Below are 115343 nucleotides of genomic sequence, written 5' to 3'. Positions count from 1 at the left end.
CCTCTGACAAGGATAAAATGTGATTATCAATACTAGACACTTTTAGTTCCACCGTCATATTTTATAGCTGAGATAAGTTAGTTTTTCTGAAGACACATAACCCACATAAATTCACCCTGGGATTTTCGGCGAACTGTCTTTGTTTCAGTTTAATCCACTACTAAATATATTCAGCTCTCGTCTCCAGAAAATGAGATATGACTATACAAAACCCAAAAATTATACTTCTTTTAGGGGATTGCTATAATTTCAGTGCTGTGTGTTTTTCTGTGGAACATTGAGCTATAAAGCTTGGAGAATTATAGCGTTTCTCAGTTAAGTGAGGTACATATTTTTAGTCAACAGAGGCTACCCGCATTTCTCACAAGCAGTAGGGGCGGGTTAATACAGTTATCAGTTATCAGTTAACGCTGATTCAATTATCTTGACTGATAACTGTTCACTGTTAAAGTGGGGCGACTTAAACCCAATTATCTTGACTGATAACTGTTTACTGATAACTGATAACTGGTTTAACACGCCCCTACGACCTCTGGACTAGATAGGTGTACTTTATCGGCATGAAAATCGCTATATAGGACTCATATTTGATTTCTGAAAATTACGTAGGGTGTGTTGTCGCGCAGCGCAACGCACCAAATTCAGGGTTTCGGTGCGTTAGACTGAAGTCATAACGCACCCTACAGATACTTAATTTTATTCAAAAATCAAATCGGATTCCTATAGATATATATAAGTATTTAAAAACAATAAGAGTAAAAGCAACGCAATTTTATCCTCATTAAAGTAGATTTATTAACTCTATCAAACTATAGATATATTGATTATTAAATATCTTTAAAATTAGTAAAGATTGAAAAACAAGCAAATCTGTAAGTATCGACTTACCATAGCAGAAAAATCAGGATCTTCTTAGCAAAACAATTAGATTTACATCTCAAGAAATATGCCCAACAACTCTGGAAAAACTACATCTATTTGGATGGAACAGGCAAATGTGCCAGTTGCATCTAGCTTGGCAGAAAACATTTATGCAGATGTGTGTATTGTCGGTGCTGGCATAGCTGGAATGTCAACAGCCTACTTACTTAATCGCGCAGGTAAATCAGTTGTGGTGCTAGATGATGGTGTAATTGGTGGTGGACAAACTGCACGAACAACAGCACATTTATCAAATGTTTTAAGTTATCGCTACTCGGAATTAGAACGAATACATGGTCAAGAACGAGTAAAATTGATTGCCCAAAGCCACACAACTGCTATTGATACTATCGAGGCGATCGCTATTCAAGAAAACATCGAGTGTGAGTTTGCCCGAATTGATGGTTATTTATTTCCTCATAACCCTGCATCGGTGAAGGAAATACACCAAGAATTAGCAGCTGTCCATCGTGCGGGACTCGCTGATGTAGAACTTGTCCAACAAGCACCGATAGCAGGTTGGGACACAGGCGTTTGTCTGCGGTTTCCTCAGCAAGGGCAATTTGATCCATTAAAATATCTGGCAGGTTTAGCAACAGCTATTCAACGTCGTGGAGGGAGAATTTACACTCATACCCACGTCAATAAAATTCAGGGTGGGACAACAACTCGTGTGGAAACCAGTAATGGTTTTGTGGTAACAGCTGATGCAGTGGTAGTGGCTACTAATTCTCCTATTAGTAATTTGGCTACTATGCACTTTAAACAAGCTGCTTATCTTACCTACGTCATCGGTGCAAAAGTACCTCGTGATTCTGTTACCACAGCTTTGTATTGGGACACTTTAGATCCTTATCACTATGTCCGGTTGCAAAAGTTAGATGCCGAACATGATATCTTGATCGTCGGTGGTGAAGATCATAAGACAGGTCAAGCCAACGATGCTGATGCCCGCTATGCCAGATTGCAACAGTGGACACAAGCAAGATTCCCCATGATCGAAGAAATTACCCATCGCTGGTCTGGTCAGGTAATGAATGCTGATGATGGCATTGCTTACATTGGCAAAGCCCCCTTTGATAGCGAAAATATCTACATCGTCACAGGTGATTCTGGTTTAGGGATGACTCATGGCACGATCGCCGGTATGCTGTTGACAGATACCATTTTGGGCAGAAAAAACACCTGGGCAGAAGTTTACGACCCTGCACGAGCTAGAATGGGGGCGATCGCTGATTTAATTTCCGAAAACCTCAACGTAGCTAGTCAGTATTTAGATTGGCTCAAACCAGGTGATGTTGATACTGTGGAAAAAATTGCCCCAGGTACAGGTGCAGTTGTGCAACGTGGGTTAACAAAAGTTGCTGCCTATCGAGATGAAGATGGTCACTTGCATGAACATTCCGCAGTTTGTACCCATCTTAACTGCATCGTTAACTGGAATTCTTCTGAGCAGACTTGGGATTGTCCTTGTCATGGTTCGCGGTTTGATGCTTGTGGTCAAGTTATCAATGGCCCAGCGATTAATGGTCTAACACCTGTTACGCAAAAGTCAGTTAGTTAAACTTTCAATAATCAAAAACTTTAGATACCCGAATTTTTTGATAATTCGGGTATTTTGTTGTTAAATGCAGTTTTTGAACTGATGTAAGAGGATGTTTAAAAAGTTTTGGGCGATTAGAAATCGCTACTACACAAACAAAGTCCACCTCCGTGGACTAACACAAAATCAAGTATTTCAAACCTGCGGAGGCAGGTTTCGTCTGTGTAACCGCGATTTATAATCGCCAGGGCTGGTATTAATTTAGACTTTTCAAACACCTCTAAGAGGACGTTGGAAAAGTCTGTTTCTTTGTCATGTTGAATGTAGCGTAGCGGAATGAAACATCTCGGTATGTGCCACAAAACCTAGATTCTTCCTGACGCTGCGCTCCAGTCAGAATGACATTTTTATACCTGCTGAAACTTTTCAAACACTCTCTAAGACTTCTCTAAATCCTACTTCACACATTCGGATTTTTAAAAGTTGCTTCTATAACAAAATTGCTTTTTTTGGTTTTTCCTTGTGAGGTAGACTCACTAATATTTTATAGTTCTAAACTTTTCTAGACTAAAGGTAAATTTTGCTATATGGTAAACAACATCATAGCATAAATTGTTGATATTTACACCAAGAACTAACAATGCAATATTAAACCTGACAGCAAAAATCTGTATACAAAAGGCACATATCTAGTATGTGTGGCTTTAAATAAATTGAAAATTTTGTTAACCATGATACAAAAACTATTAATATTTAGGAGAAATACTAGCGCATTCACAGTTTTTCCGGTTTAGTCAAAACAATATCCAGTATTATCAAAAAACTGGTATCAGGATGTGGTGTAAAAATCAACAGAGGAGTGAAACATGGATTTACGTAGCGATGCCTTGCAGATCCTCAAAGAAACTAGTCGAACTTTTTATATTCCCATTAGTATTTTACCTCCAGGATTGCAAGAGGCAGTCGCATCAGCGTACCTGTGTATGCGTGCCATAGACGAGATAGAAGACCATCCAACACTAGATAATCCGACTAAAGCAAAACTATTAAGAGCAATCAGCCTCACACTCCAAGCCGGAGTTGATGGTTTCCCTGTGGATGCGTTCTGTGCTGGATTTAGCGGCTACGAAAATACCTTAGAAGAAGTCACTCTCAGGGTTAGAGAATGGTCATTACTAGCACCTGAAACCATCGCCCCGCGAATTTGGGATGCTACCGCCGCGATGGCAGATAGGATGGCTTACTGGGCGGAAATTAACTGGAAAGTTAATACAGAGTCTGATTTAGATCGCTATACCTTTGGTGTCGCTGGTGCAGTGGGGCTATTGCTCTCAGATTTGTGGACTTGGTATGATGGCACACAAACAAACAGAACTTTAGCGATCGGTTTTGGTAGAGGCTTGCAAGCCGTTAACATCCTACGTAATCACCTGGAAGACATGGAACGGGGAGTCAGTTTCTTCCCTAATGATTGGAATGCAGCCAATATGCAAGAGTACGCACTGCGGAATCTTGCCCTAGCAGATGCCTATACCAACGCTTTACCAACTGGCCCGGCACTAAATTTTTGCCAAATTCCTCTGGCCTTGGCACATGGCACGATAGACGCTATTGCCAACGGTAAGGAAAAACTCAGTCGAAGTGAGGTGATTGCCCTGCTTGAGCAAATCAGCAGTATCAACTTGAAGGCTGGTTAAGGAAGTAGGGGCAATTCATGTAGCCGAAGGCTTCCCGCAGGGTATTGCCCCTACGGGTGTACATCTCTGGCACACCCTACCAAATCAGTTAACAGTTAACAGTTATCAGTTATCAGTTACCAGTTAAAACATTCACTGTTCACTGTTCACTGTTTACACCCCTACCAAATCAGTTAACAGTTAACAGTTATCAGTTACCAGTTAAAACATTCACTGTTCACTGTTCACTGTTTACACCCTTATACCCATTTTCTCTAAGGAGAGATATCCCATGAAGAAAACTCTATTCCTCAGTCCTCCTTCCTTTGATGGGTTTGATGGTGGTGCTGGTTCACGATACCAAGCTAAACGGGAAATTACATCTTTTTGGTATCCCACATGGCTAGCTCAACCTGCGGCACTTGTACCGGGTAGCAGGCTAGTAGATGCACCACCACATCATCAAACTGTGGAAGATGTATTGAAAATTGCCAAAGATTACGAACTGATTGTCATGCACACCAGTACCCCATCCTTGGCTAATGATGTGAAATGTGCAGAAGCCATCAAAGCGCAAAATCCAGACGCAGAGATTGGTTTTGTCGGCGCTCATGTGGCAGTTTTACCACAGGAGACACTACAAGATAACCCAGTCATTGATTTTGTCTGTCGCAACGAATTTGACTACACCTGTAAGGAACTAGCCGAGGGTAAACCTTGGGATGCAATCACAGGTCTGAGTTATCGTGACCAATACGGTAATATCAAACACAACGAAGAGCGTCCATTAATCCATGATTGGGATGCCATGCCCAGTGTTTTGCCAACCTATGCGCGTGACTTAGATATCACTAAATATTTTATCGGTTATCTCCAGCATCCCTACATCTCCTTTTATACCGGGCGTGGTTGTCCAGCAAAATGTACCTTCTGCCTGTGGCCACAGACTATCGGTGGACATCTGTATCGTCACAAAAGTCCAGCAGCAGTGGGACGAGAGATGGAGTCAGCCAAAGCCATCTTTGGTGACAAAGTGCGGGAGTATATGTTTGATGACGATACCTTTACGATTGATAAGCATCGAGCGATCGCCATCAGCGAACATATGAAACGCTTAAAACTCACCTGGAGTTGTAACGCTCGTGCCAACTTAGACTACGATACCTTAAAACAACTGCGCGATAATGGACTGAGGTTATTGCTGGTGGGTTTTGAATCTGGTAATCAAGATATTCTCAACCGGATTAAAAAAGGCATCAAGCTAGAAGTGGCACGGGAATTTATGAAAAACTGCCATAAGCTTGGTATCACGGTTCATGGAACTTTTATTATCGGTTTACCCATTGAAACCAAGGAAACAGTAGAAGAAACCATCCGCTTTGCCTGTGAACTCAATCCCCATACAATTCAAGTCTCCATTGCCGCACCTTACCCCGGTACAGAATTGTATGAACAAGCTAAAACTCATGGTTGGTTCAACGAACAAGCATTAGTGGCTAACTCTGGGATTCAAACCTCGACATTACAATATCCCACTCTTGCTAGTGCCGAAATTGAAGACGCAGTAGAGAGGATGTATCGTCAATTCTACTTCCGTCCCAAAGCCATCGTACCAATTGTGTGGGAAATGTTGAGCGATCGCCAAATGCTAGTCCGTCGTCTCAGAGAGGGTGCAGAATTTTTCTCCTACCTCAAAGAACGGCGTACACAAGCGGCTGCACACGCAGAATCGAATTAGGACGTAACCGTAAACGTGGTAGAGACGTAGCAATGCTACGTCTCTACAATAATTTTGGGTAAATCCCGACTCAAAACTCTTTCTCTTGATATGCAAGATAAACTGCTTCTAGAAGCACATCAGGGTTGATTGTTGGTGATAGTTCTTCTAGATGGAGAATTGCTTGTACCTGTTGGGCTAACTTGCGGGATAAGGCGACTCTGGCTTTATTGCCCATTTTGCTACGTCGTTGTAGATACTCTCGAATGACGGCAAAATCATCGGGTAACAAGATTGATAAATCAGCGATTTGTAACAAATCCTTATGGAAGGACTTGGCTTGTTCAGAGATTATCAAAGTTGCTGATGAGGTTGGTGCTTGGGCTTGGATGACAATTGTCCCTGCAACTAAGTCACCCAGGCGCTTTTCCCGACGACTAAACACAATCAAAAAAGCACCGAGAAATAAAAACTCATCGACAGGACGTAATAAAGCCCTGAGAGTCGCTTGCTGTAAGCCAATTGGCCGACCATCATCTCGGACTACACGAATTTTAGCCGAACGTTTACCGGGTGTTTGTCCTTGCCATAAAGCTTCAAAAAAGACAAAATAACCAGCGTAGATGACGAAGCTGACAATAAAAGCGATCGCTACTAACCAAATACCCGCTACTGAACCAAAAGTGTCTGCTGTCCAGTCTACCAACTGTGCTGAAATAAACGCCCACGCCAAAAAGAAGACAATCCAAGTCGTAGCTAAAATCACATAATCAATTATCAAAGCCCAGGCACGATTCCCAATCCCAGCCAGGGTAAATTCCAACTCTACACTTTCTGGCGTGTGATATTTAACACGGTTAAACAGGTGCATAACAATTCAAAATGCAAAATTCAAAATGAAGAAAACCGTAAAAACAGGCAGAAGTTAAGTAGCTTGCTTTCACAATCAATTACCCAATACCTAATACCCAATACCCATTAGTTATACTTCGCGATCGCGTAACTTCAAACCCAAGCCTTCGCGGCGACTCCGCAAGTCATAGTAAATTACAGCTTTAATTGTTTGCCAGAATGGTACAAGTACTGCACCACTGCTAAAACTGATCACCAAGACTAGGACTAAATAAAGTAGAAGATAGATAGAAGATCCATCTTGGATTAAGGGTAAGAAAACAAACTGCAAAACCCTAGTGAGAATCTGTACGACAATTTGAATTGGCAGTGTAATTAAAAAAGCCACAAAAGAAATTAACAATACTCGCCAGACATGGCCTTGTGTTAACTCCCAACTGCGCCCAATAGCCGTGGAAGCATCCATATTATCTTCTACAGCCAAGGGTAAATCCACTAAATAGAATCGTGTCACTAACCATAAAACACCCACAAACACCCCAATACCAATCACAAAAGCGACCAGAGCAAACAAAAGATAAATAGCCGGATTTCTCTGCTGACCACTCCCTCCCAGTAGCCCGGCAGATAAAATTCCCAGTAAGCTAAATACAATGACCACACCAATACCAATACCAATACCAACCAGGAACAATAACAGTATTGTCAACAAAAACTGCCATAAACGAGAGTTGACAAAACGCTGACCAGAGGGAATACTTTCAGGTTGATTGACCAGTTCACCAAAAGCCAGGCGAGAAATTAACGCTGTCAGAGCATAAAACTTAGCCCAGCCGTAAACTGGAATTAGTACCCAGAGATAAGCTTTCAACGCCAGTAAAAAATAGTCCTTCAGATGAGAACGATACAGCCTCAATCCTGCACTGACGACATTACCCACGCTCAGTGGTTGAATGGGATTAGGAGAACCAATATTTCCTGCCATGATATCAAAATTTCCTGGAAATTACGGGTATGGATTTGACGCTATCTTAAAGTACGTTAATTGCTAATATGCCCAAAATTTATGAATATTAAACGTTGGATTGCCCGGCGAGAGTCAAACTGGCAGCGTTTGGATGCGTTGTTGAGGCAATTAGAGTCCAAAGGACTCAAATCCCTCAAAGCACTGGAAATTAGAGAGTTAGCCAGCTTATATCGTTCCGTGGCCGCAGATTTGGCCCGCGCCCAAACCCAGCAAGTAGGTAACACTCTAGTACACAGTTTACAAACCTTAACAACTCGCGCTTATACCCAGATTTACCAAGGTTCCCGACGACAAGAATGGCAAGCCGTATCAGAATTTTACCTCTGGGGACTGCCAGCTGTAGTACGGCAGACATTTCCGTATATAGCCACTGCTACGGCGTTATTTTTACTGGGGGTAATAGTCGCTTGGTGGTATGCTTGGCAAGACCCGACATTTATGTCCCTCATCGTTCCACAACCCCTCATTTCTCAAGTGCGAGATGAGCATAAATTGTGGATGGGGTCAATAGTAGGGATTGAGCCTTTAGCATCTAGTGGGATTATGATTAATAATCTCAAGGTGTCTTTTGGTGCTGTGGCTGGTGGGATAACCGCCGGGGCATTTACAACTTATTTAATGGTATTTAATGGTTTACTGATTGGGGCGATTGGTACTTTAGTCGGACAGAACAATCTCGCATATCCATTTTGGGCATTTGTCTTTCCCCACGGCGCTTTAGAATTACCTGCTATTTTCTTTGCTGGTGGGGCTGGGTTTCTCATCGCCAGAGCGATTTTGTTTCCAGGCCGATATCGTCGTGGTGATGCCTTAAAATTATATGGTTCCCAAGCAGTACAGTTAGTATTTGGCATTGTTCCTATGTTAGTTATTGCTGGGATTATTGAGGGATTTTTCTCTCCCAATCCCAGCGTACCTGCACCATTTAAGTATTTGTTTGGTGTAGGATTGTTTATTGGTTTAGTCATGTATTTGAATCGGAAACGTTCATCACCCATGAAGTAGATTAATCATGTATTTTTGGGGAAAATTTTTCTGGTACGGTTATTGCGATCGCTTCTGACCATAAAACCGAACCTATTGGCATTTAATCTGATCTATTGTGTTAGTAAAGAGGCTAAAAATTAAGCTTTTAGACACTAGAATTCCAATAAATATCTCCTCCTTGATTGTCAGTCTAAAAGTTGAAACTTAAGCTGATGATGACCAAACATCGGATTTTAGAGGTGATAATATGGCACTTATTAGATGGGAACCATTTCGGGATATTGAACGCTTAGAACCATTCCGAGATATAGATACTTTACAACGGCAAATGAATCGTCTGTTTGATAGGTTAATGCCTACCAATGGCGGAGAAAAAGTTGGGTTTACATTTGTACCTGCTGCAGAAATCGAAGAAACTGATGATGCTATTCATCTGCAACTAGAAGTGCCTGGTTTAGAACCAAAAGATATCAATGTAGAAGCTACACCAGAATCAGTTTCTATTAGTGGTGAGCGTAAATCTGAAACCAAGACCGAAGAAAACGGTATCACCCGTTCTGAATTTAGGTACGGTAGATTCCAAAGAGTCATTCCCCTACCTTCTCTGGTAGAAAATGACAGAGTAGAGGCTGAATATAAAAATGGTATTCTCCGTCTAACTTTGCCAAAAGCAGAATCAGAAAGACATAAAGTGGTGAAAGTCAATATTGGTTAAAAGAAACAGTAGAGACGTTGCATTGCAACGTCTCTACCGCACCAGAATCCTCGACATATCGTTGATTTTTGTAATTCACATCAGACGTGAATTGGTATGAGGGGGGATAAATAGTTTTCTTACCTACTCATCACTTACTAGCAATTAAAGCTGCGTGTGCTTTTGGTAAATAATACTGTCCGTAGCGATCGCTAATTTGGACTTGGAAGCCAGCTTGACGGAGTTCTTCAGCAATGTCTGTGGCTTTGTATAGCTTCTGGTGATGTATTTCATCAGACCGCCTATAATGTTCTCCTATCTTGCGAAAGCTAGTAATGTAACGAGTTAAGATTCTCTGTTCTTGATCTTCTGTTTTTTCAACTAGTACTGTCCAATCGTCGGTTTGGGTAAAGTTTTTAGTGGTTCGGTTAACTTGTCCTGGTTCTGCAATATCGAAAATAAAGACACCTCCAGGAAGCAAGGCTGTATAAATGCGACAGAATAATTGGTAGAGTGTTTGCTGATTATTGTCTGGATCAAATAAATAATTCAAACATTCACTGACGCAGGTAACAGCATGACATGGGGGAATATCTATTTTGAAAAAAGATCCGACTTTAAATTCTACTTGTGGTAGTCGTCGGCGAGCGATCGCTATCATTGACTCAGAAATATCAATACCCATCGCCTGATAACCAGCTTTGACTAATTCCTGTGTTAATAATCCACTACCACAGCCTAAATCTACAACAAAACCTGTGGGTAGATTAATTTTTTGGAATATTCCTAAAATTGCTGGAGCTGACTTTACCGCATAGTCGGCAAAACCAACATCATGAATAAATGCTAGGTCTTCTTTGTACCAATTCATTTTACATTTGTTAATATTCTAGAGAGTAGGAAAGTACTAAAACTAACATAACAAAATATACATTTGGTGTATTGCAGCCTTCACGCTTGCAGAAAGAAAATTCTTGTAGAGACGTTGCAGTGCAACGTCTCTACTGCAACGTCTCGACAAGGATTTGAGGCAACGCAGAATTAATTTCTACCAGATGTCTAGTCAAAAAATATTTGTCTCAATAGCTAAAACAAGGTTGAGTGAGGATTTTGTTTAATTTTTGTATTGAACACGCCATAGATATAGAGGCAAATACTACCTAGATGTTGATAATAAAATATATGCTAAGAAGATAAGCAATTGATGCTGTCAGTTTTTCTCTGCCAAGTTGGCATTTAGTGTTTTGCACAAAATTGCTCACTTTGGAGAAAACAGATAACTAAACACACACTGATCGCCGATAGTTTGCTTGAATAGCTATATTGAGAGAATTGCCATTTCCTACTCTTGATTATGACAAGTAAGATAATTGATGTCAGAGAATATACTGTCAAAGCTCACAAAAGACTGATTCACACTCGCGTTTTTAACTTCGTTTGTAAGCAGTGCGATGAAGCTACCAAACGCGAAACTTTTGGGCCTCGTCCTCTATATTGCGAGAGATGTCGTCCACCACAAGCACCGAAAAAATCTCAGCAAACCAGCCGCAAAGCAAAACCTCGTCCAACAATCTATAAGAGTGACATCGATTTAGGGTGATTTAGAGCATGATCAATACTCAATCTCAATTAAAACCTCCACAAGACTTCTTCTCTCCACTGTTGGAATTACGAGATTACTATGCTCGTCTTGTAGAAGAGTACGAAAATTTATATACACAAGCGCGATCGCAATTGCATCATGTAGAAGCTTTATTATCTGGCTGGTCTTCTCATGCTGAAAACCAAGACCAAATATCTCTTGGGGAAATTACCCAACAACTATCTACAGCTTTACCAGAAGACTCTCATCTATCTTCAGTTAATGGTATTTCTGACTCTCAGATGAAGTTGGTAGCCTCTTCGATAGATAGCACTACAGTAGCAGATAACGACGAGTCTCTAGCAGTACGTTCGTCACTACCTCTGGACATATCTCCAGATACTATTCGGGGAACTGATATTCCTATGTTGCCTGAATACGAATCTCTAACCCGCATGGACGCAATCAAAAAGCTACTAGAAAAACATCTTGGTGCTGTATGTCATATAGATTTTATTGTGCGATCGCTTTATGGCGAGTTAGAATCATATGTTTTTAAAGTTGTTAAAGGTAGAGTACAGTCTTCTCTCACACAAGGTAAAGAACGGCAAGTCTGGTTTGGTATCCCTGACGAACCCGGTTGTTTCACTCTAGATTTAAGTTTAGTCACCTCTAACAAAACTCATACTTACGCTCAAAATGGCAAGAGTAAGAAGAAGAAACCTCAGATCATCCCGAATACGAAAATTGTCCCCATGCTAGAAGCTTTTCAAGGGCAATTTTTAATTGATGCACTCAGTTCTTTCTTCAAACAGCATCCAGGGAAAGTTTTTACTGTAGCTGAAGTCATCTTGGGACTTTATGGTGAACTAGACGCAGAGGAAACCAGAGAAGTTAAAAGCAAGGTACTCAATGAATTGTCACGCGGCTATCGGACAGGGAGATTTGCCAGAATCCCTGATAAAGTCGGCTTTTATACTTTGGATCTGAAGTTGGCAGGGAGTTCGAGGTGAGTAGGGAGTGCTGAGTGCTGAGTGAGGGAGTGAGGGAGTGAGGGAGTGATGAGTGCTGTTAGCGGTAGCGGGGCGTTTAGCCCGTGCTGAGTGAGAGAGTGAGGGAGTGAGAGAGTGAGGGAGTGAGGGAGTGCTGAGTGCTGAGTATAGAACTAATGACTAATGACTATTGACTAATGACCATTGACTATTGCCTATTGCCTATCAACTCCCCAATTAAGCGTGCGTTTAACTGCTTGATGCCAGGTAGTAAAATTAGCTATGGCGCGATCGCTGTCTGCGCTTGGCTCGAATAAGCGGTCAATTTGGCGTTGGTTTACCAGTGTGGCATAGCTATCCCACAATCCTATGGCTAAACCAGCGGCATAGGCTGCACCTTGGACGGTTGTGTCGCGCATGGTGGGACGTTCTACGGGAATTCCCAGTACGTCTGCTTGGAATTGCATGAGAAAATTGTTCTCACAAGCGCCGCCATCAACTATTAAACGCTGCATGGGACTGCTACAAGAAGCATTGATGGCTTGGACTACTTCTAACACTTGATAAGCGATGGCTTCGAGGACAGCGCGGACTAAATGCTGGGATTGCACTCCACCTGTGATGCCAAAAAAGGCTCCTCTGGCACTCATATCCCAGTAAGGCGCACCCAGTCCACTCAAGGCTGGAACAAAATAAACTCCGCCATTATCAGCAACTTGATTAGCTAGTGTCTCGGTTTCTGCCGCCGTTGTGATCAGCTTGAGGCGATCGCGCAACCATTGGATACAAGCCCCACTGGTAAACATACTGCCTTCTAGGGCATAACCTACATTTAAATCATTGCCAGATTTGGCTTGTGTCCAGGCTATTGTTGAGATGAGTTGGTTGGGCGATCGCACAATATCAGCGCCAGTATGAGCCACCAAAAAGCTACCAGTGCCGTAAGTACATTTCATTAAACCAGGGCGATCGCAGCCATGACCAAATAAAGCTGCTTGTTGATCACCTAAAATAGCTGTGATGGGGATAGCTGCGTTTAATATACTAGTATCAGTAACACCAAATTGTCCTAAACTGGGCTGAATTTGGGGGAGAATCTGAGCAGGAATTTGCAATAAATCAAGCAACATTTCATCCCACTGGCAGGTTTGGAGATTCATTAACATTGTGCGGCTAGCATTGCTGTGATCAGTGGCGTGGACTTTACCGCCTGTGAGATTCCACAATACCCAAGTATCAATTGTCCCAGCGAGGACATTGTTTAAGTCAAGGTCTGTGATATTATCTAACAACCATCTGAGTTTAGTAGCAGAGAAATAAGCATCGATGACTAAACCAGTGCGATCGTAAATCTCTTGAGCATAACCTTGCTCTTTTAATTCGTGGCACAGGGAAGCAGTACGGCGATCTTGCCAGACAATCGCATGATGTAAGGGTTTTCCCGTGGTTTTGTCCCACAGTAAGCAGGTTTCCCGTTGTACAGTCAGACCTATAGCGGCAATTTGTGATGGGGTAATTGGGGAATTAGCGATGACCTCCGGTCGGCTGGAAGCCATCGCATTTTTGATTACCCAGCCTGTATCCCGCCAGATTTCCTCCGCGTCATGTTCTAGCCATCCCGGTTGGGGATAATATTGCGTCAGTTCTTTATACGCCTGTCCGACAATCTTACCTGCGGTGTTGAAAATAAAAGCGCGATTCCCCGTTGTCCCTAAATCCAACGCTAAGATGTACTCTGATGATGTACTGCTCAATATTTGCATAACCCCTGATCACTATTACAACTGTAATTCGGATAGTTACACAATTTTGGTTGATGAATTACGAATTACCATAACTCTTGACATATTGACCATTGACTATGGACTATTGACCACCCTCATTTATGGTTTATTGGTTGAATGTGTAAGTCCTAAATTTTAAGTCCCTAATTTTTTTCTATGCTTTGAGCTAGAGCTTTCTGAGCAATTTTGGTGACATATACCGTGACACCTACAGTGGCAATTAAACCTAATATCTGCATGATTAATTGCCACATTTGAGTTTCGGCTGTAACTGGCTGATGATTTGAGTTAATCATTGCCAAATCTGTGGCTAGAGAACCAATATAAACATACATCACCGTACCAGGAATAATGCCCAGTGAACCTAGTGTATAGTCTTTGAGGGATATCTGCGTGACTCCAAAAGCATAGTTTAATAAGTTGAAGGGAAACAGAGGAGAAAGTCTAGTTAACAGGACGATTTTCCAACCTTCTCTAGCTACTGCTTGATCTATGGTTTGGAATTTGGGATATTTTTCTATCTGTTGAGACACCCAATCTCTTGATAAGTAGCGTCCAATTAAGAAAGCCAAGATAGCACCAACAGTTGCGGCAAATAACACATAAATTGAACCCCAAAATACGCCAAATAGACAACCACCTTTCAAGGTTAAGAGAGAACCGGGGATAAATAGTAAGGTGGCTAGGTTGTAAATTATGATGTAGGCAATAGGGCCGAAAATCCCCAGACTTTGTACCCAAAGGACTAATGTTTGTAAAATTGCCGAAAAATTGAATTGTTTGGCAATAACTACGAGTATGGCGATAAGGAAACTGCAAAACAGTAATTTTAGTTTGCCATTGAATTTGGGCTGATGCTTGGGAATCATTGCTTTTCTACTCCCTACTCCCTCAAGTACAATATGACAAATACATGAGCATTAGTTTAAAATCCCCAAAATTTTCCCTGACGATACCAAGTGCGGATTTGTTCTGGTGCAATACCCAATAGATAAGCAATAATCACAATCTGATTGATCAATGTAGTTTTGATAACTCCCTTTTGCATCCATCTGCGGGCTGAGGTGATAACTGATGCTGATATAATCGCAATTTTACCAATATGTTTTAACCGTATTATGAGTTCAAAGTCTTCCATGATAGGTATTTCAGGAAAATAGCCGATTTGTATAAAAAATTCTTTAGTAATAAAAATTGCTTGATCACCATAGGGCATTTGGAGAAAATGCGATCGCCATTTCACCCCCAACTCCACCAGTCGCAACGGTAAACCCGACCCATCGATCCGCAAGGTAAACGCACCAGCCACAACTCCAGGCTGTTGTAGTACTGAGCGAATCATCTCATCAAAGCCAACAGGTAAACGGGTATCAGCATGGAGGAATAACAGAATATTACCATTAGCAATCGCTGCACCCGCATTCATTTGTAAAGCCCGACTAGGAGATGATGAGATGACTTTCACACCAAAAGACTCAGCTAACGCCACGGTATCATCTTGAGAGCCACCATCTACAACAATTATTTCTATATTTGTCCTCGGTTGAATGTTGGTAATAACTTGTTTAATATTTCCTGCTTCGTTCAGAGTCGGAATGATGATGGAAATTGTAGCCATATTGAGATTCTGACTCATGATTTGCAACTAGTTGAATCTTTCAACATAGTATCAAACAGCAACACCTATTAAGATACGATTAATTACACAGATTTTTTGCTATTAGCTATTTAACCTATAATTTATTTAGAAGTTGATGTCATACTCAAGATGATTTCCTATGACAGCTATCACCGTCAACTTAAACTCTCTGATTCAGCTAACTGACAACGAATTTTATCACCTGTGTCGAGAAAATCCTGATATTAAATTTGAAAGAAATGCAGACGGAAAACTATTGATTATGCCACCCACAGGCGGAGAAACTGGAAAGCGGAATTTTGAAACGGCTGTTGAGTTGGGAATTTGGAATCGTCAAAGGAAGTTAGGTGTATGCTTTGATTCTTCAACTTGCTTTAAACTTCCCAATGGGGCAAATCGTTCTCCTGATGTTGCTTGGATTAAAAAAGCTCGATGGGATGCACTCACACCGGAAGAACAAGCAAAATTTCCCCCCATCGCCCCAGATTTTGTTTTAGAGTTGATGTCACCTAGCGATAGCTTGTCAGAAATGCAAATAAAAATGCAGGAGTATCTAGATAATCAAGTTAAATTGGGTTGGTTAATTAATCCGCAAATGCGTCAGGTAGAAATCTATCGTCTTGGTAAACCAGTAGAGATATTAACATCTCCCCAAGAGTTATCAGGTGAGAACGTTTTACCTGGATTTATTTTAAATTTACAATTAATTTGGGGATAAACGAGACTAACCTATTTAACCTATAATTTATTTAGAAGTTGATGTCGTACTCAAGATGATTTCCTATGACAGCTATCACCGTCAACTTAAACTCTCTGATTCAGCTAACTGACAACGAATTTTATCACCTGTGTCGAGAAAATCCTGATATCAAATTTGAAAGAACCGCAGACGGAAAACTATTGATTATGCCACCCACAGGCGGAGAAACTGGAAAGCGGAATATTGAAATTGCCGCAGATTTTGTGATTTGGAATCGCCAAATTAAGTTAGGTGTATGCTTTGACTCTTCAACTTGCTTTAAACTTCCCAATGGGGCAAATCGTTCTCCTGATGTTGCTTGGATTAAAAAAGCTCGATGGGATGCACTCACACCGGAAGAACAAGCAAAATTTCCCCCCATCGCCCCAGATTTTGTTTTAGAGTTGATGTCACCTAGCGATAGCTTGTCAGAAATGCAAATAAAAATGCAGGAGTATCTAGATAATCAAGTTAAATTGGGTTGGTTAATTAATCCACAAATGCGTCAGGTAGAAATCTATCGTCTTGGTAAACCAGTAGAGATATTAACATCTCCTCAAGAGTTATCAGGTGAGAACGTTTTACCTGGATTTATTTTAAATTTACAACTAATTTGGGGATAATAAATATCTATTGATTGCGAATTGTCTGCTCAAATTCTGCAACAGCATCGTATTGATCAGGCATAGCAATATAGCGCAATAACAAAGTAGGATCTAAATCTGGAAAAAACCCACTTCTACTAACTTCTGTATACTCACCATTCTCACCAAAGCGAAATATTTTGATTTGATTAGATTTCCAAAACCAAATTTCCGGTATTCTTTGAGGTTTAAACAATTCTTTCCTGTCAATAGTGCCACTAGTAACAATGACTTCAATCACAATATCAGGAACTTCTTTTTCTATGCCAATGCTGTAAGATTCATCTGGCGTGCCAGAAGCATATCCTGGTTCTTCAAGGGTGTAACCACCACGAGCGTAGAATCGAATACCCAACACTCTCATATAAGCTTCTAGCAGCAAGCCAAAAGTACTTTTCACTCCCTCATGTTTCTCGCCAATGGGGGACATTATTTCTAAAACTCCTGACAAATAAGATAATCTCACATTATGGTTGTCCACCAGATAAGCTTCAATTCCTTTGAACTGTTCCCAAGAAACATCTTTGAGAGTGACTAGTTTTTCTTCTGTGGACTGGCTTACAAGTGGAGTATTCATAACAACACTGCCTTATAGCGTTTCTTGCTTGAGTGAGGTACATTTAGTTGAATTTTCTATCAACCCTAATTGACGTTTTGCTAACTTGCTTATTTTGTGATATGCCATTAATTAGGATTACACATTATAGATAAGTATGTTTCAGTGTAACACACCCTTATTCATTGTGCTTCTGGCATCATTACACGCCGAATAATTGCATCTCCAAGTTGTTGCTTATTCTTAATACATAAAGCTGTCTTTTCTTTAGCTGCATGATAATTAGTATTCATCTGATTTAAAAAATCTCTCACAGGAACTTCATTGGATATATCTATAATTAATTGATTCAGTCCGGCATCTGAATATAAGCCAGTGATTTTATCGTGTTTAATTCCATCTACTACAGCGATGGGGAGAGAGTTACAAACCATAGAAAACATGAGTACGTGTAAGCGATTGCTAAAAACCATGTGAGCGCGAGAATATAACTCATAGATATTATGGCTATTAATGCTTTGTTCAATAAAGGTTACATTATAATTGTCTTTATATCTATGACTAATTTCTTGACAAAATTCATAATCTGTTTCAACCTGATAGGAAATGACCAATCTTTTCTGCCAATTTACACATACTGTGTTGACTATTTCATCTAAAACAGGAAATAATTTGGTTTTGTATGTATTTGGGTCATCATGAGGATTAGTAGCTTTTCTAAAACTAAAGATTACATAATCATCCTCAGATTCTAAGATTTTTTGCTCTAGCTTTGGTGTTTTCATTAACCAAGCCATATCAGGGAAAATTTCTACTTTATTTATCCCTAGTTGTTTGGCATATTTTTCTGATTTTGTATCTCTAACTGAATAACAATACATAATTTTAGATAGCCAAACTTCTACTATTTGGTCTATTTTTGAGAATGGGCCGATAGACACCCCTAGTCTACAGATACGAACGCCTAAAATCTTCAAAATAGTTAAAAATACTACTGTTTTAATTGTAGTAATTAAATGTTTGATATATTGTTGATTTCTAAGAACTCTACTTAAGTAATGCCCTGGATTAAGAAAATAGTATATTTGAGTATGAGGATTGAAAAGAGATTTAATAGCAAAAGATAATACCAAAATCAGAAATTTACTATTGTATTCGCTAGCTTTTTCTGCATTTTTAATCTCTAGTTCCTGATTCAACCAAGCGGGAATGTATCGTTCATCGATAATCAAATTCCCGTAATTTCTTAATTTCTCTAGTAAAGTTTTGAGAATGATCACATCTCCCAGGTTTTCATACTGAGTTTGGGCATTGACAAAAATGATGTTCTTTATTTGATGATTTTCCATCTGAATTACCGTATTTAAGTAAGGAGATAAGGGAATAAATTAAGGCAAATAGCAATAGCGTCTTTAAAAGAGAAGCTAAAGCCAAAAATAGCAGCAGGAGACGAGGAGAAAATAGAATTTAGCACTCACGACTCTTTATTTAACTGGTGCTTGAGTTGCTTAAATACTTGGTACATATCTGGGAAACGGCTATACATAGCAGCAATTTTGAGATATATCTTGTGGGGAATAGCTGGAGTGCCAGAGACGGTTTCTCCGGGTGCAACATCGTGTAAAATGCCGGTTTGGGCGGAAGCGATCGCACCATCACCCATTTTGGCTTGATTAGCAATTCCCACTTGTCCTGCCAAGATCACGCGATTACCTAAGGTGACACCACCAGCCATCCCGGCTTGTCCAGCGATCGCACAACCAAAACCAATTTTACAGCCGTGGGCGATTTGGACTAAGTTATCGATTTTAGTTTGATGACCGATGCGAGTTTCTCCGACAGATGGGCGATCAACAGCACTGTTGCAGCCGATTTCTACCCCATCTTCTAAAATCACATAACCAGATTGTTCCATTTTGAACCAACCTGTACGGATGGGGACAAAACCAAAACCTTCTGCACCGATGACAGCACCACTGTGGATAACGCAATCTGCACCGATTTGACTGCGTTCTTGGATGGTACAGTTGGCGTGTAGAGTAGTGCGATCGCCTATTTTCACATCGGGGTAAATGACAACGTTGGGATGAATAATTGCCTCATCACCAATTTCGACCCCTGGCTGAATCACCACATAAGCACCAATGTATACATCTTTGCCGATTTTGGTGCTGGGATGAATCACCGCCGTGGGATGAATTTCTGGGGTGGGGCGATAGGGTTGGTAAAATATGGCGATCGCTTTAGCAAAAAACAGTCGGGGTTCTGATGTGGCTACCCAGGCGATACCACGTTCTTCAGCTTGGGCTTGTATGGTTGGATCGGCTGGCAAAATCAAGGCACTAGCATGAGTTTTAGCCACAAAAGAGGCAAATTTGCCACCTTCTATGTAACTAAGTTGATTAGTTGTTGCTTCATCGACAGCAGCCAAGCCAATAATTTCTGGGTCGTTATTTGGGTTGGTAGTTAGGCTATGGTGGCTAGCCTCTAGTTTTGATACGACTTCGCTAAATTTCATTGGTAGTTAATTACTAATAAGTTACCTCACATCTTGCACATAGCCCTAGTGATTAGAAATTGCATACAAGCGAGCCTGCGCGGACTAACTTAAAATCAAGCTTTTAACCCGCGTAGGCGGGTTTTGTCTGTATAGCCGCGACTTCTAGTCGCCTGGTGCAAGATATGAGTTACCGTCATTGTGGTCGATAACTTGTTAGTGTATCAGCTTCATTGTTGCTTTGTTGAATATTTTTTCCCTGCTTGATGCCTCTGATGAACTGTAATAGACGACTCATAAGTTTTGGCGAAATTACTATCACTAGGAAAATTTTCAGCAGCAACTTATATGTGTATATTTGTTTTAAATTTTCTGGTTTTAGTCGGATATAGTTCCATAGGTTGCCCAGCACGTATTTAATATCGACTGTAGAGTTATTCTCAATGCTATCTAGATATAGCTCTACGTTATAGCGATATATATTAGATAAGCTATAATTTTTTAGGTATTGTCTTTCTAAGGGAACTACCTGCATAGCTTTATCTAAAATCCTCAGACTCGCTTCTCTAATCACTTGCAATTTGAAAGACTTGGAGGTAACAGAACGGCGGTAAAGGATTTGATGTTTAGGGACGACAACAAATTGCCATTGATGTGCTAACCGCAACCAATAATCCCAGTCTTCCCCTGATCTGAGGCTGATATCAAAATAGCCGACAGAGGTAACAGCAGCTCTACGAATGAGAGGATTAGAACCATTAGTTAAAAAATTTGCCATCAACAAATCATAATACACATTGCCTTGATAAACAGGCTCAAAAGGTTTTAATAATTCGCCTTTTTCATCAATTGTATAAGTCCAACTGTAAGCAACTCCCGCTTCTGGATGGGCTTGCAATGCAGCAAGTTGTAGTTCTAGTTTATCTGGTGTCCACAAGTCATCAGCATCAAGAAAGCTAATATATTCGCCAGTGGCATGAGTAATTCCATGATTACGAGCGCCAGAAGCTCTACTATTTTCATAAGAAAAAACTTTTAGGCGATCGTCTGTAATACTTTGCAGAACTTCTAGTGTTTTGTCAGTTGAGCCATCATTAATGACAATGATTTCCCAATCAGAAAATGTTTGTTGCTGCACTGAAGTGATAGTTTCTAAAATTGTGCGTTCAGCGTTGTATGCAGGAATGATGACAGATATGGTAGGCATAGTTTTAGTACAGATATACAAAAGAAAATTTTGCTGTTTAATTAACTTTGCTTAAAGCATTGATACGATTATGGAAAACATATCTATAAGTCCAGATGGCTGAAACAGGGATAAATAAAGCATGAGATACCACAACGCCAACAGCTACCCAAAATATTCCCCATTTGACTGTAAACAGTATTGTTGCTGCAAAGAACATGGTGAACAAAAAATTAATGCGTAAGTTGATATGGGTTTTATCTACAGCATTTAGTAGCAGTGCATTTGCCCAGCCGAAAGCTCTGGGTATCACCGATAAACAAATTAACATTAATATGGGTACAGCTACTTTCCATCTCTGACCAAACACAGCCGGGACATATATAGGGGCGAGAATTGATTGTGCCATGATAATCAGTAGCACAATAGACATAACCTTTTTTAGGCTACTTAAATATCTGGCTTTGAATTCTGCCAAATTTTCTCTCACGGCACAGATATGGGGGAATAAAGCAGACATAAAAGTATTAATCACATTCATGCTGATACCAGAACCGGCATTGAAAGCGAAAAAGTAAATTCCTAGCTGTTCTGTACCGAGGAATTTACCCACTAATAAATAATCTAAATTGTTTCTAATTCTATTTAAAAATTCAACGGCAAGGATATTTTTACCAAAATTCATTACTTCCCGCCATTTATCTAGGGAAAATGATTTAGGAGGTCGCCAAGAGCTATTTTTCCAAGTAATAATTACCCACACCGGAGTTGATAAAACCATTGACAAAACTATAGCCCAAACCCCCAGCCCCATCACAGCTAGAATCACTGTCACAGCATTACCAACAAATGCTTGAGTTGCGTTACATATTGCTGTAACTTTCAGATTATTATTGCGCTCAATTATGGCAGCATTCACCATATACATGGGGTATATGAGATAGACAACAGATAAAGCACAAATGGGTAAAATTAACTGTTGGTTATTATAAAATTGGGCGATGGGAAAAGCTACTGCACACTGAAAACAGAATACAGAACCACAGAGAATTAGGTTTAACCAGAAGGATGTATTACATATAGTTTTGATATCCTGTTCATCAGCTTGAATAATCTTCGCACCAATTCCACCCCGCAAAGTGAAAACATTTGCGAATTCAAATATAGTGTAAATTATCGCCATTGCTCCATAATCTTGGGAGCTAAACATTCGAGATAAAGTGATAGTTGTGCCTAAGCGAAAAATCCGATTGATTAATTCTGCTGTGCCTAGCCAACTAACGTTACGAATAAATTGACCAGATAATAATGGTTTTAGCTTGTTGATGAGCATTATGATGAGGCTGATATTGCTAGGTGACAGAAATAATCAGATTTTTTGTGTTGCTAGAGGAATTAGGAAGCAGCAACACCCAAAACTAAGCGGCGGAGATGGCGAGTGAGCGATCGCAAGTTATCATAACCTTGAGTACCTAACAATTGCATAATCAATACGGCTAGGCTCAAACGTAGGCAGTATGATGTAAAAAAGATTTGTGGGTAATGTAAAATTGCTTGTTGACGAAATTTGATTGCTTCTTGGTAATTCTTTTCGTCCATACAAGTCCACGCTGTATAAAGAAAGATCCAAGCGTAGCTACGGTTTCTTAAGTATAGTAATTCCGTTGGTACAGATTCAAAGGTTTTTTCAAACACTCGCCGGATATTTTTCAACATCTTGGGACGATTTTTACTCATACTTTGTGAGTGGCGGCGATAGAGTGTTAATGGTTCTTTGACTACGGCAAAGTGATAATGTGCTGCTAATCTAATCCACATATCACGGTCTTCAGAACTAGTTAATTCTCTATCAAATAGTCCTACTTTGTCAAAGCAAACACGGCGTACCATTGCTGAACTACCGTTAGATATTTTGTCATTGACAACCATCTGTTCCCAAACATCACCTTCTACATGGGAAGCGACTACTACACCTGTGGGTTTACCTGTTTCATCAGTCCAAGCTGTCCATGTATAAGCTAGCCCAGCTTGGGGTGAATTATCTAAGCATTGTACTTGTTTTTCTAACTTAGTCGGTAGCCACAAATCATCAGCATCAATGAAGGCGATATATTCTCCTGCTGCGTTAATAATGCCAGTATTTCGCGCTCCTGATAAGCCTTGATTTTCTTGAGAAATTAGTCTAACTCGTGGGTCTGTAATTTGTGTAGCCCATTCAATGATATTGTCGGTACTACCATCATTAATAATTAAGATTTCGATATCTCTAAAGGTTTGTTGTAAGACACTCTCCACCGTGGCGGGGAGATATTTCATTCCATTATAGGAAGGGATGACAACAGTTACTTTCGGCATAGAACACACTTATTTATTTACACTGGAATGGGGAAGAAGGAAGTAGAGAGGCAATAGGCAATAGGCAATAGGGAAGAAGGAAGTAGAGAGAGAGTAGAAATGTATTGAGTTGTTAAAAATCAAATATGAGTCCTATATTTTTAAGATTAAGGCATTAAAGCTAGGAGAGTGCGGCGTAAATTTCGGCTGATGTTGCGGACTCCATCTAATCCCGAATTACCAAAGAAACGGGTGACGACAATGGCAAATTTTTGCGCTATTCCAGAACGAGAGTAAATCACTTTTGGATCACAGGTATGAGCTTGTTGACGATAATAAATGGCTTGTTCGTAATTTCTGTTATCTAAAGCTCTCCATGCTAAATATAAATAAACTAGAGCATAGGTATGTTGCTTTAAGTATTGCAATTCTGCTGGTACAGATTTAAATGTTTTTTCGATGACGGCTTGGTTTTCTCTAAACACTCTTTCGCAGTTTTTTGACATACTACTACGATGTTGGCGATAGAGAGTTAATGGTTCTTTGACTAAGGCAAAAGCATAACGAGCAGCAATGCGAATCCACATATCCCAGTCTGATGAACCACCCATTGCAGGATCAAATAATCCCACTTGTTGAAAACAAACACTGCGAACTAAAGGAGAACTACCACAAACAACTGTAGTACATTGGATAATCTGTTTCCAGATATTGCCTTCACCATTAGTTTTTAAAACAGTACCGGTTGATGTGCCATTTTCATCTATTAACATCACCCAGGTATCTACTAGTCCCACTTCGGGATTTTTATCTAAACAAGCGACTTGTTTTTCCAGTTTAGTTGGTTCCCACAAATCATCAGCATCTAAGAAGGCGATATACTCCCCTTGAGCATGAATCACACCAGTATTATGTGCGCCTGTTAAACCTTGATTTTCTTGTGTAATTAACCGGATGCGTAAGTCTGCCAATTGAGAAATCCACTCGATGATATTGTCTGTACTACCATCATTAATTATCAGGACTTCAAAATCAGTGAAGGTTTGTTGAAACAGCGTATCTAGCGTTGTTGGCAGATAAGCCATCGCATTATAAGCGGGAATCACTACAGAAACTTTGGGCATAATTTTTGGCTCCTCAATTTAATAAGTTAGTTAAAGTAAATCAACGCTGTTTTTCAATAGTTGCTAAAATTAAATCACGATATTTTAGGGCGATCGCTTCCCAACTAAACCGTAAAGCATTTTGCCGCGATCGCATTTTTAAATCTTGGTTAAGAACCTGCTCTAGGGCTTGAGCATAAATCTCCAAATTCGTTACATCACATACCATACCAGCATCAGCGACAATCTCTCGCCGCATTTCATCATCGGTGGCAACTACTGGTAAACCACTAGCCATTGCTTCGACATAAGCAAGTCCAAATGGCTCGTCAATCGAAGGTAGGGTAAATACATCCGCACTGCGGTAAACTTCTGGCATTCGTTCATAGGGGAAGCTTTGAATTTGAAAACGCTGCTTTCCTAGTAACTCATCACCTTTAGCTTGGAAATAATCACGGTCAATACCATCACCACATAATAGTAAACTGGCGTGGGGTAATTTGGCGATCGCCTGCATAGCTAATTCGATGCGCTTGTGGCTATTGCGCTTCAGGGAGGCGACACAGAGAACCACAGGTTTTGGTAAACCAAAATCGATCTGGTTGCCTATTGGAGTAAACTTGTCTACATCTACACCGTTGGGAATGATAACAATATTCTGTTGCGGGGCTAAATTACGGGCAAATGCGGCTATTTTTTCTGAGAAAACTACTAATTGATTAGGATGAAAGCGCAAATTCCGGGATAATGATTTGCCACCCCCCATCAAACCCACGTGTTCGGTAAATAGTATTGGTGTACCTTTAAAAAATCTGACCACAGCGCCTACTGCCATCCCGCCATAATCATTGCAAGGAAATATCAAATCAACAGGCTTAGTTAATAGGCGAATAGTACAAGGTAAAAAATTACTGACGTGTTCTATAACTATTTCTGGATGACTCATAAACTTATGCACAAATCCAGAAATTAACGGATTTCGCACAAATTCAAAAGCATGAGTCCGAGGGATACCCCCAGATGGCTGGGAAAAATCACCACAAGGCGCACCACTCAAAAGTTCTACATCAAAATATCCACTCAAGCGCCGTGCTAATTCTATAGCAAAAATCTCCGAACCACCACTCCAATTCACACCTGCACTAGGATGCAGCAACACCACTCGGTAACGTTTTTGCTTTGGTGCTGTTAAATGGTTGTTGTTAGTAGAGTCAATTACTTGCTGTGCCATTTTTATCTGTTGTTATCAAAAGCATTCATTGACTAATTAAGCATTGGCAGATTTCGGTTTAAAGCTAAACATCAACTGCTTCTCAATCAGGGAATGAACTAAACAGCCAAATATAATTGATAGCACTGCAATCAAGATTCCCACAGAATTTAAAATCAGAATGTTCTGCGTCACATCTGGATAAATCTTCTCTACAACTTTACTGATGTTGTTGATAGCAAATCCATGTGCCAGATAAATCGAATAGGAAGCATCACCTAGATATGAAAGTACCCCAGGAACATTAATATTCCTCGCTCTTTCTAAGGATGCAAAACCCAGCACCAACAACATGGAAGGAATACCAAATTTGATTACTGGTGATATAGGCAATATTTGGTAATAGTAATTGACTGCCGCAAATGCGTATAAAAATAATCCCACCAAAATTAAAGGCATTGCCCATTTAATTTTGTGCTGCATAAATAAATAAGCAGCCAAACAACCAAGCGCAAATTCTAAATTATACTCACTGAAAACAAAATTGAGGATGATGTTGCCTCTTGGTAGATCAATGATGCCGACAAAATTACCAAACACACCTAATAGCCAAACAGCAATAATTGGGTAAGCGATTTTGCTAGAAACACCAATCAGTAAAGCAAAAATTATGTAAAACATAATTTCAAAGCTTAATGTCCAACTCACCCCCAAGAAACTAGTAGATAAAATACTTCTGTTTTGAGGAAAGAGAGTGATGGCTTTGATGATTTCTAGAAAACTGCGCTCGGTTGTCTCTGGATTGTAAGCAAATACAAAAGAAGCTAGCATTTTTAAACCGAGAAATACCCAGTATATAGGATATATTCTCAAAAATCTCTTGATTAAGAAGGTGTTGACTTTCGCGGGATTACCAATCTCACGCTGATGAATATATAAGATAATAAATCCACTTAAAACGAAGAAAAAGTCTACACCAGAGCCACCAAAGTTGAAAATTTTAAACCAAAAATCTTTACCATAATTTTGGTTAAATATGAGATCACAATGAGCTAATACTACTAAGACTGCTGCCAAACCCCGTAATGCTTGGAGGCTATAAAGCTTTTGTCTAGATTGAGAACTTTGATTCATAGATTTTTCCTGATTTGATCAATACTAGGGAGATGGGAAGGACTGAATTTTACTTAGCTGCTCCTATGGAAAATAGGAATGGTTTACTTCTACTTTTCAAAATCTCATACATTAATAACGGGCCTGTGATTCCCATGAAAGAAACAACAACAAAGTACAAACTTGGATGCGGTAATCCTAGGAATTTTAATAAGATAGCTTTGGAGAAGCCTGTAAAGTAGCCATGAAATAGGTAGATGGCTATACTTACTGCACCCAAATATTGACAGCATTGAATAAATTTATGTAAGAGGTTGTTATTCGCTTGCTTTTCGACGCGGTTAATTAACTGCATAGAGATAAAATACAGCAATATAAAACCAACTATGCCGTTAATCATTCGCAGATAGTCAATTCTGGCATCCTTGGGAAGAAAATATTCACAAATCACCATCATCGCTAGGCATAAACCAGGAATAACTATATTTGTGAATACATGACCATTCTTAGCCATGAATGTTTCTAGTTTAGGTAGATAACCCGTAATCAAAACACCAAATATGTAGAAAAGATTCCAGAAAAAGTATTTTTGAATCTCTGGATTATTGAGCAATGTACTAGCGATAAATAAACCGACTGATAATAATGAATAGCCTATGATTGATTTAAAGTTTTTAAAATAGAGAAAAGCAAATAGAGTTGTGAAAATCAGCACGTGTAAAAACCAAAATATCTCATAGGGAAAGATGACTGCGGTAATTACATCAGTCACAGAGAAAGGTTTTGCTTTAGATAAAGACTGGAGAATGAAATAAGGTGGACACCAGACAATCAAGGGTATGAGTAACTTTTGAAATTTAGAGGTAAAAAACTTTTTGTAACTTATATTTTTATTGCTAAAAGCAGTAAAGGCAATCCCAGATGCTATAAAGAAGGTAGGCATATGAAACGTATTAATTAAATCACATATCCAGCCTAAAAAAGAGAGATCAGAATTATATATTTGCCGCATTCCATAGGCGATGTTGTAACCAATGACGTGGCCAATAACGACAAAAGCTATAGCAACACCGCGAATAAAATATAAATATTGGGATAATTGAGTTTTGAAAACAGTACTTTGATGGGAAAGAGTGCTATGACTCATGCTAAAAACCTCCTCTACCAAAAAGCCGAATCAACATCATCTTGAGTTTAGGCACTAAATAACGTTTTAGAAATTGTTTTGTATTTCATCAAATTAGACACTATTATCCAGCTAGTAAAAAATCCCACTGTAGTTATTAGTAGTATGGTAATCATCGGTGTTATGACCATGAATTTGGGTGCTAATTTAGTGATTACGGTTATATATATTGTCAATACTAAATAATGGATCAGATATATACCGAAAGAAGATATGCCCAAGTTTGCAATATAAGATGATTGCGAAACTTTATTGGATAAAGCTAAACCACACAGCAATAAAGAAAAAGCCGTACCTATTTCGTATATGGATTGAGGAAAATAAAATATTTTAAATAAATTCATTAACCATAAAGTCGAAATCAGTATTGCAGATATTAAGCAATATAGGGCTTGTTTTTGATGAAAGTTGGTGATTCTCTTTTTGATAGCTGGGTGATTCATAATCATCGCCAGTAAAACATAAGGTAAACATTTAATTAACCAGGCGATCGCCACTAACACTAACCTCAATATTTGGTTATCGTTGTTATCAGGAAATAAGGCTTTCTCAACACTTTGCCAGGCAACTGAACAAGCATTAAGTTCTGCTAAACAATCAGCGCCAAATTTAGCAAAGAATTGGAAATCATTACCTGATATTATTTGTAACTCATAGATGACAATACTCATGACAGACAAAGCTATTAGTGTGATCAACCTAATCCGGTGACGAACTAAAAATTCAGCAACAATGATTAAAAAACTACCTGTAAATAGCAGAGGTAAAAAGTAAAGATGAATGGAAGCACCACCGAGGAAAATTAGTAAAGCTGGATCTTGAAATAAGTTACTAATATTTCCCGACTCACTGACAGTTTTCAAAACCCGCAAAGATAAATAAATCAGACTCCAGAGAAAATAAGGAACTAGTAATCTCTCTGAACGAGATTTAAAGATAGAAGTAACAGAAGATTGGTGTTCATTGACATATAGCTTTTTAGTCATCAAATAAAACGATGAGGCGAGGAAAAAAGGCACAGCAAATCGGCTCATTTCCATTAAGACTGCTGTCCAGCCATCAGAAGGAAAGCCAGAGTAAAGCATTAAAGTTCCAGCATGAATCAAGACGACAGCATAGGCTGCTATGCCTCTAAATAAGTCAATCCCTACTAGTCTTTGCTGATTTTTTGGCTGAGTTAACCCACGATTCATTGCTATTTTCATCCTCATCGCTGCACTAAGCAGATTGTGTTAATCGATGTGTTTGCCAATACTCGTTTCCCCAACCAGCGATCGCCACCAAAGTCCACCAATATAAAAAGAACGTGGTAGCATCAACAATATTGCTACTCAGCATACTGGCGAGATTAGCCACAAATAATGCCAACAACAGAAGACATAAATTCCGGCGATCGCTTTTTGGTGGTGAACTTCTCAAGAGATTGACAAGATGTACACCTTGAACAGTTAAAAAAAGCACAAACCCCAGCAAACCAACAATTCCCTGCTCTACCAGAAATCTCAGGTAATCGTTATGGGGTGCAAAACCACTACCCGTCCGAAAATCTTTAATACCCAACACTGGACTAGAATCTAAACCGTAGCCCAGTATGGGAAACTGCTTCCAAGCTTCAATCAGATAATTCCAATGCGCCAACCGCCAGTTAAAGCTATTGCCATCTCCATAGGACAAGATAATTGCCCGTGATATGTCAATATTGGGATTGAGTAGGGGAGTTTGATAAATTTCTGTCAGTCGTTGTTGTCCAAATTCTGTACTGCCAAACATATAGACAAAAGCAGAACAAAACAGCACTACACCGATAACTCTAATTGGGGTGATTTTCGTAGAGTTGATAAATAGTATCAGTAAGAACACTGCGCCGATACCCGTGAAATATCCCGTTCTCACAAATACAAAGGACACCAAACCGAGTAAAATCATCCAAGGTAAACGCTTTTGCGAGGTGCTTAACTTCCACCAAATCAAAGCAATAAACATTGTCAAAAAAATGCCCAAGCCATTGGGAAAACCCAAAGTTCCCGATACATTGCTCCCGGCCTTAGCTTGAGCTGTTAATAAAGATGGCAATATCGATGCTGGTAAAAATATCTGCATCAATGCCACACTAATGGGCGCTACCAAAGACAGCAGCAACAAAGAAACCAATTTTTCTGGTGGGACACGGTCTTTTAACTGCATCACCAACAGATAGATCATCAACCAAGAAAAATAACGCATCCATACCTTAATGGCACTGGGTAAGAAGGCTGCTCCCATGCCCAAGCCGCCCAAAGGTAGAAGAATTACCCACAGGCTTTGCATCATTACCCAGCCCACGAAAAACCACCAAAACTTATCTGTATGCACCGCTTTACCTGTCAGCAGTGCCACCACTACGTATAGTATTGTCAGCGCGTTGATGCCGATGGCAAAGGCCGATGGTAGTTGTAATCCAGAAAAAAGATCGAGAGAACTACGCAGGATCAGCAACCCAATCACGGCTTGCTCAAAACTAGTAAAAAACCACAGTAAAGCCGCACCGACAATCAGCGCCAAACACAGTAATAGCGGACTAGCACCAGCCAAAAACCCTGCGACTATGCCGATAGGCAAACCAACCAATCCCAACCAGAAAGTTAGACGAGCGGAACTGCTAGAGCTTTTGTTTGTTAACATTTTTACTTCGACCTCGAATTATCAGCCGAATTTTTGCTACTACTGCCTAACGCAGTGAACCGTCTCAAAGGTTTAGGTAACTTGGATTGGTAATCTTCCACTGGATAACGGTAATATTTTTCAGTATCACTCGTCATACCATTGACAATTACGCCTAAAACTGGTATGCGGTTTTGGGTTAGTTCGGATACCGCACGTTGTAGTACTTCCTTGAGCGTAAAACCGGGACGTGTGGTTAGGATCACCCCATCACTCAATTGACTGAGAGTGGAAGCATCAGCGCAGGCGCTTAAAGGTGGTGTATCGATAATGACTAAATCGTAGTGTTCGGCTGCTTCTGCCACTAACGATTTCATTGTCGGTGATTCTAGTATCTGGGAAGGTCTACCACGCAATTCACCACAAGTTAAGACATCCAGATTATCTATATTTGTTGGCTGTACTGCACCCAGTAGATTTCTTGTGCCGTTAATCACCTCCGTAATTCCTGGTCTGGAAGGGATGTTAAACAAGGTGTGTTGTACTGGCTTACGCAAATCTGCATCGATAATCAACGTCCGTCGATATAACATCGCTGAGACAGCCGCCAAGTGAGAGACAACGACTGATTTACCTTCTCCCGACAGGGGACTGCTGACCACTATGACTCGGATATTATCTGTACTGCGGAACTCTAGGTTCTTCAACAGCATCCGGTAAGGTTCAACTAAAGTTAGGTCATCTAGAAATTGTTCGGCTGGTTCTAGACTTAGTTTAGTACCTGGCAGACGAGGTAGGACTCCTAACAGGGGCAATTGGAGTAACTCCTCAGCTTCGGAAGCATCGCGCAGTGTGTTGTCTAGGACTTCTAGTAGCAACACCAAACCGATCGCCAGGATACCGCCAAAGAAGGTAGCCAGGACTAAAACAACGCTCCGTTTAGGAGATGCAGGTAACTCTGGCACATCAGCACTTTCAATAATACGGATGTTGCTAACTTTTTGTGCCTCAGTAATCCTGGCTTCTTCTAACTTGCCTTGAAGAAACTTTAATGACTCAGAAGCTTCTTCTCGCTGACGAGTGAGTACAGTTAGGGGTTGCTGTCTGATGGGTAATAGTGCTAAACGAGACTGAATATTAGCGCGCATCTTCTGGATAGCATTGAGCCGATTTTGCACAGCCAAGCGTTCAACATCGTTAGCGATTAAATCCGAGATGAGTTTCTGACTAATCTGGTCATTGGCAACATCGCCAGAACTAGTTGTAGAATTGCCAGATCCCACTCTAGCTGTTTGCTCTGCATATAAAGCACGTAGCTCATCCCTTTGTCCGAGTAAATCCCTGACAGTAGGATGAGCATCTTCAAATTTCACCCGTGCTTCGATGAGTTTAGTTTCCACATCCGCTAACTTGGTGCGTAACACCTTGAGTTGTTCGTCTTGACCCTCTCGCACAGATGAATAAGCATTAGGGATGTTTTTTGCGGCGGTGATTTGGCGTAGAGAAGCATCACGCGATCGCGTTTCTTGCAGTTGCGCTGCTAGAATACGTTCTTGATTTTCTAATTCAGCTAGGCTACCAACTAAACTCTTAGTTTGGTCATCTACAGAAACCACACCACTTTGCTGTCTATATCTGGTTTCTGCTGACTCTGCATTCAGTAGTCTTTGGCGTGCTTCTGGGACTTTGCGTTCCAAAAACTGTCTAACTTTGGTAGCTTCAGTACTAATGGTTTTAATGTTTTCCTCAACTACCGCCTGAGAAAGGGCATTGACAACCGCAGCAGCTTGATTTGGATTGGGACTTTGATAACGCAACTCTAAGATGTTGGTCGCTGGGACTATGACTACTTTTAACCTAGAACTAATACTTCCAGGTGATAGTTTATCTCCAGTTGCACCATCTTTAGACTGAGCATTTAGCTTAGAGGTTGCCAGTTGCAAAACTGTTTGCGATTTAATTAATTCTGCTTGGTCTGCCAAGGGGTTACGTCCCACACCTGTATTCGTTACCTGTGTTAAATCACGTCCCAATTCAGATACACTCGCTTGTTTGTCATCTAATATCAGCCTTGCTGATGTTTCATACAAACTTGGTGTAACTGATAAATAGGCAAATGATGCCCCAATGACAGCAGCGAAAGTAGTCAGAGCTGGAAAACCTCTCCGCCGCAAGACTGCTAATAAGGTTGAAATGCCTTTTCCCATTACGTATACCTTAGTTTCTTCAGGAAACTTATAGAGACTAGTTAGCCAAGAAATTTTACTAATCGGTATCATACAATGATTGAAACAACAATGATTGCTGATACCGGATAAGAGGGAGTGCTGAGTCCTGAGTCCTGAGTCCTGAGCAAAGAGTGAGGGAGTGATGAGTATAAGAGTATTGACTCTTGACTCTTGACTCTTGACTAATGACTAATGACTATTCCCTATTTCTTACTACCAACTCTAGCCAGACTAATCTCTTCAGCCTGTGATCTACCTATAGGTTGAGGTGTGTTGAGGAGTGTATTGTACAGTTTTAAGTTTTCCGCAGTTATATGCTCCCAACTGTAGTTTACTTGCACATTCTTCTGAGCATTTTTAGCCATTGCAGCAATTTGTCCTGGGTGATGAATTGCCCAATCAAGAGAACTAACCAAAGAGTCCACATTACCAGCTGTAAATAGGGTTCCCATCCCACCATTAATCAGTTGTTGATGGGGCAGAATATCGCTAGCTACGACTGGGACAGCTTCTTGCATGGCCTCTAACATCGCTAGAGGTAATCCCTCCAAATCAGAGGGTAAAACAAACATTCCTGCACCTCTTACCAGTTCCCATAGACGAGTACCGCGCAGTTCACCAGCAAAGATGATATTGGGATTATTCGCAACTTGTGCTAACAGTTGCCCAGTATATGATTGAGTATCACTAACACCTCCAGCTAGAACTAGTTTCCATCCTGGTGGTTGTAGTTTAGAGAAGGCTTCAATCAATAAGTCGGGGCGCTTTTCGGGAACGATTCTGCCCACAAATATCATGTAGCGCCCTCGCTCTAGACCCAGTTTTTTACCATAGCTGAAGTTTGGGTCTGATTCGCCATAACTGGCGGGAGCATTGGGAATATAGACTGTATCTCTACCGTAGGTTTGGGCAAAATAGCTTTTTAGAGCATCAGAAACAACGATAATGCCATCGGCAAACCGGACTGCTGCCTTTTCTCCTGTTTGAATCAAGCGAGTGGAAAAACTACCCCATTTAGCACGTTGCCAATCTAGTCCCTGACAAGTAACTACGACTTTGGCAGAGTTGGCAATGCTGGGTAAAAAAGTAAATAAAGAAGGCCCCAGAGCGTGAAAGTGTACGATATCATATCTGGCTAGTGTTGAAGCGATCGCTCCCAACGCAGAGGTGACAAATGCGTCTGCGCCTTTGAAATCTAAACCTGGTAAAGATTTCACTGTCACGCCTTGAAAGTCATAACTTTCTAACCAAGCACTATCTGTATATGTGGAACGAGCATATAGATCAACAGTGTGACCTTGTGCAACTATCCGGGGGTAGACTTCGGCGCAGTAATGTTCAATTCCACCTTGTTTCGGGGGAAGACCTTTTGCACCAATCACAGCAATTTTCATAGTCATAATGTTGTATTGATTAACCGGGAAACACACTAATTGACATCATTTGCAACTTGACTCTGCCTGTTCATCAGCCGACTACTGAGAACTCTTTTAATTCCCAGCGATTTAACATATCGCCGTACACATCTCTAATTACAGTCCGGGCTGCAAAAGGTTGGGCAGTCCGTACACACGACTCGCTGGGATAATTTTGGGGATTTAACAGTACCTGACGTAAGGCATCTGCAATACATTCTGGTGTCCTTTGCTCACAAACTACGCCGCTATCTGGACTCAGTAATTTTGGCGTTTCCCCACATCTAGTTGTGACTACTGGTGTACCACTAGCCAGGGCTTCTAATACCACTAGGGGTAAACCTTCGTAAGCACTACTGAGAACAAAAGCGCTACTGAGTCGATGCAACCTAGCTAATTCTTTTTGGTTTAATGCACCCAACATTGTTACTTGACTGGATAATCCCAGTTGCTCGATTTCCTGACGCAGTGGATTTGCTAGTTCGCCACTCCCGGCGATTAATAGGTGAGTGTGCGGTTGGTTTAAAGCAGCAAAAGCACGCACCAGCAAAAGCGGATCTTTTTGGGGATGCAGTCTACCAGCAAATAAGAGAAAACTTGTTTCCTCCACCAAACCCATCTGCAACGCCAATTCTCGCCTATTAGCTTCTCGTTGCGACTGACTCCAAGGATAGAAAACTTCGTTATCAAAGGAGTTTTTGATGAATTCCACACGATCTTGTAATTGGGGATAACGCTGGCGGTAAAATTCGGCAGCATCGGTATTACAAGACAGTATCTGGTTAAACTGACGGATTAACAAACTCTCCAAAGCAAAGTAAGCAGCTGGAAACCTACGCCACAATATAGCTTTTTGATCAGCCACAGTCTGCATTTGTGTATGGATATCGTTATGAATGAATATTGTTTTCTCTCCCTGCCAATTCATCGCTGCCAAACTCGGCTCAAGGCGATGAAAGTGCATAAAATCTGAGGCTAGAGAACGTCCGAGTAAAGCTGCTGTGTATTTAACTGTTGTAGGTACTAAGCCTCTAACATTGTCATCTTCTATTTTCAGTATGGGCAAAAAGTTAATTTCTCTACCTGCAAATTCTGCTTGTTGCCATTTACCCAGAGCTTGACTAGAATCTCTCGCCGTTCCTACAAGCCGCAAATCAAACTCGCTGGGAGCATATTTAATAAATGTGTTGATTAGTGTCTGAATCCCTCCTATAGAGGTATACCAGGGATTAAACTGGTAAAAGATTGTAAGAACTGGTTTACGCATTACCTATACCCTAGCTAGAACTTCACACAGCAAGAAACACTGTCTTGCCAATTAGGGAAAACACTTAGAAAGTACTTGTATTCTATTGAACTATATTACTTAAGCACACAGCTACATAGTAGTATCTCTATGCGCAAAAGTCACCGAATCATTCAACACTTTACAAAACTTTTACATTGTTTAAAGGATCTTACTTTGAAAAATCCTGTGATTTTTGCGAACTATTAGCCATAAACCATGCAGGATACAAATTTATCAAACAAGCTTAAATCAACTTCACAATAACTTCACTAAGTATACATATTTCTAGAGAATACTATCCGTATTGCTTGTTGTTGTATACATATTGCTTTTATGCAATTGGGTATGATAGCAAAACTGCTTAAGTACAGGTATCTTTTAATAACTAAATCTATAAATACTTCAGAGAAATTACTTGAGTAACTATACTTGCCTGAATTTAGCCTGATATTAACAGCACAAGAAGAAAATAGCGATCGCCACATCCCAAAGCATTGCAAATTAAAGGTTAGAGACATCATGTTTTTGACTTACTTAAATCTCATCAACAGAATTTATACTTACCTTTAAGCTATCAGGGGTTTTGTAGGAATTTATGCTAATAGGAGACAGGGGATAGGTGACAGGTGACACGGGATAGGGGAATAGGGGGACAAGGGGACAAGGGGAAAATACTTGTATAGGTTCTTTCCCCCCATCTCCCCATCCCCTCATCCCCCACTCCCTCTAACTCCCCATCGCCGTACCAGCTAGATAAGCTGTTGTCCACGCACTCTGGAAGTTAAAGCCACCGGTTACACCGTCAATATCCAAAATTTCGCCAGCGAAGTAAAGTCCGGGAACTAGCTTACTTTCCATTGTGGGGAAATTTACTTCTTTGAGATTGACACCACCACAAGTGACAAACTCCTCTTTAAATACGCCTTTACCGTTAACTGCGTATTTTCCTTGAGTTAGTTCTTGTATAAGCAGATTGAGAGTCTTATTCGACAGTCCTGCCCAACGGTCATCTGGGTTAATACCTGCACGATTGATGATATACTGCCACAGACGATGAGGTAAATCAACGCCACGATGAAGGGCGATCGCTCGTTTTCCCCATTCATTTTTCACCCCTAAGATTTTTTGCTTAACCTCTTCTGGGGAGAGATCAGGCAACCAATTAATTAATAAAGTGGCTTGATAATGTTGATCATGCAGGAGTCTTGCACCCCAGGCCGAAAGCTTGAGTACAGCCGGGCCACTCAAACCCCAATGAGTAATTAACAATGGCCCTATTTGTTCTAGTGAAGATTTTTCTCCACTATACAATCGTAAACGCACAGGGTTGACACTAATACCAGCTAATGCGCGTAACTTCGCTTCCACAATATTAAATGTAAATAGTGATGGCACTGGCGGTTCAATGTGATGTCCTAACGCTTGGGCAAGTTTATACCCTACAAGACTACTACCTGTAGCTAGGAGTAGGCGATCGCATTTTTTCACCTCTCCCGACTTCAAAACAATCTCAAACTGATGATTTGGGGAATGTTTAACTGAGACAACAGGTGCTTTCGTCCAAATCTCCACCGCCGCCGCTTGGGCTGCATCCATCAAACAATTGACAATAGTTTCAGAGTTGTCTGTAGTGGGAAACATCCGCCCATCAGCTTCAGTTTTCAGTAGTACTCCTTGGGCTGCAAACCAAGCTACAGTATCTTGAGCTTGAAAGCGACTGAAAGCACCCCGTAAAGCTTTACCACCTCTAGGGTAATTTTGGACTAACTCATTAGCATCAAAGCAAGCATGAGTCACATTACAGCGCCCACCACCAGAGATGCGAACCTTCCCTAGTAGTTGATGACTAGCTTCAATTAACGTCACCTCAGCTTCAGGGTTGAGTCTAGCACAAGCGATCGCCCCAAAGAATCCCGCCGCCCCACCACCGATTACAACAATTTTTAAAGGTAGCAATTTTCGATCTTTCTCTTTTACATCACCTAATCTCTAGGCTAGTACGTTTAATCTGCTGGTTCAAATAAATCTTTTGTCGCCCCGCAAACTGGGCATACCCAATCTTCTGGTATATCTTCAAAAACCGTTCCTGGAGGTATACCGCTATCCGGGTCACCTACTTCTGGATCATATTCGTAGCCGCAAGCAGAACATACATGAGTTATCATAACTTCCCCTCAGCTAATTGCGGTAATAGGGAATAGGGAACAGGTGACAGGTAACAGGCATTAGTCATTGGTCATTAGTCATTAGTCATTCGTCAATACTCCCTCACTCAGCACTCAGCACTCAGCACTCTCTCACTCTCTCACTCACCTTACTGAGACAATTTTAACGCAGTGCGCCAAACTAAATATCCAGCCGGACTTAAATGCAAGCCATCGGTGGTGAATTCCTGACGAAGATTACCTTTTTGATTAGTAAATAAAGAATATAAATCGAGATATCTTACACCTTCTTTAGTAGCGATATTTTGAATTTGCTGATTTAATTGTCGGATGCGACTATTGGGAATAGCTAATAGTTTTTCTCGTCCTTCCCAAGTTGCCTCCTCTCCTCCGTGGGGCAAAATTGACTGGACAAAAATTTTGGCTTGGGGATGGGTTTTTCGTAAATAATTCATCATCTGTTGCTGATTATCTAAAATTACCTCATCACCCACACCACGAATCAGGTCATTAATCCCAATCATTAAAAAAATTGCCTCTGGTTGAGTATTATCAAACAGATTCAACCTCTGTCGCAATCCATTGCTGGTTTCGCCGGAAATTGCTTGATTGAGCCAATTTTTATCTTCAGGTAATAACTCAACCGGAAACCACAGACTTAAAGAATCTCCCACCAGTATAGTTAAATGCTGGGGACGTTTCTCCGTTGCCACTTTGGCTTCTTGTTTGAGAATATCCACCCATTGTTGATAAGTGAGTTGGTGACGAGGGCCTAACTCTGGTGCAACAGCTTGAGCTTGACTCACTGGTACTGGGGGAGGAGTATGACGAAAAAAGGCGGACAATTTCTGCTGTTGCCAAATTAGCAGGATGACTGCTACCATCAGTAGTCCGTTGGATACCAGTGAGAAAAAAGCCCAGATAGGAAAGCGTTTTGCAGAAGTGGACACAACTAGCGACATCTACCAATGATTTGACTCAAATTGTAAATCGCTCACGGAAGAATGGCACTAGTTTACGGAATTATTACGGCACAATGCGATCGCTAAACTCAGAATTGTAACCTTCTTCCCCGTGTTCGTTAATATCTAGACCTTGATATTCCGCTTCTTCTTTTACCCGCAAGCCCACAGTAGCATCAATTACCTTGAGAATAATCCAAGTGCCAACAGCCGCAATCACATAGGCAACGAGAATTGCTGCTAGTTCCACACCTAACTCTCCAAAGTTACCCCGCAATACACCATCTTTACCTGCTGAGTTAACTTCCACGGTAGCAAAAACAGCTGTGAGAATTGCCCCTACTGTTCCACCAACACCATGAACAGGGTAGGTATCTAAAGCATCATCGATATTCAGCTTATGTTTGAAACTAACAGCATAGAAGCAAACAACAGCTGTGATAAAACCGATCAAAATTGCTGCTAGAGGTGTAACAAAACCGGCGGCTGGGGTGATACCTACTAAACCAGCAACTGCGCCTGTCGCCGCACCAACAGCTGTGGGTTTACCACGTAAAAATCCTTCCAAAATTAGCCACATTAAAGCCCCGGCGGCGGCTGAGGTATTGGTAGCAACAAAAGCTGTGGTAGCTGGGTTAGTGACTAAGTTACCAGAAGTACCGCTAGCAATCGATAAAGCACTACCAGCATTGAAGCCGAACCAACCAAACCACAGCAAACCTGCACCTAATAAAATAAATGGTACATTGTGGGGAGGACTGAGACGGTCGGGGTGAGTTTTCCGTGGCCCCAAGACAATGGCTGCTACCAAAGCAGAAACCCCAGAGCTAATATGTACAACTGTCCCCCCAGCAAAGTCAAGAGCGCCTAAACCACCGTATAAACCCAAGAATCCACCCTTAGCCCAAACCATGTGAGCTAGAGGGGTGTAAACAAAGGTTGACCACAGCAGTACAAACAAACTATAAGCTCGGAAGCTCATCCGCTCGGCGATCGCTCCAGAAATCAAAGCAGGTGTAATAATGGCAAACATGGCTTGATAGATCATGTATGCCTGATGGGGAATGGTTGCCGCATAGGAAACCACCTCTGCTGGTGCTGAACCTTTGAGATAATCAGTCGTCTCTAACCCGACACCGTTCAACCCAAACCACTGTAAGCCACCGATAAATGGCAATCCTGGTGCAAAGGACAGACTATAACCCCACAAAATCCAGGTGACACCGACAATCGCCATCAATACAAAACTCATCATTAGTGTATTGAGAATATTGCGCGATCGCACAAATCCACCATAGAAAAACGCTAATCCTGGTGTCATCAACAAGACTAGCGCTGATGACACTAACATAAATGCTGTATCTCCCGTATCCGCAGCTGGAGGAGTAGCTGGTGCTTGCGCCAACGCATCACCTATCAGAGGCCATGCAAACAGCAACAGCGTCATAGCCCCTATCATCAAAACTTTCTTCAACACTTCTATTGATCCCTTTCTCCCTGACGACCAGTAACTTTGTATATTAAGTTACCTTTCATTACTTTTTGTCACAGATTTTTGTTTGACAAACTACTTGGAATTAGTTTTTGGCCAAGTTCAACAAAAAATCATCCTAATTATAGTTGCAACTTATGAATTTAAAATGTTACTAATGCAAGCTTTACATTTTATTTTTTAAGAAAGTTCATATGATTTACATCTAAATCAATGCTTGATGTGTTTTTTTGATAGCTATTTACACACTAATGACACACTAAATAACGTGAGTCTTCGTTCAAGACTCACGTTAAATAAGTTAAAAATTATCAAATTTGAGCAAAAAAACACCTCTTACGTTACTCTAAAGAGTTTAAATAAGAGGTGGATTTATCTCAGAAAAACAATCAACAGATGCAATATTTATCAAGTAATAGATAAATCATCACTTTGAGAGTAACCAGCAGGTTTATGGCTTTCTCCAAATCCACTGGGACTGGCTTCTTTTAGGAATCCACTGTAGGCTTCCATGCCATGTTCGCCAATATCTAAACCTTCAAATTCTTCTTCTCGGCTAACTCGAATACCCAATGTCGCTTTTAGTGCCAACCAAAAGACAGTGCTAAGAAGAACAGTAATTCCCCCAACCGAGACAATACCAACTACTTGGGGGATGAGTGAACTTAACCCACCTCCGAAGAATAAACCGTGGGGGCCTACTGGCTTACCTGCTACGTCAACCATCCAAGAATAGCCACCAGGGCCGACAGAGAATAGACCGACAGCCAATGTACCCCAAATACCACAAACAAGGTGAACAGAGGTAGCGCCTACTGGGTCATCAATACCAAGTTTGTCAAAAAATGGTACAGAAAAGACAACCAAGATACCCGCAATTAGTCCAATGACAATGGAACTGGGAACGTTAACATAGGCACAACCAGCCGTAATACCCACCAAACCAGCCAAAATACCGTTGATAATCATCGACAAGTCTGGTTTGCCCAAATATATCCAAGCCGTAATAGTGGCAGCAATACCACCAACTGCACCAGCCATATTAGTCGTCAGAGCAATGTGAGTAATGGCATTAGGGTCAGCAGCCATCACAGAACCGGGGTTAAAACCAAACCAACCCAACCAGAGAATCAAACAACCCAAGGTGGCAATGCTCATATTATGACCGGGTAGCGCCACCACTTGTTTATCTTGGTATTTGCCGATACGGGGCCCCAGAAAAGCTGCACCCATCAAAGCTGCCCAACCACCTACAGAGTGGACAACAGTGGAACCAGCAAAATCCCAAAAACCCATGTCAGCCAACCAGCCAGCACCCCAAATCCAGTGTCCGGTGATAGGGTAAGCAATACCGACAAGTAAGAGACTGAAAATTAAGAAGTCAACAAACTTGATTCTTTCAGCCACTGCACCAGAAACAATGGTCGCTGCGGTTCCAGCAAACACCAACTGGAACAAAAATTTAGCAGCTAAAGGTACACCAGTCCAGTTAAGCGCACTAAACACACCTTTGTAAGCATCTCCAACAGCCGGACTGTTATCTGCCCCTGCCAGGAAAAACCCATTCCAGCCAATGAAATCATTGCCATCGCCAAACATCAAACCAAAACCAATAGCCCAAAAAGCCACAGTTGATAGCGCAAACACAATCAGGTTTTTGGCCAGGACGTTAACAGCATTTTTTTGGCGACAGAAGCCGGTTTCTAGCATACAAAAACCAGCATTCATAAAGAATACCAAAAATGCAGCGATCGCCACCCACAATGTATCTAAAGCTACTTTCAAGTCTCCTGTTGTGGGTCCGGCGGCTGGGGCTTGGGCAACTGCCACATAACTCCAACCCAAGACAATCAAACAAGCCAAGGGTAAGCAAGCTTGCCAAGTGGGAGATAGGCGTTTAACTAAATTAACTATCTTGTTTTGCGAAATAGATTGTCTGCCTTTAGCGTAATTCCTTGTAGAAAAACGCCGATTTTTTATTCTAGATTTCTGTTGGTACATGAGTCTGATCACTAACCTTCCAACTATCTTTAGCGGCAAATCACGGTTTGAGTTAAAAAAACTGCTGTTTAAGCGAAAATCAGTAGATTTCGATGTTTTTAATTGAGACTACTTATTTGCCTACGGCAACTCAATTAACTTAAATAGGAGTTTAGAAAATAAATGGTACTTTGTAAATGTTTTTTGTAGTAATTCCGAAGAAATTATGATGTATTATTTTACCAATAGTCATATTTTCTTCATTAATTCTTCATTTTAATTCTGTTTGCCTTTGATGTTTCACTTCAATGCAGCTTTCGCTAGCAAAGCGTATTTTGAATTAGCTCATACTCCTTTCAGCTAAAACCCCACACTCAATATCATCTGCATAAAAAATACGGTAGAGAGTAGTAAGCAATGAAGCAACATACTCTAACTACCGTATAATTACATTTACTAAGATAGGAGCTTTAAACTTCTATTCAGGATCAAAAGCTCCTACTCCGGGAGACTGACTACGATTTTTATCTTCTTCTTCCACAAATTCTTCAACTGGATAAATGTCAGGCCACACCGTCGTACCATGTTCATAGACATCGATACCAATACGATCTGCTTCAGCATCAACTCGCAATCGTCCAATTGCTTTCAGACCAGCAAACATTAAAAAGCTAAAAGCAACTGAAAAAACTGCTATTGAAATTACACCTAAAATTTGTACACCAAGTAAATGAACACCACCACCTAAAAATAACCCAGCCTTTTGATTGAGAGTTAGTTGTGGTTGTCCTAAAAAGCCAATGGACAGAGTACCCATCATGCCATTAATGCCGTGTACAGAAAATGCTCCTACTGGGTCATCAATATGCAGTGATTCAATTAAATCGATCCCCAAAACCATTAAAATTCCACCTGTCAACCCAATTAATACAGCAGCCCAAGGAGCGACATAAGCACAAGGGGCTGTAATTGCCACTAATCCAGCCAAAGAACCATTTAAACAATAGACTAAATCCCATTTGCCAGTGCGAATATATTGGAAAATTATCGTTGTCAGGGTGCTTGCACCTGCGGATAGTGTGGTATTAATTGTGACCAAGCCAATCAAGCCTGGATTGCCAGTACCAAGAGTTGAACCAGGATTAAAACCGTACCAGCCAAACCACAAAATCATGGTTCCTAAAGTTGCCAAACCTAAATTGTGGGCTGGTGGTAGAGTTCCCCACCCAGAACGTCCAGGACGAGGCCCTAATAAATATGCACCAACTAAAGCCGTCCAGCCACCAACGCTATGCACTACAGAACTACCAGCAAAGTCGTGATAACTCAGTTTGGCTAACCAACCATTAGTATTCCATGCCCAGTGAACAATGATGGGATAGCTGATTGCACCCATAATTGCACTGTATATTAAGTCACCAATAAAGTCTGTTCTACCAGCCATAGAACCAGTCGTGATTGTACTGGCCGTAGCCGCAAAGGCAAACTGAAAAAAGAACAAAGTATATGTGTTGATGGCTGCTGTCGAACCAGGCGCACCCAAGGGATAACTACCATCAGCGCCTGGTAGCTGACTTAAAAAGAAGGTATCCATGCCAAACAAACCACCAGCACTTGTTCCAAAGGCGATACCAAAGCCCACAGCCCACCAAGCCAAAATAGTGACAGCCGCATCAATAAAATTTTCTAATAGAGCATTAACCACGCCTCTTTGTCGAATCAAACCTGCTTCTAACATCGCAAAGCCAGTTTGCATGAAGAAGACGAGAAAGCCTGTGAGTAATACCCAAGTAGTATCAATAGAGATTTGTAGCTTTGTCGTAGTTTCTGATAAAGACTGTACGCTTGGAGGCGCAGCTGCTTGGACAATCACCGGAGCAAAAACTGCAAAAATCATCGAACCAATTGCCAGCGCCAGCAAGCGTTGCCAAGGTCGAATTTGCTGATTCATTAATGATTTGTTCCTCCTGGAAAAGTTAAATTAGTATTATGAGAAAATTCGTTGCAATAAGTCTAGTTTACTGCCAAAAAAGTAGCTGATTTTTACACAATATTTATGCAGTTTTTTTCTTGGACTAACGCAGTTTTAAATATCAAAAACTTTTGCTATGGGTTTAAGGCTTAGGTAAATTCGCCAGTAAATTTGATTGATTGTCTATTTACTCGAACATTAATTCTGTATTCTTCAATACATTTTGTCAGCTAGCGTGACTGTTTATCTATGACAACTGGTTAAGCCAATGACTTAAATGTCCTACCATGTCAGCAATTCTAGATATACGGTTACAGTTAGAGATCAGATTATTAAATTTATATACAAAATTTAAACTGGGCTTTAGAGGTTGTTTGAAAAGTCTAATATGTTACTCTTATGGGCGATTAGAAATCGCGTCTACACAGACAAAACCCACCTCCGTGGGTTGGAAATCCTTGATTTTGTATTAGTCTGCGGAGGCAGACTTTGCCTGTGTAGTAGCGAATTATATTCGCCCCATACTTTTCAAACATCCTCTTAAACCCAGAAATAAATCCTTACCCACAAGGAAATAGGGATTTTTAAGAAAATTCTTGTTTTAAATACTGTTGATAACCGAGTTCTTCCAGTTTTGCTTGCTTTGCCATCACTGAATTAGATAAGGTTTGTCGGTATTGTTGAATTTTGACTAACAATTCTGGTTGCTGAGTTGCCAGGACTTGTACTGCTAAGAGTCCAGCATTTTTGGCATTACCAATAGCTACTGTAGCTACAGGGATACCCGCAGGCATTTGCACAATTGAATATAGAGAGTCCACACCTTGTAGATTACGTGTCGGGACAGGAACACCAATTACAGGCAAAGGAGTCAATGATGCTACCATTCCCGGCAGATGAGCAGCACCACCAGCGCCAGCAATAATTACCTTAATACCCCGATGGTGAGCAAGTTTAGCATATTCCACCATCCGTTCTGGTGTACGATGGGCAGAAACGATCGCCACCTCATTTTCCACACCAAATTCATCACAAATAGCGATCGCATCTTTCATCGTCGGCAAATCTGAATCACTGCCCATAATAATGCCAACCAAAGGAGCCATAGAGATTTAAAATTTTTACCGAGGTTTGCAATTATCATCTCATATTGAGTGCAGAAGAGAGTGCTGAGTGGGGGAGTGCTGAGTGCTGAGTGCTGTTAGCGGAAGCGGGGCGTTCAGCCCGTGCTGAGTGCTGAGTGAGGGAGTGGGGGAGTGAGGGAGTGGGGGAGTGATGACTATTGACTAATGACCAATGACTAATGACCAATGACTAATGACCAATGACTATTGACTATTGACTATTGACTAAATGACTATTGACCAATGACTAATACCAAACCAGTAAATATTATCAATGCACGAATTCCTGGCTACCAAGATTTGCAGATGGTTTTGGTGAATCAGGAAGGGATGATTGAGCAGATTTTGCCGATGGATCAAGAATACAACCGAGTGCCACCACAGGATATACAAATATTGGATGTCGGGGGAGACTGGGTTTCTTTGGGAGGTGTGGATTTGCAGATTAATGGCGCTTTGGGTTTAGCATTTCCCGATTTGGCGGCGGAAAATTCACATATGTTGGAGAAAATCTGCAAATTTTTATGGGATGTGGGTGTGGATGGATTTTTACCCACACTAGTTACCACATCAGTAGAAAATATCCAGCGATCGCTAGCTGTGATTGCCGATTTTATCCCTAGTCAAATCACAGGTTCGCAAGTATTAGGCGTACATCTAGAAGGCCCATTCTTAAATTACCAGAAGCGTGGCGCACATCCGGCAGAGTATTTATTACCCTTAACAATTGATCAAGTAAAGCGGGTTTTGGGTGACTATGCCCATGTCGTTAAAATCATCACCCTAGCACCAGAGTTAGATCCTACTGGAGAAGTCATTCCATATTTGCGTTCTTTGGGAATTGCCGTCAGTTTAGGTCATTCCCAAGCAACCGCAGCCCAAGCACAAAATGCTTTTCAACAAGGGGCAACAATGGTTACTCATGCCTTTAATGCCATGCCTCCCTTACACCACCGCGAACCAGGATTATTAGGTGCAGCTATTACCAATCCTCATGTTATGTGCGGTTTCATTGCTGATGGTCAGCATATCACGCCGATCATGCTGCAAATTTTACTTCGTGCTAGCCAAGGATTGTTCCTTGTCAGCGATGCCCTCTCACCACTAGGGCTACCAGATGGTGTGTATCCTTGGGATAGTCGGCAAATAGAAGTCAAAAATGGTACAGCTCGATTACCCGACGGCACTTTATCAGGGACGACTTTACCCTTACTTGTAGGAGTACAAAACTTATTAAAGTGGGATATCTGCGACGTAGAAACAGCGATCGCCCTAGCAACCAACGCACCCAGACAAGCAATTAACTTACCAGTAATTACCGCGAATAAATCATCTGATTTATTACACTGGCACTGGAGCAAGAACACCAAACAACTAACTTGGCAACGATTACTCACATCATAGGGAGGGGTGCAGGGGAGGCAGGGGAGGCAGGGGAGGCAGGGGAGGCAGGGGAAGCAGGGGAGAAGAAGAAATGCTAATGACTAATGACTATTGACTAATGACTATTGACTAATGACTATTGACTAATGACTATTGACTAATAACTAAATTTTGTTTAGATTTCCATCTAAATAGTGAACTTTTGTAATATTTAAGATTTTCTTTAGATTTATAATTTAAGATTTTCTTTAGATTCTTTGCAGTACTAATCTGCATTGAACCAGAGTTTAGAGCCATAGTCATGAGGGTATGCCCTGTGAACACCAAGATGTTACGTTTACTTTGGTCTGTTGTGGAACAAACCCAGTCCACCACGCTTCTTGAACTTAACGATACAGATTTAGTCAAACAGTTGTTGAGACAGATTGATAGCAAAACTGTACTCAATACTGAAGAAATTCATACTGTCAGTACTTATCTATCATCCAGAACTGAGTTGATCAGAGATTTAGCCATTGCACGCTTGGCATAAAGGATTTGGCAAAACTTACTATTGAAAGTTGTAATTTTGACCCTTATTTTTTATGTACTGTGCAACCTACGTGGAAAATTTTTTGATTTCGTTGTTCTCGCTATCTTTCATCTTGATTCGGATTTTGAGCATTAACCCCAGCATTTGATCTGGGGTTTTTATCACTCTAGTAACGAAAAGTCGATCCAAGATGTTTTCTCGATTGGTATTCCTTGAAGGCTCCATCACCGACTAGCGTTCCTCCATTCTTTTTGAGAGTAGGGATTTGTCCTGTTTGTAGTGCTATGAAAAGATTGCTTTGATCCATACACAAACGTCTAGCTGCTTCCACCAGTGGAATATCGTATCTCTGGACTGTATTTTGTCTTCTTCCACCTGCACTTAAGCGTCTGCCTTTTCTGGTAAATGGAACACCTTGGTTATACATACTTTGATGTTTCTGTCTTCACTTAGATTAATATCTAAATCGGATTGTAGAACAATATTAAAAAATAGTAAAATATTACTTTGCTACGAATAATTAATTTTAATTACTTTTCTCTAGAGGTTTATTGCTGAGAGATTGCTCTGCCAGAGCAAATTTAGCTCACACTGATATTGAGAATGTAGTTTAAAACTCCACTAGCACTAGTTTGCTGACTCACACTCACACCTGGGCCTGTAAACCTAACGCTCACAGAAGCTGATTCAGGAAAATAACGGGTAGAGATTTTGAGTTGGTGTTGTCCAACAGAAAGATAGGGTGCTAGATTCAGCTCAACCCCTCGGCCTTTGATTTGCTGAATCACTTTACCATCATAGGTCAGATCACCTTGTAATCCAGAGCCTGATGTACTAATGCTCAGGATATGTGGTTGTCTGAGATTAGCAGCACTGATAGTAACGCTACTGATTTGGTAATCAGGTGAACTGCTAGCCATAATGCTATGACTAGCCTTGTGAGAATAGACAATAGAGCGTTGATAATTGTGGTTGATGTTATCGACTGCATACACACTATTACCAGCAACTATGAAAGCTGCACAAGCGATAAAAATCAGAGAAAGTTTCATAGATACTCTTCAGAAATCATGGGTGTAGGGGTGTAAACAGTGAACAGTGAACAGTGAATGTTTTAACTGGTAACTGATAACTGTTAACTGATTTGGTAGGGGTGTAGGGGAAGAAAAAGTTTTTTATTCGTCGCTAGGGGTTGAATAGTTTTGACTTTTGACTTCCCCCCGATAACTTTCTGAAAAAGCCCTGCGTTAGACTATATAGCTTTTCCTGATCTACTAAGGCACTAAGCTAAGTAGAAATCCGCTACACTCCTCTGCGCTTTCCTCCGCGCCCCTCTGCGTTTAAAATTATTAACCTTGTACCTCACTTACTTTAGGAATTGCTAGTCTTTAGACTAGTCCCTTAGTCTGACCTTGAGCTTTAGCTTGAGCTTCATTGGCTTTAGTAATAGCTTGAGTAATGGCTTGCACAGTACCAGCATCAGCCTTAGCATAAGCAGCCGCCTCACCCATAAAGCTGACAGCTTGAGATACAGCTGAAGCCACTTGGGCATTATCTCCCTTCTTGGCTGAAGTTTCCGCTTTAGCCATTGATTGTTGGGCTTGCCGCAGCCTCGGTAAGACAATATCTCTATACTCAGGCCGGACATTGACTGGAGTAGTCTTGACTACCGTTTCCGCCACACTAACGGCTCGATTTAATACCTTCGTGGCAACAGCAACAGCAACGCTCACCGATACATTCTCTTGAGCAATCATGAACTGGGAGTGATTTGCTCCCTTGCTATTGTTCAACTCTTGGTGATTCAGAGAGAATGATAATGCCTGACCTGAAAAAATTACCAGCAAGCCCATCGCTAAAGCAGTTGCATTACTTAAGCGATTGTTGTTCATCCTGCTTATCTCCTGATTTAAAAACTGAGAGGGTTTGCCCATCTTAGCTGCTAAATTTAAGGGTTAGACGCGCCCTCTCAACCCCTGTGAAAATAACGCTTTCTAGATGGAATTGTGCTAGCAAATGTTTATTTGCAAATAGTTGCTTGATTAACCTTATCGAGCGCTACTCTCAGCAATAGCAGTTGCGTTACCTACAGCTGTTTTTGCACTGGCTAATGATTGAGCAATAGCTGGTTTGCCAGGCCCACTAACAGCATCTGATTGCGCTATGGCCAACGCATCACCAAGAACGGTTTCTGCTTGAGATAGTGATCTAGCGGCTGCTCTTTTGTCGCTAACAGCCGTTGAACTAGAAAGAGCTGTGGCATTACCTATTAAGGATGTGGCTTTAGCAATGGATTCAGCTAGAGCGCCTTTTTTGGGCCCACCAATTGCTTCTGATTTAGCCGCAGCTGTGGCATTTCCCAATGCTGTTTCTGCACTCGCTAGCGCCTGGGAAAATGCTTGATTTTCTCTGAGAGGACGTTGACGTTGGGGTTGGCGTTGAGGTTGAGCAATCAGCAACTCAGAATTATTCAATCTCTTTGCCTGATCGATTTTTGCCAAACCATCTGTGCTGGCGAAAGCCGATGTGGCAAGTCCCATCACTGCAACAGATGTTAACAGTATGCCGAATTGGGGGAAGCCTTTGAAAGTATTTGATTTAGACATTTAACTTATCTCTCCCAAAGATGAGCTGTTTGTATTTCTAGTAACGAAGACTCCAGACAAAATATTCCAGCCACAAGAGGTATATTTGGTTTGAGTAAGTCGGCATTCATCAGAGGCGACGAGATGTAAAGTCTTTTGGTGTTAATGTTTGCGAATTCGTTAATGTGTTAAATTTTCTGAGACAATCAACCTAAAATATCCATTGCTAAAAATCTGTGAGAGCGGCTCGCATCAATGATAACTTTAAGGATTGGGAACCCTTAAAAATCAAAGTTTATGAACGCAGCCGACGATAAGACTATTGTTCGTGAGTATTTTAATTCCACAGGGTTTGATCGATGGAGACGGATTTATGGGGATGGCGAAGTTAACAAAGTCCAACTTGACATCCGTAACGGTCACCAGCAAACTGTGGATACTGTCATCGGCTGGTTAACAAATGATGGCAATTTAGCCGATTTGTCAATCTGCGATGCTGGTTGTGGTGTGGGTAGTCTCAGCATTCCCCTGGCTACAGCAGGCGCAAAGGTCTATGCCAGCGATATTTCGGAAAAAATGGTCGAAGAAGGCAAACAAAGAGCCTTAGAGGCGATCGGCAATCCCGAAAATCCTACCTTTGCCGTCCAAGATTTAGAATCTTTGAGTGGGAATTATCACACTGTCATTTGTTTGGATGTCCTCATCCACTACCCCCAAGAAAAAGCTGATGAGATGATTTCTCACCTCTGTTCTTTATCACAATCTAGAATTATCCTCAGTTTTGCCCCCAAAACTTGTGCCTTAGCTTTACTCAAAAAAATTGGTAACTTTTTTCCCGGTCCTAGTAAAGCCACCCGCGCCTACCTCCACCGAGAAGCCGATGTGATCAAAATCCTGGAAAGCAACGGCTTTACTATCCAAAGAAAAGCCTTTACTAAAACCAGTTTCTACTTCTCGCGCATATTAGAAGCAACACGTTAAGAGTGCTGAGTCCTGAGTGATGAGTGATGAGGGGGAGTCAGGAGTGATGATTCTCAATTTTGAATTTTGCGGAAAGTTGCGTGTGGGGGTTTCCCCCGTTGAGCAAACTTTCCAAGACGAATTTTGAATTTTGAATTGATTTCCCCCATCCCCCCATACTCTCATCTTCCCACTCCCCCCAAAGTGAAGTTAAAATCACAAGCAAAGTTTAAATCTGAAGTGGCATTATGAAGACTGCTGAAAAGTTAGCCGCAGGTTGGCTATTAACACTCGGATTCATGTTTTTGACACTATCAACCTCTGCGGTGATTCAGAGAAATACCATGCTTAAACCGATCGCTACTGGTGAAAATGAGGAGTTGGTGAAGGATTATATAAATAGGGATGCGTTGAATTTACTGGATAATACTGCTACTCAAGGATTAATATTTGGCGTTCCTACTATGATTGTGGGTTCGTGGCTGGGGGTAGCACTATATTTGCAAAACAGAAACTCCAAAAAGGCCCTTCAGCAGCAAATGAGCGATCGCCTACAATCTACTTTTTATGAAATGATTCAAGAAAATCAAGGACGAGTGACTGTTTTAGGTTTTGCGATGCAGTCTCAATTACCTGCAACTGTCGCTAGGCAATATTTAGATGATAAAGCTAAAGAATTCAACGCTAATTTTCAGGTCAATGAAGAAGGAGCAGTATCATACCATTTTGATGTCTAATTATCTCATTTATTGACCACTAAGTCTCATGACACAGATTTTTTTGAGCGTAGCTGCCGTTTTAGGTGGTTTGTCTGTTGCCTGTGGGGCTTTCGCTTCCCATGCCTTACGGGAAAAAGTTAGTGAGCGATCGCTAGAAATCTTTGAAGTTGGCGCTCGTTACCAAATGTACCACGCTCTAGCGCTCTTGTTAGTTGCTATTCTCATTAGTCGCATAGAATCACCACCAACCACATTAATCGCTAGTGGGTGGTTGTTTATCATTGGTATCATCATATTTTCTGGCAGTTTATATGCCTTGAGTCTAACTGGCATCAAAATCTTAGGAGCAATTACTCCCCTCGGCGGTGTCGCCTTTCTCCTAGCCTGGGGTGCTTTAGCTGTCTCTGCTTTCAGCATCAAGTTTTGAAGCGTTAACACCCCCGTACTCAGATTTTGGCGTTGCTGAATCGAGAGATGATTTAGCAAGTTATAAAATTTCCCCACCCACCTACTTACGCTTGATAACTGTTCACTGATTTAATATGGTGGGTAACCAAAATCATCTTCATCGGGATACACATAAGAACTAGAAACTCCAGCCATTGCCATCTTGGGTGCAGTTTCTGTTCTCACTGGTTCCTTACCAAAATCTTTGTAATCTTCAAAAGCTTTACAAATAATCATCGATTCTGGTGCATCAGAAGCAATCAGATAGTTGGTTAAATTGCTAACTGTTGGATGTTCATAGTCTACAGTTGAAGCCACCAAAACTGTATTCGGTTCAATCCCTCTTTCTTCACATTCAACAATGGGACAGAAAATCCCGTGAGCATGAAATAGAGGGCCTTTTGGTGTCACTGGCTGTTTACGATAGACAGCGTAAGCTCTTTCTAATTCGGACACAAACCCACTGACTATTTTGCCTTGTTGAAATTCACAATAGGTTTTACTAAAACTTGCACCTGCTGCACCATTAAGAGTTAATTGCAGAGGTGTATCATGTAAAAACTTTTTATTTTCATCTACTAAGAAAATTAAGTAGCGTGTAAAAGTTTTAAACTTAAGTTTGTCTGCTAAAAACGCATCATAATTTTCTTTGAGTGTGCCAAGTTTAATCCCAGTTTCTCTATCTTTAACTGATAAAGGCCCTCGTCGCACAATTACTATCCGGGGAGTGGTTGTGATATAAACTGTCTCCACACCAGAGCTAAATTCGTGTTCTACTTTCTGCCAATTTTTATCAGGCTGAAAACCAACAGCCTGAGCATTATCTAATTTTATTGCTAAACCGTAGTTTTGAATACCATCTGTGCTGTGTCGAGGGTTAATCATCTGACACCAAGGGATGACTTGAGAAGGTGGTGCATTAAATTTTTCGTCCTCAAAGTCGAACTTAGCAGATGCTTTCATCGTTTTAGGCTACAGGGTATTTTGCTAAACAAGTTTGTCAACAGAGCGCCGACACAAAAACACCAGTCTACTTAACTGGTTTGTTGTCCTTCCAGATTAAAGCAGAATCAATCTATGTTGCAATCCCTATTTTGTTTTTTTTACAACAGATTCACTTCTGCTTTATCAGCATTTATGGCTAATAATGCCGATAAATCCGCTAAAATTACTAAATGATTGACCACGATCGCCTGTTTAAAGAACTACTCAGCAACTTCTTGCCAGAGTTTATCGAACTCTTTTTTCCTGATATCAGCGCCTATTGGAACCCTGATTCCATCGAATTTTTACCGCAAGAGGTACTGACTGACGTTACCGAAGGGGAACGTAAAATCGTCGATTTAGTTGTGAAAGCCTCTTTCAGAAATCAAAATGCTCTTTTTATCATTCACATAGAGCATCAATCCTCTGCTGAAGCTGGGTTCAATAGACGAATGTTTACTTACTTCGCACGCTTACACGAAAAATTCGCTCTCCCCATATATCCTATCGTCATTTATTCCCATGACTCACCAAAAACTCTAGAACCAGAGAATTATCGGCTTGAGTTTCCTGGTTGGACTGTGCTGGAATTTAATTATCGAGTCATCCAATTAAATCGCCTGAATTGGCAAGATTTCGTCAATCAGCACAATCCTGTAGCTAGTGCTTTGATGTCTAAAATGCGAATGGATGCTCAAGAACGTCCTACAGTCAAGCTAGTGTCGTTACAATTACTGACGACTTTAGGATTGAACCCAGCACAAGTACAGTTAATTTCTGGTTTTATTGATACTTACCTACAGTTAAATGCTCAAGAAGAAGCCCTATTTCAAGAACAGCTTGCTAGCATTGAACCAAGACAAGAGGAAGAGGTTATGAAAATCGTCACCAGTTGGATGAGAGAAGGTATTCAACAAGGTATTCAACAAGGTATTCAGCAAGAAGCCTTGTCACTAATTATGCGCCAACTCAGCCGTCGATTTGGCTCACTAGCGCCTCAATTACAAGAACAGATTCAAAGTTTATCTGTTGCAGAGTTAGAAAATTTAGGTGAAGCGCTATTAGACTTTTCTAGTCTGGCCGATTTAGAAGTTTGGTTGAGGGAAAGTTAGACACTAGCGATCGCATCTTAAAATTATGACAAACTTACAAAAAAAATTACTCACGGACACTTGGCTAACAGCTACTTGGGATGAATATATTCAGGTAATCACCAATCCTTTTTATCACAAGGCCAAAAGCTACTATTACAACGGCAAAATGAGGTTTGAAATGCCACCAATAGGGAATGATCATTCACGAGATCACACAGTTGTGATTATTGCCGTTAGCATATATGCCGCAATCAAAGGTATTGCTATTAATGGCAATGATAATTGCACTTACCGCAAAAAAGGTTTCAAAGAAGCACAACCTGACGTGTCTTATTATATTGGTGAAAATGCTGGTGCTATTCCTTGGGGGACAGGAATCATCAACCTAGACGATTATCCAGCACCAAATTTAGTTATTGAAGTGGCAAATAGTTCTCTAGCAGATGACAAAGGTGAAAAACGTCTGCTTTATGAAGAATTAGGAGTAGATGAATACTGGATTATCGATGTGCAAAAAGTGCAGGTGATTGCTTTTGCTGTAGAAAATGGTGGTAGTCGCAGAATAACTCAATCTCAAATTTTACCAGGATTAGCAATTTCTCTATTAGAAGAAGCTTTCCGACGTACTCGTCAAACGCATCAAAGTCAAGTTGTTGCTTGGTTGTTATCGGAATTTAGTCAATAGTCATTAGTCAATAGTCATTAGGGAACAGGGAACAGTCATTGATCATGATTTCTTAAATTTTGAATTTTGAATTTTGAATTTTGAATTTTGAATTTTGAATTTTGAATTTTGAATTGGTTTTTCCCCTGGCTGATTAAACCAGGAGTTCTCTATGGATGAAAAGCATCTTTACAGGCGTTGCAGTAGGCTTAAACCGTGGGTGTCAGTACCACAGGTATTGAACAATCCATACTCTTGGGCTAGGTTTTGCACCTGTTGTGATTCAACAATGCTAGGTTTCCAGGGGTTAGGGTTGTTGTAAGCGTAAAATGTCTCTACACCATCAATTCCATATTCCACTGCTGCTGGTATTAAGTCAAACAGCGATCGCTTGTAACGTGCTGGATGTGCTAACACCGCCAGTCCCCCGGCTGCATGAATAGCTGCAATTACGTTACCTGCTTCATACTCTTGGCCTGTAGTCGCTTTTCTTTGCAGATAAGGTCTCATGCTGGAATGTTCTAGCTGGAATGCGTAAGCTAAAATATGCACCTCTATGTTTAAAAGATTCGCATTCACTTCTACACCACTCCACAAGTGAGGAGTAGCGACACCAGGATGATTCCATCTCCAATCTTCTAACCAGGCTTGAGCTATTTCGTAGCCTCCCACAGTATGATGGTCAGTGATTGTTAAGCCCTCTAGGCCAATGGCGATCGCTTGTTCCATCAACACATTAGGCTGTAACCTGCCATCAGAATAAACTGTGTGCATATGAAAGTTATATAAATTCGGACAACTTTGAGCATCAATTGTCTGGAATACTTGCTTTAAGAGTTCGGTAGAAGCAGATGTCCGAGCAAAATTTACAACCATAACCCCCTCTGAATAAAAATACTTGATTCCTCACAGAGCAGCACGCCACACTCACTAAAAAAGACATATCTAGCACTTTAAAATAGTGCTATCTCTGATTTTTTCTGCTTCATCAGCAAAATTTTTCAATATGTTAAGACTACGTTAGCAAATCTCAATGCTGATGAACATGAGTATTTCCAATTGCCTTCATAAGTATGAGTCACAAATATTTCTATAATCTGCATTTATTTACTTAGATAGAGAGTAATCTCTACCCACTTGAGCATAAGCCTCATACACACCTTTGACGTTGTACCAGTTGAGGAAAATTCTGGCAATTTCCAGAGCTAGTTGAGGTTTACCCAGTTTAATTAACCACTGCAGTAAAGGAGCCATTGTTTTTTCATTCAATGCACCATTGAGAGAAAGCAGTCCCCATAGTAGACGATGTAACCATGTCATTTGAATCATCATTCGCACTTCCCACGTCGGGTGTTTTTGGTAGAATAAAACTCCCATCCGTCCGCGCTGAATTTCTTTTTCTATCAGGCTAGGGACTTGTTCTAAATTAAATGGTGGATGCCAATGATAGCCGACAGCAGCAGGACATTTAATCAGTTGTAATCCTAAGTTTTTTAGTCTGACACCTAATTCTAAATCTTCCCAACCATAGAGTTGAAAACCAGTATCAAAGAGTCCGGCTTGCTCTAACCAATGTTTAGGAATAGCGACATTACCTGTAGCAAAGAACGCTGCGGAAAAGTCAGTAATTTTATAAGGTTCGGCGGTGGGGTGAGCGAAATTACAAGTATTAATAACTGCACCGTAAGTAAAAAAGCGATCGCTTCCCAACTTCTCTTTCCCCAACACCAAAGCATCCGCATGAGCTTGTAAGAAGTTTTCTAAAACTACTAGATCGCTATCAATGAAAATAATTATATCCCCCGATGCCTGCTCTACACCTAAATTCCTTGCTGCCGCAGGCCCTGCATGATCTTGCTCAAAGCACTTCACATGGGGAAAGTCTTCTTTGTATGCTGCCAACCATTCTAATGTCCCATCAGTAGAACCATCATCTACCAAGACGATTTCATAACCATTGATTGCACTTGTAGCACTGAGTTTTTGCCCTTCCAAGGCGCGTAAACATTTTTCTAAAATCGCCTGACGATTATAAGTCGGTATCACAACGCTGATAAACACAGTCTCACCCACAACAGTACTACTCATCTTCAGGATAAGACAGTCTGGTACTCAACACAGTTCCTATTTTGGCTTAGGGGTTTTAGCTTAGTTTATTGTTTTTCACATGGTTTAATTTTATCGTTTCAACTTACTTACATTTATTGAACCTGCGTAACAGACCAAAGGGATCAATGAAGCAAAACTCCTTTTTTATATAAGTTCAAAGACTGATAATTTTCAGTTAATCGATATATAACCTAGTGTTAATTATCATTACATAGATTTTTATAATTTGGAGTATTTTGCTGCATTCTAGCAGCTTAAGTCAGATTGAACTTGCTGTTCAACTCAGCAAATCTGATATTTAAAATCCGAGAAAAACCGAGGATTATTGAGTTTTTCTTTAATTCTGTAGAGATGCTTTCTAGTAAATATCTCGTGTCACAATAGAGGAAAGTTTGATGTCTACATTGAGTCGCAGACAACTTTTAGTATTTTTTGCTGGTAGTGCTGGTGCGGCGGTATTGGGTGACAAACTTCTAGATGGTGTTTTCAGCGTTGCAGAAGCATCAACTACCCCATTGAGCTTTACGCCAGTACGCTTACCTCATCCTTTACCAATTTATCAGCATCAGCAGAGTTTTTTACCCACAGGAATTGGACAGGGGCAAGTACTTAATGCCTCCGCAAATCCCAGCTTAAGTACTTACAACGTGGTTGACGATGTGGTTGTACCACCAGAATACGATCGCTATGTCATTATCAGTTGGGGCGATCGCGTATTTCCCAATCGTGATGACTATTTTGGCTTCAACTGCGATTACACTGGTTTTATTCCTCTCGGTAGAACTAATGATGCGGGCTATTTGTGGGTCAACCATGAGTATGTAAGTTTCCCCTTCGCCAGCGCAGTACTCAGTTCTACAAGTGACCTACGAGCATTCCCTGATGCCTTTGAGTCAGTCATCGGTTGGGCATTACCTGCTAACAGAAATCTAGAAGTTGACGGGGAATTTTTATACAATCAAGGTGGCTCGATTGTCCGAGTTGACCGCCGTAACTCGCAAAAGCGTTTTACTGTTATTAGTGGTGATTCTCGCAACCGTCGTCTTCACGGACTCTCTGGGTTAGCAATCAATGGTCAACGCACTGATGGTTATGGCAGCGTTACTGCTTGGGGAAGTCGCAGCCATCAACAAGGTGATAATAACTATTTTGTTAGTACTGGGCTAGCCGCTACTCAGGTATTTAGCCTCAGTTCTGATGGACTAGGTAACAAAATTATTGGTACTGCTTTCAACTGTTCTGGTGGTACAACTCCTTGGGGAACCATCCTCACAGCTGAAGAAAACTTCCAAGGTACTGTTCAAGAAGCTGTCAAGCCTGATGGTACACAGACAGGTTACGTTTCTGGCAGCATTGGCGAGAGATTTGGCTTGGTTGGGGAAAAATATGGCTGGATGGTAGAAATTGATCCTGTTAATTCCAATTTCCGCCCCCGCAAACACACTTGGTTGGGTCGTTTCCGCCATGAAAACATCGCTATACGTGCTGAATCTGGTAAGAGATTAGTGGCATATTTAGGTGATGACAGACGTGGTGGACACACTTGGAAATTTGTCAGTACAGGTGTAGTTACGTCCCCCACAAATAAAGCCAATAGCAGCTTATGGGAAAATGGGACTCTCTATGTTGCTCGTTACAATCCCGATGGTACTGGTCAATGGATACCTTTACTCTTGAATACTGCCACTAATCCCATCGCACCATCACTACTGTCTTCTGTAGAGTTTGCCGCTTTGGGTTCAGCACAAAGAAATGGACTTTTACCACTACCCAGACGCAATGGGATTGCAGGTCAAACTAGTGATGGTGGTGTATTCAGCTGCGATCGCACCAATGAAGCAACCTCACTACCAGATTATCAGAATAAGCGATTATCTGACTTCTACACCTCCCAAGGTGCAGTACTCGTTGATGCCTTCTTAGCTGCCAACTTAGCAGGCGCTACTCCCACAGCCCGTCCAGAAGATATTGAAGTCCATCCCCGCACCAAAGAAGTATTCATCGCTTACACAGATGGTGCGCCCGGTAGTGATGGTTATCCTGATTCCCGGATTTTCGTAGTTGCTAAATACAGTACTGCCCCTAACGATACCCAACAATCAGGTGGTTTGTACAAAATTATTGAAGATAGCCCTGATGGTACAGGTTTAACCTTCCGTTGGCAGAGATTTGCTCAAGGTGGGGAAGCCGGTTCAGAAGATGGTGCGGGTTTTGCCAATGTAGATAACCTTGCATTTGATAATCAAGCAAATGTTTGGGGTGTGACAGATATGTCAACCGACACCCACAACGGTTTTAATACTGGTGCTGCTCGTAATCCCACTACTATCAATCACTCTGCTAGTGGTAATGTTTCCAACTTCACAGGCGTTTTTGGGAATAACTGGTTATTCTACATCCCGACAAGTGGTGCTGATGCTGGGAAGGTATTCCCCTTTGCCTACGGGCCTGTACGTTGTGAAATGACAGGGCCGACTTTTGTGGGAGATACTCTGATTATTTCTGTACAACATCCTGGTGAAGACTGTCCAATTAACGATGGTACTATCCTCAGTCGGGAGATAGAACTTCTGAATTTGAGTGGTGTCACATTCAATCAGACTCGTTCTGTTCCTCGTGGTAGTAGCTGGCCTAGCAATATCTCAACTGCTGATGGTGGTAAAAGTCAAGCAACGGGCGTTCCCCGTCCTACTGTCATTGGTATCCATCGTAAAAATTCTAATGGCAGATTTATCTAAAATCATCTTGATGAAATAATTTTCTCTAGGGACATAGCCTTGCTGTGTCCCTTTTCCATATTTACTTCATGATTGCCAATAGCAAAATAAAACCCCACTAGTAAAGTGGGGAGTGATTCAATCAGGATTTCTCTTGTCAGTACAATTGTACTACATAGGAGCAAAAATAGCAAGTAAGAAAACACAGTAGGGTTTCTACTGTTGTTTTCCCGATTAATCACAAGGGCAATTTTTAGTTACTTGCCGATGCTTTTTTTTGGCGATTTACCAACAATCCAGTCACAGTAGCGATCGCTGTACCAAAAAGAGCTAAAGGTTCTGGTACTTTAGAATAACTGACTGTACCCGCTTCGTTAGCAGATAGTAAGTCAGCACTCAAAATAGTATAAAACTTGTCTCCTCCTGTAGATGGGGTATTTAAATCACCACCAATGAAAAACTGATCTTCAACTAAATAGCTAAGTCCTAAAAGTTTGCCATCTTGAAAACTGATGAAAGGGGCAACTCCTGAGATGTAATCAAAATCATCTACTTCTGTATATTGAGTACCCAAATAATCAAACACAACGGATAATAGTCCGTTGCTAACATCTAGGTTCTCTGCACCTATGCCATTTAAATTGGTGTCATCATAGCGTAAAGAACCAAAGTACTGGCTACCAGATGTAGCATTGACAGTGAATTTATAATCAATTACAGCCGCCTGGGTTGGTTTAACTTCCACAGTAGCTAAAGAAATGGCAATAGCAAAAGTAGCAATGCCAAAATTTTGCGTTAATTTCATCAGACAAAGCTCCAAAGCTAAGAAGTGAATTTTGCAATGTCACATAGATAAGCTTTGAACTAGTGAGAAAAGGTTAAGAAAAATAGAATTAATGGTTAAGCAAAATTGCCCGGTTATTCAAGCTGGCAGATAAAGTGATTGGGCGCGTTATCAGGATTTCAGCAGAGATTACAGAAAATCTGCGACTTTAGTTAATTTGCCAATACTAGTTGCATAAAAAAAATATACACGGTGGAGTTAGATATAATATTGACTCATTATTTTGTTTTCCTGAGTGGAGAAAGCAATGGGTCGCGCCAAAAAAGTTGTTTTAGCATATTCTGGTGGGGTAGATACCTCTGTTTGCATTCCCTATCTAAAACAGGAGTGGGGTGTAGAAGAAGTCATCACACTAGCCGCAGATTTAGGTCAAGGAGATGAATTAGAACCAGTTCGAGAAAAAGCACTAAAATCAGGTGCAAGTGAGTCCTTAGTAGCGGATGTCAAAGACAGCTTTATCAGAGATTATGCTTTTCCGGCGATTCAGGCAAATGCCCTGTATGAAAATCGCTATCCTCTGGGAACAGCCTTAGCTCGTCCCTTAATTGCTAAGATATTAGTGGAAGCTGCACAGAAGTATGGTGCAGATGCGATCGCTCATGGTTGCACAGGTAAAGGGAATGATCAAGTCCGCTTTGATGTCTCTTGTGCGGCGCTGAATCCTCATTTAAAAATCCTTGCACCAGCACGGGAATGGGGAATGAGTCGGGAAGCAACCATCGCTTATGGTGAACAGTTTGGCATCCCCGCACCAGTGAAGAAGTCTTCTCCCTACAGTATTGATAAGAATTTGCTGGGACGGAGTATTGAAGCTGGTGTGTTAGAAGATCCCCAATTTGAGCCACCAGAAGAAATTTATGAAATGACCAAAGCGATCGCTGACACTCCCAATGAACCAGAATACATTGAAATTGGTTTTACTCAAGGCATTCCCACCACTCTCAATGGTACATCTCCAGAACCTGTTGAATTAATTCAACAACTCAATCACCTTGTAGGAAGTCATGGTGTTGGACGTATCGACATGATTGAGAACCGTTTAGTAGGCATCAAATCACGAGAAATCTACGAATCTCCGGCGATGTTAGTGTTAATTCAAGCCCACCGCGACTTAGAAAGCCTCACCTTAACTGCAGACGTAAGCCATTACAAACGAGGCATTGAAGAAACCTATAGCCAAATAGTTTACAACGGTTTGTGGTACAGTCCCCTGAAAGCTGCTTTAGATGCCTTTATTCAAAAGACACAAGAACGAGTATCAGGAACTGTCAGAATCAAACTATTTAAAGGTAATGCCACCATCGTTGGACGTTGGAGCGATAATACACTCTACACTCCCGATTTAGCAACCTACGGCGCTGAAGACCAATTTGATCACAAAGCAGCTGAAGGTTTTATCTACGTCTGGGGATTACCAACCCGTATCTGGGCGCAGCAGAATAGGGGATAGGGGATAGGGGATAGGGGATAGGGGATAGGGGATAGGGGATTGTCATGACTCATTAGTCACGACTCAGTACTCAGCACTCCCTCACTCCCTCACTCCCTCACTCCCTACTCCTCTGCTGCACGTTTCACTTGACGAGACTCCCACCATAGGGGGACAAAAATCACGGCGGCAACTATTAATAAAGCTACAATCGCAAACTGTCCTACCCAAGCCACTAATTGTTCGAGGGAGATGACCTTACCTGCGAAAAAGGCTAATGTCACCATCAAGCTAGCCCAGACAGTTGCCCCTGCTAAGTTATAAGCAAAGAATCTGCTAAAAGGCATCCCGGCTATACCAGCTAGGGGTGCGGAAAAAATTCGCAATAGTGCAAAAAATCTCCCAAAAAATACTGCTTTGGCAGCATTTTGACTAAATTGTTCTTTGATACTTAACAGTCTTTCCTCGGAAATTCGTAAAATCTTACCTGTTTTTAGTAGGAGAGGCCAGCCGCCTAATTTACCAATCCAGTAGCCGCAGGTAGCACCAATTACGGCTCCAGTCACGGCGACACCAAGAACTATCCAGTAACTCAGTTCATCACTGCCAGCTAAAAATCCACCCACCAGAGTTACAGTTTCACCAGGAATGGGAAGACCCAAATTTTCTAGTAAAATCCCGACAAAAATAGCCCAGTAACCGTACTGATGGGCAAACTCTTGGATGTTTTCTAGTGAAATCAGTTCAAGAGACATCCCGCACCGCCGCCTTTACAATTTTTTACCTTACAGTCTATCTTGTCTCGTTTGGGCTGGGGTGTCAATCAAGCCACTCGACACTGTTGGCGAAATATTGCTTAACAATTTTGGCAACGTAATATTGCACGAAAATTCTGGTTACTTTCGCAGCGATAGGATAATTAAATTCTGAACGCTTAGATAAGTCTTTAGTGAGTTTCGCACTCGATTAGTTGGTTGACCTTTCTTCCTCAAGTGCAACATATAGCACTCCAATCTCGACGACAAGCTCAACAAACGCCTGAGTGGAAAGCTACTTACAACCAACGTGCAGGCATTGAATCAACACACTCACAAGGAGCACTCAGCACCTTAGTCCAAGGAAGATAGTTTTACACTTGCTAAATCGTGTTGTGTTGTAGAAAGCAGTGCCACCATCTCTGCACGAGACGACACCTCAAGCTTACGGAACATTCGTTTCAAAGCTTGCTTAACAGAATTTTCAGTAATCCAAAGTTCTGTTCCTATTTTTGCGTTAGTTCGTCCCAAGGCAACCAAGTTGGCAATCTGCAACTCACGAGGCGTTAAGCGATTGCTGCTAAACGGTTGGTGCTGCTGTTGTATTGGAGTTGCGTGCCTTAATCTAACTGTTGTTGTCCAAACCGATAAGTGTAAACAGACGGCACTCAAATCCGCTATATTTTGGCTGTCAAAGGCAGGCATTAACTTGTCACGCGTGCAGCCCACTGTACCGACTAATTGACCGCGATCAAGGATCGGGCCTGCCATCACATGCCAATGATCGGGACGGGGACAAATGATTGCCCAAGCTTTCGGGGATGTGACCAATCCTTCGTGAACCGGAGTATGACGCTCCGTGATATAACGCACTACAGGATTATGTTCGGTCGAGAGTGCAATGTTCAGAACTTTTTGAAACCGGCGATCGCTTACAAGCTGGTCGAAGAAGAAGATTCCCGAACGCTTGGTATTAAAATGCTCACGAATTTTTGGTACGAGGTGCGTTCGCAACTCATGTTCATCTTTCACCTGATTGATTGCTTCAAATAAAAGCTGTAAAGAATTTGTCATAGTAGCGACAAGAGTACTCGATCGAGGACTAGGCGCGGTCGGTTGTCATTCCTAGTATAAGGATAGATTTCACGGCGATCGCCATTAGGAGATGAATTCATGACTGACTCACAAAAGCACATTGTTGGTTTAGTATTTTATCCTGGCATGACAGCACTAGATATTGTGGGGCCCCAAACCGTATTTAGTTCGCTTCCCGGTGTCGAGATCCACCGCATCTGGAAAACGCTAGACCCGATCAAAACCGATGATGGCATGATAATTGTGCCGGATACAACTTTTGAAAATTGCCCGCCCTTGGACGTGATTTGTGTCGGTGGCGGCTTTGGACAGATGGCAGTTGTAGACGACAAAGAAGTGCTGGAATTTTTTCATAAACAGGGAAGTAACGCAAAATTTGTCACCTCTGTGTGCGGGGGGTCTGAGTTTCTGGCAAAGGCAGGACTACTCCAAGGCTATCGAGCCGCGACTCACTGGGCAGCACGGGAACAACTCGCAAAGTTGGGCGTTGAGGTTGGAACGGAGCGAGTTGTGATTGACCGCAACCGCATGACGGGTGGAGGTGTGACAGCAGGGATTGATTTTGGTTTAACGATTGCTGAAGTGCTGTGTGGTCAAGAAAGCGCTAAGATCGCTCAACTGTTAATGGAGTACGATCCAGCCCCGCCATTTGATGTCGGTTCACCCGAAAAAGCGGGGCCTGATTTAGTCAAGAAGGCGCTGTTGTACGCGACGGGAACATTGGGTTTAACGTGAGTTCGACGAGACTAAAAAACGGCGTGGTTTTGAGGATGCCCCTCATTTCCGCCGTCTGTGGCAACGGCACTTTGGGGTTTCTCCAGCAGCAACGTGCAAAAAATAGACGAAGCCTTCTGTCACTTCAGGACAGAACTATAAACACTGTCTCAAACCATTCAACATTATAGGAAACAAATATGTCCTTAATTCACGAGGCAATTCCAGATAGCGAAATTTGCCAGAGAGCAACGCAATTGGTTACAGAAATTTCACCCACCTTTTTGTGCCATCACTGCATTCGGAGCTTTTTGTTTGGTAATTTACTGGGTCAACGGGATGGACTCAAATATGATCGCGAACTTCTGTATCTTAGTGCCGTGATGCACGACTTAGGATTAACGGAACGATTTGATGGGGAACAACGATTTGAAGTCGATGGTGCAGATGCAGCACGAGCTTTTGTTTTGGAACACGGATTGCCAGAGTCAAAAGCAGAAGTGGTTTGGGATGCGATCGCCCTTCATACCTCTATTGGCATTGCCTCCCGCAAACAGCCGGAAACTGCGTTAGTGCATTTAGGAGCAGGTGCCGATGTGTTGGGAATGCGGATTTTTGACATTCCTCCAGAAACCGTTGAGCAAGTGATTGAAGCGTATCCTCGACTCGACTTCAATAGAGCGATGACCGAATTATTAGCCTCTCAAGTCAAGCGAAAACCTCAAGCTGCTGCACTCACCTGGCTAGCGGAAGTGGGGCACAGTTGCGTGCATGGATTTATCTCACCTAATTGGAACGAGATGCTGGCTCGCAATACATTTACTGAGTAATTTTGAATAAATTTAACGTGATACCATTTCACGTTAATCATGATACACATGAATTATGTAGAGACGTTGCAATGCAACGTCTCTACTGTTTCACATTTAAAGGAAATTGGTATGAGTCTCCAACGGAGGCGCAGCTGCGGGAACTCCTAAGAAAACGTATGTTTTCTTAGGAGTTCGACGGTTAAAAAAAGCCAAAAACCTTGCTAGATATGAACCATGAGAAACTAGGTAAGCATTGCGATGCCTGCGGTGGGCTACGCCTACGCTAAGATTAATTGAAAATCGGCAAAAAAGCCGAACTGAAGTTATGTAAGCAAGCTACTGGGTATAAAACTGCTCAGAAGGTTTTCAATCGTTTCATTGCTGAACTAATCGGTTCAGTTTAGCTGTCTGGAGAATTCGCCAACGCTATCAGTCACTCTTGCAGATAAGATAAGTTTCAATCTATGGTATCTACTGCTTATTGAATATAATATTTATATCTTATTTAGTATTGACAATATAGTATGCAGCAGTTACTAGCACAACTGCATAATTAAAGACATAAATCAAGAACTTAATTATGAAAAATTCATAAAAGCCCTAGAGAAATATAAAAATTTTGTAAAAGATACGATTGATACCGAATTCATTAGGCGTTTGTGCCTATATTGAGAAAGGTTAAGACAAATTATACGATGTTAACACTTACAGGAGTATGGTCGATTGCATAGCTGTCTTTTCACGCTTATATGAATATAGCAGCAATTATGCAGTTCATACTCGGAGCAATGTTAATATCACCTTTCTGCTTTTGTTAAGCGTGCAATATACTCAGTTAAAATTATGACTCTTACACAGGAACGGCAAGTAGTTGTGTTCAAACCACAGGGAAGTATGGATTTACAAGGTGGTTTGGCTTTAAGTGAGCAAATGACTCAAGCAGTCTCTCAACCGCATCAAATTTGGGTAATTGATTTGGCAGAGGTAGATTTTATGGATAGCTCTGGGTTAGTTTCCCTGGTTAAAGGGCTGACATCTGCTCGTCAAGTTGGCTGTCGCTTGGTTCTTTGCAACGTACAAACTCCAGTAAGACTAATTTTAGAACTGACTCAACTAGACTCTGTATTTGAAATTTTCGACACCTACGAAGATACTCTAACTCTGGCTAATGATAGTAATTTTGCTTTAGTTGGCTAGTCTATTATCTTACGAAAGGTAGATGGCAATGTCAATAAAAATTGGTAATTCGGAAAAATTATCTTGGTTGATTACCATTGCCGTAACCGCATGGCAAATTACGTAGCGATCGCCTTCTAATTCTGACTGATTCCATACACTTTGCAGCTAGTCAAAATTGATCTTGGCTGTGATGTCTACATCTGGTGCAGTGGGAAATAGGGGAAGTTACTACCTAAACTTCTTTACTACCCATACTGCACTGGACAGGAGAAAACTCATAAAAAGGAGTCAGAATAAAGTAGTCAGAATACAGGATACCTACCCATAAAAGGATAGAGTTTTAATTAGGAAGAAGATTTTAATTTTTTTCGCCCACTAAGGATGGGGGTTTAAAACCAAATATTCGTCACCAAGTTGTACAGAATTCATACTGACTTCTGAATTCTGTTCGATAAAACTAGTAGTTTTTGATATCTGTTAAAGTTATAACGTTTCTTACTGAAATTTTTAGAATCAGGCATTTTGCACGCTAGGCATACCGTCTTGTGGCGATGCTGGACGAGGGAAATTAGGTAAATCGATGCCACTATGGCTAGAAGTGCGGGTTTTGAGTGCTAAACGATAGCTCACGCTTTGTAGTTCAGCTTGCAGTTGCCGGTTTTCTCGCTGGAGGATGGCTACTTTTTCTCTGACTGGAGCCATACGTTCTTCAAACTTACGGCGGTAAATTTGTGGTAATTCTTGGACTACTTGCTCCAACATCCGACTACGATCTGTCAGTTCTTGTACTGATTGACGCAGTTGGTAGATTTCGGTGTCACGAGAGGCAATCTGCTCCTGATAGAATGTCACTTGCTGCTCAACAGCTTGCAATTGTTCTCTTAGTGCCTGTAACTGAGTGAAATCTTGTTCAAGCTCAGACCGTTGGGGCATAAAATTATTATTGCCCTTGACTAGCCGGAAGAGTTCTTGAGATAGCTGTTGCACTAATTGATCGCGGATCTGCAATTCTTGACGCAGCTGCGACATTTCCGTAGATAGAGCTTGGATGTTGGATGTATCTGTTTGGCTCACGGTTGCTTACAGTTCCTATTGACGAATGGCGAACCCTATGTCTAACTGCAATAGTACTGCTTTTGGCAAGTACTTGTTGACTTAGCATTCCCAACTAAATCAAAAAAAAGCCAAAAGGTAAAATTTTTTAGTCTGACTTGATCTACTACTGAGTGTTGAGTTAGAGAACTTCACACTCAGTTGTATTACTCAAGACTTATATTAAGCGGTCACAGCAACTTTGTCTGCTGTTTCTGTCACTACTTCTTGCTTAATTGTTAGATAACGAATGACTTCTTCGCTTAACCGCATAGCGCGTTCTAAAATGGCGATCGCTGTGCCAGGGCCATTGTAGTTAAATTGAACGTACACACCATCACGATGCTTTTTGATTTCATAAGCAAGACGGCGTTTACCACGATTTTGCACTTCTAAGTCAGTAGCACCTTGTTCTTGGAGGATGTTTTGGTATTTAGCGATCGCTAGCTCTACCTGTTCATCTGTCAAGTCAGGACGTAGGATGTATATTGTTTCGTAAACTGTGGACATTGATCTCAAGTCTCCTTTTGGACAAACTGGCTGCCGATGTCAATTGATTAAGTTAGTTTTGGTCAAAACCATCTGTATTCATCAACATCTGAAGCAACAAGGAACTATAATCTTACCAGTTTTAAATCTGAATCATCAGCTCTATCTGCCGAAATACCAAGGATATTTATCAAAGTTATGGCGCAGCGCTATGTGCGAGTTCAAAATCGTGAAGGCAAGATTTACTACGGGTTGCTACAACTATCTTTCAATGTGCAGGTGTTAGATGCTCCACCTTGGTTGCATGGACAACCCACAGACTTAGTTTTAGAACCAGACAATTACCTGATTCTAGCGCCCTGCGCCCCCTCTAAAATTGTTGCAGTTGGGAAGAACTACGCGGATCATGCAGCCGAGATGGGAACATTAGTTCCCAGCGAACCGTTAATTTTTCTGAAACCGCCAACATCAATTATTGCTTCGGAAACTGAGATTAAATATCCACCCCAGTCGCAACGAGTTGATTATGAAGGTGAATTAGCATTGGTGATTGGCGAGCGCGCTTGCAATTGCACACCAGAAGTAGCCCAAACTAAAATTTGGGGTTACACCATTGCCAATGATGTCACAGCCAGAGATTTACAAAAAAAAGATGGTCAATGGACTAGAGCTAAAGGGTTTGATACATTTTGTCCACTTGGCCCTTGGATAGTCCGAGATTTGAGTCCAGGAGCAAGATTACAGACTTTTTTGAATGATGATGCTCATCCCATTCAGTCGGCCGGGATTGATCAGATGGTGTTTGCCCCTGATTTTTTAGTATCGTACATCAGTCAAGTCATGACTTTGCTACCTGGTGATGTGGTGCTAACAGGTACACCAGAGGGTGTCGGCGCAATGCAGCCAGGCGATCGCGTCCGTGTGGAAATAGAAGGGATTGGTCGTTTGGAAAACACTGTGGCTCAGTAATTGGTAATGGGTAATTGGTAATTGAGAGCAAATTCTTACCAAATACCTATTAGACAGCGACCGTATTTAATTCTGCATTGCCCGAGATCCTTGTAGAGACGTTGCACTGCAACGTCTCTACATTCATTTTCTCCAGATGTCTATTACCTGATTTGATGTAATTTGCACGACTTATCGCACTTGCATATAAACTGCATCTGAGATAGCAGGAATTTCCGCGTAACGTCCTAGCAGAGACTGAGCGATGGAGTAAATAACTCCTGCCATAATGCCGAGAAAAATAGTTGTGTATAAAGTTTGGATCGCAAACCCGCCGGCGGGAATGAGACCAACAACATCTGTAAGAATACCGAATAAAAAGATGATAATGTCTAAAAGTATGGCTTGCATGGTATTGAAACGAATAAAATGACTGATTTTCTCGTTTCTGACCACTAACAACCATAAAGCAAAGAAAATAATTAAGCCTGCATAACGAACGCCGTAGTAGATTCTCAACAAGGGAATTAGGGGGAAAAATATCAGTTGCAAGGCGGGAAACTGCCTAAACAAAAATTCCCCAAACACAAAAACCTCAATTATAGGAAGTAGATAAGGTAAACAAGCAAAAATTCTATCGGAAATTGTTGTAGAACCACGCCATGTCATTATTGCGTTCTCCTGTGGCTAAATTTCATTAGTTCCTTGAGCTTAGGATAACGCAGTTACTCAGTCTTACTGAAGAAGTTATGATTTATTCTATATGGGCAATGCGAAAACCCATTAAACATTCATACTGCTCTGGCTGCTGTTCGGCAAGTTTGCGAATAGCTTGACCACAGCTAAGTTTACCTCCAAGCCATCGGGGTTGACCTCTCCCATTAGCGAGTAAACAAGATTGGCAAACCTGCTCAGGTGGGAGGATTTGATCTTCCATTAAAATGACTAGCATCTAAATCCCTCCTGTAAGTCCTAAATTTTAACTGTATTTCTCCAGGGGTAGAAACATTGAGTAATGGGTACTGGGGATTGGGTATTGGGTATAAGGGTTTTTGCCTATTTGATTTTTCTTTACATTGGGTGATTTTATTTTGCTAACTTACTTACTTCGGTTGATCTTGACGAAGCTCTAGCAATCTTGGCGATAAAAATGGGAACACTCACAAAAAAATCGTCAAGTGAACCTTAATTTATTGTATGTTGTATATCCTGGAGATTAAGTCTTTAGGTAAACAGGCATACATAAATTATTACTTGTTGTTAGTGTGAATAAAAGAGGTGTGGGGTTGTAAACAGTGAATAGTGAACGGTGAACAGTGACCTTGTACCAAGATTTTTGTTAATTAACTGATAACTGTTAACTGGTAACTGATTTGGTCAGGGTTTAAGGGGGTGGGAGTTAAAGAATAGTGATGACAAAGCTCTGAATATACTTATAGAAATTGTTAATTTTGCAGGGAGCGAAGCGACGTGACTAAGACGAATTCAGATTTTTTGGCTAATTCTGATCCAGCGATCGCCGGATTAATCAATCAAGAACTTCAACGTCAACGCGATCATTTGGAGTTAATTGCTAGCGAAAACTTTACCTCTGCGGCTGTCTTGGCGGCTCAGGGTTCGGTACTGACAAATAAATACGCTGAGGGGCTACCTGGAAAGCGTTACTACGGCGGTTGCGAGTTTGTTGACAAAATTGAACAAATAGCCATTGACCGGGCTAAACAGCTATTTGGTGCGGCTCATGCCAATGTCCAACCTCATTCTGGCGCTCAAGCTAATTTTGCTGTCTTCCTGAGTTTATTGGCACCAGGGGACAAAATTATGGGGATGGATTTGTCTCACGGTGGACACCTCACCCACGGTTCCCCAGTGAATGTTTCTGGTAAGTGGTTCCAAGTGAGTCACTACGGTGTCAGTCAACAAACAGAACGACTAGACTATGACCAAATCCGCGATTTAGCATTAAAAGAACGTCCCAAACTCTTGATTTGTGGTTATTCTGCCTATCCACGAATTATTGACTTTGCCAAGTTCCGCAGCATTGCTGATGAAGTCGGCGCTTACTTGCTGGCGGATATTGCTCACATTGCCGGTTTAGTTGCTAGTGGACTCCATCCTGATCCCATTCCCCACTGTGATGTAGTTACCACCACCACTCACAAAACCCTCCGAGGCCCCAGAAGTGGTTTAATTTTGACTCGTGATGCCGAACTCGGTAAAAAGCTAGATAAATCAGTGTTTCCTGGTAGTCAAGGGGGTCCATTAGAACACGTGATTGCGGGTAAAGCAGTTGCCTTTGGTGAAGCCTTAAAACCAGAATTTCAAACATATTCAGCGCAAGTCATTGAAAATGCCCGTGCTTTAGCCACTCAACTACAAAATCGGGGCTTAAAACTGGTATCAGATGGCACTGATAATCATTTGATGTTAGTAGATTTACGGTCTATAGACATGACTGGAAAACGAGCCGATCAACTAGTCAGTGAAGTAAATATTACCGCTAATAAAAATACAGTTCCCTTCGATCCCCAATCACCATTTGTTACCAGTGGTTTAAGACTAGGTTCACCAGCTATGACGACACGCGGCTTAGGAGTGGCAGAGTTTACCGAGATTGGCAATATTATCGCTGATCGCCTACTCAACCCAGAATCAGACACAGTAGCCCAAGATTGCCGCCAACGAGTAGCCGCATTATGCGATCGCTTCCCCTTGTATCCGCACTTGGAAATTCCTGTACCAGTCTTGGCATAAAAAAAGGGGACAAGGAGAAAATACTTGTATAGGTTCTTTCTCCCCATCTCCCCATCTCCCCATCACCCCATCCTCCTATCCCCCAATCCCCACTCCCAAATTCCTCACTGATCAGGGTCGGAAATATAGTAAAAATAAGTAGGAAACATCCTCGATAGATTTTTGTTTCATAAACTACTCATTAAAAATACAGATGCCTGCTCAGATTTATCATCTGATTGCCTTTCTTGTGGCTGCGGTAGTCGTTCTCTGGACTACGCCGGATGTGAGGAATATTGGTATAAAAAGTGGACGTGTCGATAGACCGGGCGATCGCAAAATCCATGATCGGCCAATGGTACGCTTGGGAGGAGTTTCTATCTTCGCTGGGACAATCATTTCTTTACTCATTGTGTGGTGGATGGGTGGATTTGGTAATTTGCCTCCTGAGAAGGAATGGCAAGTCTGGGGTGTAACTTTGGGTGGACTAGGCTTTTTTCTCATTGGGTTAGCTGATGATTTATTAAGTCTCTCTCCCTTAGGACGCTTGCTAATTCAAGTCATTGTTGCGGCTGGTGCATGGAAAGCAGGTGTCAGCATAGATTTTATTACCGTTCCCACGATGGGAATAGTTGATTTGAATTGGCTAAGTTTACCTATCACCGTGATTTGGTTGGTGGGGATGGTAAATGCTATTAACTGGATTGATGGCTTAGATGGTTTAGCGGCGGGAGTATCGGGAATTGCGGCTGTAGTGATGCTACTGGTGTCTCTATTTATGCACCAACCCGCAGCAGCTTTGATTGCGGCTGCTTTAGCTGGTGCAGCGTTGGGATTTCTGCGCTACAATTTCAACCCGGCACAAATTTTTATGGGTGATGGTGGCTCTTATTTTATGGGCTTTACCTTAGCGGCTGTCGGTGTGATTGGTTTAGTCAAGATTCCTGCTTTCACCGCCGTCATTTTGCCTTATTTAATTTTGGCAGTTCCCATTGTCGATATGTCAGCAGTGATCTTGTCACGCCTTCGCCGGGGTAAATTACCTTGGGTAGCAGATAAACGCCACCTGCACCATCGATTGCTACAAGCCGGTTTATCTCATCGCTGGACGGTTTTGTTTATTTATTCCCTAACTCTGTGGGTGGGAAGTTTAGCCTTGGTTGTCGCTGGTGTTCCCAGCAGCGTTGCTTACGCTTGTGGTGCGACTTCGTTGCTAAGTTATGTCGTGTGGCGAGTGTGGAAACTCTCACAGCAAAAGTAATTCGTAATACTCGCCAAAGGCGAGAAGCAAGCTACGTAATACCCTACGGGAAGGCTTGCGCCTACGTAATTCGTAATTAAGAGTTTTCATGAAAAAATAGAGGTTCAAAGCCGTATTAACGTGAGTTCGACAAGTCTTTTTTGACCTCTCCCCCAACCCCTCTCCGACGCGGAGAGGGGAGTCAAAAACATAAAATATCAACGAAAAATCAAGGTTTTAAAGCCTCTCTCCTTTTAGGGGAGAGGTTTGGAGAGGGGTTTTTTCCAGTCGTCGAACTCACGCCGTATTACATCCCGCTACGCTAACACCCTGTAGGCGGTTGGCTTTTCCCTATCACCTGTCACCTATCACCTGTCACCTATCACCTGTCACCTATTCCCTATCACCTATCACCTAATTACATGAGTGCAGAAATTATTTGTGTTGGTACTGAATTGCTTTTAGGGGATATCCTCAACGGGAATGCTCAATATCTGGCGCAACAATTAGCCCAACTCGGTATACCCCATTACAATCAAACAGTTGTGGGGGATAATCCAGAACGCATCAAGCAAGTTATCGAAATTGCTATTTCCAGAGCGAAAATTCTCATTTTTACTGGTGGTTTAGGCCCTACACCAGATGACTTGACTTGTGAAACTATCGCTGATTTTTTTGGTGCGCCTTTGGTAGAACACCCAGAAATTATTGAAGACATAACACAGAAGTTTACTCAACGTGGTCGGGTGATGACACCCAGTAACCGCAAACAAGCTTTGATTCCCCAAGGGGCAGATGTTTTACCAAATCCCAGTGGTACAGCACCGGGGATTATCTGGCAACCTCGTGCTGATGTGACAATTTTAACTTTTCCCGGTGTTCCCAGTGAAATGCACCGGATGTGGGCAGAAACAGCAGTACCATTTCTCAAAAGTCAAGGCTGGGGTCAGGAAATTATCTTTAGCCGTAGTTTAAAGTTTTGGGGAATTGGGGAATCAGCTTTGGCGGAGAAAGTTACCGCCTATTTAAATTTGCCCAACCCCACAGTCGCACCTTATGCGGGGAAGGGAGAGGTGAGATTGCGCGTTTCTGCTAAAGCCTCTTCACAAGCAGAAGCTGAGGTTTTGATTGCACCCGTTGAGCAGCAAATTAAAGACATTGCTGGCTTAGATTTTTATGGAGTGAATAATGATACCTTAGCTGCTGTTGTGGGTGAGTTATTACGGTTGGCAGGGGAAACTCTATCAGTGGCAGAATCTTGTACTGGTGGTAGTTTGGGGCAAATGTTAACGGAAATTTCTGGTAGTTCTGATTACTTCTGGGGTGGTGTGATTTCTTACGATAACTCTGTAAAAGTGGGGTTGTTGGGGGTGAACACAGATGATTTAGAGACAATGGGAGCAGTCAGCAACACTGTAGCCGAACAAATGGCGATAGGTGTCAAAACTCGCCTCTCTACTACCTGGGGTTTGAGTATCACAGGTATTGCTGGCCCGACTGGAGGGACAGACACTAAGCCAGTGGGTTTGGTTTATATCGGTTTAGCTGGCCCGAAGGATGAAGTGACAAGTTATAAATATCAGTTTGGCACAATGCGCGATCGCTCTTTCATTCGTCATTTAAGTGCGTGTACAGCCCTGGATTTGCTACGGCGGCGATTGTTGACAAGGTGAAAATCACAGTTGAGTTGGTAGAGTGCGTAAACAGTTATCAGTTATCAGTTATCAGTTATCAGTGTTGATTAACTGTTTACGCACCCTAAGTTTTGGATATTTTCTGATCTGGAAGTCCTTAAGTCAAGTGCATGAACACCATTTTCAATAATTCTGCACGGGTAAAAGGTTTAGTCAAATATCCAGATGCACCAACTAATCTGGCTTTAACTTTATCAACTAGTCCTTTGTAGCCTGTGACGAAAATGATGGGAGTGTTTTTAAACAGGGAATTGTTGCGGATAATACGACATAGTTCATAACCGTCAATTCCTGCCATATTGAGATCCAATAAAATTAAGTCTGGTTTGTGGCGAATAATTGACATAGCCGCTTTGAGAGGATCGTTAATAGCTACTACCGTAAAGTTTTCACTCTCTAAAAAATGGCTAATTTCTTTGAGAATTGTCGGACTATCATCTACAGAAACAATTTTGTATATCTGTTGGGTAGTTCTGGTAATAGCTGTTACTCTTTCAGGATGAGGATTTGTGGTATTTGATAATGTTAGTTCTTGATGACTGGCTTTGGCAGGCGCAGAAATTTGTGGCGATCGCACAACAGGAGCTAAATTATCTATAGCTAAAATCGGGGTAATGGGGTTGGCATGACTACTCAGTTCTACTACTGTGTCTACTAATGTTTTATGCAGTAATTCAGTTGTGTATTGAGGAGTTGATGTTAATTGTGTGGGAATTTTTGGTAATTGATCAAATGGTGGATCTGGCTCATGTAAGATAATTTCTCCCGTCAAGATGTAAGGGTATAAATTTTGAGCCAGTTGGATTTCATCTTGATTCATGATGATCGCCAAATGACGCAGACTAAAACCTTTCATCCAGTGGGTTAATTGCGGCTGAAGTGCTGGAGAATTTTTGCCGTTAATCAACAGGTAAGGACGCTGATAGGGAGATGTGATTTGTGGGACGCAAGACTGCCAATGTTGCAATCTCATTTGACAACGTTCTATGACTTTAATGACATCCAGTCGGCAAATTAGAGGTAATTTCTGTTGTGTATCACTTAATTCGTAAGTACCACTTTTGATTAACAAAAATGATTCAATCACATCTTTGACTAGTTCCTGAATCAACACTGTCGCTTGTGTGGTATCCAAATATCCTTGATCTATTAGCCAATGAATAGCTTGATACTCAGGTGGTTGGTAGATTAATTGATTTTGTAATTCAGTTTCAAATAACAGGCGTAATTGCACCCGAATTTCGTTAGTTATTTGGGGAATTTGCGGATTCAGGCGACGTAAATGCCGTTCTAATCTGTCAAATGGTTCTACAGAATGGGTGGCATAGGTGATTGCGCCATCTTCTAGGTAAATTAACCAATTAACTGAGTTACTAAAAGCTTGTAAACAGGTGGTGTCAAAACAACTAAATAAATGTCTTAATAAACCGTGAGGACGTAGTGCTGTAAATGTGCCGTAATTATTCATATTGCTGAAAGTGAGTAGTGAGTGCTGAGTGCTGTTAGCGGAAGCGGGGCGTTTAGCCCGTGCTGAGTGAGGGAGTGAGGGAGTGAGGGAGTGAGGGAGTGCTGAGTGCTGAGTCAGGAGTGAGGGAGTGAGGGAGTGAGAGAATAAGAATTGCTAATGACCATTGACTAATGACCATTGACCATTGACTAATGACTATTGACTAACTATTTTTAATAGAGGATATTTGTGAGATTTAGAGACTTTTGACAAACTTAATTTTCCTGCATATAGATACATATTTTACCAACTAGATAATTTAAATTATTTATGATGTGTCAAATCGTTGACTAAATTATCATACCCAATACATTCAAGACATTTAGCATTGAAGTTATTTCAATTACATTAGGTATTTTTGTCATGATGATTAATTTCATTTTAAATTTTATTTCTATATATAAAAATAGAAATTCCACATAAAATCTTTAAAGAATTATGTAGGCAAATGCAAGTCATTTATTATATTCTGTGTTTGCTCTAGATAAATTTTGGTAGATGGGTTAATGTCCCTGATGGGAACTGGCAATTTGTGATTTACTCTATATCCTGATTAAGATTTTCTAAAATATGTAGAGCTTGCGGTTAAAACGACTTGTGGAATGAAGACTAAACTAGCTATCACTAAACATCTACCTTTGGTCTTGTCGGCTTCGGCTGTGAAAACTATATACTTTGTAAAAAGGAAAATAGAGCTTTGGACTATAACATAACACAAAACGTTATGAATGATACCTTAATCCTAGATGAAATAGTGGAGTTTGCTGAGAACCCAGAACCGCGTTGTCCTTGCGTGTTGTTACTCGATACATCTGGCTCGATGCAAGGTGCTGCTATTGAGGCTTTAAATCAGGGCTTGCTGAGTTTAAAGGATGAATTGGTGAAAAATTCCATAGCAGCCAGACGAGTAGAAATTGCGATCGTGACGTTTGATAGTCATATCAATGTAGTGCAAGACTTTGTGACGGCTGATCAATTTAACCCACCCATTCTGACAGCACAAGGATTAACTAGTATGGGTGCGGGTATTCATAAAGCCTTGGATATGGTGCAAGAACGCAAATCTTTGTATCGTGCCAATGGGGTGGCCTATTATCGTCCGTGGGTGTTTATGATTACGGATGGTGAACCACAAGGAGAATTAGACCATCTTGTAGAGCAAGCCGCTATCCGCTTGCAAGGAGATGAGGCTAGCAAACGTGTGGCATTTTTTAGCGTGGGTGTAGAAAATGCCAACATGACGCGGTTAAACCAAATAGCTGTCAGGACACCCCTAAAACTCAGAGGATTGAATTTTATTGAGATGTTTGTTTGGTTATCGGCTAGTATGTCGGCAGTTTCCCACTCGCAGATAGACGAACAGGTAGCACTACCGCCGATTGGCTGGGGTTCTATCTAATTGGCAACGCGGCTTGACACTTACACAGCTAGCTGACAAAACAAATATATGAAAACATCAAAACAGAACCCTCATTGGCAGGTAGTCGCCGCCTCTGTCTGTGGTACAAGCCACGTTAAAACCAAGCAGCTGTGTCAGGATGCTCACCACTGGCAGCTATTGCCGGGTAATATATTGGTAGCAGCAGCCGCAGATGGCGCGGGTTCTGCCAGTCAAGGGAAAGTTGGGGCGATGGTGGCTGTGGAAACAGCAATTGAGAACCTGACGCTAAAAGAGATTACCAGAGCCTCCTTGGCTGATGATGAAACTGTGCAATTGCTGTTAACTGAGGCCTTACTAGCCGCAAAAAAAGCAGTGGAAGACGAAGCGGTGGCTTGTAACCAACAGCCTCAAGATTTAGCAACTACTTTAATTATTGCGATCGCTTCACCAGACATGGTAGCAGCAGCCCAAATTGGTGATGGTTTGGCAGTAGCTAAGGATCGTCTGGGCAACTTACTAGCGCTAACCATCCCTGACAACGGCGAGTATATCAACGAAACAACTTTTCTCACTTCCCCAGGGGCATTAGATACAGCGCAGATGCGGTTATGGCGCGAAACCATAGAAAACATCGGAGTCCTGACTGACGGACTACAAATGCTGGCGTTAAATATGGTTGTTGGCGAACCTCACAAACCGTTCTTTTTTCCATTATTCGATTTTGTGAAAAATGCCGAAGATCAAGCAGAAGCGAAAGAACAGTTAGTCAGGTTCCTCAGTTCTGAGCGCATTACCCAACGTACTGATGATGATTTGACGCTGATTATTGGTTCTTTTAAGCATTTGTGAAGGAGGCGGAAGGACTAGAGGCGCTTAGGCTAGGGCGTGTTTTCAAAGTCTTAGATCCCCCCAACCCCCCTTAAAAAGGGGGATTTAGGGGGATCTAAAAAGTTAGGGAGCTAAACGAGTAGTTTGAAAACACGATTTAGAAGCTAGATGTTAGTCTTTTTACTCCCCTCCCCCCACTCCCCACTCCCCACTCCCCACTCCCCCTATTACTCATGAAGGTACTACGCTATCTTCCCCAGGAAGAGATTATCAACCTCAGTGTAAGTTTAGGGCGTGGCGGTGAAGCTTGTATTTATGCTGTGCCATCGGAAGGTGATTTCGTGGCTAAGGTTTATCACAAGCCAACCATCGCTCATGCCAGTAAACTCCGTGCCATGCTTGTCAACCCACCGGAAAATCCTACGGTGAGTTTGGGGCATATTTCTATTGCTTGGCCGCAAGAACTATTGTGGGCGGCTGATGAAAGTGAACGTGTGATTGGCTTTTTGATGCCCCGGATTCGGGGGATGCGTCCTGTCATCGACTTTTACAACCCCAGAACTCGCCGTCAACACTGTCCTCTGTTTAATTATCAATACCTGCTGCGGACAGCTCGTAACTTGGCGGCAGCTTTTGCGGCTTTACATAACAGTGGCTATTGTGTCGGTGATGTGAATGAGTCCAATATCCTGGTGAGTGACACTGCCCTTGTCACCTTGGTAGATACTGATTCCTTCCAGGTGCGTGACTCGGAAAACGATGCTGTTTATCGTTGCCCTGTGGGTAAACCAGAGTTTACCCCACCAGAACTACAAAATAAAATCTTTGCTCATCACGATCGCCAAATTAGCCATGACTTGTTTGGTTTAGGGGTGCTAATCTTCCAACTGTTGATGGAAGGTACACATCCTTTCTCTGGCATTTTTCAAGGTGTGGCTGAACCACCACCTTACGAAGCGAGAATTGCGGCGGGACATTTCACCTATAGCCAAAGAAAGCAAGTCCCTTATTTAGCCACCCCCATTGCGCCATCTTGGGAAATTCTCCATCCTAGATTACAGGAATTGTTTGTCCGTTGTTTTGAGGATGGTCATCATGACCCCCAAGTTCGCCCTAATGGGCAGGCTTGGCTTTCAGCAATTGCGGAAGCGGAAGATTCCTTAACTACCTGTACAGTCAACCCCCAACATCGTTACAGCAACCACCTGCACACCTGCCCTTGGTGCGAACGTGCCATGCGGTTGGGGGGACGTGATCCCTTTCCTTCTGCCCAGGCAATTGAAAATAGAGAACATTTACGTCCACGTATCCCCAGTAGACGACGGCATGGGCAACAGGCACAACCATCGCCACTGCCGGTGATGCCGATGTTTACATCCAACTGGCACTCACCTACGCCCAGCTTTTCGCCTCATCGCCAGCGCTGGCAAGGGAAATTTTACCCGGTAGTCTTTTGCTTGCTGGGTTTTGGGGTGTTGGGTTATTTGGATGTGGTGACAAAATTCACCCGTCCTTTAGTGTCTCGGAATAACTACGCCCAACAAGCACTGATGCCACGCCAAGCAACTGGTAGTGTCCTCAGTTCTGCTGATTATTTCCAGCAAGGTGATACTGCTTACCAAGTGCGGGATTATAAACAAGCAATAGACAACTTTACCCAAGCCATCCAACAACAACCGACAAACGCCAAAGCCTTGGTGAATCGAGGTAACGCCCGCTATAATCTCAAAGATTACGAAGGTGCGTTAGCCGACTATACAGCAGCGTTGCAAATTAATCCCGACGAAATTAAGGCATTTGTCAATCGAGGCAACGCCCGCTATATGCTAGCTGAGTATAGCAATGATCCTGATCGGGAGTATAGACTAGCGATCGCTGATTTTGACCAAGCCCTACAACTCAACGACAAGGAAGCCGAAGCTTACATCAGAAGGGGGATTGTGCGATCGCAAATTGCCAAATACAGTGGGGACACGATCAAAGATTACCAAGAAGCGATCGCTGATTTTGACCGTGCTATCAAACTCAACCCAGCTAAAACCGAGGCTTATTTTCAACGGGGGACTGTGCGCTATCAAATCGCTCAATATAGTGGTGATTCTACCCACACCTATCAACAGGCGATCGCTGACTTTGACCAAGCATTAAAAATTAATGACAAGCTAGCCAAGGTTTATCTCAAGCGTGGCACAGTTCGCTATGAACTTTCCCAACTTACTAGTAATATCTCTGACACGAATAATGTCAAAGCTCTAGAAGATTTGCAGATAGCCGCTAAACTTTCTTTAGAACAAGAAGATACCGATAGCTATCAACAAGCACTCAGCAATATCTGTATCATTGAGGAAAGCAAATGTAATGCTTTATTTCAAAGTTCTACGCTCTCAGAATCTTTAGATACAGACATAACTGCAAAACAATGAAAGGTAATAGGTAACAGGTAACAGGTAATAGGTAACAGGTAATAGGTAACAGGTAACAGGTAATAGGTAACAGGTAATAGGTAATAGGTAACAGTATTAGTAGGTTGGGTGGAGCTTTGCGTAACTCAACATGATCTGAGGAATCCAATGTATATCTTGGTGTTGGGTTTCCTGATCTATGTTGGGTGGCGTTACACTCCACTCAACCTACAATTTTTTGTCATATATTTGGGTATATTTATCAATCTGATTGAGCAAATTATCACCTATTTTTTTGCTATGGAGATGTTTGTATTTTGTCTTTTAAATATTGATGTAACTCATATCTTGCACCAAGCGACTGGAAGTCGCGGCTACACAGGCAAAACCCGCCTGCGCGGGTTTCAAACACTTGATGTTGCGTTAGTCCGCGTAGGCGGACTTTGTTTGTATAGCCGCGATTTCTAATCGCTGGGGCTAGGTGCAAGATGTGAGGTAATAATTATCACTATTTTTTAGTATTCAAAAACTTAATGAATCAGAGTTTTTACTATCTGGATATAATTGCTTACTAAGTAATGGTTGAACCTATTTAGGTTAGATATTTTTAGTTTCATTAGTATTCACTAAGGTTTCATACAGAAAAGATTTATATTTACGAGTTCTTTATACAATTGCTGCGAATAACCGTTAGATTATTTACGGAGAAAAGTACATCGAAAATGAATTTTTCTTCTATCCAGTGCATCCTCTTCATCCTGATAAATTTTCAATATTAATTTACCTGTAAGCAAATCTCCGAGGTAATTGCATGAAAGCGGTGATTTTGGCTGGAGGTCTTGGTACACGCCTCAGTGAAGAAACCAGTATCAGACCCAAGCCGATGGTGGAAATTGGTGGTAAGCCAATCCTTTGGCACATTATGAAAACATATTCTGCTCACGGCATTAATGATTTTATTATTTGCTGTGGCTACAAAGGTTACATCATTAAGGAGTATTTTGCTAACTACTTCTTACATATGTCGGATGTCACTTTTGATATGCGATTTAACCAGATGAACGTACATTCTGGTTACGCTGAACCTTGGCGTGTCACTTTGGTAAATACAGGCGATCACACCATGACAGGTGGACGCTTAAAGCGCGTTGGTGAGCATTTGGGAAATGAAACTTTTTGCTTTACCTATGGTGACGGTGTTAGTGATACAAATATCACTGAGCTAATTAAATTTCATCAAGAACAAAAGAGTTTAGCCACACTCACAGCCGTCCAACCAGCAGGACGTTTCGGGGCAATTTCTCTAGGACAAGAGCAAACAAAAATTGCCAGCTTCCGAGAAAAACCAGAAGGTGATGGTGCTTGGATTAATGGTGGTTATTTCGTATTAGAACCAGAAGTCATCGATTTAATTGCTGATGATACTACGGTTTGGGAGAAAGAACCATTAGAAAAGTTAGCAGATATGCAACAATTGTCTGCTTTTAAGCATCATGGTTTCTGGCAACCGATGGATACATTGCGAGATAAAAACTACTTAGAGGAGTTATGGAAAAATAACCAAGCTCCTTGGAAGGTTTGGTAATAGCGCTACGCGAATTCAAAATTCAAAATTCAAAATTAATCAATTTTGTAATTTTGATATTATTTATATTGATTTCCGTCAGAAATATTACTCACTTCAAAATTAATGTAATTGTAATTGCAGTAATACCAATGTACGATTTTGCCATTGTCGGTGGGGGAATAGTTGGACTATCAACAGCTATGTCCTTGGGCAAACGCTACCCCCAAGCACGAATTTTAGTATTAGAAAAAGAAAGCCAATGGGCATTTCATCAAACTGGCAATAATAGTGGGGTGATTCACTCTGGTATTTACTACAAACCAGGGAGTTTCAAAGCTAAGTTTTGCAGTGATGGTAGAGACTCAATGGTAAAATTTTGCCAAGATTATGGCATTGACCATGAAATATGTGGCAAGGTAATTGTAGCGACTGATGAGCAAGAATTACCACGTCTAGAAAACCTCTATAAACGTGGCTTAGACAATGGCATAGCTGTTCAGAGAATTAGCCCCGAAGAAGTTAGAGAAATTGAACCTCATGTTAGCTGCATTGGGGGAATTCGAGTTTTTTCCACTGGCATTGTCAACTATAAACAAGTTTGTTTAAAATATGCCGAATTAATTCAACAGCAGGGTGGAGATTTACGCCTGAATACCAAAGTGCTGAACATTGTTTCTAGTGGTAAAAATCACGTTTTGGAAACCAATAACGGCAACTTTAACACCCGTTTTGTGATCAATTGTGCCGGATTGCACAGCGATCGCATTGCTAAATTAGGAGGAGTCCAACCCCAGGCGAAAATCGTACCCTTCCGGGGAGAATATTACGAACTCACCCCTGAAAAACGTTATTTGGTCAAAACTCTCATTTACCCGGTTCCTAACCCAGATTTCCCATTTCTGGGCGTTCATTTCACTAAAATGATCGACGGTAGCGTCCACGCTGGGCCAAATGCAGTTTTGAGCCTCAAGCGGGAAGGTTACAAAAAAACAGACTTCAACCTTAGAGATTTTGCTGAGGTGATGACATACCCCGGTTTTTGGAAACTCGCCGCCAAACACGCCGATGAAGGTATTCAAGAAATTATTCGCTCCTTCAGTAAAGCAGCCTTCACGAGAAGTTTGCAAAAACTGATTCCCGAAGTCCAAGCCGAGGATTTAGTACCGACTCATGCGGGGGTACGCGCTCAAGCTTTAATGGATGATGGCAAACTGGTGGATGATTTTTACATTGTCCCTGGTGAAAACTCCATCCATGTTTGCAATGCACCCTCACCAGCAGCGACTTCTTCCTTGGAAATTGGCAAAGCAATTGTTGCCCAAATCCCCCAGCAATCACACCTTGAGAGTTATTCAGTGCTGAGTAGTGAGTAGGAAACTCACTCATTAAATAGTCTCTAATTTAACGTGAGTTCGATGACTGAAAAAACCCCTCTCCAAACCTCTCACGCCAGTTTGCTCAAGTCGGGAAACCCGCCCACGCAACTGGCTCCCCTAAAAGGAGAGAGGCTTTAAAAGCTTGATTTTTCGTTGATATGTGATGCTCTTTACTCCCCTCTCCGCGTCGGAGAGGGGTTGGGGGAGAGGTCAAAAAAAATTTGTCGAACTCACGTTAATCTAGTGCTGACTAGAAAACTCACTCCAAACTCAGCACTAAGCACTCAGCACTCCAAACTCAGCACTCATCACTCCTAAATATACAGAATTTGACACACATGAAAATCTTAGTAACTGGAACCGAAGGTTATCTTGGCTGTTTATTGCCTTCTTTGTTAATTGGTAGAGGCCATGAAGTTATTGGTGTCGATACAGGCTTCTATAAAGTTGGTTGGTTGTACAACGGTACAGAACACACGGCTAGAACCTTAAACAAGGATATCCGCCATATTACTCCGGAAGATTTGCAAGGTGTAGAGGCGATCGTCCATATGGCGGAACTATCTAATGATCCTACCGGACAACTATCACCAAATATCACCTACGACATCAATCATTTGGGTTCAGTGCGTCTAGCTAACCTAGCCAAGACTATGGGTGTGCGGCGCTTCGTCTATATGTCTTCCTGTAGCGTTTATGGAGTAGCTACGGAGGGTGATGTAACAGAAGAATCACCAGTAAATCCACAAACAGCTTATGCAGAGTGCAAAACTCTGGTAGAACGAGATGTCACCCTTCTTGCTAATGATGACTTCTCTCCTACTTTCATGCGAAACGCCACTGCTTTTGGTGCTTCCCCCAGAATGCGGTTTGATATAGTCTTGAACAACTTGTCAGGCTTGGCGTGGACTACTAAAGAAATCAAAATGACTAGTGATGGTACACCCTGGCGGCCATTAGTCCACGCTTTAGATATTTGCAAAGCGATAATTTGCGCCCTAGAAGCACCCCGCGATATTATTCACAACCAAGTATTTAATGTTGGTGATACAGCTAATAATTACCGCGTGAAAGAAATTGCTGAAATCATCGCTGCTACTTTCCCTGGATGTAAATTATCCTTCGGAGACAACGGTGCAGATAACCGCAGTTATCGAGTATCTTTTGACAAAATCAACACTATTCTTCCTGGATTTAAGTGTGATTGGGATGCCCAACGTGGTGCTAGACAACTATTTGATTTATTCAGTCAAATAGATATGACAGAAGATACATTTTTGTTTAGAGGATTTACACGGTTAAAGCAGTTGGAATATTTAATCCGGACTGAACAAATTGATCAAGATTTCTTCTGGAGTGTTAAGTAATTTATAACTCTGTGTCTCTGTGACTCTGTGGTAAACAAGAATTTATCTAACCACAGAGTCACCAAGGCACAGAGAAAAATTAAAATCAAACTTTGTTCTTAAATATGAATAAACTATTAACTATTGCTATCCCAACTTATAATCGGGCTGAATTACTGGATCAACAGTTAACTTGGCTCGCAAATGCGGTCAAAGGATTTGAAGCAGATTGTGAAATCTTGGTTTCAGATAACTGTTCGACTGATAATACTCAAGATATTATTCAAAAATGGCAACAACAGTTAGATAATATCACATTTAAATCTCACAAGCATCCAGAAAATTTAGGCGTAATGAAAAACATTATGTATTGCCTAAGTTCTGCGGAAACAAAATATGTTTGGACAATTGGCGATGATGATCCTGTTCAAGATAGAGCAATTCCTTATGTGATTAATAAAATCAAACAGCATGAAGATTTAGGATTATTATTCCTCAATTTTTCTGGTCGGAATAAAATTACTGGACAACCAGTTTACCCACCAACTATTATTGGTAATCGCTGGTTTGATGCTGATTGTGAAGATGGCTGTGGTGATAGTAAAGCTATTTTTGAATATTGTTTTGCTAAAAGTGTTGGTGCAGTTATTTTCCTCTCTGCTAGTATTTATCGTACTGATTTAGTCAAACAAGCTCTGAAAAAGTGGACAGATGCGGCTAGTAATTGGATTTCTCTAGCTTATCTGGCTGGTTATTGTGCTGCTCACGGTAGATTGATTATCACGAGAGAGACTTATTTAGAATGTATTGTGGGTGTAAGTTACTGGCAAAAAGAGCCAAAATCAGCTTTATTAATGCAGTATAAACATATTCCTGAAGTTATTTTAAAACTTCAAGAAAATGGATATTCACAGCAATTTTGTCAGCGAATGCTGCTACATAATTCCAAAGAGGTCAACTTAAAAGTTTTCTTGGGTGCTTTAAGAAGATGGCCTGTATCTGCTATCAAAGTAGTTGTGCCATTTTTGGCTTTAGTGAGCATGACTGCTTTTGATGTCATAGCTTTTAGAGAGATGAGATTATCCGCAGCTATTGAACCATCATCTCAAGAAATTCGCTCTAATAATAAACTTTCATCACAAAAATCTCTGCTTAAATAAAGAGCTTTCAGTATGCCAAATAACATCCAAGAAAAAATCAGTTCGTTAAGTTTTGAATTAGATTATCAAGCGAGACTAAAAAAACACAGCAAAAATTTACCCCCATTGGAACCAGGCGATCGCCAAATCTTAAATACTCTCAAACGCGACGGTATTTATATTACGAACTTAGCAGAATTAGGCTTTAATTCCAGTTCCCAAATGCTGAGTATATCTGACCAAATTTTACCGACTATGGGTCAGGCAAATTACAATTCTGCTAGTGAAAATCACCCAGAAATTTACATTGTTACCGACTTACCAGAATTTTATAACTGGGGAAGTGAACCAAGACTACTCAACATAATCGAAAACTATATTGGTCTTCCTGTCGCCTATCATGGTGTCCATTTACGCAAAGATTTTCCTAACGAAAATCAATTTGCTACATTATTATGGCATAGAGATATTGAAGATCGTCGTGTTTTGAAAGTCATTGTTTACTTAAATGATGTAGACACAGAACAAGGGCCTTTTGAATACGTACCGCTTGCTTTTACTTCCTTACCTAAACTTAATTATTATCGGATTAAGTACAAGATTAAAAACACAGGTGGAATCGATGATCAAACATTAAATCAAATTGTCCCCAAATCAGCTTGGAAGTCTTGTACAGGTAAAGCAGGAACAGTTATCTTAGCTGATACCAGAAGACTTTTACATCATGGTACTCTCCGCACTCAAGAACGCTCAACGCTATTTTTTGCCTACACAGCTAACCCACCCAAACAACCCCAACTTTGTACTCACTTCTGGGATAATTCCTATCCTAAACCAGACTTTATTCGAGCATCTGCTGAAGTAAAAGTGGATGATATACCGACTTTGGTAAAATAACTAATCATGCTATGTTGGAGACAATTCAAAATCAAATATCTACATTAAGCTCTGAGTTGGTTTATAGATTAAAGCTATGGCAACATCAGTATAATTTACCAGCTTTAGATGCAGGCGATCGCCTAATTGTCAATACCCTTAAAACAGAAGGTGTTTACATCACCAATTTAGAGGAATTAGGCTTAACATCTACTACAGAGTTATTAACATCTGCTCATAGTCAATTAGCACAAACGTCAACAGTGAGCAATCAAAATACATCGAGAAGATTGCCACAAATTTACACAGTTACAGACCTAGCAGCATTTAGCAATTGGGGACAAGAAACTCGATTATTACAGATAATTGAAAACTATCTTGGTCTACCTGTTGCTTTTCAAGGTGTCCATTTACGCAAAGATTTCCCTAATCAACACCAGTTTGGTACTTTACTCTGGCATAAAGATTCTGAAGACCGCAAAATGGTGAAAATTATCATCTACTTAAATGATGTAGATGAAAAACACGGTGCTTTTGAATATGTTCCTGTGCATTTAACATCATTTCCTCATAGGAATGCTTATCGAATTAATCACAAATTAAAGCAGTCCGGATATCTGGGATTAACCGATGAACAATTAGAAGCAATTATCTCTAAATCCGCATGGAAATCTTGCCCAGGTGCAGCAGGTACAGTAATTATTACTGATCCCAGAACGGCTATACACCACGGGACAATTCGCACCCAAGAACGACCAGCCCTATTTTTTGTTTACACTGCTAATCCCCCCAAACGTCCAGAACTTTGTACACAATACTGGGATCAAACTTACGCTAGACCAGAAATAAATCAAGTTCCTGTTTAGCTATTTCCTTGAGTGTAAATCCTAATTAATTAGTAACCATTAACTGTAGACAATTACTATTCGATAAAGCCATGATTTTTACTACTACATCACTTAAAGACGCATTTATTGTTGACTTAGAAGAAAAGCCAGATCATCGTGGCTTCTTTGCCCGGACTTTTTGTGCTAACGAATTTTCTGCACATGGGTTAAAACCAGTAGTGGCTCAATGTAACCTTTCATATAACTATAAAAAAGGCACATTACGAGGTATGCACTATCAACTTAAACCAGCCGCAGAAACAAAATTAATTCGCTGCATTAAAGGTGCTATCTATGATGTCATTATTGATATGCGTCCTGAGTCACCAACATTTTTATCCCACTTCGGTGTAGAACTGACCGCCGAAAATCGTCGGGGTTTATATGTTCCAGAAATGTTTGCCCACGGTTATCAAGCGCTGACTGATGATGCGGAAGTTGTCTATCAAGTAGGTGAATTTTACACCCCAGGTTATGAAAAAGGTCTACGTTACAACGACCCATTTTTTAACATTGAATGGCCTTTAGAAGTAACTGTAATTTCTGATAAAGATGCTAATTGGCCTTTATTAGAAACTTTACCAATTGGTAGCCCAGATCCGGTGGAAGCGGTTTGTTAATGAGTAATCCCGCATTTCTCACAAGCGGTAGGGGCGGGTTTACAGAAATGATTAATGATTAATAATGATCTTAATGAACCCGCCCCTACAATCTTTGGACAAAGAGAAAACCTCAGTTTAATAAGTCTGGTGAGAAATCCGGGTAATGAGTGCTGAGTAATTAGTAGAGAGTAGAGATTAGTAATTTTTCTTAGCTCTTCTGTTGCTTGTTTAAAAAATAAAGGAATTAAGCAAATGATTATTATTGATAACGCTCTGAAGGCTCGTGCTGCGGCTGGTAATCCGGTGAAAGTAGGTATGATTGGCGCTGGTTTTATGGGTCGAGGAATTGCCAATCAAATTATTAATTCTGTGCCAGGAATGGAGTTAGTTGCGATCGCTAACCGCAGTCTTGATGGTGCTAGACGAGCTTATGTCGAAGCGGGTCTGGAAGAAATCCAAGTCGTTAATAGTGTCGGCGCATTAGAAACAGCGATCGCTCAAAATAAATATGCTATTACAGAAGATGCCAAATTGGTCTGCCAAGCTGAGGGTATCGACGCTATTATCGAAGTCACTGGTGCAGTGGAGTTTGGCGCTCATGTGGTGATGGCAGCGATCGCTCATCGCAAACACGTCATCATGATGAATGCTGAACTCGACGGTACTATCGGTTCTATCCTGAAAGTCTATGCAGATAAAGCCGGAGTGATTCTGAGTGCTTGTGATGGCGATCAACCAGGGGTACAGATGAATCTTTACCGATTTGTCCAAAGTATCGGCTTGACTCCTCTCTTGTGCGGTAACATCAAAGGATTGCAAGACCCCTACCGCAACCCGACAACCCAAGAAGGATTTGCTAAACGTTGGGGACAAAAAGCCCATATGGTGACCAGTTTTGCCGATGGGACGAAGATTTCCTTTGAACAGGCGATCGTTGCTAACGCTACGGGGATGAAAGTTGCCAAGCGTGGGATGTTGGGATATGACTTCACTGGTCATGTTGATGAAATGACTAATATGTATGATATCGAGCAACTCCAAGAACTAGGCGGGATTGTTGATTATGTCGTCGGTGCAAAACCCGGCCCTGGCGTGTTTGTCTTTGCTACCCACGATGACCCCAAACAACAACATTACCTCAACCTCTACAAGTTAGGTGAAGGCCCTCTCTATAGCTTCTATACTCCCTATCATCTCTGTCATTTTGAAGTCCCCTTGTCTGTAGCTCGTGCTGTCCTGTTCCAAGATGCAGTTATGGCTCCCCTAGCCGCACCCTTAGTCGATGTCGTCACCACCGCCAAAATCGACCTGAAAGCCGGAGAAACCCTGGACGGAATCGGCTACTACATGACCTATGGACAATGTGAAAACTCCCCCATCGCTCAACAGCAAAACCTCTTACCAATGGGTCTAGCAGAAGGATGTCGTCTCAAACGCGATATTTCCAAAGATCAAGTCCTCACCTACGATGATGTAGAACTACCCGCAGGTAGACTTTGCGACCAACTCAGAGCCGAGCAAGATAAATATTTTGCCCCAGAAAAAGTTCTCGCAACTGTTGGTTAAGATTTGGATTGAATCAGTAGAACACACAAGTAGCAGCACAACATAGCATTTCCTAATCTGCTGAGGTACTGAGTACATCGCTAAATAAAATTGGGCAATCTCCGCGCCCCTCCGCGTTTTACTCCGCGTACCTCCGCGTTTAAAAAATTATTCCTCTACCTCACTTAACTGGGAATCGCTATATATTGTGTTCCTACAAAACACATATTTCATACCTCTACAAAACCTCCCTTCCATAAGGGGGGTTGCAAGCATCTTATGAGAAATCTGACAACCTTTATTTCAAAAGTATGAAAATTGCTCTAGTACATGATTACTTAACTCAACGCGGTGGAGCAGAACGAGTATTTGAACTGTTTTGTAAGCGCTATCCCCAAGCGGATATTTTTACATCATTATATGACCCAGAAAAAACTATTGATATTAGCGATCGCCTAGTTAACACTACTTTCTTACAAAAAATTCCCGGTGCAGCTAAACATTTCCGGTTAATGGCTCCTTTATACTTTCCAGCTTTTCGTTCCTTGGATTTACAAGACTATGATTTAATCATTAGCAGTAGCACCAGTTTCGCCAAAGCCGTCAGAAAGAAACCAGGTGCTAAACATATTTGTTTTTGTCATAACGTCACTCGTTTCTTATGGGATACCCAAACTTATTTACGAGAGTATAGTGATTATAGATATCTTGCCCCGATCATCGAGCAAATTTTTCAATTGATGCGAAATATCGACTTGAAATATGCCCAAGAACCTGATATTTATATTGCTAATTCCAGTACAGTTGCTCGTCGCATTCAACAGATTTACGGCAAGCAAGCCATCATGATCAACTATCCCATTGATACCAGCAACTTTGTCTTTTCTGATACTAAAGATGAGTATTATTTAGCATCAGCACGGATGATTAGTTATAAACGACTCGATATTATCGTTGAGGCTTTTAATTGGCTCGGATTACCCTTAGTCATCTCTGGTGATGGCCCAGAAAGAGCAAGATTACAAGCAAAAGCTTTAGATAATATTAAATTTTTAGGTCATGTCAGTGACAGCAAACGCAAAGAATTATTTTCTCAAGCAAAGTCTATTATCGTCGCTGCATTAGAAGACTATGGTTTAGTGCCTGTCGAAGCTAATGCCAGTGGCACACCAGTGATTGCTTTTGGCGCTGGTGGGGTATTAGATACTCAAATACATGGCAAAACGGGAGTCTTTTTTACTCGGCAAACACCAGAATCTTTACAAATGGCCTTATTAGAGTCCGGAGAAATCTCTTGGAATTATGAAAATATTCGTAATCATGCTGTGAATAATTTTTCTGAGCCTGTTTTCTTTCATAAGGTTGAGCAAGTTATTACTCAAACTTGTAGCCTCAATTAATCATTCACGTAATTTATTAGTAGTTCGTGTGGTGTTTTGTAAATAAGGATTATAAACATGGTTCAAACTAGTCTAAGTACTAATATAAATACTGCTGATAGCGAACCAAGTTACGGCAAAATTTTTTCTGTATTTTTGCGTAGATCACCTTGGTTTTTGATGGCATTTATCACAACTGTAGCTCTAGCTGGGTTAATTACGGCTCGGACAAAACCCATCTACAAAAGTACGATGCAGTTGTTGATTGAACCTAATTATCAAGGTAAAAACGAAGGCGGTGGTACAGAGTCTCAATTTCTCGAACCTGATATCCAAATAGACACTGCTACTCAGTTAAATCTGATGCAGAGTACAGGATTAATTCAACAAGCAGTTAGTAAGCTGCAAGGTGAATATCCAGACTTGACAGTAGCTGAGGTGAAGAATGCTTTAGTCCTAAATCAACTCAGGACAAAAGAAGATAATGTTGCAACAAAAATTTTCCAAGTAGACTTTACTTCTGGCGACCCGGAAAAGACACAAAAAATTCTCAGTGCTATCCGCCAAGTCTATGTGGAATACAACAAACAGCAGCAAGACACACGCCTCAAAAAAGGTCTGCAAGTTATTCGAGAACAGTTGAGCAAAGCCAGTGAAGAGGTGAATGCGGCTGAAGCCAACTTACAACGCTTCCGCAGAAATCAGAATTTAATCGACCCGGAAGCCCAAGCAAAAGCCTTAGAAGATGGTTTAAATACAATTGAGCAAGAACGTCGAACGACTCGTTCTGCTTATCAAGAAGCTTTAGCCAAGCAAAAATCTCTAGAAGAACAACTCAACCGTTCTCCGCAAAATGCTTTGGTTGCTTCTCGGCTGAGTCAGTCTACTCGCTATCAAGGCTTACTCAACGAAATTCAAAAAACTGAATTGTTATTGGCTCAAGAACGCTTGCGGTTTACCGATGAGACTCCTAGCGTCCAGAAACTCAAGGAACAACTGCAAAGCCAAAAGGAATTATTACAGCAAGAAGTCGGTAGAACTTTAGGTGTGAAGTCTGTAGGGATGTTTAATTCTGGCGAACCTCTACTAGAACAAGGACAATTTGGACAAATTGACCTGAGTTTAGCTAGTCAGTTAGTAGAATCTCAGACAAACATAGTTGCATTAACTGCCCGTGACCAAACTTTAGCCCAAAAAGAAAATCAGCTACGGCTGGAAATTAAACGCTTTCCGCCTCTGTTGGCTTATTACAATCGTATACAACCACAGTTACAATTTAGCCGGGAAAGGTTAGAGCAATTGTTGCGTGCAGAACAGCAATTACGTCAGGAACTTGCCAAGGGTGGGTTTAATTGGGAAGTTGTGGAAGAACCCCAACCAGGTATAAGATTAGGCCCCAATCTTCAGCAGAATTTGATGCTGGGTGCAGTTGTGGGGTTAATGTTGGGGGGGATTGCTGCCTTTATTCGAGAAGCTTCTGATGATTCTGTTCACACCACTGCTGAGTTGGAAAAGCAAGCGGCTTTGCCTTTGTTGGGAACTACGCCTAAATTGCCTCCTGCGAAAACTAGAGAATCAGTCATCAAGTTACCTTTTGGCAAGCCAGAAGTCATGGCTCCTTGGACAGTCCAGGTTTTACAATCTCCACCACGTTGGGAATCGTTGGATCTGATTTACAAAAATATTGAGCTGTTAAATTCAGTTAGTAGCTTAAAGTCTTTGATGGTGACTTCACCTGTGGTTGATGAGGGTAAGTCTGGTTTGGCATTGGGTTTGGCGATGAGTGCGGCTCGACTCCACAAGCGGGTACTCTTGATTGATGCGAATTTACGTAATCCTAGCCTACATGAACAACTGAATCTTCCCAACGACCAAGGGCTAGCAACTCTATTAGCCAGTGATATCACTCTTCCTCATCAAATTGGGATTCACACCTTGGGTTCAACCTACATTGATATTTTGACGGCTGGCCCTATACCTGTTGACTCAGCAAATCTGTTGAGTTCTCCCAGAATGACGCAATTAATGTCAGCTTTTGAAGAGAGCTACGATTTGGTGATTATCGATGCACCACCTGTGATTGGTTTAGTAGATGCTTTATTGACAGCTTCATCTTGTCGCAGTGTGGTGATGGTGGCAAGCATCGGCAGAGTAACTCGCAATCAAATAGCCCAAGCTACAGCGATGTTGAGCAAGCTTAACCTAATTGGGGTTGTGGCTAATGGTGTCACCAATGGTAGTACTTACGTGCAGTACGCTAAAGAATATCGATTGGCGCTACAACAGGCAGTGGAGAAGTAATTCAGGTTTAGCCTACATTTCTCACAAAACGGTAGGGGCGGGTTAACGAGATATTTGTGAATGATTGAAGCATATTTGTGAACCCGCCCCTACAGCCTCTGGACTTCGGTTTGATAAATTTCGTGAGAAATCCGGGTTAGGGATGTAGGGATTTAACTGTACTTGCGACTTCTTTAATCATAGTTTTTGGTTGTGCGATCGCCTCTCAACAGGTGCGATCGCACATATCGTTATTGCTAAAATATTAATGTCTTAGATAAACTTTTTTCGCGTCATAATTTAACTTGTGGCGATCGCTGATAATTAAGTATATTTATCCTAGCTTTATAATTAACGGCAAAAATTGCTGGCTATTTAAAGAATAAATAAAGAGTGAGCGTCATTACATAGTCATTCCTACAGACTCTTATATCCTAGAGATGGAAATTCACCTCCAATGTCTCAAAGACAATTGTGGACTAGTTTTCATCGGTTCATCTTATAAGTAAACAGGTAAACTTAGCATCTCAAGAAAGGCTTCCTGTTGGGCAAATTTTTCTCTGTTTGAAAGAGTAATGAGTAGTGAGTAGTGAGTGCTGAGTGCTGAGTCATGAGTAATAAGTAGTAATTAATTATTCTCCCCTGCTCCCCTGCCTCCCCTGCTCCCACTGTATCGCAAGTATCTCCAACTTTACTCCCATCAAGGTCTTTGGCATTGATAGCCTTTGATATCACCTCAGCGATTTACTTTGTATAAATCCAAAGACATTATGACAAGCACAATAATTTCACCTATTGAAAATTACGCCGCAGCGACTCCCCAGCAAGCAATTCATCGCTCCTCACAATACACCCTCCAGTGGCGACGGGGTCAGTTGTTGGTAAGATTGCCGAAAAAAGTCAAACAGCCACCTATACCTTCTTTGGACAATGAGCAATTATTAGCCAAGTGCTTGCAAAATTCCCCGGTTAATTTGGTGAGTATAGATGCCAAATTGGGGGAATCTGTGTTAGAGTTCTGGGCTGAAGCCTGTAAACAAGCTGGTAAGCCAATCTTCCTCCACACACCCCCTGGCTCTCAACTATCTAAAGTCAGCAAGCAACCCTGGAATTGGTTGTGGCGACTAATGGACTGGGTAATTGCTTTCGTATTCTTGCTATTTATGAGTCCAGCAATTTTGGTTTTAGCTATGTTGATGCGAAGTGACTCACCCGCACCTGTTTTTACCTATGAGTGGCGTGTGGGAGAACGAGGAAGATTATTTCCAGCAATCAAGTTTCGCACCACCAGTTATTACAACATCACACTTTTAGAGCGTTGGCTACGAAAATCTAGCCTAGATAATCTCCCTCAATTGTGGAATGTACTACAGGGTGACATGAGTTTGATGAGATATCGTTCTTGGACTCTAGAAGAAGTTGTCAGATTTAGTTTGGAAGGTAATGGGTAAGAGTCAATAGTCAATAGTCATTAGTCATTAGTCAATAGTCATTAGTCATCAGTCGTTAGTCGTTAGTCAGTACTCTCAGACTTCCGACTTCCACTCATCACTCAGCACGGGCTGCATCGCCCCGCTTCCGCTAACAGCACGGGCTGAACGCCCCGCTTCCGCTAACAGCACTCCCTCACTCCCTCACTCTCTCTCTTCCCAATTATTGTTAGAAATATCCATGAATTTACAATTAACTAGAGTTATTCCTAATTTATTTAGAGCTACTAGCTTTTGGAAAAATAATTATTTGATAGTACGAGAGTTAAAATATTTTCGGAAAATCACAATTCTCGCTTTGGTATTTTCCTTTCTGGCGGCGACATTTGAAGGTGTGAGTATTGGGTTTTTACTATCTTTTTTGCAAAGTTTAACTAGTCCTGATGCTCAACCTGTACAAACAGGCATAGAGTGGTTTGATATTTGGGTTTTGGGTGCTAAGTCATCAGCAGTTCATCGTTTATATCGGATATCGGGGCTGATTTTACTGAGTACTTGGTTAAGAGCTACTTTTAATTATTTTGCTCAAGTTTACACTGAATTAGCGCAACTTCATTTAGGCGATCGCCTGCGGAAACGCATCTTTGAGCAATTACAATCATTTCAACTTAGTTATTTTGCTAAGACGCGCTCTGGTGAACTGATTAATACTATTACCACAGAAATTGAAAGAATTCGACAGGGTTTTAGTGGGTCAGCTTTTTTGTTAACTAGAGGGATGACAGCCATTGTTTATGTTATCTCTATGTTTGTTATGTCGTGGCAATTGACTATCATTTCTACACTTTTATTTACACTCTTGGGTGTGGGGTTATCTAATCTCAATGCCAGGGTGCGAGAAACTAGTTTTGGGATGTCGGTTGCTAATGGGAATTTTACATCTACAGCCGTAGAATTTATTAATGGAATTCGCACAGTCCATGCTTTTGGGACACAGGAATTTGAGCGCGATCGCTATTACAAAGCGAGTAATCAAGTAGTTAGTTCTTCTACTAAGGTTATATTGACTTGGACAATGGTAAAACCCATTGCTGAGGCGATAGCAACGACAGTTTTGATCGGGATGATTATCCTGGCATTTACTAACTTTGTGGTCAATGGGACGTTGCAAGTTGCATCTCTATTGACATTTTTCTTTGTTTTGTTCCGGCTTGTACCATTTATTCAAGATATTAATGGTACTAGGGCATTTTTAAGTAGCTTACATGGTTCGGCGGATAATATCAAAAATCTGCTGAAAACAGATGATAAGCCTTACTTCCAAAATGGCATCATTAAATTTACAGGTTTAAAAAGGTCAATTGATTTAGTATCTGTAGATTTTGGTTACACTGCTGATAATTTAATTCTGCACAATATTACTCTGACTATTGATAAGGGTAAAATGACTGCGCTTGTGGGAGCTTCTGGTGCTGGTAAAACCACACTTGCTGATTTAATTCCCCGATTTCATGATGCGAATGAAGGCTATGTTTATTTAGATGGAATTGATGTGAAAAAGTTTGATGTTAATTCTCTCCGCCGCAAAATTGCTGTTGTGAGTCAAGACACATTTATCTTTAACACTTCTGTTTGGAAAAACATTGCTTACGGTACACCAGAAGCAACGCCAGCAGCAATCAAAGAAGCGGCTGAACTAGCAAATGCGCTGGAATTTATTTTAGAAATGTCGGAAGGATTTGACACCCAACTAGGTGATAGGGGTGTAAGGTTATCAGGGGGACAAAGACAACGTTTAGCAATTGCTCGTGCTTTGTTACGTAACCCAGAAATTTTGATTTTGGATGAAGCAACTAGTGCTTTAGATTCTGTATCTGAGCGCTTAATTCAAGAGTCATTAGAAAAGCTATCGGCGGGTAGGACTGTAATTGCGATCGCTCACCGTCTTTCTACTATTGCTAAGGCTGATAAAGTTGTAGTTCTCGAACAAGGAAGGATAGTTGAACAAGGTAACTATCAAGAACTTTTAGAGCAAAAAGGTAAGCTTTGGAAGTATCACCAAATGCAGTACGAAACTACACAGGCAGATTAAGGCAATAGTCATTAGTCATTAGTCATTAGAGGACGTTTGAAAAGTCTGTTTCTTTGTCATGTTGAATGCAGCGTAGCGGAATGAAACATCTCGGTATGTGCTACAAAACCTAGATTCTTCCTTACGCTCCGCTCCAGTCAGAATGACATTTTTATACCTACTTAAACTTTTCAAACACCCTCTTAGTCATTAGACAGGATTAATCGCGTCTGTACAACACTCAACATTCTCAATATTTTTGTTCTAGGTAATAATTACAATCGTCATGGCTAGCGTTATCAAGAGTTTACTGTTCCAGAACCATCATACAGTTAATCATCAATCAAATACTGTATCTAAATCACAATCTAAGCCAACATTATTTTGTATAACTCACGATTTACCACCATTAAAAACACCAATTGCTAACAGAGCTAAGAAACTATTAGGAGAGTTTGAGAAAACTTGGAAATTAAATGTCTTGACTGGCACTAAAAATGCTGATTTGAGCGAAGAAGCTAGCATTAGTTACGCTAAAAATCTGTATCCTAAATTCTTAATTGACTTAATAGGTCGGCTCAGATTAGAGAAGTTATTAACATTGTTAATTTGGCCAGATCCAGATATTTTTTGGGTACTACCTGCCATTATTAAAGGCTATCGAATTATTCAAAAACAGCGCCCTGATGCTATTTTTGTGATGATGATGCCATATTCAGCAGGTTTGGTGGGAATTGTTCTCAAATGGTTAACTGGTTTACCTCTAGTTTTGAGTTTGGATGACTCACTGAGTTGTACTGATATGCACTCATCTTCTGCTAGTTGGTTGCATCATCATCTGGAACATTGGCTAGAAGATTTTTATGTCCGTCAAGCGGATGCGGTGGTTTATGTCTCTCAATTTAATTTAGATATAGTTAAAAACCGACAGCCTTATAGACAACAATCAAAATTACATTTAGTTCGTTGTGGTGCTGATCCTGCTGATTTTTCTCACCCTATTTCCACTCTAGTTACTGATAGAAATTTTGAGATTATTTATACTGGCGGTATGAATGGCTGGTATGAATTTTATCACCGTCCGGAAGAAAAAACTCTGGCGAAAAAACTTTATAAAGCTTGGATGGAATTAGGGTATTACCATCGAACAACAATTGACACTCGCAGTTCTAGTCCGGTTTTTGCTGGTCATGCTATCCAAGAAGTTTTAGCTAAATATCCGGAGTGGAACGCCAAAATTCAGCTAAAAGTATATGGTAACAGTTTCCCAGAATTTGTAGTGCAGAGAGTTTTAGAAAACCAAAATCTCCAAGATGTAGTTTCAGTCTCAGGTACTTTACCTCATTTTCAAGCTATCCAATTAGCTAGACAAGCAGACCTATTATTTATTACCTTACCGAATCGTCCTGATGGTACTTCTGGAGGACGTATTTCTTGTAAAACCTATGAATATTTAATGACGGATAGACCAATTTTAGCAGCAGTTCCTAAAGGTGAAAACTGGGATTATTTACAAGATAAACCTGGAGTTTGGTTAGTAGAACCAACAGATATAGAAGCGATGAATAAAGTAATTGCTACCGTAGCATCGGCAAAATTTGCTGGTTCACCTCTGAGATTTAATCGTCAGCATCTCCAATCAGAACTGAGTTATATCAACCTAGTTCAAGATTATTTAAAAATCTTTGATACGGTTCGCTCTCGAACAATTAATGCTAAATAAAGGTGATGAAAATTACTCTTACTTGTAACACAGGTTTAGGTACAGGAGGACAAGGAGTTTGTCTAGCAAATGCAGCCGTTGGTTTAAGTAAATTAGCTGATTTAACTGTGTTTTGCTCTGGTGTCAAAAAACCACAAGCTGATTTTCCAGTTTATCCTTTAGGCTATTCGGAATTGAGTAGAAGATTGCTAGCTACTCCCCTATTACGTCGGCGGAATGATTTAGCTGTTTTGTTAAGTGATTTACATTTTGATCGCCAGGTAAGTAGACAATTAAAATCCCATTCTTGTGATTTAATTATGGGTGTGGCTGGGCAAACTCATTTAGGTTTTCAAACAGCTAAAGCTAGAGGTGCTAAGGCTTGGTTGTATTGCTTAAATAGTTATTTGCCATTCATGCAGAAACAAATTAAGCAAGAGTTAAAATATCTGGCTGACCCTACAGTGGCGACGATGAGTCCTATCATGTTGCAACGTTTTTCTAGGGAGTGTCAGCAGGCGGATTTAATTGTTGTCCTTTCAGAAGTTGCCAAACAAACCTTTATTAAGGCTGGATTTGCTTCAGAAAAGGTAGCTGTACTATCGCCGTTTATCGATACAAATAGATTTTATCCTACTGCTAAAACTGATAATGTTTTTCGTGTACTTTATGTAGGGACAATTGAACCGCGTAAAGGTTTACCATATTTGGTAAATGGTTTTACTCAAGCGAATATTTCTAACTCAGAGTTGTTAGTAGTTGGGGGAACTTCTACCCGCGCCTTGCGGATTTTTATGGAAAAGACTTTAAACCAACACTCCAACATTAAACAGGAATTCTGGGATTTTAGTAGTGCTGATCCTACACAAGTATTTGGGAAATCTTCAGTACTAGTTTTACCCTCTGTGGAAGATGGTTTTGGCTTAGTCGCATTAGAAGCAATGGCTTGTGGATTACCTGTAATTGTCACTTCTCAATGTGGTGCAGCCGATGTTGTGGAAAATGGGGTGAATGGTTTTATTGTACCGCCTAGAGATCCTGAAGCGATCGCCCAAAAACTCACCTTTCTAGCAGACAATGAAACAACTAGAATTGCTATGGGTAAAGCTGCTAGAATCACAGCCGAACAACAAACCTCAGAACGCTATCAAGAAACTTTAAATCAAATATTTGTAATGGGTAATGGGTATTAGGTATTAGGTATTGGGTAACTTGTAGTAGATTCGTAGGTTGGGTTGAACGGAGTGAAACCCAACAATTACAAGACTTTGAGGTGTTGGGTTTCTACATTCTTTATAAATAGGGTCTTACATAGCAAAATCCCGTAGGGTATTACGAATTACGTAGCTTGCTTCCGCGTAGCGGTATTACGAATTATGAATAGTTCAGTTATTGATCAAAAAATGATTTATCACTGTTCTCTGGCTGATATCAGAGGTGGTGGTGGTATTGAAACTTATGTGGCTTCTTTAGTACAATCACACATTCCTGGTGTGAGTAGCCGCACTATTAAATCCCTTAAAGATGTGGATCAAAGTCAATTTAAATTGTTGCATCTCCATGACCCAGACATATTAATCTATCTGCGGGAAGAATGTCCAGCCATCTTTACACTGCATAATCACTCTAGCTACTGTCCTAGTGGTACGAAATATTTAGCCGATAGAGGTAGAGTATGCGATCGCACTATGAATCCTTTAATATGTGCTTGGGGTCATTTAGTCGATGGTTGTGGTAGTCGTCGTCCACAAAATGTTTACCAAGATTGGTGGAATGCTTACCATCCTTTAGAGACGCTGAAAAAACTCCGCATTCCCGTCATTGCTAATAGTGATTATGTCCGCCAGGAAATTATTAATAGCGGTTTAGCACCTGAGAGAGTATTCACTCTGCGCTGTGCTGTACAACCACCTAAGAGCCATACTGCACCCTTGAGCCAAGAAATCCACCAAAAACAGCGAATTTTGTTTGCTGGTCGGATTGTACCTTATAAAGGCATTGAATGGTTAATTAAAGCTTTAGCTCACATCGATTCATCTATCCATCTAGATATTGCTGGGGATGGTTGGGGTAAGCCTAGTATGGAAACTTTAGCGCAAAAAATGGGGTTGAGCGATCGCATTACTTGGCATGGTTGGTGTAATGGTGAAAAACTCGAAGCGCTTTATCAACAGTGTTTTGCAGTAGTTTTTCCGAGTCTTTGGCCTGAACCTGCGGGACTTGTCACCCTGGAAGCATATGCACGTTATCGTGCTGTCATTGCTAGTGCAACTGGTGGTATTCCCGAACATTTGCGAGATGGGGAAACAGGTATTTTAGTCCCACCCCATGATATTCAAAAACTAGCTGTAGCTATTAATGAACTAGCAGGAAACTATCAACAAACAAGATTGATGGGTGAACAAGGTCATGCTTGGTTCCAGGAAGAATTTACCATGAATGCTCATGTGAAACAACTAGAGAAAATTTACGACTTAACGATTGCTAATTTTCATAGTTTGTAGTGAGAGTTTTACCTCTCTCAAATAAACATAGAAAAGGTTTAAGTATTTACTAAGCAACTTAATATACCAAAATTAACAATGGAAAACAACATACCCAAAATTGTCGTTATTACTCCTGTCAAAAATGAAGCATGGATTTTAGACCGCTTTTTAGCAGTGACTAGTCAATTTGCGGATTACATTATTATTGCTGATCAAAATTCTACTGATGGTAGTCAAGAGATTTGTAAAAAATATCCCAAAGTTATCCTGATTGAAAATAAATCAGAGAAATTTAACGAAGCAGAACGACAATTATTATTAATCCGCACAGCTAGAGATTTAATCCCCGAACACAAAATTCTTTTAGCTTTAGATGCTGATGAAATATTAGCAGCTAATGCAACTAAAACCCAGAGTTGGCAAACAATGCTCAATGCCAAACCAGGGACAGTAGTATATTTTGAAAAACCAGATTTATTTGTCACTACCAATCAATGTATTAGAACGGGTATTCTCACACCTTTAGCTTATGTTGATGATGGTGCAGAACATAAACCCCAATCTATTCATAGTGTGAGAATTCCTGTACCTGAATATGCTACAAGGCTGCATATTCATGATGTGAAGATTTTACACTACGCTGTCACCCGTTTAGATGCACACGCTTCCAAAATCCGGATGTATAGTGTCATCGAAAATGTCTTGGGAGTTGGGAATCCTATTGCTAGACGTTCACGTTATAGCTCAAAACAAGATTATTTGAAACTTGGCAAAGTAGAAACTTCTGTTCATGAGTGGTTTGGTGATTGGGAAGCTCAAGGAATTGATATGCAAACCATTACCAAACAAAAATATTATCACTACGATTTTGAAGTTTTGCGTTACTTTAATAAATATGGTGTAAGTCGTTTTTGGACAGAAGATATCTGGAAATTTGACTGGGAATCTTGCCGTCAATATGCTAAATCACAAAACATGAGTGATATTCCTGATTATCAAATTTCTAAACCATCTCTAGTAACTAGTACAACATTGGATATTTTGTCTCAATTATATAGTCATACTGCTGCTAATCTTAGAGCTTTTTTAAAATAAGACTCAATCCTGAATGGAGCTAAAAAGGTCGTCATAAATTCAAAAATAAGTCCTATGTCGCAAATATATCATGACCATAAATCAGACACACCTCTGGTAAGCGTAATCATTCCCACATATAATCGACCAGAGTATTTAAAGCAAGCGATCGCCTCTGCTGTCCAACAAACTTATCAAAATATTGAAATCATTGTTTCCGATAATTGTAGCCCGGAAAATCCCCAGGCGATCGCTGCATCTTTCCAAGACTCCCGAATCAAGTTTTGGCGACAACCAGAAAATATGGGAATGTTGCCTAATCAAATTCATGCCTTCAAAATGGCACGGGGTAAATACGTTGCTAGTCTCCACGATGATGATATGTGGCATGAGGATTTTTTAGCAAAGTTAATCCCACATCTGGAAGCAGACTCTAATTTAATTATAGCTTTTTGTGACCAATATATTATTGATGGTCAAGGCAATATTAATGATGAAAAAACAGCAGAAAATACCAAAGCTTACAAACGAGATCAATTAACACAAGGCATTTACGAAAATTTCATTAAAATTGGTTTAATTGACAAAAGCATCCCCACCGCCGCAGCTTGTGTAATTCGCAATCATGTGATTAATTGGGATAATATTCCCACACAAATAGGCGGAATGTGGGATTTATATTTAACTTATCTTTGTTGTATATCTGGTTTCGGTGCTTACTACTATCCCGAAAAGTTAACCCGCTATCGTGAACACGAGCAAACTGATACTAAAATGAGTGGCAGTAAGGATGCTCAAGCCAAAATCCGCAAAGCTGAAAGCGAAATATTCTGCTACCAAATTTTTCTCAAAGATATTCGTTTACAGGACTTTCATTCTCACTTTCAAAAACAGTATTTAGCAGCTCATACAACATTAGGAATCGGTCTGCTACGTAATCAACAAACAGTAGCAGCACGTCCTTATCTTTGGCAAGCGTTGATGCAACAAAAATTTAATCTCCGCACTTTAGTAGCATTAACTCTCAGTTTGATTCCCAGGACTTTAGCGAATCCATTGTTGGGAGTGAAATGAGTCATTAGTCATTGGTCATTAGTCATTGGTCATTGGTTATTAATTATTATCTTTACTCTTTTGATTTACCTGATGATTAAATCTTATGAAAATCTGTATTGTTACCCATAAACTGAAAAAAGGTGATGGTCAAGGACGAGTCAATTATGAAGTGGCTCAAGAAGCAATCCGTCGTGGTTATCACCTCACATTATTAGCTAGTGAAATTGCTCCTGAATTAGAGCAAAATAGTTTGGTCAATTGGATTAAAATTCCTGTTGACAACTATCCTACGGAATTTCTTCGTAACTTTATCTTTGCTGAAAAAAGTGCTAAATGGTTGCGAGAGAATCGCGGTGATTTTGATTTATTAAAAATTAATGGGGCAATTACAAATGTTGCAGCTGATGTGAATGCTGTGCATTTTGTCCATAGTTCGTGGTTGCGATCGCCTGTTCATGTTTCCCGCATCCGTCGAGACTTTTATGGTTTTTATCAGTGGTTGTACACGGCTTTAAATGCACGTTGGGAAAAACAAGCTTTTCAACAAGCAAAAGTTGTCGTGGCTGTATCGGAGAAAGTTGCTGAGGAATTAGTGAATATAGGCGTTCCCCGTTCCCGAATTCGGGTAATTGTCAACGGTGTGGATTTACAAGAATTTGCTCCTGGTGTGGCTAACCGCGAAAAATTGGGTTTACCAGAAAATGTTCCCTTGGCGTTGTTTGCTGGCGACATCCGCACACCCCGCAAGAACTTAGACACGGTATTACACGCCTTAGTTAAAGTTCCTGATTTACATCTGGCGGTGGTAGGGAAACCAGAGGGTAGCCCGTTCCCCCAACTAGCCGCTTCCTTGGGGTTGACAAACCGCGTCCATTTTCTCGGTTATCGCCGTGATGTCGCTGATATTATGCGGGCGGTAAATTTATTTGTCTTTCCTTCCCGATACGAGGCTTGTACCTTGGTATTGTTAGAAGCACTCTCATCAGGGCTACCCGTGATTACTGCCACTGCCACCGGGGGTGCAGAGTTAGTGACACCGGAATGTGGCATTGTTTTACCCGACTCAGATGATGCTGATGCTTTAGCCACAGCGTTGTTATCGTTAATTAGCGATCGCTTTCTCATGCAGCAAATGGGAAAAGCCGCCCGTACCTTAGCCGAACAGCATAGCTGGCAAACTATGGCACAAACCTATATGGATCTATTTGAGGAGTTAATTCCCCATGAGAAACACAGTTCTCATCCCGACTTATCGCCGTCCTCTCGATCTATCACGTTGCCTTTCGGCGCTACAAACGCAAACTAAACCAGTTGATCAAGTGATAGTGGTTGTTCGTGATACGGATACAGCAACCTGGAACTTTCTAGCAGAGTTCGCGCCGAACAACCTGCCATTACAAACAGTGACGGTGACACAACCGGGAGTAGTCGCAGCCCTCAACGCCGGTCTGGTAGCCGTCACAGGGGATATTGTCTCGATTACCGATGATGACGCAGCCCCTCACCCTGATTGGTTAGCCCGGATTAACGCACATTTTATAGATAGTCTAGTTGCTGGTGTGGGTGGTCGTGATTGGGTTCACCAAGGCAATAAAATACTTGATGAATCCCGTTTGGTAGTTGGTAAATTACAGTGGTTTGGGCGCGTAATTGGCAACCATCATTTAGGTGTAGGCGAAGCCCGTCAAGTCGATGTTCTCAAAGGTGTGAACATGAGTTTTCGCACTCAGGCGATCGCTGGCTTACGCTTCGATGAACGGATGCGTGGCACAGGGGCACAAGTACACTTTGAAATGGCATTCACTTTAGCTTTAAAACGAGCCGGTTGGCAGCTAATTTATGACCCCAAAATAGCAGTAGATCATTACCCAGCCCAACGTTTCGATGAAGACCAGCGCCACAACTTTAATCAAATTGCCTTAACAAATTTAGTTCATAACGAAACTCTAATTTTATTAGAACATCTGCCAACAATCCGGCGGATGATATTTGGCTTTTGGGCAATCTTTATCGGTACAAGAGATTGTTTCGGCTTGATCCAATGGCTAAGATTCCTCCCCAGCCAAGGTCAACTAGCAACACGCAAATTGTTAGCTTCCTTACAAGGTCGTTGGCAAGGATATAAACAATTCAAAATTCAAGAGCAATTGGGAAATTTTGAATATCCTAACAATGATGCGACAACCTAATAGACATCTGGTAAAAATTAATTCTGTGTTCCTCGAAATCCTTGTACAGACGTTGCAGTGCAACGTCTCTACATTCATTTTCACAGATGTTTAATTAAACTTCCTTAATTACGAATTACGAATTATTATGTTTTCTCATCCAATACTTTTTAATACCATTTTAAAAGAAAACTTTTCGCCAAAAGAGCGATCGCTCCAAAGTTGGATTGTCATTCTCAGCTTTATCTTCCTCACCGTAGCCTGCTATTTTATCGGTGCTGCTAGTCTTCTCCGACTAATTTATCCATCTGCCGCTTTAATAGTCGCTATCTTTTTATACTTCCGTCATCCTATTCTGTATATCGGCTTTAACTGGTGGATTTGGTTTATATCAGCCTTTGTAACTCGCTTAGTTGATTATCGTGTCGGTTGGGACCCCACTCGACAGATGCTAATCGCACCTTATTTAGTATCTTTTGTCAGTATTATTACTTTTATTAAATACTTCCCTAGTGCAGCTCGTCAGGGCGGTTTATCTTTTATTTTGCCAGCAATAGGTGTGTTCTATGCCTTCCTGGTAGGGCTAATTTACAACACACCTGTTCCTGTCGCACGGGGTTTATTAGATTGGGTAAGTCCGATTATTTTTGCTTTTCACTTATTTATTAATTGGCGAGATTACCCCAGCTATCGCCAGAATATACAGCGTGTATTTTTCTGGTGTGTCTTACTCACAGGTGCTTATGGTGTCTATCAATTTGTCGTAGCGCCAGAATGGGATCGTTATTGGCTAACTGAATCAGGTTTATTCACTAGTTCTGGTAGTCCTGAACCATTTGGCATGAGAGTTTGGAGTACCATGCACTCCGTCGGCCCCTATGCAACGGTGTTGCAAGCGGGTTTGTTATTAATGTTCACCAAGAGCCAAGGATTTTTAACTTTCCCTGCTTCAGCTGTTGGTTATTTATCATTCCTACTTACCCAAGCCCGGAGTAATTGGGGAGGCTGGTTAATGGGGATTGTAATGATTTTCTTTTCTGTGAAAACAAAGATCCAAATGCGCTTAATTGCTATTATTTTAATGATAGCAATATGTGTCGTTCCTTTAACAACTATCGAACCAATTTCTGGGATTGTGGCAGAAAGGATGGAAAGTTTTACCAATCTGCAAGAAGACACTAGTTTTCGAGATAGATCAGGTAATTATGACAGAAATTTAGGTTTAGCTCTCACCAATGTTTTAGGTAACGGCTTGGGCAATATCTGGAAAGTCGATGAAAAAACTGGAAAAATCGAAGTATTTGTAGTTGATAGTGGCATTTTAGATATGTTTTTCACCTTGGGTTGGCTTGGTGCTATCCCATATTTAGGCGGATTACTGTTATTAATTTACAGTGTTTGTAGTTATACAGAAGCCCGTTTTGATAGTTTTGTTAGTGCTGCTCGTGCTATTGGTTTAAGTGCTTGCGCTCAGTTAATTATTAGTAGTGGAATGCTGAGTGTCATGGGTATGATTCTCTGGGGATTTTTAGCAATGGCAATGGCAGCACATAAATACTACAAGCAGCAAGGCATGAGTTAATGGTAATTGGTGGTAGTGCGATCGCCTGCACTTGTAGTATAATTTGATATTCGCATGAATGTAATGCGGTGTGTTACGCTTTGTTTATGGAAACATTAGATTATCGAGAATTAGTAAAAAGCATTATCTATAAATATGTTCATGAGCAACCCCAGTCAGATTTAGAAAATACTGAGATTGTTTTTGATACAGAACGCCATCACTATTTATTATTATATGCAGGATGGCATGATGAAGAAAGAGTGTATGGATGTCCAATTCATATTAGTATTAAGGATGGTAAAATCTGGATTCAGCGAGATTTTACAGAAGAAGGAATAGCTAATCAGTTAGTAGAGTTAGGTGTACCAAAAACAGATATTGTTTTGGGTTTTAGATCACCTTATGTTCGACAGTTTACTGATTTTGCATCTGTTTAAGTTTTCCCTTGGGTATAATACCTATTTAAAAAAAATAGGACAAACGATTTGTAGAGAAGCGATTCATCGCATCTTAATCAAGAGATATGTTGCTGAATAAATTCAGAAAAATAAAATCCCCGTCTTCCAAGAAGTCAGGGATATATTTTAATGACACAAAATCTACAATAAGTAGGCATAAAAAGCCTTCATAACTATTATTGGAGCTTAAATCCTTGTGGGCTAATTGCACCTTCTAAATCTGCACCTTGTAAGTTTGCACCTAATATATTTGCACCTGTGAGATTTGCTTTTTCTAAATCAGCATCAAAGAGATTTGCACCTGATAGATTTGCACCTGTAATGTTAGCTTTACCTAAATCTGCACCTTGTAAGTTTGCGCCTTGCAGATTAGTTCCTTGTAAGTTTGCTCTCTCTAAATCAACTTTTTGTAAGTTTGCATTCTCTAGGTTAGCAGCAGCCAGATTGATATCTTTGAGAGTTGCACCCATTAAATTACATCCTACACATTCATTAGTTGCTAATAAATGTCTTACGTTCTCTGCTACGGATATGACTGGTGCAGGTGCGGGTAGTGTGGTGACAGGTGTAGTTGTAACTTGAGTTGGTACAGGTTCTGTTGTGACTTCTGTAGTTACGGATGGTGTCTCTATTTGAGCGCTAGCACTTGGTTGATCAACTAGAGAAAACACCGCTACAAGTACTACAAATACTGTAGTTAAAAGCCAGTTAGTTAATGTTTTTGCAATTGATTTATTCATGGTGATTTAACGGATTTACTGCTGAGAATCGTGACTAAATTGTTCGATGGCTTTACTTTAAAGCAAGTCCATTGATAAAAGCAATTCAAATTTTTATTGAAATTGATAAATTCAATTTATGGAAAAATATAAATTAACAAAATATAAAGCAATACGGTGCAGTTAAGGCTAAAAACTCAAACTAGCGTAGATTGGGCATAGCGGTAGCGTCACCCAACACCAAGATATACATGGGATTGTAAACTGAGTAGGCGATCGCTTCTTTGGGTAGTGCTTGAGAGGGTGTTGGAACAGTTTCAGTAGGTATAAAAATGTCATTCTGACTGTAGCGGAGCGTCAGGAAGAATCTAGGTTTTGTGGTACATACCGAGATGTTTCATTCCGCTACGCTGCATTCAACATGACAAAGAAACAGACTTTTCAAACGTCCTCTGAGAGTGCGTTAGCGTTCGCGCAGCGTTCCGTTGGCGCAGCCTCTCGTAGAGAAGGAAAGCTGTCCGCAGGAATCGCGTTTATGACAGCGTATATGCTACCATTATCAAATGACGATAAAAATTGTAGTCGATACCAGCGTTTTTATTAGCGCTCTTATCGGCTCGAAGGGACCTAGTAGGGAACTAATTCGACGCTGTTTAAAGAGCGAATATCAGCCTTTGATGGGAAACGCATTATTTTCTGAATATGAATCAGTCATGCAGCGATCAGAAATTATTGCCAAATGTCCTTTAACTTCCACAGAAATTTCTGGTTTGCTTGCTTCATTTATGAGCGTTAGTCAATGGATTTATATTTACTACCTATGGCGACCTAATTTGAAAGATGAAGCTGACAATCACTTAATTGAATTAGCTATTGCTGGTAATGCTCAAATTATTGCCACTAATAACATCAAAGATTTCCAAAATGCGGAATTGCTGTTTCCGAATTTATCAATCTTAAAACCTGAACAAATTATTAGGAGTTAATTAAATGGGTACTTTAACTATTCGTTTACCAGACGACAAGCATACTAGATTAAAAGAACTTGCTCAAACTAGAGGCATCAGTGTTAATAAACTAATTGAAGAACTGTCTACCATCGCTTTAGCGGAATTTGATGCCAACACCAGATTTAAAGCAATGGCTGCTACAGGAAACCCAGAAGAAGGTTTAAGAATATTGGCTAAACTTGACGATTTGACAGAATAAGAATTGGAGAGTTTGTAGCATTAATTACCACAATGAGTTGTATAACTGAAGTTATGTATTTTTAAAGTTGATTACGGGCTTTTAACTGTAAATAACGTTCTACTAATTGATCTGTAATTTGATTAGCTGGTGCATCGAGTACCAAGACACCTTTTTGTTTTAATTGAGCGAAAGCCACTTGCCTTTGAGCTAGTAAATCTAAAGCAACTGCACGGCGATAAGTTTGAGTTATGTCTGGACTAAAAGTGTGTGCTAATTGGTCTACTTGGGGATCTCTTAAGGTGACACAAAACGGGAGATAGCGGGGTGCTAATCTGGTGAGTGCGGCGAGGAGTTCAGTAGAAGCGGTGACATCAACTAAGTCGGTAATGACAACCACCAGCGCCCGACGAGTTTGCTGTTGAACGACATTTGTGACTGCACCTAAATAATCAGATTCTAGTAATACTGGTTGAATGGGAGTCAAACGATCTATGAGTTGACTTAAATGATGTTGTCCTCGTTCTGGTGGTATCCATGTCTGCATTAACCGATCAAATACACCGACCCCCACGCGATCGCCTCGATGCAATCCGGCCAATGCTAATGATAAAGTAGCATTTAAACCCCAATCAAATCTCTGCAAACCTTTGACTTTGGCAGTCATTAAGCGACCACGATCTAATAAAATAATTAGAGTTTGTTCTTGTTCTGGTTCCAATACCCTGACTAAAGGTATCCCCACCCGCCGCGCCGTCGCTTTCCAATCAATCAGCCGTAAATCATCACCAGTGCGATAGTTTCGCAGTTCGGCAAACTCTGTACCAATCCCCAATTGTCGTGATTGTCGCATAGAACCCGATGATTGTAGTGTCAACCGAATCGAGAGCGATCGCAACCCCAATAAATCAGGATAAACTTTCACTTGTACACTTTGAGGTATCTGCCAATCACTCCAAGCTAAACCCCAACGCCCTAACTGTCTTACCTGGATATTCCCCCAAGCAAATTCCCCTCGCTGTGTTGGCTGGACGCTATAAGTTAATTCTTGTGTAGTATTTGCCGCAATCGTAGCATTAAGTGCAGTTACAGACACACCAAACCCGACTGGGTAATCATCACGAATTTGGATCACAGCATTCGTCTTCTCAGATGTGACATTCAACACCACCGGATTATCCCGCCCAATCGATAATCGTGAAGGTAATTGACGACTAACTTGCACCCGTAAAGTACGAACTCGCCAACCATCAACCACCATCAATCCCAAGACGGCGATATCAAATAATAGAGTGATAGCAATACTAAAAGTAACACCAATGAGCAATGAGAGGATGGGAGCGATCGCCAATCCCAAAAGTAACAATAAATAGACCTTTTTCGCAGGAACCATAAAGGGAAAGGGGGATGGGGGGACAAGGAGATGGGGGGAGTATTGAAATAACTACTATTGACCAATGACTATTGACCAATGACTATTGACTATTGACTATTGACTATTGACTATTGACCAATAACTACCTTGGTACAGGAACCTGATTCATCACCGATGCAATCACCGCATCCATTTGCAAACCATCTAACATCGCTTCTGGTTTGAGAATTAAGCGATGACGTAACAAAGGTGATGCGACAGCTTTGACATCATCAGGAGTGACAAAATCTCGTCCTGTTAACCACGCTGCTGCTTGAGATGTCTGCAACCAAGCACCCGCCGACCGTGGCGACGCACCCAAAGCCAAATCAGGATACTGACGTGATGTTCTCACCAGTGCTAGTAAATAATCAATGATTGCTTCAGAAACCTTGACTGATTTGACTGCTTGCCGTGCTTGTAAAATATCAGCTACCGTTGCTATTGGTTGCAGACGACTAATGTCCAAACGTCTAGCCGCAAAACCCGCCTGACGATTGAGTAACATCTGCTTTTCCGCAGCTTGATCGGGATAATCTACTACCAGTTTGAATAAAAACCGATCTAACTGAGCTTCTGGTAAAGGATAAGTCCCCTCAAATTCTAGTGGGTTTTGCGTGGCAATCACCCAAAATAAATCTGGTAAAGGTAAACTTTCCCCATCCAGCGTTACCTGCATCTCTTCCATTGCTTCTAGCAACGCTGCTTGCGTCTTTGGTGGAGTGCGGTTAATTTCGTCTGCGAGTAACACTTCAGTAAAGACAGGGCCTTTTTTCAGCGTGAAACTGCGACTATTTAAATCAAAAATATTTGTTCCTGTAATATCCGAGGGTAAAACATCTGGTGTCAGTTGCACTCGACTAAAATCTGCTTGAATCAACTGTGCTAAGACTTTTACCAGCAGCGTCTTACCAGTTCCCGGTACTCCTTCCAAAATTATATGTCCGCCTGCCAGTAAGGCGACCAATAACTGTTGTATGAGTTGGGATTGTCCGACGATAATTTGGTTTAGCTTTTCCCCAAGATGAATGAGGACTGGATAGGTTTCACTCATAATTTTTATCTATAAATAATTCCCACAAATCACAAACAGACATAGCAAATTTTAATTATGGCTTTTGTGAGTTCAGTGTCTAGTGTACCTTTGCATAACTTATGACAAATTGATCTGTACTGTGAGTAGAAGTGAGAAATCTGAGTAATGACAACTGACAACAAATCAGATTTTCTATGACTGTAGCGCTCATTACCCCATTGACTTTTGGCATTTTGGTAATATCGACTGATGAATGGTATCACCTTCTCAAAAAGAAGTACTTGTTGACAATCTGTCCACTCTCTACTCCCTACTCCCCATCTTCATCCGGCATTTTTGGATTGACAGAGTACTAAAGACTTGTATTTGTATCCGTATTTTCGTTAAGCTGGCAACCAAAGATGCAAAATAATGTCTGAATTGCTTATAAGCGTATTTTGACGATGTAGTCAAGAGTCAAGGGTTAAAATCAATAGTCAATAACTGGCGATAATTAACTTCCCATTATGGCTTGACCTGTTTTCGACCTCGTACCCACTTCCATAAGATAAAAATGGCGAACAACGAAGAATCACGCGGTTTAAAGTCTCTATTTGATTGGTTTGCAAATCGGCGTAAAGCGGGAGTCTCCAATCCTGAACGCCAAGAACGGGAAATTGCTGATGGATTATGGCACAAATGTCCTAAGTGTGGTGTATTGACCTATACAAAAGACCTAACAGCTAATCAAATGGTATGTGTTGAGTGTGGACATCATAATCGAGTAGATACTGATGAGCGCATCCGTCAATTGATAGATCAAAACACCTGGAAAGCCTTAGATGAGAATTTGCGCCCCACAGATCCGTTGCAATTTCGCGATCGCAAACCATATAGCGATCGCTTGCGGGAAATGGAAAGTAAACTAGGCTTGTTAGATGCAGTAAAAACAGGTTTGGGGCAAATCAACGGCTTACCTATTGCCCTGGGTGTGATGGATTTCCGCTTCATGGGCGGTAGTATGGGTTCAGTCGTGGGCGAAAAACTCACCCGCTTAATTGAACAAGCAACCCAGCGACGTTACCCAGTCGTCATTGTCTGCACCTCTGGAGGCGCGAGAATGCAAGAAGGGATGCTTTCCCTGATGCAAATGGCCAAAATCTCTGCGGCTTTAGAACGTCACCGCGATGCCAGATTACTTTACATTCCTATCTTGGCTAATCCCACCACAGGCGGTGTAACGGCAAGTTTCGCTATGTTAGGTGATATCATTTTGGCAGAGCCAAAAGCAACTATTGGTTTTGCTGGTCGGCGAGTGATTGAGCAAACCCTCAGAGAAAAACTACCAGACGATTTTCAAACAGCTGAAGACTTACTTAAGCACGGCTTTGTCGATGACATCGTACCCCGCACCCAATTAAAGAATACTCTATCCCAACTCATTGCCCTCCATCAGCCAGTCCCTACCACCCCCCCTATGGTGCTGTGGGAGACGATGAGTCTTAGTTCCACAGCTGTTGAGTAGTAAGTGGGGATGGGGAGATGGGGAGATGGGGAGATGGGGGGAAAGAATAATAAAGAATTTTCTCCTTGTCCCCGTGTCCCCTTCCCATACCTTACTTCCCCGGTTCTTGGACAAACACCAAGGGAATCAGGGCTAACAGGCGTAAAATGCTAGAGAGAATGAATAATCCTAGCAAACTGCCATCTTCAGAGAATTGGGCAATAATACTGGCGATGGTTGTGCCTAAAGCACCACTGAAACCGGCGACAGCAGAGGCGATCGCAAAATAGATTGACTGGTTTTTTATTGGGGCAATGCCTATCTGTATATTGTTATTACATAAATCAATAGCTGCCCAAGTACCACCAGTTAAGATATGTAATAATGGCAACCATAACCAAATATCTAACTGATTGACACCAATCCCTAACCACAGCAATGGTGTCGCAGCTACCAACATTCCGATAGCGATGAGAATAAATCGATTACCAATCTTATCTGCTAACTTGCCCCACACAATCAGCATCAGTAAATTTGCACCCGCTTGGAAACTACCATAAAGCGTCACCCAACTGACATCTAGATTGAGCGTATCTAGCATATATAAGTTAAAAAAAGGTGCGCTAATGTTTACAGCCAGTGTCCACACAGCCAAATATGCTAAAAATATCAAAAAGTTAGCATTTTTCCAAATACTGCTAACAGAATTATCTGGCACAGGTATAGCTGCAATTTTCGCTTCGGTTTCTGCTGTTGGCAAATTTTGGACGACAGCATTTTGCAATTGTGGGTTAACATCTATTTTGAAATACTGACATCCTAAACTCAAAATTCCCGAAAAAATACTAATTAAAAGTACTACACCGTAACCTTGGATAGTCCCACCATACCATTGAGAAACAAGTAACCCTGCCAAAGGTACACAAATTAAATTAGTGAGACTAGCTGCACTATTGCGTAACCCAAAATACCTACCTCGTAAGCGTCGGGGAACAATCATTGCTAGCCAGCTTAACCAAGATGCACTTCCCATTCCTCCTAACAAATGGGTGAATAAAATAATCAATAATGTCAATATTTCTAACTGTTGGGAATTCACTTTTCCCCAGTTAAATAAAATAATAGCGATGAATAAAATTAACCACAATAGCCGAGCAATCCCAAAAGTAGATAAGGAATAGTGATAACGGCTAGTGGTACGCTCAGATAAGTAAGCTCCCAAAGGCTGAATCAGATTTACCAGCATGGGGATAGAAGACAGCATCCCAAACAATATGGGGCTAGCATCTAACTCCACCAGGAAATTACTGAGTAAAATCCCACTAGTCCCCAGAGAGAAAACTGCTGCTAACACAGCATCTACAGTTGAGGCCCTCAAACTAGTACGAATCACATCCTTGGGAATGCGGATACTAGATTTAGTCGTGGGTATAAGTGTTGTTTGTGGCTGAGTAACTTGGATAACTTCTGAAGTCAGGGGAGTCGTAGTTTCAATGGGAACAAAATCCATAATTTATTGAAGTGCATCGCTTGTAGTCAGAACTTGAGTCCTGAGTTGCTACAAATCACTGCAACTAACAGCAACCAAATCGTATTTTTACTTACTCAATAGTGTTCTAGCATTACCCTAAAGAAATAATCCCAGTAGTTAATTTTGAATTATTGACGTTGCCAATCTTGAATATTCCAAGTATCTGTATCCCAGGGAGTTGAATTTACACCAATCAACCTATTACTAATCCCATTCACATCAGCACGAGCAACTAGAGGAATAATAGCTACATCTTTAAATAATAAATCATTCATCTGGATAAATAGCTGCCGACGTTTTTCTGGATTTAATTCTGTATTGGACTGTTGCCAGAGTTTATCATATTCAGGATTGCAATACCGGGAATAATTAGATTTTGACC

General features: G+C 41.1%; 101 protein-coding genes (2 of these 101 cut by a window edge). 53 read left to right on the top strand and 48 right to left on the bottom strand.

Going from position 1 to position 115343, the window contains the following annotated elements; genetic code table 11:
- Positions 1-58, bottom strand: the start of a protein-coding gene (gene era / locus FD725_RS11895; protein ID WP_179048343.1) for a GTPase Era. The gene continues 917 nt to the left of window position 1, outside the view; the window shows 58 of its 975 coding nt (coding positions 1-58); its start codon is at positions 56-58; its stop codon lies off the left edge, out of view.
- 888 nt (positions 59-946) lie between these two features.
- On the opposite strand from era, the gene FD725_RS11890 reads away from it, so the two are divergent.
- From FD725_RS11890 to hpnJ, 3 genes are all read left to right on the top strand, one after another.
- Positions 947-2485 (top strand): FAD-dependent oxidoreductase, encoded by a 1539-nt coding sequence (locus tag FD725_RS11890; protein ID WP_179048342.1) that lies wholly within the window; start codon positions 947-949, stop codon positions 2483-2485.
- A gap of 845 nt (positions 2486-3330) precedes the next feature.
- On the top strand, positions 3331-4161 hold the full coding sequence (locus tag FD725_RS11885; protein ID WP_179048341.1) for a squalene/phytoene synthase family protein: 831 nt from the start codon (positions 3331-3333) through the stop codon (positions 4159-4161).
- A gap of 271 nt (positions 4162-4432) precedes the next feature.
- Positions 4433-5878, top strand: coding sequence for a hopanoid biosynthesis associated radical SAM protein HpnJ (hpnJ, locus tag FD725_RS11880; RefSeq protein WP_179048340.1), 1446 nt, complete (start codon positions 4433-4435; stop codon positions 5876-5878).
- 70 nt (positions 5879-5948) lie between these two features.
- Here hpnJ and FD725_RS11875 read toward each other — a convergent pair whose 3' ends face one another.
- Together FD725_RS11875 and FD725_RS11870 are read right to left on the bottom strand one after the other, a co-directional pair.
- The gene (locus FD725_RS11875) at positions 5949-6728 is read right to left on the bottom strand and encodes an RDD family protein (RefSeq protein WP_179048339.1); all 780 of its coding nucleotides are present in this window, start codon (positions 6726-6728) and stop codon (positions 5949-5951) included.
- A 111-nt stretch (positions 6729-6839) separates the two neighbouring features.
- The gene (locus FD725_RS11870) at positions 6840-7694 is read right to left on the bottom strand and encodes a DUF975 domain-containing protein (RefSeq protein ID WP_179048338.1); all 855 of its coding nucleotides are present in this window, start codon (positions 7692-7694) and stop codon (positions 6840-6842) included.
- An 81-nt stretch (positions 7695-7775) separates the two neighbouring features.
- On the opposite strand from FD725_RS11870, the gene FD725_RS11865 reads away from it, so the two are divergent.
- Together FD725_RS11865 and FD725_RS11860 are read left to right on the top strand one after the other, a co-directional pair.
- Positions 7776-8741, top strand: a complete 966-nt coding sequence (locus tag FD725_RS11865) for a stage II sporulation protein M (protein ID WP_179048337.1) — start codon at positions 7776-7778, stop codon at positions 8739-8741.
- A gap of 229 nt (positions 8742-8970) precedes the next feature.
- Complete coding sequence (locus FD725_RS11860) at positions 8971-9438, top strand: Hsp20/alpha crystallin family protein (RefSeq protein ID WP_179048336.1); 468 nt, start codon at positions 8971-8973, stop codon at positions 9436-9438.
- A 130-nt stretch (positions 9439-9568) separates the two neighbouring features.
- Here the strand turns inward: FD725_RS11860 and FD725_RS11855 are convergent, their stop codons facing one another.
- Positions 9569-10288 (bottom strand): trans-aconitate 2-methyltransferase, encoded by a 720-nt coding sequence (locus FD725_RS11855; RefSeq protein ID WP_179048335.1) that lies wholly within the window; start codon positions 10286-10288, stop codon positions 9569-9571.
- A gap of 483 nt (positions 10289-10771) precedes the next feature.
- Between FD725_RS11855 and FD725_RS11850 the strand changes: the two genes are divergently transcribed.
- Positions 10772-11017, top strand: coding sequence for a hypothetical protein (locus FD725_RS11850; protein WP_179048334.1), 246 nt, complete (start codon positions 10772-10774; stop codon positions 11015-11017).
- Between the two features lie 8 nt (positions 11018-11025).
- Positions 11026-12012 (top strand): hypothetical protein, encoded by a 987-nt coding sequence (locus FD725_RS11845; protein ID WP_179048333.1) that lies wholly within the window; start codon positions 11026-11028, stop codon positions 12010-12012.
- 194 nt (positions 12013-12206) lie between these two features.
- Here FD725_RS11845 and glpK read toward each other — a convergent pair whose 3' ends face one another.
- The 3 genes from glpK to FD725_RS11830 form a co-directional block, all read right to left on the bottom strand.
- Positions 12207-13754 (bottom strand): glycerol kinase GlpK, encoded by a 1548-nt coding sequence (gene glpK, locus FD725_RS11840; protein ID WP_179048332.1) that lies wholly within the window; start codon positions 13752-13754, stop codon positions 12207-12209.
- 164 nt (positions 13755-13918) lie between these two features.
- Positions 13919-14644 carry a TVP38/TMEM64 family protein gene (locus tag FD725_RS11835; protein WP_179048331.1) on the bottom strand — a complete coding sequence of 242 codons (726 nt, stop codon included), beginning with the start codon at positions 14642-14644 and terminating at the stop codon, positions 13919-13921.
- Between the two features lie 56 nt (positions 14645-14700).
- Positions 14701-15411: a TIGR04283 family arsenosugar biosynthesis glycosyltransferase gene (locus FD725_RS11830; protein WP_179048330.1), complete on the bottom strand. Its 711-nt coding sequence runs from the start codon at positions 15409-15411 to the stop codon at positions 14701-14703.
- 142 nt (positions 15412-15553) lie between these two features.
- On the opposite strand from FD725_RS11830, the gene FD725_RS11825 reads away from it, so the two are divergent.
- Complete coding sequence (locus FD725_RS11825) at positions 15554-16132, top strand: Uma2 family endonuclease (protein WP_179048329.1); 579 nt, start codon at positions 15554-15556, stop codon at positions 16130-16132.
- Between the two features lie 65 nt (positions 16133-16197).
- A complete protein-coding gene (locus tag FD725_RS11820; RefSeq protein WP_179048328.1) occupies positions 16198-16776 on the top strand; it encodes a Uma2 family endonuclease in 579 nt (192 codons plus the stop codon).
- 7 nt (positions 16777-16783) lie between these two features.
- On the opposite strand, the gene FD725_RS11815 is transcribed toward FD725_RS11820, so the two are convergent.
- The 22 genes from FD725_RS11815 to purE all read right to left on the bottom strand — a co-directional run bounded on the left by FD725_RS11815 (position 16784) and on the right by purE (position 45230).
- Complete coding sequence (locus tag FD725_RS11815) at positions 16784-17374, bottom strand: Uma2 family endonuclease (protein WP_179048327.1); 591 nt, start codon at positions 17372-17374, stop codon at positions 16784-16786.
- 161 nt (positions 17375-17535) lie between these two features.
- Entirely contained in the window at positions 17536-18702 is a 1167-nt protein-coding gene (locus tag FD725_RS11810; RefSeq protein WP_179048326.1) for a polysaccharide pyruvyl transferase family protein, read from the bottom strand.
- A 125-nt stretch (positions 18703-18827) separates the two neighbouring features.
- Positions 18828-19871, bottom strand: a complete 1044-nt coding sequence (gene lpxD / locus FD725_RS11805; protein WP_179048325.1) for a UDP-3-O-(3-hydroxymyristoyl)glucosamine N-acyltransferase — start codon at positions 19869-19871, stop codon at positions 18828-18830.
- A gap of 175 nt (positions 19872-20046) precedes the next feature.
- A complete protein-coding gene (locus FD725_RS11800) occupies positions 20047-21057 on the bottom strand; it encodes a glycosyltransferase (protein ID WP_179048324.1) in 1011 nt (336 codons plus the stop codon).
- Between the two features lie 37 nt (positions 21058-21094).
- Positions 21095-22369 (bottom strand): lipopolysaccharide biosynthesis protein, encoded by a 1275-nt coding sequence (locus FD725_RS11795; RefSeq protein ID WP_179048323.1) that lies wholly within the window; start codon positions 22367-22369, stop codon positions 21095-21097.
- A 62-nt stretch (positions 22370-22431) separates the two neighbouring features.
- Complete coding sequence (locus FD725_RS11790) at positions 22432-23391, bottom strand: glycosyltransferase family A protein (protein WP_179048322.1); 960 nt, start codon at positions 23389-23391, stop codon at positions 22432-22434.
- 146 nt (positions 23392-23537) lie between these two features.
- The gene (locus FD725_RS11785; RefSeq protein ID WP_179048321.1) at positions 23538-24494 is read right to left on the bottom strand and encodes a glycosyltransferase family 2 protein; all 957 of its coding nucleotides are present in this window, start codon (positions 24492-24494) and stop codon (positions 23538-23540) included.
- Positions 24495-24534: 40 nt separating this feature from the next.
- Positions 24535-25704 carry a glycosyltransferase gene (locus FD725_RS11780; protein ID WP_179048320.1) on the bottom strand — a complete coding sequence of 390 codons (1170 nt, stop codon included), beginning with the start codon at positions 25702-25704 and terminating at the stop codon, positions 24535-24537.
- A gap of 36 nt (positions 25705-25740) precedes the next feature.
- On the bottom strand, positions 25741-26817 hold the full coding sequence (locus tag FD725_RS11775) for an acyltransferase (RefSeq protein WP_179048319.1): 1077 nt from the start codon (positions 26815-26817) through the stop codon (positions 25741-25743).
- A gap of 49 nt (positions 26818-26866) precedes the next feature.
- The gene (locus tag FD725_RS11770) at positions 26867-27943 is read right to left on the bottom strand and encodes an acyltransferase (protein WP_179048318.1); all 1077 of its coding nucleotides are present in this window, start codon (positions 27941-27943) and stop codon (positions 26867-26869) included.
- A gap of 47 nt (positions 27944-27990) precedes the next feature.
- On the bottom strand, positions 27991-29175 hold the full coding sequence (locus FD725_RS11765) for an acyltransferase (protein WP_179048317.1): 1185 nt from the start codon (positions 29173-29175) through the stop codon (positions 27991-27993).
- A gap of 25 nt (positions 29176-29200) precedes the next feature.
- A complete protein-coding gene (locus tag FD725_RS11760) occupies positions 29201-30643 on the bottom strand; it encodes an O-antigen ligase (protein WP_179048316.1) in 1443 nt (480 codons plus the stop codon).
- A gap of 2 nt (positions 30644-30645) precedes the next feature.
- Positions 30646-32829 (bottom strand): polysaccharide biosynthesis tyrosine autokinase, encoded by a 2184-nt coding sequence (locus FD725_RS11755; protein WP_179048315.1) that lies wholly within the window; start codon positions 32827-32829, stop codon positions 30646-30648.
- Positions 32830-33053: 224 nt separating this feature from the next.
- Positions 33054-34244 (bottom strand): glycosyltransferase family 4 protein, encoded by a 1191-nt coding sequence (locus FD725_RS11750; protein WP_179051507.1) that lies wholly within the window; start codon positions 34242-34244, stop codon positions 33054-33056.
- A 73-nt stretch (positions 34245-34317) separates the two neighbouring features.
- The gene (locus FD725_RS11745; RefSeq protein WP_179048314.1) at positions 34318-35532 is read right to left on the bottom strand and encodes a glycosyltransferase family 4 protein; all 1215 of its coding nucleotides are present in this window, start codon (positions 35530-35532) and stop codon (positions 34318-34320) included.
- A gap of 747 nt (positions 35533-36279) precedes the next feature.
- Positions 36280-37509 carry an NAD(P)/FAD-dependent oxidoreductase gene (locus FD725_RS11740; protein ID WP_179048313.1) on the bottom strand — a complete coding sequence of 410 codons (1230 nt, stop codon included), beginning with the start codon at positions 37507-37509 and terminating at the stop codon, positions 36280-36282.
- A 47-nt stretch (positions 37510-37556) separates the two neighbouring features.
- Positions 37557-37718 carry a rubredoxin gene (gene rd, locus FD725_RS11735; protein WP_179048312.1) on the bottom strand — a complete coding sequence of 54 codons (162 nt, stop codon included), beginning with the start codon at positions 37716-37718 and terminating at the stop codon, positions 37557-37559.
- A 149-nt stretch (positions 37719-37867) separates the two neighbouring features.
- Positions 37868-38602 carry an SGNH/GDSL hydrolase family protein gene (locus tag FD725_RS11730; RefSeq protein WP_256871892.1) on the bottom strand — a complete coding sequence of 245 codons (735 nt, stop codon included), beginning with the start codon at positions 38600-38602 and terminating at the stop codon, positions 37868-37870.
- A gap of 142 nt (positions 38603-38744) precedes the next feature.
- Positions 38745-40157 carry an ammonium transporter gene (locus FD725_RS11725; protein WP_179048310.1) on the bottom strand — a complete coding sequence of 471 codons (1413 nt, stop codon included), beginning with the start codon at positions 40155-40157 and terminating at the stop codon, positions 38745-38747.
- Positions 40158-40580: 423 nt separating this feature from the next.
- Positions 40581-42173: an ammonium transporter gene (locus tag FD725_RS11720; RefSeq protein ID WP_179048309.1), complete on the bottom strand. Its 1593-nt coding sequence runs from the start codon at positions 42171-42173 to the stop codon at positions 40581-40583.
- Positions 42174-42630: 457 nt separating this feature from the next.
- Positions 42631-44103, bottom strand: a complete 1473-nt coding sequence (locus FD725_RS11715; RefSeq protein WP_179048308.1) for an ammonium transporter — start codon at positions 44101-44103, stop codon at positions 42631-42633.
- A 605-nt stretch (positions 44104-44708) separates the two neighbouring features.
- Positions 44709-45230, bottom strand: a complete 522-nt coding sequence (gene purE / locus FD725_RS11710) for a 5-(carboxyamino)imidazole ribonucleotide mutase (protein ID WP_179048307.1) — start codon at positions 45228-45230, stop codon at positions 44709-44711.
- A 261-nt stretch (positions 45231-45491) separates the two neighbouring features.
- Here purE and nagA point away from each other — a divergent pair, with 261 nt between their 5' ends.
- Positions 45492-46652: an N-acetylglucosamine-6-phosphate deacetylase gene (gene nagA / locus FD725_RS11705; protein ID WP_179048306.1), complete on the top strand. Its 1161-nt coding sequence runs from the start codon at positions 45492-45494 to the stop codon at positions 46650-46652.
- 307 nt (positions 46653-46959) lie between these two features.
- Entirely contained in the window at positions 46960-47163 is a 204-nt protein-coding gene (locus FD725_RS11700; protein ID WP_306296898.1) for a hypothetical protein, read from the top strand.
- 581 nt (positions 47164-47744) lie between these two features.
- Here FD725_RS11700 and FD725_RS11695 read toward each other — a convergent pair.
- The 3 genes from FD725_RS11695 to FD725_RS11685 form a co-directional block, all read right to left on the bottom strand.
- A complete protein-coding gene (locus FD725_RS11695; protein ID WP_179048304.1) occupies positions 47745-48215 on the bottom strand; it encodes a hypothetical protein in 471 nt (156 codons plus the stop codon).
- A gap of 336 nt (positions 48216-48551) precedes the next feature.
- The gene (locus FD725_RS11690; protein WP_179048303.1) at positions 48552-49055 is read right to left on the bottom strand and encodes a hypothetical protein; all 504 of its coding nucleotides are present in this window, start codon (positions 49053-49055) and stop codon (positions 48552-48554) included.
- 156 nt (positions 49056-49211) lie between these two features.
- On the bottom strand, positions 49212-49769 hold the full coding sequence (locus FD725_RS11685) for a hypothetical protein (RefSeq protein WP_179048302.1): 558 nt from the start codon (positions 49767-49769) through the stop codon (positions 49212-49214).
- A 276-nt stretch (positions 49770-50045) separates the two neighbouring features.
- Here FD725_RS11685 and bchM point away from each other — a divergent pair, with 276 nt between their 5' ends.
- From bchM to FD725_RS11670, 3 genes are all read left to right on the top strand, one after another.
- Entirely contained in the window at positions 50046-50729 is a 684-nt protein-coding gene (gene bchM / locus FD725_RS11680) for a magnesium protoporphyrin IX methyltransferase (RefSeq protein WP_179048301.1), read from the top strand.
- A gap of 227 nt (positions 50730-50956) precedes the next feature.
- Entirely contained in the window at positions 50957-51445 is a 489-nt protein-coding gene (locus tag FD725_RS11675; RefSeq protein ID WP_179048300.1) for a hypothetical protein, read from the top strand.
- A gap of 28 nt (positions 51446-51473) precedes the next feature.
- Positions 51474-51854, top strand: coding sequence for a DUF423 domain-containing protein (locus FD725_RS11670; RefSeq protein ID WP_179048299.1), 381 nt, complete (start codon positions 51474-51476; stop codon positions 51852-51854).
- A 110-nt stretch (positions 51855-51964) separates the two neighbouring features.
- Here FD725_RS11670 and FD725_RS11665 read toward each other — a convergent pair whose 3' ends face one another.
- Positions 51965-52837: a DUF5895 domain-containing protein gene (locus tag FD725_RS11665; RefSeq protein WP_179048298.1), complete on the bottom strand. Its 873-nt coding sequence runs from the start codon at positions 52835-52837 to the stop codon at positions 51965-51967.
- Between the two features lie 212 nt (positions 52838-53049).
- Here FD725_RS11665 and FD725_RS11660 point away from each other — a divergent pair, with 212 nt between their 5' ends.
- Positions 53050-53970: a DUF4351 domain-containing protein gene (locus tag FD725_RS11660; protein ID WP_179048297.1), complete on the top strand. Its 921-nt coding sequence runs from the start codon at positions 53050-53052 to the stop codon at positions 53968-53970.
- Positions 53971-53995: 25 nt separating this feature from the next.
- On the top strand, positions 53996-54637 hold the full coding sequence (locus FD725_RS11655; RefSeq protein ID WP_179048296.1) for a Uma2 family endonuclease: 642 nt from the start codon (positions 53996-53998) through the stop codon (positions 54635-54637).
- Between the two features lie 168 nt (positions 54638-54805).
- On the opposite strand, the gene FD725_RS11650 is transcribed toward FD725_RS11655, so the two are convergent.
- Both FD725_RS11650 and FD725_RS11645 read right to left on the bottom strand, forming a co-directional pair.
- Positions 54806-55492, bottom strand: coding sequence for a PHP domain-containing protein (locus FD725_RS11650; RefSeq protein ID WP_179048295.1), 687 nt, complete (start codon positions 55490-55492; stop codon positions 54806-54808).
- Positions 55493-55723: 231 nt separating this feature from the next.
- Complete coding sequence (locus tag FD725_RS11645; RefSeq protein WP_179048294.1) at positions 55724-56704, bottom strand: glycosyltransferase family 2 protein; 981 nt, start codon at positions 56702-56704, stop codon at positions 55724-55726.
- 416 nt (positions 56705-57120) lie between these two features.
- Between FD725_RS11645 and FD725_RS11640 the strand changes: the two genes are divergently transcribed.
- Positions 57121-59463 (top strand): PhoX family phosphatase, encoded by a 2343-nt coding sequence (locus FD725_RS11640; protein ID WP_179048293.1) that lies wholly within the window; start codon positions 57121-57123, stop codon positions 59461-59463.
- A 232-nt stretch (positions 59464-59695) separates the two neighbouring features.
- On the opposite strand, the gene FD725_RS11635 is transcribed toward FD725_RS11640, so the two are convergent.
- The gene (locus tag FD725_RS11635) at positions 59696-60247 is read right to left on the bottom strand and encodes a PEP-CTERM sorting domain-containing protein (protein WP_179048292.1); all 552 of its coding nucleotides are present in this window, start codon (positions 60245-60247) and stop codon (positions 59696-59698) included.
- Positions 60248-60533: 286 nt separating this feature from the next.
- On the opposite strand from FD725_RS11635, the gene FD725_RS11630 reads away from it, so the two are divergent.
- Complete coding sequence (locus FD725_RS11630; RefSeq protein ID WP_179048291.1) at positions 60534-61736, top strand: argininosuccinate synthase; 1203 nt, start codon at positions 60534-60536, stop codon at positions 61734-61736.
- Between the two features lie 104 nt (positions 61737-61840).
- Here FD725_RS11630 and FD725_RS11625 read toward each other — a convergent pair whose 3' ends face one another.
- Both FD725_RS11625 and FD725_RS11620 read right to left on the bottom strand, forming a co-directional pair.
- Complete coding sequence (locus FD725_RS11625) at positions 61841-62470, bottom strand: DedA family protein (RefSeq protein WP_179048290.1); 630 nt, start codon at positions 62468-62470, stop codon at positions 61841-61843.
- 354 nt (positions 62471-62824) lie between these two features.
- Positions 62825-63544: a LuxR C-terminal-related transcriptional regulator gene (locus FD725_RS11620; RefSeq protein WP_179048289.1), complete on the bottom strand. Its 720-nt coding sequence runs from the start codon at positions 63542-63544 to the stop codon at positions 62825-62827.
- A 99-nt stretch (positions 63545-63643) separates the two neighbouring features.
- Here FD725_RS11620 and FD725_RS11615 point away from each other — a divergent pair, with 99 nt between their 5' ends.
- From FD725_RS11615 to FD725_RS11605, 3 genes are all read left to right on the top strand, one after another.
- Positions 63644-64300, top strand: coding sequence for a DJ-1/PfpI family protein (locus FD725_RS11615; RefSeq protein WP_179048288.1), 657 nt, complete (start codon positions 63644-63646; stop codon positions 64298-64300).
- 179 nt (positions 64301-64479) lie between these two features.
- Positions 64480-65109 carry an HD domain-containing protein gene (locus FD725_RS11610; RefSeq protein ID WP_179048287.1) on the top strand — a complete coding sequence of 210 codons (630 nt, stop codon included), beginning with the start codon at positions 64480-64482 and terminating at the stop codon, positions 65107-65109.
- Positions 65110-65934: 825 nt separating this feature from the next.
- Positions 65935-66288, top strand: coding sequence for an STAS domain-containing protein (locus FD725_RS11605; RefSeq protein ID WP_179048286.1), 354 nt, complete (start codon positions 65935-65937; stop codon positions 66286-66288).
- Between the two features lie 495 nt (positions 66289-66783).
- On the opposite strand, the gene FD725_RS11600 is transcribed toward FD725_RS11605, so the two are convergent.
- Complete coding sequence (locus tag FD725_RS11600) at positions 66784-67344, bottom strand: Npun_F5560 family protein (protein ID WP_179048285.1); 561 nt, start codon at positions 67342-67344, stop codon at positions 66784-66786.
- A 201-nt stretch (positions 67345-67545) separates the two neighbouring features.
- Positions 67546-67872, bottom strand: coding sequence for a 30S ribosomal protein S6 (gene rpsF, locus FD725_RS11595; RefSeq protein WP_179048284.1), 327 nt, complete (start codon positions 67870-67872; stop codon positions 67546-67548).
- Positions 67873-68049: 177 nt separating this feature from the next.
- On the opposite strand from rpsF, the gene FD725_RS11590 reads away from it, so the two are divergent.
- Complete coding sequence (locus tag FD725_RS11590; protein WP_179048283.1) at positions 68050-68820, top strand: fumarylacetoacetate hydrolase family protein; 771 nt, start codon at positions 68050-68052, stop codon at positions 68818-68820.
- A 171-nt stretch (positions 68821-68991) separates the two neighbouring features.
- Here the strand turns inward: FD725_RS11590 and FD725_RS11585 are convergent, their stop codons facing one another.
- Together FD725_RS11585 and FD725_RS11580 are read right to left on the bottom strand one after the other, a co-directional pair.
- The gene (locus FD725_RS11585) at positions 68992-69468 is read right to left on the bottom strand and encodes a Tic20 family protein (RefSeq protein WP_179048282.1); all 477 of its coding nucleotides are present in this window, start codon (positions 69466-69468) and stop codon (positions 68992-68994) included.
- Positions 69469-69553: 85 nt separating this feature from the next.
- On the bottom strand, positions 69554-69751 hold the full coding sequence (locus tag FD725_RS11580; protein WP_179048281.1) for a hypothetical protein: 198 nt from the start codon (positions 69749-69751) through the stop codon (positions 69554-69556).
- Positions 69752-70269: 518 nt separating this feature from the next.
- On the opposite strand from FD725_RS11580, the gene glyA reads away from it, so the two are divergent.
- The 3 genes from glyA to FD725_RS11565 all read left to right on the top strand — a co-directional run bounded on the left by glyA (position 70270) and on the right by FD725_RS11565 (position 74445).
- Positions 70270-71553 carry a serine hydroxymethyltransferase gene (gene glyA, locus FD725_RS11575; RefSeq protein ID WP_179048280.1) on the top strand — a complete coding sequence of 428 codons (1284 nt, stop codon included), beginning with the start codon at positions 70270-70272 and terminating at the stop codon, positions 71551-71553.
- A 193-nt stretch (positions 71554-71746) separates the two neighbouring features.
- Positions 71747-72793: a glycosyltransferase family 4 protein gene (locus tag FD725_RS11570; protein ID WP_179048279.1), complete on the top strand. Its 1047-nt coding sequence runs from the start codon at positions 71747-71749 to the stop codon at positions 72791-72793.
- A 401-nt stretch (positions 72794-73194) separates the two neighbouring features.
- Positions 73195-74445, top strand: a complete 1251-nt coding sequence (locus tag FD725_RS11565; RefSeq protein WP_179048278.1) for a competence/damage-inducible protein A — start codon at positions 73195-73197, stop codon at positions 74443-74445.
- A gap of 118 nt (positions 74446-74563) precedes the next feature.
- Here the strand turns inward: FD725_RS11565 and FD725_RS11560 are convergent, their stop codons facing one another.
- Positions 74564-75934, bottom strand: coding sequence for a response regulator (locus FD725_RS11560; RefSeq protein WP_179048277.1), 1371 nt, complete (start codon positions 75932-75934; stop codon positions 74564-74566).
- A 763-nt stretch (positions 75935-76697) separates the two neighbouring features.
- Between FD725_RS11560 and FD725_RS11555 the strand changes: the two genes are divergently transcribed.
- The 25 genes from FD725_RS11555 (at position 76698) to FD725_RS11435 (ending at position 107569) form a co-directional block, all read left to right on the top strand.
- Entirely contained in the window at positions 76698-77372 is a 675-nt protein-coding gene (locus FD725_RS11555; RefSeq protein WP_179048276.1) for a VWA domain-containing protein, read from the top strand.
- 48 nt (positions 77373-77420) lie between these two features.
- The gene (locus FD725_RS11550; protein WP_179048275.1) at positions 77421-78203 is read left to right on the top strand and encodes a PP2C family serine/threonine-protein phosphatase; all 783 of its coding nucleotides are present in this window, start codon (positions 77421-77423) and stop codon (positions 78201-78203) included.
- 212 nt (positions 78204-78415) lie between these two features.
- Positions 78416-80605 (top strand): tetratricopeptide repeat protein, encoded by a 2190-nt coding sequence (locus tag FD725_RS11545; RefSeq protein WP_179048274.1) that lies wholly within the window; start codon positions 78416-78418, stop codon positions 80603-80605.
- Between the two features lie 147 nt (positions 80606-80752).
- Positions 80753-81052 carry a hypothetical protein gene (locus FD725_RS11540; protein ID WP_179048273.1) on the top strand — a complete coding sequence of 100 codons (300 nt, stop codon included), beginning with the start codon at positions 80753-80755 and terminating at the stop codon, positions 81050-81052.
- A gap of 343 nt (positions 81053-81395) precedes the next feature.
- A complete protein-coding gene (gene rfbF, locus FD725_RS11535) occupies positions 81396-82169 on the top strand; it encodes a glucose-1-phosphate cytidylyltransferase (protein ID WP_179048272.1) in 774 nt (257 codons plus the stop codon).
- Positions 82170-82300: 131 nt separating this feature from the next.
- A complete protein-coding gene (gene lhgO / locus FD725_RS11530; protein WP_179048271.1) occupies positions 82301-83524 on the top strand; it encodes an L-2-hydroxyglutarate oxidase in 1224 nt (407 codons plus the stop codon).
- Positions 83525-83865: 341 nt separating this feature from the next.
- Positions 83866-84894 (top strand): NAD(P)-dependent oxidoreductase, encoded by a 1029-nt coding sequence (locus tag FD725_RS11525; RefSeq protein ID WP_179048270.1) that lies wholly within the window; start codon positions 83866-83868, stop codon positions 84892-84894.
- 104 nt (positions 84895-84998) lie between these two features.
- Positions 84999-86033: a glycosyltransferase family 2 protein gene (locus tag FD725_RS11520; protein ID WP_179048269.1), complete on the top strand. Its 1035-nt coding sequence runs from the start codon at positions 84999-85001 to the stop codon at positions 86031-86033.
- 12 nt (positions 86034-86045) lie between these two features.
- Entirely contained in the window at positions 86046-86909 is an 864-nt protein-coding gene (locus FD725_RS11515) for a phytanoyl-CoA dioxygenase (protein WP_179048268.1), read from the top strand.
- Positions 86910-86920: 11 nt separating this feature from the next.
- The gene (locus tag FD725_RS11510) at positions 86921-87754 is read left to right on the top strand and encodes a phytanoyl-CoA dioxygenase family protein (protein ID WP_179048267.1); all 834 of its coding nucleotides are present in this window, start codon (positions 86921-86923) and stop codon (positions 87752-87754) included.
- 71 nt (positions 87755-87825) lie between these two features.
- Positions 87826-88395, top strand: coding sequence for a dTDP-4-dehydrorhamnose 3,5-epimerase (rfbC, locus tag FD725_RS11505; protein WP_179048266.1), 570 nt, complete (start codon positions 87826-87828; stop codon positions 88393-88395).
- 234 nt (positions 88396-88629) lie between these two features.
- A complete protein-coding gene (locus tag FD725_RS11500; RefSeq protein WP_179048265.1) occupies positions 88630-89943 on the top strand; it encodes an NAD(P)H-dependent oxidoreductase in 1314 nt (437 codons plus the stop codon).
- Positions 89944-90233: 290 nt separating this feature from the next.
- Complete coding sequence (locus FD725_RS11495; RefSeq protein WP_179048264.1) at positions 90234-91322, top strand: glycosyltransferase; 1089 nt, start codon at positions 90234-90236, stop codon at positions 91320-91322.
- A gap of 57 nt (positions 91323-91379) precedes the next feature.
- A complete protein-coding gene (locus FD725_RS11490) occupies positions 91380-93602 on the top strand; it encodes a polysaccharide biosynthesis tyrosine autokinase (protein WP_179048263.1) in 2223 nt (740 codons plus the stop codon).
- 749 nt (positions 93603-94351) lie between these two features.
- Positions 94352-95032, top strand: a complete 681-nt coding sequence (hepC, locus tag FD725_RS11485; RefSeq protein ID WP_179048262.1) for a heterocyst development glycosyltransferase HepC — start codon at positions 94352-94354, stop codon at positions 95030-95032.
- 220 nt (positions 95033-95252) lie between these two features.
- Positions 95253-97103 (top strand): heterocyst formation ABC transporter subunit HepA, encoded by a 1851-nt coding sequence (gene hepA / locus FD725_RS11480; protein WP_179048261.1) that lies wholly within the window; start codon positions 95253-95255, stop codon positions 97101-97103.
- A gap of 265 nt (positions 97104-97368) precedes the next feature.
- Entirely contained in the window at positions 97369-98805 is a 1437-nt protein-coding gene (locus FD725_RS11475; protein ID WP_179048260.1) for a glycosyltransferase, read from the top strand.
- A 5-nt stretch (positions 98806-98810) separates the two neighbouring features.
- A complete protein-coding gene (locus FD725_RS11470; protein ID WP_179048259.1) occupies positions 98811-99977 on the top strand; it encodes a glycosyltransferase family 4 protein in 1167 nt (388 codons plus the stop codon).
- Between the two features lie 183 nt (positions 99978-100160).
- Positions 100161-101288 (top strand): glycosyltransferase family 4 protein, encoded by a 1128-nt coding sequence (locus FD725_RS11465; protein WP_179048258.1) that lies wholly within the window; start codon positions 100161-100163, stop codon positions 101286-101288.
- Positions 101289-101366: 78 nt separating this feature from the next.
- Positions 101367-102365, top strand: coding sequence for a glycosyltransferase family 2 protein (locus FD725_RS11460; RefSeq protein ID WP_179048257.1), 999 nt, complete (start codon positions 101367-101369; stop codon positions 102363-102365).
- Positions 102366-102419: 54 nt separating this feature from the next.
- A complete protein-coding gene (locus FD725_RS11455) occupies positions 102420-103418 on the top strand; it encodes a glycosyltransferase family 2 protein (RefSeq protein WP_179048256.1) in 999 nt (332 codons plus the stop codon).
- An 85-nt stretch (positions 103419-103503) separates the two neighbouring features.
- Complete coding sequence (locus FD725_RS11450) at positions 103504-104706, top strand: glycosyltransferase family 4 protein (protein WP_179048255.1); 1203 nt, start codon at positions 103504-103506, stop codon at positions 104704-104706.
- The gene (locus FD725_RS11445) at positions 104624-105589 is read left to right on the top strand and encodes a glycosyltransferase family 2 protein (RefSeq protein WP_179048254.1); all 966 of its coding nucleotides are present in this window, start codon (positions 104624-104626) and stop codon (positions 105587-105589) included. Before FD725_RS11450 ends, FD725_RS11445 begins: the two co-directional genes overlap by 83 nt.
- Before the next feature lie 127 nt (positions 105590-105716).
- Positions 105717-107150 carry an O-antigen ligase domain-containing protein gene (locus tag FD725_RS11440; protein WP_179048253.1) on the top strand — a complete coding sequence of 478 codons (1434 nt, stop codon included), beginning with the start codon at positions 105717-105719 and terminating at the stop codon, positions 107148-107150.
- A gap of 86 nt (positions 107151-107236) precedes the next feature.
- A complete protein-coding gene (locus FD725_RS11435) occupies positions 107237-107569 on the top strand; it encodes a XisI protein (RefSeq protein WP_179048252.1) in 333 nt (110 codons plus the stop codon).
- 197 nt (positions 107570-107766) lie between these two features.
- Here FD725_RS11435 and FD725_RS11430 read toward each other — a convergent pair whose 3' ends face one another.
- Positions 107767-108330: a pentapeptide repeat-containing protein gene (locus FD725_RS11430; RefSeq protein WP_179048251.1), complete on the bottom strand. Its 564-nt coding sequence runs from the start codon at positions 108328-108330 to the stop codon at positions 107767-107769.
- Positions 108331-108872: 542 nt separating this feature from the next.
- Between FD725_RS11430 and FD725_RS11425 the strand changes: the two genes are divergently transcribed.
- Both FD725_RS11425 and FD725_RS11420 read left to right on the top strand, forming a co-directional pair.
- Complete coding sequence (locus FD725_RS11425) at positions 108873-109295, top strand: putative toxin-antitoxin system toxin component, PIN family (protein ID WP_179048250.1); 423 nt, start codon at positions 108873-108875, stop codon at positions 109293-109295.
- A 4-nt stretch (positions 109296-109299) separates the two neighbouring features.
- Complete coding sequence (locus tag FD725_RS11420) at positions 109300-109518, top strand: toxin-antitoxin system HicB family antitoxin (protein WP_179048249.1); 219 nt, start codon at positions 109300-109302, stop codon at positions 109516-109518.
- A 61-nt stretch (positions 109519-109579) separates the two neighbouring features.
- On the opposite strand, the gene FD725_RS11415 is transcribed toward FD725_RS11420, so the two are convergent.
- Positions 109580-110890, bottom strand: coding sequence for a DUF58 domain-containing protein (locus FD725_RS11415; protein WP_179048248.1), 1311 nt, complete (start codon positions 110888-110890; stop codon positions 109580-109582).
- A gap of 124 nt (positions 110891-111014) precedes the next feature.
- Complete coding sequence (locus tag FD725_RS11410; protein WP_179048247.1) at positions 111015-111965, bottom strand: MoxR family ATPase; 951 nt, start codon at positions 111963-111965, stop codon at positions 111015-111017.
- Between the two features lie 535 nt (positions 111966-112500).
- Between FD725_RS11410 and accD the strand changes: the two genes are divergently transcribed.
- Positions 112501-113451: an acetyl-CoA carboxylase, carboxyltransferase subunit beta gene (gene accD, locus FD725_RS11405; RefSeq protein ID WP_179048246.1), complete on the top strand. Its 951-nt coding sequence runs from the start codon at positions 112501-112503 to the stop codon at positions 113449-113451.
- 91 nt (positions 113452-113542) lie between these two features.
- On the opposite strand, the gene FD725_RS11400 is transcribed toward accD, so the two are convergent.
- Together FD725_RS11400 and FD725_RS11395 are read right to left on the bottom strand one after the other, a co-directional pair.
- Positions 113543-114940 (bottom strand): MFS transporter, encoded by a 1398-nt coding sequence (locus FD725_RS11400; RefSeq protein ID WP_179048245.1) that lies wholly within the window; start codon positions 114938-114940, stop codon positions 113543-113545.
- A 149-nt stretch (positions 114941-115089) separates the two neighbouring features.
- A protein-coding gene (locus tag FD725_RS11395; protein ID WP_179048244.1) for a peptide ABC transporter substrate-binding protein crosses the window boundary here: on the bottom strand, positions 115090-115343 show its 3' portion. Its footprint extends 1486 nt past the window's final position; only the last 254 of its 1740 coding nucleotides appear in the window; its start codon lies beyond the right edge, outside the window — the gene reads right to left on this strand; its stop codon occupies positions 115090-115092.

This window comes from Nostoc sp. TCL26-01 (assembly GCF_013393945.1).
In the GTDB taxonomy this organism is placed as follows: Bacteria; Cyanobacteriota; Cyanobacteriia; order Cyanobacteriales; family Nostocaceae; genus Trichormus.
This window is presented reverse-complemented; position numbering and strand designations above follow the sequence as displayed.

Bases quoted from the DNA above. Each gene is read 5' to 3' on its own strand.
- FD725_RS11890 (WP_179048342.1), top strand. From the start codon at position 947: ATGCCCAACAACTCTGGAAAAACTACATCTATTTGGATGGAACAGGCA.
- FD725_RS11885 (WP_179048341.1), top strand. From the start codon at position 3,331: ATGGATTTACGTAGCGATGCCTTGCAGATCCTCAAAGAAACTAGTCGA.
- hpnJ (WP_179048340.1), top strand. From the start codon at position 4,433: ATGAAGAAAACTCTATTCCTCAGTCCTCCTTCCTTTGATGGGTTTGAT.
- FD725_RS11875 (WP_179048339.1), bottom strand. From the start codon at position 6,728: ATGCACCTGTTTAACCGTGTTAAATATCACACGCCAGAAAGTGTAGAG.
- FD725_RS11870 (WP_179048338.1), bottom strand. From the start codon at position 7,694: ATGGCAGGAAATATTGGTTCTCCTAATCCCATTCAACCACTGAGCGTG.
- FD725_RS11865 (WP_179048337.1), top strand. From the start codon at position 7,776: ATGAATATTAAACGTTGGATTGCCCGGCGAGAGTCAAACTGGCAGCGT.
- FD725_RS11860 (WP_179048336.1), top strand. From the start codon at position 8,971: ATGGCACTTATTAGATGGGAACCATTTCGGGATATTGAACGCTTAGAA.
- FD725_RS11855 (WP_179048335.1), bottom strand. From the start codon at position 10,288: ATGAATTGGTACAAAGAAGACCTAGCATTTATTCATGATGTTGGTTTT.
- FD725_RS11850 (WP_179048334.1), top strand. From the start codon at position 10,772: ATGACAAGTAAGATAATTGATGTCAGAGAATATACTGTCAAAGCTCAC.
- FD725_RS11845 (WP_179048333.1), top strand. From the start codon at position 11,026: ATGATCAATACTCAATCTCAATTAAAACCTCCACAAGACTTCTTCTCT.
- glpK (WP_179048332.1), bottom strand. From the start codon at position 13,754: ATGCAAATATTGAGCAGTACATCATCAGAGTACATCTTAGCGTTGGAT.
- FD725_RS11835 (WP_179048331.1), bottom strand. From the start codon at position 14,644: ATGATTCCCAAGCATCAGCCCAAATTCAATGGCAAACTAAAATTACTG.
- FD725_RS11830 (WP_179048330.1), bottom strand. From the start codon at position 15,411: ATGAGTCAGAATCTCAATATGGCTACAATTTCCATCATCATTCCGACT.
- FD725_RS11825 (WP_179048329.1), top strand. From the start codon at position 15,554: ATGACAGCTATCACCGTCAACTTAAACTCTCTGATTCAGCTAACTGAC.
- FD725_RS11820 (WP_179048328.1), top strand. From the start codon at position 16,198: ATGACAGCTATCACCGTCAACTTAAACTCTCTGATTCAGCTAACTGAC.
- FD725_RS11815 (WP_179048327.1), bottom strand. From the start codon at position 17,374: ATGAATACTCCACTTGTAAGCCAGTCCACAGAAGAAAAACTAGTCACT.
- FD725_RS11810 (WP_179048326.1), bottom strand. From the start codon at position 18,702: ATGGAAAATCATCAAATAAAGAACATCATTTTTGTCAATGCCCAAACT.
- lpxD (WP_179048325.1), bottom strand. From the start codon at position 19,871: ATGAAATTTAGCGAAGTCGTATCAAAACTAGAGGCTAGCCACCATAGC.
- FD725_RS11800 (WP_179048324.1), bottom strand. From the start codon at position 21,057: ATGCCTACCATATCTGTCATCATTCCTGCATACAACGCTGAACGCACA.
- FD725_RS11795 (WP_179048323.1), bottom strand. From the start codon at position 22,369: ATGCTCATCAACAAGCTAAAACCATTATTATCTGGTCAATTTATTCGT.
- FD725_RS11790 (WP_179048322.1), bottom strand. From the start codon at position 23,391: ATGCCGAAAGTAACTGTTGTCATCCCTTCCTATAATGGAATGAAATAT.
- FD725_RS11785 (WP_179048321.1), bottom strand. From the start codon at position 24,494: ATGCCCAAAGTTTCTGTAGTGATTCCCGCTTATAATGCGATGGCTTAT.
- FD725_RS11780 (WP_179048320.1), bottom strand. From the start codon at position 25,704: ATGGCACAGCAAGTAATTGACTCTACTAACAACAACCATTTAACAGCA.
- FD725_RS11775 (WP_179048319.1), bottom strand. From the start codon at position 26,817: ATGAATCAAAGTTCTCAATCTAGACAAAAGCTTTATAGCCTCCAAGCA.
- FD725_RS11770 (WP_179048318.1), bottom strand. From the start codon at position 27,943: ATGAGTCATAGCACTCTTTCCCATCAAAGTACTGTTTTCAAAACTCAA.
- FD725_RS11765 (WP_179048317.1), bottom strand. From the start codon at position 29,175: ATGAATCGTGGGTTAACTCAGCCAAAAAATCAGCAAAGACTAGTAGGG.
- FD725_RS11760 (WP_179048316.1), bottom strand. From the start codon at position 30,643: ATGTTAACAAACAAAAGCTCTAGCAGTTCCGCTCGTCTAACTTTCTGG.
- FD725_RS11755 (WP_179048315.1), bottom strand. From the start codon at position 32,829: ATGGGAAAAGGCATTTCAACCTTATTAGCAGTCTTGCGGCGGAGAGGT.
- FD725_RS11750 (WP_179051507.1), bottom strand. From the start codon at position 34,244: ATGAAAATTGCTGTGATTGGTGCAAAAGGTCTTCCCCCGAAACAAGGT.
- FD725_RS11745 (WP_179048314.1), bottom strand. From the start codon at position 35,532: ATGCGTAAACCAGTTCTTACAATCTTTTACCAGTTTAATCCCTGGTAT.
- rd (WP_179048312.1), bottom strand. From the start codon at position 37,718: ATGATAACTCATGTATGTTCTGCTTGCGGCTACGAATATGATCCAGAA.
- FD725_RS11730 (WP_256871892.1), bottom strand. From the start codon at position 38,602: ATGGTAGCAGTCATCCTGCTAATTTGGCAACAGCAGAAATTGTCCGCC.
- FD725_RS11720 (WP_179048309.1), bottom strand. From the start codon at position 42,173: ATGTACCAACAGAAATCTAGAATAAAAAATCGGCGTTTTTCTACAAGG.
- FD725_RS11715 (WP_179048308.1), bottom strand. From the start codon at position 44,103: ATGAATCAGCAAATTCGACCTTGGCAACGCTTGCTGGCGCTGGCAATT.
- purE (WP_179048307.1), bottom strand. From the start codon at position 45,230: ATGGCTCCTTTGGTTGGCATTATTATGGGCAGTGATTCAGATTTGCCG.
- nagA (WP_179048306.1), top strand. From the start codon at position 45,492: ATGACTAATACCAAACCAGTAAATATTATCAATGCACGAATTCCTGGC.
- FD725_RS11700 (WP_306296898.1), top strand. From the start codon at position 46,960: ATGTTACGTTTACTTTGGTCTGTTGTGGAACAAACCCAGTCCACCACG.
- FD725_RS11695 (WP_179048304.1), bottom strand. From the start codon at position 48,215: ATGAAACTTTCTCTGATTTTTATCGCTTGTGCAGCTTTCATAGTTGCT.
- FD725_RS11690 (WP_179048303.1), bottom strand. From the start codon at position 49,055: ATGAACAACAATCGCTTAAGTAATGCAACTGCTTTAGCGATGGGCTTG.
- FD725_RS11685 (WP_179048302.1), bottom strand. From the start codon at position 49,769: ATGTCTAAATCAAATACTTTCAAAGGCTTCCCCCAATTCGGCATACTG.
- bchM (WP_179048301.1), top strand. From the start codon at position 50,046: ATGAACGCAGCCGACGATAAGACTATTGTTCGTGAGTATTTTAATTCC.
- FD725_RS11675 (WP_179048300.1), top strand. From the start codon at position 50,957: ATGAAGACTGCTGAAAAGTTAGCCGCAGGTTGGCTATTAACACTCGGA.
- FD725_RS11670 (WP_179048299.1), top strand. From the start codon at position 51,474: ATGACACAGATTTTTTTGAGCGTAGCTGCCGTTTTAGGTGGTTTGTCT.
- FD725_RS11665 (WP_179048298.1), bottom strand. From the start codon at position 52,837: ATGAAAGCATCTGCTAAGTTCGACTTTGAGGACGAAAAATTTAATGCA.
- FD725_RS11660 (WP_179048297.1), top strand. From the start codon at position 53,050: ATGATTGACCACGATCGCCTGTTTAAAGAACTACTCAGCAACTTCTTG.
- FD725_RS11655 (WP_179048296.1), top strand. From the start codon at position 53,996: ATGACAAACTTACAAAAAAAATTACTCACGGACACTTGGCTAACAGCT.
- FD725_RS11650 (WP_179048295.1), bottom strand. From the start codon at position 55,492: ATGGTTGTAAATTTTGCTCGGACATCTGCTTCTACCGAACTCTTAAAG.
- FD725_RS11645 (WP_179048294.1), bottom strand. From the start codon at position 56,704: ATGAGTAGTACTGTTGTGGGTGAGACTGTGTTTATCAGCGTTGTGATA.
- FD725_RS11640 (WP_179048293.1), top strand. From the start codon at position 57,121: ATGTCTACATTGAGTCGCAGACAACTTTTAGTATTTTTTGCTGGTAGT.
- FD725_RS11635 (WP_179048292.1), bottom strand. From the start codon at position 60,247: ATGAAATTAACGCAAAATTTTGGCATTGCTACTTTTGCTATTGCCATT.
- FD725_RS11630 (WP_179048291.1), top strand. From the start codon at position 60,534: ATGGGTCGCGCCAAAAAAGTTGTTTTAGCATATTCTGGTGGGGTAGAT.
- FD725_RS11625 (WP_179048290.1), bottom strand. From the start codon at position 62,470: ATGTCTCTTGAACTGATTTCACTAGAAAACATCCAAGAGTTTGCCCAT.
- FD725_RS11620 (WP_179048289.1), bottom strand. From the start codon at position 63,544: ATGACAAATTCTTTACAGCTTTTATTTGAAGCAATCAATCAGGTGAAA.
- FD725_RS11615 (WP_179048288.1), top strand. From the start codon at position 63,644: ATGACTGACTCACAAAAGCACATTGTTGGTTTAGTATTTTATCCTGGC.
- FD725_RS11610 (WP_179048287.1), top strand. From the start codon at position 64,480: ATGTCCTTAATTCACGAGGCAATTCCAGATAGCGAAATTTGCCAGAGA.
- FD725_RS11605 (WP_179048286.1), top strand. From the start codon at position 65,935: ATGACTCTTACACAGGAACGGCAAGTAGTTGTGTTCAAACCACAGGGA.
- rpsF (WP_179048284.1), bottom strand. From the start codon at position 67,872: ATGTCCACAGTTTACGAAACAATATACATCCTACGTCCTGACTTGACA.
- FD725_RS11590 (WP_179048283.1), top strand. From the start codon at position 68,050: ATGGCGCAGCGCTATGTGCGAGTTCAAAATCGTGAAGGCAAGATTTAC.
- FD725_RS11585 (WP_179048282.1), bottom strand. From the start codon at position 69,468: ATGACATGGCGTGGTTCTACAACAATTTCCGATAGAATTTTTGCTTGT.
- FD725_RS11580 (WP_179048281.1), bottom strand. From the start codon at position 69,751: ATGCTAGTCATTTTAATGGAAGATCAAATCCTCCCACCTGAGCAGGTT.
- FD725_RS11570 (WP_179048279.1), top strand. From the start codon at position 71,747: ATGCCTGCTCAGATTTATCATCTGATTGCCTTTCTTGTGGCTGCGGTA.
- FD725_RS11565 (WP_179048278.1), top strand. From the start codon at position 73,195: ATGAGTGCAGAAATTATTTGTGTTGGTACTGAATTGCTTTTAGGGGAT.
- FD725_RS11560 (WP_179048277.1), bottom strand. From the start codon at position 75,934: ATGAATAATTACGGCACATTTACAGCACTACGTCCTCACGGTTTATTA.
- FD725_RS11555 (WP_179048276.1), top strand. From the start codon at position 76,698: ATGAATGATACCTTAATCCTAGATGAAATAGTGGAGTTTGCTGAGAAC.
- FD725_RS11550 (WP_179048275.1), top strand. From the start codon at position 77,421: ATGAAAACATCAAAACAGAACCCTCATTGGCAGGTAGTCGCCGCCTCT.
- FD725_RS11545 (WP_179048274.1), top strand. From the start codon at position 78,416: ATGAAGGTACTACGCTATCTTCCCCAGGAAGAGATTATCAACCTCAGT.
- FD725_RS11540 (WP_179048273.1), top strand. From the start codon at position 80,753: ATGTATATCTTGGTGTTGGGTTTCCTGATCTATGTTGGGTGGCGTTAC.
- rfbF (WP_179048272.1), top strand. From the start codon at position 81,396: ATGAAAGCGGTGATTTTGGCTGGAGGTCTTGGTACACGCCTCAGTGAA.
- lhgO (WP_179048271.1), top strand. From the start codon at position 82,301: ATGTACGATTTTGCCATTGTCGGTGGGGGAATAGTTGGACTATCAACA.
- FD725_RS11525 (WP_179048270.1), top strand. From the start codon at position 83,866: ATGAAAATCTTAGTAACTGGAACCGAAGGTTATCTTGGCTGTTTATTG.
- FD725_RS11520 (WP_179048269.1), top strand. From the start codon at position 84,999: ATGAATAAACTATTAACTATTGCTATCCCAACTTATAATCGGGCTGAA.
- FD725_RS11515 (WP_179048268.1), top strand. From the start codon at position 86,046: ATGCCAAATAACATCCAAGAAAAAATCAGTTCGTTAAGTTTTGAATTA.
- FD725_RS11510 (WP_179048267.1), top strand. From the start codon at position 86,921: ATGTTGGAGACAATTCAAAATCAAATATCTACATTAAGCTCTGAGTTG.
- rfbC (WP_179048266.1), top strand. From the start codon at position 87,826: ATGATTTTTACTACTACATCACTTAAAGACGCATTTATTGTTGACTTA.
- FD725_RS11500 (WP_179048265.1), top strand. From the start codon at position 88,630: ATGATTATTATTGATAACGCTCTGAAGGCTCGTGCTGCGGCTGGTAAT.
- FD725_RS11495 (WP_179048264.1), top strand. From the start codon at position 90,234: ATGAAAATTGCTCTAGTACATGATTACTTAACTCAACGCGGTGGAGCA.
- FD725_RS11490 (WP_179048263.1), top strand. From the start codon at position 91,380: ATGGTTCAAACTAGTCTAAGTACTAATATAAATACTGCTGATAGCGAA.
- hepC (WP_179048262.1), top strand. From the start codon at position 94,352: ATGACAAGCACAATAATTTCACCTATTGAAAATTACGCCGCAGCGACT.
- hepA (WP_179048261.1), top strand. From the start codon at position 95,253: ATGAATTTACAATTAACTAGAGTTATTCCTAATTTATTTAGAGCTACT.
- FD725_RS11475 (WP_179048260.1), top strand. From the start codon at position 97,369: ATGGCTAGCGTTATCAAGAGTTTACTGTTCCAGAACCATCATACAGTT.
- FD725_RS11470 (WP_179048259.1), top strand. From the start codon at position 98,811: ATGAAAATTACTCTTACTTGTAACACAGGTTTAGGTACAGGAGGACAA.
- FD725_RS11465 (WP_179048258.1), top strand. From the start codon at position 100,161: ATGAATAGTTCAGTTATTGATCAAAAAATGATTTATCACTGTTCTCTG.
- FD725_RS11460 (WP_179048257.1), top strand. From the start codon at position 101,367: ATGGAAAACAACATACCCAAAATTGTCGTTATTACTCCTGTCAAAAAT.
- FD725_RS11455 (WP_179048256.1), top strand. From the start codon at position 102,420: ATGTCGCAAATATATCATGACCATAAATCAGACACACCTCTGGTAAGC.
- FD725_RS11450 (WP_179048255.1), top strand. From the start codon at position 103,504: ATGAAAATCTGTATTGTTACCCATAAACTGAAAAAAGGTGATGGTCAA.
- FD725_RS11445 (WP_179048254.1), top strand. From the start codon at position 104,624: ATGAGAAACACAGTTCTCATCCCGACTTATCGCCGTCCTCTCGATCTA.
- FD725_RS11440 (WP_179048253.1), top strand. From the start codon at position 105,717: ATGTTTTCTCATCCAATACTTTTTAATACCATTTTAAAAGAAAACTTT.
- FD725_RS11435 (WP_179048252.1), top strand. From the start codon at position 107,237: ATGGAAACATTAGATTATCGAGAATTAGTAAAAAGCATTATCTATAAA.
- FD725_RS11430 (WP_179048251.1), bottom strand. From the start codon at position 108,330: ATGAATAAATCAATTGCAAAAACATTAACTAACTGGCTTTTAACTACA.
- FD725_RS11425 (WP_179048250.1), top strand. From the start codon at position 108,873: ATGACGATAAAAATTGTAGTCGATACCAGCGTTTTTATTAGCGCTCTT.
- FD725_RS11420 (WP_179048249.1), top strand. From the start codon at position 109,300: ATGGGTACTTTAACTATTCGTTTACCAGACGACAAGCATACTAGATTA.
- FD725_RS11415 (WP_179048248.1), bottom strand. From the start codon at position 110,890: ATGGTTCCTGCGAAAAAGGTCTATTTATTGTTACTTTTGGGATTGGCG.
- FD725_RS11410 (WP_179048247.1), bottom strand. From the start codon at position 111,965: ATGAGTGAAACCTATCCAGTCCTCATTCATCTTGGGGAAAAGCTAAAC.
- accD (WP_179048246.1), top strand. From the start codon at position 112,501: ATGGCGAACAACGAAGAATCACGCGGTTTAAAGTCTCTATTTGATTGG.
- FD725_RS11400 (WP_179048245.1), bottom strand. From the start codon at position 114,940: ATGGATTTTGTTCCCATTGAAACTACGACTCCCCTGACTTCAGAAGTT.